The organism is Streptomyces venezuelae ATCC 10712 (assembly GCF_008639165.1).
Lineage (GTDB): Bacteria > Actinomycetota > Actinomycetes > Streptomycetales > Streptomycetaceae > Streptomyces > Streptomyces venezuelae.
In genome coordinates this window covers 6,931,408-7,041,383 of sequence record NZ_CP029197.1, presented here as the reverse complement: position 1 = coordinate 7,041,383, position 109,976 = coordinate 6,931,408, and the positions used below count along the sequence as shown (strand labels likewise).

Annotated in this window: 107 protein-coding genes, 1 tRNA gene and 1 pseudogene (1 of these 109 running past the window's edge); 34 read left to right on the top strand and 75 right to left on the bottom strand. The window is 72.9% G+C overall.

Annotated elements, in window-relative coordinates; genetic code table 11:
• Positions 1 to 188, top strand: the final stretch of a protein-coding gene (locus DEJ43_RS32300) for a tyrosine-protein phosphatase (RefSeq protein WP_015037638.1). It extends 634 nt beyond the left edge of the window; only the last 188 of its 822 coding nucleotides appear in the window; its start codon lies off the left edge, out of view; it ends in the stop codon at positions 186 to 188.
• 43 nt (positions 189 to 231) lie between these two features.
• Here DEJ43_RS32300 and DEJ43_RS37670 read toward each other — a convergent pair whose 3' ends face one another.
• The 18 genes from DEJ43_RS37670 to DEJ43_RS32215 all read right to left on the bottom strand — a co-directional run bounded on the left by DEJ43_RS37670 (position 232) and on the right by DEJ43_RS32215 (position 18,876).
• Positions 232 to 387 (bottom strand): DUF6126 family protein, encoded by a 156-nt coding sequence (locus tag DEJ43_RS37670; RefSeq protein ID WP_015037637.1) that lies wholly within the window; start codon positions 385 to 387, stop codon positions 232 to 234.
• A 32-nt stretch (positions 388 to 419) separates the two neighbouring features.
• On the bottom strand, positions 420 to 1,109 hold the full coding sequence (locus DEJ43_RS32295) for a helix-turn-helix domain-containing protein (protein ID WP_015037636.1): 690 nt from the start codon (positions 1,107 to 1,109) through the stop codon (positions 420 to 422).
• A 77-nt stretch (positions 1,110 to 1,186) separates the two neighbouring features.
• On the bottom strand, positions 1,187 to 2,572 hold the full coding sequence (locus DEJ43_RS32290; protein ID WP_015037635.1) for an aspartate aminotransferase family protein: 1,386 nt from the start codon (positions 2,570 to 2,572) through the stop codon (positions 1,187 to 1,189).
• Positions 2,573 to 2,597: 25 nt separating this feature from the next.
• A complete protein-coding gene (hpnH, locus tag DEJ43_RS32285) occupies positions 2,598 to 3,620 on the bottom strand; it encodes an adenosyl-hopene transferase HpnH (protein ID WP_015037634.1) in 1,023 nt (340 codons plus the stop codon).
• A 7-nt stretch (positions 3,621 to 3,627) separates the two neighbouring features.
• Entirely contained in the window at positions 3,628 to 4,299 is a 672-nt protein-coding gene (locus DEJ43_RS32280; protein ID WP_015037633.1) for a phosphorylase family protein, read from the bottom strand.
• Positions 4,299 to 6,278: a squalene--hopene cyclase gene (gene shc / locus DEJ43_RS32275; RefSeq protein WP_015037632.1), complete on the bottom strand. Its 1,980-nt coding sequence runs from the start codon at positions 6,276 to 6,278 to the stop codon at positions 4,299 to 4,301. Before shc ends, DEJ43_RS32280 begins: the two co-directional genes overlap by 1 nt.
• 107 nt (positions 6,279 to 6,385) lie before the next feature.
• Positions 6,386 to 7,486 carry a polyprenyl synthetase family protein gene (locus DEJ43_RS32270; RefSeq protein WP_181399407.1) on the bottom strand — a complete coding sequence of 367 codons (1,101 nt, stop codon included), beginning with the start codon at positions 7,484 to 7,486 and terminating at the stop codon, positions 6,386 to 6,388.
• Positions 7,483 to 8,883 (bottom strand): hydroxysqualene dehydroxylase HpnE, encoded by a 1,401-nt coding sequence (gene hpnE / locus DEJ43_RS32265; RefSeq protein WP_015037630.1) that lies wholly within the window; start codon positions 8,881 to 8,883, stop codon positions 7,483 to 7,485. The genes DEJ43_RS32270 and hpnE overlap by 4 nt, the downstream gene beginning before the upstream one ends.
• Before the next feature lie 82 nt (positions 8,884 to 8,965).
• A complete protein-coding gene (hpnD, locus tag DEJ43_RS32260) occupies positions 8,966 to 9,916 on the bottom strand; it encodes a presqualene diphosphate synthase HpnD (protein ID WP_015037629.1) in 951 nt (316 codons plus the stop codon).
• Positions 9,913 to 10,824, bottom strand: coding sequence for a squalene synthase HpnC (gene hpnC / locus DEJ43_RS32255; RefSeq protein WP_015037628.1), 912 nt, complete (start codon positions 10,822 to 10,824; stop codon positions 9,913 to 9,915). Before hpnC ends, hpnD begins: the two co-directional genes overlap by 4 nt.
• A 315-nt stretch (positions 10,825 to 11,139) precedes the next feature.
• A complete protein-coding gene (locus DEJ43_RS32250) occupies positions 11,140 to 11,787 on the bottom strand; it encodes a TetR/AcrR family transcriptional regulator (RefSeq protein ID WP_015037627.1) in 648 nt (215 codons plus the stop codon).
• 108 nt (positions 11,788 to 11,895) lie between these two features.
• The gene (locus DEJ43_RS32245) at positions 11,896 to 12,681 is read right to left on the bottom strand and encodes an ABC transporter ATP-binding protein (protein WP_015037626.1); all 786 of its coding nucleotides are present in this window, start codon (positions 12,679 to 12,681) and stop codon (positions 11,896 to 11,898) included.
• Positions 12,674 to 13,603, bottom strand: a complete 930-nt coding sequence (locus DEJ43_RS32240) for an ABC transporter permease (protein WP_015037625.1) — start codon at positions 13,601 to 13,603, stop codon at positions 12,674 to 12,676. The genes DEJ43_RS32245 and DEJ43_RS32240 overlap by 8 nt, the downstream gene beginning before the upstream one ends.
• A gap of 49 nt (positions 13,604 to 13,652) precedes the next feature.
• Complete coding sequence (locus DEJ43_RS32235) at positions 13,653 to 14,498, bottom strand: glycosyltransferase family 2 protein (protein ID WP_051026219.1); 846 nt, start codon at positions 14,496 to 14,498, stop codon at positions 13,653 to 13,655.
• Positions 14,499 to 14,545: 47 nt separating this feature from the next.
• Positions 14,546 to 15,325 (bottom strand): CDP-alcohol phosphatidyltransferase family protein, encoded by a 780-nt coding sequence (locus DEJ43_RS32230; protein ID WP_015037623.1) that lies wholly within the window; start codon positions 15,323 to 15,325, stop codon positions 14,546 to 14,548.
• Complete coding sequence (locus DEJ43_RS32225) at positions 15,303 to 16,364, bottom strand: iron-containing alcohol dehydrogenase family protein (protein WP_015037622.1); 1,062 nt, start codon at positions 16,362 to 16,364, stop codon at positions 15,303 to 15,305. Before DEJ43_RS32225 ends, DEJ43_RS32230 begins: the two co-directional genes overlap by 23 nt.
• Entirely contained in the window at positions 16,352 to 17,089 is a 738-nt protein-coding gene (locus DEJ43_RS32220; protein ID WP_015037621.1) for a phosphocholine cytidylyltransferase family protein, read from the bottom strand. The genes DEJ43_RS32225 and DEJ43_RS32220 overlap by 13 nt, the downstream gene beginning before the upstream one ends.
• A complete protein-coding gene (locus DEJ43_RS32215) occupies positions 17,086 to 18,876 on the bottom strand; it encodes a DUF5941 domain-containing protein (RefSeq protein ID WP_041663133.1) in 1,791 nt (596 codons plus the stop codon). The genes DEJ43_RS32220 and DEJ43_RS32215 overlap by 4 nt, the downstream gene beginning before the upstream one ends.
• Before the next feature lie 416 nt (positions 18,877 to 19,292).
• Between DEJ43_RS32215 and DEJ43_RS32210 the strand changes: the two genes are divergently transcribed.
• The 3 genes from DEJ43_RS32210 (at position 19,293) to idi (ending at position 22,447) form a co-directional block, all read left to right on the top strand.
• Positions 19,293 to 20,234 (top strand): cation diffusion facilitator family transporter, encoded by a 942-nt coding sequence (locus DEJ43_RS32210; RefSeq protein WP_015037619.1) that lies wholly within the window; start codon positions 19,293 to 19,295, stop codon positions 20,232 to 20,234.
• 195 nt (positions 20,235 to 20,429) lie between these two features.
• Positions 20,430 to 21,674: a bifunctional class I SAM-dependent methyltransferase/N-acetyltransferase gene (locus DEJ43_RS32205; RefSeq protein ID WP_015037617.1), complete on the top strand. Its 1,245-nt coding sequence runs from the start codon at positions 20,430 to 20,432 to the stop codon at positions 21,672 to 21,674.
• A 152-nt stretch (positions 21,675 to 21,826) separates the two neighbouring features.
• Positions 21,827 to 22,447 (top strand): isopentenyl-diphosphate Delta-isomerase, encoded by a 621-nt coding sequence (gene idi / locus DEJ43_RS32200; RefSeq protein ID WP_041663131.1) that lies wholly within the window; start codon positions 21,827 to 21,829, stop codon positions 22,445 to 22,447.
• Here idi and DEJ43_RS32195 read toward each other — a convergent pair.
• Positions 22,413 to 22,970 carry an ATP-binding protein gene (locus tag DEJ43_RS32195; protein ID WP_015037615.1) on the bottom strand — a complete coding sequence of 186 codons (558 nt, stop codon included), beginning with the start codon at positions 22,968 to 22,970 and terminating at the stop codon, positions 22,413 to 22,415. The genes idi and DEJ43_RS32195 overlap by 35 nt on opposite strands.
• 94 nt (positions 22,971 to 23,064) lie before the next feature.
• Complete coding sequence (locus tag DEJ43_RS32190) at positions 23,065 to 23,727, bottom strand: HdeD family acid-resistance protein (RefSeq protein WP_015037614.1); 663 nt, start codon at positions 23,725 to 23,727, stop codon at positions 23,065 to 23,067.
• 67 nt (positions 23,728 to 23,794) lie between these two features.
• On the opposite strand from DEJ43_RS32190, the gene DEJ43_RS32185 reads away from it, so the two are divergent.
• Positions 23,795 to 24,538, top strand: coding sequence for an enoyl-CoA hydratase/isomerase family protein (locus DEJ43_RS32185; protein WP_041663127.1), 744 nt, complete (start codon positions 23,795 to 23,797; stop codon positions 24,536 to 24,538).
• Positions 24,539 to 24,556: 18 nt separating this feature from the next.
• Here DEJ43_RS32185 and DEJ43_RS32180 read toward each other — a convergent pair whose 3' ends face one another.
• On the bottom strand, positions 24,557 to 25,201 hold the full coding sequence (locus tag DEJ43_RS32180) for a DJ-1/PfpI family protein (RefSeq protein WP_015037612.1): 645 nt from the start codon (positions 25,199 to 25,201) through the stop codon (positions 24,557 to 24,559).
• A gap of 12 nt (positions 25,202 to 25,213) precedes the next feature.
• Positions 25,214 to 26,185 carry a GlxA family transcriptional regulator gene (locus DEJ43_RS32175; protein ID WP_015037611.1) on the bottom strand — a complete coding sequence of 324 codons (972 nt, stop codon included), beginning with the start codon at positions 26,183 to 26,185 and terminating at the stop codon, positions 25,214 to 25,216.
• Positions 26,186 to 26,310: 125 nt separating this feature from the next.
• Here DEJ43_RS32175 and DEJ43_RS32170 point away from each other — a divergent pair, with 125 nt between their 5' ends.
• The 3 genes from DEJ43_RS32170 to DEJ43_RS32160 all read left to right on the top strand — a co-directional run bounded on the left by DEJ43_RS32170 (position 26,311) and on the right by DEJ43_RS32160 (position 30,393).
• On the top strand, positions 26,311 to 27,180 hold the full coding sequence (locus DEJ43_RS32170) for an SCO6745 family protein (RefSeq protein ID WP_015037610.1): 870 nt from the start codon (positions 26,311 to 26,313) through the stop codon (positions 27,178 to 27,180).
• A gap of 128 nt (positions 27,181 to 27,308) precedes the next feature.
• The gene (locus tag DEJ43_RS32165) at positions 27,309 to 29,732 is read left to right on the top strand and encodes a Tex family protein (protein WP_015037609.1); all 2,424 of its coding nucleotides are present in this window, start codon (positions 27,309 to 27,311) and stop codon (positions 29,730 to 29,732) included.
• 208 nt (positions 29,733 to 29,940) lie between these two features.
• The gene (locus DEJ43_RS32160) at positions 29,941 to 30,393 is read left to right on the top strand and encodes a DUF2690 domain-containing protein (protein ID WP_015037608.1); all 453 of its coding nucleotides are present in this window, start codon (positions 29,941 to 29,943) and stop codon (positions 30,391 to 30,393) included.
• Positions 30,394 to 30,484: 91 nt separating this feature from the next.
• Here DEJ43_RS32160 and DEJ43_RS32155 read toward each other — a convergent pair whose 3' ends face one another.
• From DEJ43_RS32155 to DEJ43_RS32120, 7 genes and pseudogenes are all read right to left on the bottom strand, one after another.
• Entirely contained in the window at positions 30,485 to 30,886 is a 402-nt protein-coding gene (locus DEJ43_RS32155; RefSeq protein ID WP_015037607.1) for a hypothetical protein, read from the bottom strand.
• Positions 30,883 to 31,611, bottom strand: a complete 729-nt coding sequence (locus DEJ43_RS32150; protein WP_015037606.1) for a 2-phosphosulfolactate phosphatase — start codon at positions 31,609 to 31,611, stop codon at positions 30,883 to 30,885. The genes DEJ43_RS32155 and DEJ43_RS32150 overlap by 4 nt, the downstream gene beginning before the upstream one ends.
• Before the next feature lie 28 nt (positions 31,612 to 31,639).
• Positions 31,640 to 33,277: an ABC-F family ATP-binding cassette domain-containing protein gene (locus DEJ43_RS32145; RefSeq protein ID WP_041663126.1), complete on the bottom strand. Its 1,638-nt coding sequence runs from the start codon at positions 33,275 to 33,277 to the stop codon at positions 31,640 to 31,642.
• Positions 33,278 to 33,299: 22 nt separating this feature from the next.
• Positions 33,300 to 33,863: pseudogene (locus DEJ43_RS38815) on the bottom strand (hypothetical protein); the annotation flags it as partial.
• 161 nt (positions 33,864 to 34,024) lie between these two features.
• The gene (locus tag DEJ43_RS32130; RefSeq protein ID WP_015037603.1) at positions 34,025 to 34,327 is read right to left on the bottom strand and encodes a hypothetical protein; all 303 of its coding nucleotides are present in this window, start codon (positions 34,325 to 34,327) and stop codon (positions 34,025 to 34,027) included.
• Between the two features lie 117 nt (positions 34,328 to 34,444).
• The gene (locus tag DEJ43_RS32125) at positions 34,445 to 35,752 is read right to left on the bottom strand and encodes a M14 family metallopeptidase (protein ID WP_015037602.1); all 1,308 of its coding nucleotides are present in this window, start codon (positions 35,750 to 35,752) and stop codon (positions 34,445 to 34,447) included.
• Positions 35,749 to 37,800, bottom strand: a complete 2,052-nt coding sequence (locus tag DEJ43_RS32120; RefSeq protein ID WP_078508806.1) for a Xaa-Pro dipeptidyl-peptidase — start codon at positions 37,798 to 37,800, stop codon at positions 35,749 to 35,751. Before DEJ43_RS32120 ends, DEJ43_RS32125 begins: the two co-directional genes overlap by 4 nt.
• Before the next feature lie 224 nt (positions 37,801 to 38,024).
• Here DEJ43_RS32120 and DEJ43_RS32115 point away from each other — a divergent pair, with 224 nt between their 5' ends.
• Positions 38,025 to 39,593 (top strand): M1 family metallopeptidase, encoded by a 1,569-nt coding sequence (locus DEJ43_RS32115; RefSeq protein ID WP_015037600.1) that lies wholly within the window; start codon positions 38,025 to 38,027, stop codon positions 39,591 to 39,593.
• Positions 39,594 to 39,651: 58 nt separating this feature from the next.
• Here the strand turns inward: DEJ43_RS32115 and DEJ43_RS32110 are convergent, their stop codons facing one another.
• Both DEJ43_RS32110 and DEJ43_RS32105 read right to left on the bottom strand, forming a co-directional pair.
• Positions 39,652 to 40,569, bottom strand: a complete 918-nt coding sequence (locus DEJ43_RS32110; RefSeq protein WP_015037599.1) for an oxygenase MpaB family protein — start codon at positions 40,567 to 40,569, stop codon at positions 39,652 to 39,654.
• A 97-nt stretch (positions 40,570 to 40,666) separates the two neighbouring features.
• Entirely contained in the window at positions 40,667 to 41,152 is a 486-nt protein-coding gene (locus tag DEJ43_RS32105) for a F0F1 ATP synthase subunit B family protein (RefSeq protein ID WP_015037598.1), read from the bottom strand.
• A gap of 158 nt (positions 41,153 to 41,310) precedes the next feature.
• Here DEJ43_RS32105 and sph point away from each other — a divergent pair, with 158 nt between their 5' ends.
• On the top strand, positions 41,311 to 42,318 hold the full coding sequence (sph, locus tag DEJ43_RS32100; protein ID WP_041663124.1) for a sphingomyelin phosphodiesterase: 1,008 nt from the start codon (positions 41,311 to 41,313) through the stop codon (positions 42,316 to 42,318).
• A 29-nt stretch (positions 42,319 to 42,347) separates the two neighbouring features.
• Here sph and DEJ43_RS32095 read toward each other — a convergent pair whose 3' ends face one another.
• The gene (locus DEJ43_RS32095; protein WP_015037596.1) at positions 42,348 to 42,830 is read right to left on the bottom strand and encodes a hypothetical protein; all 483 of its coding nucleotides are present in this window, start codon (positions 42,828 to 42,830) and stop codon (positions 42,348 to 42,350) included.
• Between the two features lie 189 nt (positions 42,831 to 43,019).
• On the opposite strand from DEJ43_RS32095, the gene DEJ43_RS32090 reads away from it, so the two are divergent.
• Positions 43,020 to 43,754 carry a MerR family transcriptional regulator gene (locus DEJ43_RS32090; protein ID WP_051025966.1) on the top strand — a complete coding sequence of 245 codons (735 nt, stop codon included), beginning with the start codon at positions 43,020 to 43,022 and terminating at the stop codon, positions 43,752 to 43,754.
• A 28-nt stretch (positions 43,755 to 43,782) separates the two neighbouring features.
• Here DEJ43_RS32090 and DEJ43_RS32085 read toward each other — a convergent pair whose 3' ends face one another.
• Genes DEJ43_RS32085 through DEJ43_RS32070 form a run of 4 tightly spaced genes read right to left on the bottom strand, consistent with a single transcriptional unit; the run spans position 43,783 to position 49,570 of the window.
• Positions 43,783 to 45,957, bottom strand: coding sequence for a 3-hydroxyacyl-CoA dehydrogenase NAD-binding domain-containing protein (locus tag DEJ43_RS32085; protein WP_015037594.1), 2,175 nt, complete (start codon positions 45,955 to 45,957; stop codon positions 43,783 to 43,785).
• 47 nt (positions 45,958 to 46,004) lie between these two features.
• Positions 46,005 to 47,219 carry an acetyl-CoA C-acetyltransferase gene (locus DEJ43_RS32080; RefSeq protein ID WP_015037593.1) on the bottom strand — a complete coding sequence of 405 codons (1,215 nt, stop codon included), beginning with the start codon at positions 47,217 to 47,219 and terminating at the stop codon, positions 46,005 to 46,007.
• A 45-nt stretch (positions 47,220 to 47,264) separates the two neighbouring features.
• The gene (locus tag DEJ43_RS32075; RefSeq protein WP_015037592.1) at positions 47,265 to 48,416 is read right to left on the bottom strand and encodes an acyl-CoA dehydrogenase family protein; all 1,152 of its coding nucleotides are present in this window, start codon (positions 48,414 to 48,416) and stop codon (positions 47,265 to 47,267) included.
• Positions 48,413 to 49,570: a CaiB/BaiF CoA transferase family protein gene (locus DEJ43_RS32070; protein ID WP_015037591.1), complete on the bottom strand. Its 1,158-nt coding sequence runs from the start codon at positions 49,568 to 49,570 to the stop codon at positions 48,413 to 48,415. The genes DEJ43_RS32075 and DEJ43_RS32070 overlap by 4 nt, the downstream gene beginning before the upstream one ends.
• Positions 49,571 to 49,775: 205 nt before the next feature.
• On the opposite strand from DEJ43_RS32070, the gene DEJ43_RS32065 reads away from it, so the two are divergent.
• Positions 49,776 to 51,119, top strand: coding sequence for a saccharopine dehydrogenase family protein (locus DEJ43_RS32065; RefSeq protein WP_015037590.1), 1,344 nt, complete (start codon positions 49,776 to 49,778; stop codon positions 51,117 to 51,119).
• A gap of 46 nt (positions 51,120 to 51,165) precedes the next feature.
• Here DEJ43_RS32065 and DEJ43_RS32060 read toward each other — a convergent pair whose 3' ends face one another.
• The 3 genes from DEJ43_RS32060 to DEJ43_RS32055 all read right to left on the bottom strand — a co-directional run bounded on the left by DEJ43_RS32060 (position 51,166) and on the right by DEJ43_RS32055 (position 52,447).
• Positions 51,166 to 51,540: a VOC family protein gene (locus tag DEJ43_RS32060; protein WP_015037589.1), complete on the bottom strand. Its 375-nt coding sequence runs from the start codon at positions 51,538 to 51,540 to the stop codon at positions 51,166 to 51,168.
• Positions 51,537 to 51,671, bottom strand: a complete 135-nt coding sequence (mmpA, locus tag DEJ43_RS38650; protein ID WP_015037588.1) for a morphogenic membrane protein MmpA — start codon at positions 51,669 to 51,671, stop codon at positions 51,537 to 51,539. Before mmpA ends, DEJ43_RS32060 begins: the two co-directional genes overlap by 4 nt.
• 80 nt (positions 51,672 to 51,751) lie before the next feature.
• Positions 51,752 to 52,447, bottom strand: a complete 696-nt coding sequence (locus DEJ43_RS32055) for an endonuclease V (RefSeq protein ID WP_015037587.1) — start codon at positions 52,445 to 52,447, stop codon at positions 51,752 to 51,754.
• A gap of 58 nt (positions 52,448 to 52,505) precedes the next feature.
• Here DEJ43_RS32055 and DEJ43_RS32050 point away from each other — a divergent pair, with 58 nt between their 5' ends.
• A complete protein-coding gene (locus tag DEJ43_RS32050) occupies positions 52,506 to 52,805 on the top strand; it encodes a YciI family protein (RefSeq protein WP_041664438.1) in 300 nt (99 codons plus the stop codon).
• Here the strand turns inward: DEJ43_RS32050 and DEJ43_RS32045 are convergent.
• Positions 52,802 to 53,920 carry a WD40/YVTN/BNR-like repeat-containing protein gene (locus DEJ43_RS32045; protein ID WP_181399406.1) on the bottom strand — a complete coding sequence of 373 codons (1,119 nt, stop codon included), beginning with the start codon at positions 53,918 to 53,920 and terminating at the stop codon, positions 52,802 to 52,804. The two genes, DEJ43_RS32050 and DEJ43_RS32045, sit on opposite strands and share 4 nt — an antisense overlap.
• Positions 53,921 to 53,996: 76 nt before the next feature.
• Here DEJ43_RS32045 and DEJ43_RS32040 point away from each other — a divergent pair, with 76 nt between their 5' ends.
• From DEJ43_RS32040 to DEJ43_RS32030, 3 genes are all read left to right on the top strand, one after another.
• Positions 53,997 to 54,461, top strand: a complete 465-nt coding sequence (locus DEJ43_RS32040) for a (4Fe-4S)-binding protein (RefSeq protein WP_015037584.1) — start codon at positions 53,997 to 53,999, stop codon at positions 54,459 to 54,461.
• 168 nt (positions 54,462 to 54,629) lie between these two features.
• A complete protein-coding gene (ssgD, locus tag DEJ43_RS32035) occupies positions 54,630 to 55,046 on the top strand; it encodes a spore wall synthesis regulator SsgD (RefSeq protein ID WP_015037583.1) in 417 nt (138 codons plus the stop codon).
• Between the two features lie 241 nt (positions 55,047 to 55,287).
• Positions 55,288 to 56,931: an ABC-F family ATP-binding cassette domain-containing protein gene (locus DEJ43_RS32030; protein WP_015037582.1), complete on the top strand. Its 1,644-nt coding sequence runs from the start codon at positions 55,288 to 55,290 to the stop codon at positions 56,929 to 56,931.
• A gap of 45 nt (positions 56,932 to 56,976) precedes the next feature.
• On the opposite strand, the gene DEJ43_RS32025 is transcribed toward DEJ43_RS32030, so the two are convergent.
• The gene (locus DEJ43_RS32025; protein ID WP_233448009.1) at positions 56,977 to 57,450 is read right to left on the bottom strand and encodes an ATP-binding protein; all 474 of its coding nucleotides are present in this window, start codon (positions 57,448 to 57,450) and stop codon (positions 56,977 to 56,979) included.
• Positions 57,451 to 57,617: 167 nt separating this feature from the next.
• On the opposite strand from DEJ43_RS32025, the gene DEJ43_RS32020 reads away from it, so the two are divergent.
• The 3 genes from DEJ43_RS32020 to DEJ43_RS32010 all read left to right on the top strand — a co-directional run bounded on the left by DEJ43_RS32020 (position 57,618) and on the right by DEJ43_RS32010 (position 59,990).
• Entirely contained in the window at positions 57,618 to 58,469 is an 852-nt protein-coding gene (locus DEJ43_RS32020; protein WP_015037580.1) for a helix-turn-helix domain-containing protein, read from the top strand.
• Between the two features lie 13 nt (positions 58,470 to 58,482).
• Positions 58,483 to 58,746, top strand: coding sequence for a hypothetical protein (locus DEJ43_RS32015; RefSeq protein ID WP_335743947.1), 264 nt, complete (start codon positions 58,483 to 58,485; stop codon positions 58,744 to 58,746).
• 269 nt (positions 58,747 to 59,015) lie between these two features.
• On the top strand, positions 59,016 to 59,990 hold the full coding sequence (locus DEJ43_RS32010) for an acyl-ACP desaturase (RefSeq protein WP_041663120.1): 975 nt from the start codon (positions 59,016 to 59,018) through the stop codon (positions 59,988 to 59,990).
• Positions 59,991 to 60,027: 37 nt separating this feature from the next.
• Here DEJ43_RS32010 and DEJ43_RS32005 read toward each other — a convergent pair whose 3' ends face one another.
• On the bottom strand, positions 60,028 to 60,285 hold the full coding sequence (locus DEJ43_RS32005; RefSeq protein WP_015037578.1) for a WhiB family transcriptional regulator: 258 nt from the start codon (positions 60,283 to 60,285) through the stop codon (positions 60,028 to 60,030).
• 194 nt (positions 60,286 to 60,479) lie between these two features.
• On the opposite strand from DEJ43_RS32005, the gene DEJ43_RS32000 reads away from it, so the two are divergent.
• The gene (locus DEJ43_RS32000) at positions 60,480 to 61,268 is read left to right on the top strand and encodes an IclR family transcriptional regulator (RefSeq protein WP_015037577.1); all 789 of its coding nucleotides are present in this window, start codon (positions 60,480 to 60,482) and stop codon (positions 61,266 to 61,268) included.
• A 76-nt stretch (positions 61,269 to 61,344) separates the two neighbouring features.
• On the opposite strand, the gene ligD is transcribed toward DEJ43_RS32000, so the two are convergent.
• Positions 61,345 to 62,376 (bottom strand): non-homologous end-joining DNA ligase, encoded by a 1,032-nt coding sequence (gene ligD / locus DEJ43_RS31995; protein ID WP_015037576.1) that lies wholly within the window; start codon positions 62,374 to 62,376, stop codon positions 61,345 to 61,347.
• 52 nt (positions 62,377 to 62,428) lie between these two features.
• On the opposite strand from ligD, the gene DEJ43_RS31990 reads away from it, so the two are divergent.
• The 3 genes from DEJ43_RS31990 (at position 62,429) to DEJ43_RS31980 (ending at position 66,344) form a co-directional block, all read left to right on the top strand.
• The gene (locus DEJ43_RS31990; RefSeq protein WP_041663118.1) at positions 62,429 to 63,487 is read left to right on the top strand and encodes an ATP-dependent DNA ligase; all 1,059 of its coding nucleotides are present in this window, start codon (positions 62,429 to 62,431) and stop codon (positions 63,485 to 63,487) included.
• 396 nt (positions 63,488 to 63,883) lie between these two features.
• Positions 63,884 to 64,135 (top strand): hypothetical protein, encoded by a 252-nt coding sequence (locus DEJ43_RS31985; protein WP_015037573.1) that lies wholly within the window; start codon positions 63,884 to 63,886, stop codon positions 64,133 to 64,135.
• 97 nt (positions 64,136 to 64,232) lie between these two features.
• A complete protein-coding gene (locus tag DEJ43_RS31980; RefSeq protein WP_015037572.1) occupies positions 64,233 to 66,344 on the top strand; it encodes an MDR family MFS transporter in 2,112 nt (703 codons plus the stop codon).
• Between the two features lie 45 nt (positions 66,345 to 66,389).
• On the opposite strand, the gene DEJ43_RS31975 is transcribed toward DEJ43_RS31980, so the two are convergent.
• Positions 66,390 to 66,839 (bottom strand): YchJ family protein, encoded by a 450-nt coding sequence (locus tag DEJ43_RS31975; RefSeq protein ID WP_181399405.1) that lies wholly within the window; start codon positions 66,837 to 66,839, stop codon positions 66,390 to 66,392.
• A gap of 124 nt (positions 66,840 to 66,963) precedes the next feature.
• Between DEJ43_RS31975 and DEJ43_RS31970 the strand changes: the two genes are divergently transcribed.
• Entirely contained in the window at positions 66,964 to 68,307 is a 1,344-nt protein-coding gene (locus tag DEJ43_RS31970) for a 6-phospho-beta-glucosidase (protein WP_041663115.1), read from the top strand.
• A 91-nt stretch (positions 68,308 to 68,398) separates the two neighbouring features.
• Entirely contained in the window at positions 68,399 to 70,285 is a 1,887-nt protein-coding gene (locus DEJ43_RS31965) for a M64 family metallopeptidase (protein ID WP_015037568.1), read from the top strand.
• Positions 70,286 to 70,373: 88 nt separating this feature from the next.
• Here DEJ43_RS31965 and DEJ43_RS31960 read toward each other — a convergent pair whose 3' ends face one another.
• From DEJ43_RS31960 to DEJ43_RS31950, 3 genes are all read right to left on the bottom strand, one after another.
• The gene (locus DEJ43_RS31960) at positions 70,374 to 71,192 is read right to left on the bottom strand and encodes an SAM-dependent methyltransferase (protein ID WP_015037567.1); all 819 of its coding nucleotides are present in this window, start codon (positions 71,190 to 71,192) and stop codon (positions 70,374 to 70,376) included.
• A gap of 74 nt (positions 71,193 to 71,266) precedes the next feature.
• Positions 71,267 to 71,503 (bottom strand): DUF397 domain-containing protein, encoded by a 237-nt coding sequence (locus DEJ43_RS31955; protein WP_015037566.1) that lies wholly within the window; start codon positions 71,501 to 71,503, stop codon positions 71,267 to 71,269.
• Positions 71,504 to 72,379, bottom strand: coding sequence for a helix-turn-helix domain-containing protein (locus DEJ43_RS31950; protein ID WP_015037565.1), 876 nt, complete (start codon positions 72,377 to 72,379; stop codon positions 71,504 to 71,506). It lies immediately after the preceding gene.
• A 262-nt stretch (positions 72,380 to 72,641) separates the two neighbouring features.
• Here DEJ43_RS31950 and DEJ43_RS31945 point away from each other — a divergent pair, with 262 nt between their 5' ends.
• From DEJ43_RS31945 to DEJ43_RS31935, 3 genes are read left to right on the top strand one after another with little or no spacing between them, the layout of a single operon-like run.
• Positions 72,642 to 73,073 carry an ATP-binding protein gene (locus DEJ43_RS31945; RefSeq protein ID WP_015037564.1) on the top strand — a complete coding sequence of 144 codons (432 nt, stop codon included), beginning with the start codon at positions 72,642 to 72,644 and terminating at the stop codon, positions 73,071 to 73,073.
• Entirely contained in the window at positions 73,067 to 73,567 is a 501-nt protein-coding gene (locus DEJ43_RS38410) for a hypothetical protein (RefSeq protein WP_015037563.1), read from the top strand. The genes DEJ43_RS31945 and DEJ43_RS38410 overlap by 7 nt, the downstream gene beginning before the upstream one ends.
• Positions 73,568 to 73,611: 44 nt before the next feature.
• Positions 73,612 to 74,322, top strand: coding sequence for a class I SAM-dependent methyltransferase (locus DEJ43_RS31935; protein ID WP_015037562.1), 711 nt, complete (start codon positions 73,612 to 73,614; stop codon positions 74,320 to 74,322).
• On the opposite strand, the gene DEJ43_RS31930 is transcribed toward DEJ43_RS31935, so the two are convergent.
• From DEJ43_RS31930 to DEJ43_RS31820, 23 genes are all read right to left on the bottom strand, one after another.
• Complete coding sequence (locus DEJ43_RS31930) at positions 74,319 to 74,600, bottom strand: hypothetical protein (RefSeq protein WP_015037561.1); 282 nt, start codon at positions 74,598 to 74,600, stop codon at positions 74,319 to 74,321. The genes DEJ43_RS31935 and DEJ43_RS31930 overlap by 4 nt on opposite strands.
• A 265-nt stretch (positions 74,601 to 74,865) precedes the next feature.
• A tRNA-Leu gene (locus DEJ43_RS31925) sits at positions 74,866 to 74,953 on the bottom strand.
• Positions 74,954 to 75,121: 168 nt separating this feature from the next.
• Positions 75,122 to 76,183 carry a sugar phosphate isomerase/epimerase family protein gene (locus DEJ43_RS31920; protein ID WP_015037560.1) on the bottom strand — a complete coding sequence of 354 codons (1,062 nt, stop codon included), beginning with the start codon at positions 76,181 to 76,183 and terminating at the stop codon, positions 75,122 to 75,124.
• 70 nt (positions 76,184 to 76,253) lie between these two features.
• Entirely contained in the window at positions 76,254 to 77,663 is a 1,410-nt protein-coding gene (locus DEJ43_RS31915) for an alkaline phosphatase family protein (RefSeq protein WP_015037559.1), read from the bottom strand.
• Positions 77,660 to 78,853, bottom strand: a complete 1,194-nt coding sequence (gene eboE / locus DEJ43_RS31910; protein WP_015037558.1) for a metabolite traffic protein EboE — start codon at positions 78,851 to 78,853, stop codon at positions 77,660 to 77,662. The genes DEJ43_RS31915 and eboE overlap by 4 nt, the downstream gene beginning before the upstream one ends.
• Positions 78,854 to 78,862: 9 nt before the next feature.
• Positions 78,863 to 79,711, bottom strand: coding sequence for a TatD family hydrolase (locus DEJ43_RS31905; RefSeq protein WP_015037557.1), 849 nt, complete (start codon positions 79,709 to 79,711; stop codon positions 78,863 to 78,865).
• Positions 79,711 to 80,280, bottom strand: a complete 570-nt coding sequence (locus DEJ43_RS31900; protein WP_015037556.1) for an EboA domain-containing protein — start codon at positions 80,278 to 80,280, stop codon at positions 79,711 to 79,713. Before DEJ43_RS31900 ends, DEJ43_RS31905 begins: the two co-directional genes overlap by 1 nt.
• Positions 80,274 to 81,164, bottom strand: a complete 891-nt coding sequence (locus tag DEJ43_RS31895) for a sugar phosphate isomerase/epimerase family protein (protein ID WP_015037555.1) — start codon at positions 81,162 to 81,164, stop codon at positions 80,274 to 80,276. The genes DEJ43_RS31900 and DEJ43_RS31895 overlap by 7 nt, the downstream gene beginning before the upstream one ends.
• On the bottom strand, positions 81,161 to 82,081 hold the full coding sequence (locus tag DEJ43_RS31890; protein ID WP_015037554.1) for an SCO3242 family prenyltransferase: 921 nt from the start codon (positions 82,079 to 82,081) through the stop codon (positions 81,161 to 81,163). Before DEJ43_RS31890 ends, DEJ43_RS31895 begins: the two co-directional genes overlap by 4 nt.
• On the bottom strand, positions 82,078 to 83,223 hold the full coding sequence (locus DEJ43_RS31885; protein ID WP_015037553.1) for an inositol-3-phosphate synthase: 1,146 nt from the start codon (positions 83,221 to 83,223) through the stop codon (positions 82,078 to 82,080). Before DEJ43_RS31885 ends, DEJ43_RS31890 begins: the two co-directional genes overlap by 4 nt.
• 149 nt (positions 83,224 to 83,372) lie before the next feature.
• Positions 83,373 to 87,065 (bottom strand): ThuA domain-containing protein, encoded by a 3,693-nt coding sequence (locus DEJ43_RS31880; protein ID WP_015037552.1) that lies wholly within the window; start codon positions 87,063 to 87,065, stop codon positions 83,373 to 83,375.
• A gap of 246 nt (positions 87,066 to 87,311) precedes the next feature.
• Complete coding sequence (locus tag DEJ43_RS31875) at positions 87,312 to 88,316, bottom strand: sugar phosphate isomerase/epimerase family protein (protein WP_015037551.1); 1,005 nt, start codon at positions 88,314 to 88,316, stop codon at positions 87,312 to 87,314.
• A gap of 10 nt (positions 88,317 to 88,326) precedes the next feature.
• Positions 88,327 to 89,541, bottom strand: a complete 1,215-nt coding sequence (locus tag DEJ43_RS31870) for a Gfo/Idh/MocA family protein (protein WP_015037550.1) — start codon at positions 89,539 to 89,541, stop codon at positions 88,327 to 88,329.
• 69 nt (positions 89,542 to 89,610) lie between these two features.
• Positions 89,611 to 90,654, bottom strand: a complete 1,044-nt coding sequence (locus DEJ43_RS31865; RefSeq protein ID WP_015037549.1) for a substrate-binding domain-containing protein — start codon at positions 90,652 to 90,654, stop codon at positions 89,611 to 89,613.
• A 47-nt stretch (positions 90,655 to 90,701) separates the two neighbouring features.
• Positions 90,702 to 91,703, bottom strand: coding sequence for an ABC transporter permease (locus DEJ43_RS31860; protein ID WP_015037548.1), 1,002 nt, complete (start codon positions 91,701 to 91,703; stop codon positions 90,702 to 90,704).
• Complete coding sequence (locus DEJ43_RS31855) at positions 91,700 to 93,235, bottom strand: sugar ABC transporter ATP-binding protein (RefSeq protein WP_015037547.1); 1,536 nt, start codon at positions 93,233 to 93,235, stop codon at positions 91,700 to 91,702. Before DEJ43_RS31855 ends, DEJ43_RS31860 begins: the two co-directional genes overlap by 4 nt.
• An 88-nt stretch (positions 93,236 to 93,323) precedes the next feature.
• The gene (locus DEJ43_RS31850; protein ID WP_041663111.1) at positions 93,324 to 94,505 is read right to left on the bottom strand and encodes an ROK family transcriptional regulator; all 1,182 of its coding nucleotides are present in this window, start codon (positions 94,503 to 94,505) and stop codon (positions 93,324 to 93,326) included.
• A 157-nt stretch (positions 94,506 to 94,662) separates the two neighbouring features.
• Positions 94,663 to 95,361 (bottom strand): class F sortase, encoded by a 699-nt coding sequence (locus DEJ43_RS31845; protein ID WP_015037545.1) that lies wholly within the window; start codon positions 95,359 to 95,361, stop codon positions 94,663 to 94,665.
• Between the two features lie 167 nt (positions 95,362 to 95,528).
• Positions 95,529 to 96,086: a lipoprotein gene (locus DEJ43_RS31840; protein ID WP_041663110.1), complete on the bottom strand. Its 558-nt coding sequence runs from the start codon at positions 96,084 to 96,086 to the stop codon at positions 95,529 to 95,531.
• Positions 96,087 to 96,422: 336 nt separating this feature from the next.
• Complete coding sequence (locus tag DEJ43_RS31835; protein WP_015037543.1) at positions 96,423 to 97,379, bottom strand: beta-ketoacyl-ACP synthase III; 957 nt, start codon at positions 97,377 to 97,379, stop codon at positions 96,423 to 96,425.
• 173 nt (positions 97,380 to 97,552) lie between these two features.
• Positions 97,553 to 97,936 (bottom strand): hypothetical protein, encoded by a 384-nt coding sequence (locus DEJ43_RS31830; protein WP_015037542.1) that lies wholly within the window; start codon positions 97,934 to 97,936, stop codon positions 97,553 to 97,555.
• Positions 97,933 to 98,472, bottom strand: a complete 540-nt coding sequence (locus DEJ43_RS31825; protein ID WP_015037541.1) for an isochorismatase family protein — start codon at positions 98,470 to 98,472, stop codon at positions 97,933 to 97,935. The genes DEJ43_RS31830 and DEJ43_RS31825 overlap by 4 nt, the downstream gene beginning before the upstream one ends.
• 25 nt (positions 98,473 to 98,497) lie before the next feature.
• Positions 98,498 to 99,583: a bile acid:sodium symporter family protein gene (locus tag DEJ43_RS31820; protein WP_071892264.1), complete on the bottom strand. Its 1,086-nt coding sequence runs from the start codon at positions 99,581 to 99,583 to the stop codon at positions 98,498 to 98,500.
• 155 nt (positions 99,584 to 99,738) lie between these two features.
• Here DEJ43_RS31820 and DEJ43_RS31815 point away from each other — a divergent pair, with 155 nt between their 5' ends.
• The 4 genes from DEJ43_RS31815 (at position 99,739) to DEJ43_RS31800 (ending at position 104,288) form a co-directional block, all read left to right on the top strand.
• Positions 99,739 to 100,605 (top strand): LysR substrate-binding domain-containing protein, encoded by an 867-nt coding sequence (locus DEJ43_RS31815; RefSeq protein WP_015037539.1) that lies wholly within the window; start codon positions 99,739 to 99,741, stop codon positions 100,603 to 100,605.
• Between the two features lie 286 nt (positions 100,606 to 100,891).
• The gene (locus DEJ43_RS31810) at positions 100,892 to 102,715 is read left to right on the top strand and encodes an AMP-dependent synthetase/ligase (RefSeq protein WP_015037538.1); all 1,824 of its coding nucleotides are present in this window, start codon (positions 100,892 to 100,894) and stop codon (positions 102,713 to 102,715) included.
• Between the two features lie 192 nt (positions 102,716 to 102,907).
• Positions 102,908 to 103,696: an aldo/keto reductase gene (locus DEJ43_RS31805; RefSeq protein WP_202491842.1), complete on the top strand. Its 789-nt coding sequence runs from the start codon at positions 102,908 to 102,910 to the stop codon at positions 103,694 to 103,696.
• A gap of 127 nt (positions 103,697 to 103,823) precedes the next feature.
• Positions 103,824 to 104,288 (top strand): RICIN domain-containing protein, encoded by a 465-nt coding sequence (locus DEJ43_RS31800; protein ID WP_041663108.1) that lies wholly within the window; start codon positions 103,824 to 103,826, stop codon positions 104,286 to 104,288.
• A gap of 21 nt (positions 104,289 to 104,309) precedes the next feature.
• Here DEJ43_RS31800 and DEJ43_RS31795 read toward each other — a convergent pair whose 3' ends face one another.
• Both DEJ43_RS31795 and DEJ43_RS31790 read right to left on the bottom strand, forming a co-directional pair.
• A complete protein-coding gene (locus tag DEJ43_RS31795) occupies positions 104,310 to 105,305 on the bottom strand; it encodes a class I SAM-dependent methyltransferase (protein WP_041663106.1) in 996 nt (331 codons plus the stop codon).
• Positions 105,306 to 105,369: 64 nt separating this feature from the next.
• Positions 105,370 to 106,302, bottom strand: coding sequence for an AraC family transcriptional regulator (locus tag DEJ43_RS31790; RefSeq protein WP_015037534.1), 933 nt, complete (start codon positions 106,300 to 106,302; stop codon positions 105,370 to 105,372).
• Between the two features lie 93 nt (positions 106,303 to 106,395).
• On the opposite strand from DEJ43_RS31790, the gene DEJ43_RS31785 reads away from it, so the two are divergent.
• A complete protein-coding gene (locus tag DEJ43_RS31785) occupies positions 106,396 to 107,277 on the top strand; it encodes a Rossmann-fold NAD(P)-binding domain-containing protein (protein WP_015037533.1) in 882 nt (293 codons plus the stop codon).
• 113 nt (positions 107,278 to 107,390) lie between these two features.
• Here the strand turns inward: DEJ43_RS31785 and DEJ43_RS31780 are convergent, their stop codons facing one another.
• Positions 107,391 to 108,125, bottom strand: coding sequence for a class I SAM-dependent methyltransferase (locus tag DEJ43_RS31780; RefSeq protein WP_015037532.1), 735 nt, complete (start codon positions 108,123 to 108,125; stop codon positions 107,391 to 107,393).
• Positions 108,126 to 108,202: 77 nt separating this feature from the next.
• Entirely contained in the window at positions 108,203 to 108,508 is a 306-nt protein-coding gene (locus DEJ43_RS31775; protein ID WP_015037531.1) for a 4a-hydroxytetrahydrobiopterin dehydratase, read from the bottom strand.
• A gap of 92 nt (positions 108,509 to 108,600) precedes the next feature.
• On the opposite strand from DEJ43_RS31775, the gene DEJ43_RS31770 reads away from it, so the two are divergent.
• Positions 108,601 to 109,443: a helix-turn-helix domain-containing protein gene (locus DEJ43_RS31770; RefSeq protein WP_015037530.1), complete on the top strand. Its 843-nt coding sequence runs from the start codon at positions 108,601 to 108,603 to the stop codon at positions 109,441 to 109,443.
• A 34-nt stretch (positions 109,444 to 109,477) separates the two neighbouring features.
• Here DEJ43_RS31770 and DEJ43_RS31765 read toward each other — a convergent pair whose 3' ends face one another.
• On the bottom strand, positions 109,478 to 109,900 hold the full coding sequence (locus tag DEJ43_RS31765) for a hypothetical protein (protein WP_015037529.1): 423 nt from the start codon (positions 109,898 to 109,900) through the stop codon (positions 109,478 to 109,480).
• Positions 109,901 to 109,976 lie beyond the last annotated feature (76 nt).

The window sequence follows — 109,976 nt, the reverse complement described above, 5'->3', positions numbered from 1 at the left end:
ACGCCATGTCGGCCGAGGTGATGGAGCTGCTGAGCCCGCTGTTCGACGCGCGGGTGGAGTACCTGCGGGGCGCCTTCGAGACGATCGAGGCGACCTGGGGCTCGGTCGACGCCTACCTCTCGGAGGGCCTGAAGCTGTCCTCGGCGACCCGCGAGCGCCTGCGGGAGCGCCTGCTCACGGAGGCGTGACCGGCGCAGTTACGCGATCGGCGCCGCTACGTGACCGGCGCCGCTACTGGTTCTGTCCGCCCAGCATGAAGAGCAGGTAGAGGAAGCCGGCGAAAAGGTGCCCGGCGATCAGATAGGCGAAGAGCCGCAGGACGAGCCCCTTGGGGAACTTGCCCTCGCCGCGCTCCTCGCCGGTGACAGGTCGTGACTTCTCGGACATCTCGGTCCTTTTCCTAGGAGGGGCGGGCAGGATCAGCGCCGGTGCGGGGTGCCGTCGCCGAGGCACAGCTCGGCGACGGGACTCTGCATCAGGGTGTGGACGAAGAGCAGCTCGGCCCCGCCGGGGGTGGCGGCCCCGATCCGGTGCGGGGTGAGCGAGTCGAAGTGCGCGCTGTCCCCGGGATCGAGGACGTGGACGGCCTCGCCGAGCGCGAGCCGCACCCGGCCCTCCAGGACGTGGATCCACTCCTCGCCCGGGTGGACGCGGACGATGTCGCCCCGGGTGGCGTACGGCACGTGGACCCGGAGGCACTGCAGGGCACGTCCGGCGCCGCCGGCCTGGCGGTAGATCCAGCCGTCGGCCTCGACGGGTTCGGAGCGCCCCGCGCGGACGACGGGGTCGCGCTCGGGGGGCGCCTCGCCGAGGAGCTCGGAGACCGTCGTACCGTAGATGCGGGCGAGGGCGAGCAGCATCGGCAGCGAGGGCTGCCGGTTCCCCGTCTCCAGACGGGAGAGGTGGGCCGGCGAGAGTCCGGCCCGCTGGGCGGCGGCCTCCAGGGTCAGCCCACGGCGGCGGCGAAGCGCCCGCAGCTGCGGGGCGACGTCGGGCAGGACGTCGACGACGGCACTCCCGGCGGAGCCGGGGCCCGGGGCGACTGGGCCCGGCGTGGCGGAGCCCGGCGTGGCAGGGTCCGGGGGGCTTTCCCCGGGGACGTGGTCCATGCGTCCATTCCGCCAGGAACATGCCTCTGAGGCAAGTTTCTTGCCTCAGAGGCAAAAGGCGCGCACGTCCGTACGGGTCAGCGCTGGGCGACCGCCTGCTTCACCAGCGTCTTCCCGAAGTCCCACATCAGCCCGCCGCCGCCGTGGGCCTCGTCCATGACCGCCGTGAAGGCGGTGACGAACCGGTCCACGTCCGCCTCGTCGATGACCAGCGGCGGGATCAGCTTGATCACCTCCAGATGGTCCCCGGAGACCTGGGTGAGGATGTGGTGCCGCTGGAGCAGCGGGACGACGACCATCTGGGCGAAGAGGCCCTTGCGGGCCGCCTGGAGCATCGTCCAGCGGCCGCGGAGCCCCAGCGAGGACGGCCGGCCGAACTCGATCCCGATCATGAGTCCGCGCCCGCGGATCTCGTGGAGCAGCTCGTACCGGGGCACGAGCTCCCTCAGCCGCCCGGCGAGCAGGTCGCCGATCCGGCGGGCGTGCGCGACCGTCCCCTCGTGCTCCATGACCGAGAGGACGGCGAGCCCGGCCGCCATGGCCTGCGCGTTCGATCCGAAGCTCGCCGAGTGGACCAGGACCCGGTCCATCGACGAGTAGACCTTCTTGAAGATCCAGTCCTTGCCGAGGGTGGCGCCGACCGGCACATAGCCGCCGGAGAGCGCCTTGGCGACACAGACCAGGTCGGGTTCGACCCCGTCCTCGTGCTGGTAGGCGTAGAAGTCGCCGGTCCGGCCGAGGCCGGTCTGCACCTCGTCGGCGATGAGCAGGGCCCCGTGCCGGTGGAGCAGCTCCTGCGCGGCGCGCAGGAAGCCGGGCGGCGCCTCGTGGACCCCCTTGCCCTGGATGGGCTCGACGACGAAGGCGGCCACGTCACCCTTGCGCAGTTCCCGTTCCAGGGCGTCGAGGTCGCCGAGTCCGATCGCCGTGTCGGGCAGCAGCGGGGCGAAGCCGTCCCGGAAGCCGTTCTCGCCGTTCACGGAGAGGGAGCCGGTGGTGAGCCCGTGGAAGGCGTGGACGCAGTAGAGGACCCTGGGCCGCCCGGTGGCGTACCGGGCGAACTTGAGGGCGGTCTCGACGGCCTCCGTGCCGCTGTTGCCGAAGAAGACCCGGTCGAGGTGCGGGCTGTGGGTGAGGAGCCGCTCGGCGAGGAGGCCGGGCAGCGGCTGGCAGTCGAAGCGGGTGAGATCGGCGAGCTGGGCGTCGAGGACGTCGTGGAGGGCCTTGCGGACGACGGGATGGTGCCGTCCGAGACCCATCACGCCGAAGCCGGCGAGCATGTCGAGGTGGTCGACGCCGTCGGCGTCCCAGAAGTGGGCGCCCTCGGCCCGCTCGTACACCTTGTCGAAGCCGATGGTGTGGAGCATGCGCGGCAGCTGGTGGTTGAGGTAGCGGGCGTGCAGCTCGTACCGCTCGCCGCCGCGCTCGGCGAGCAGCGCCCGCAGGTCGAACTCACCTGTCATGAGCGGTCACCCGTTCCCTGGCCGCTCACCCGTTGTTCCCGGAGACGGTCTCCCTGACCGCGCGCAGGGATTCCTTGAGGGAACCCATGGTGGCGAGGACGGCGGTGGGCTCGTAGCCGCAGTGCGCCATGCAGTTGGCGCAGCGCGGGTCCTTTCCGCGGCCGTACTTGTCCCAGTCGGTGTCCTCGATGAGTTCGCGGTACGTGGGGACGTATCCGTCGCTCATCAGATAGCAGGGGCGCTGCCAGCCGAAGAGCGAGTAGTTCGGAATGGCCCAGGCGGTGCAGGGGAAGTCCGCCTTTCCCTCCAGGAAGTCCAGGAAGAGCGGCGAGTGGTTGAGCCGCCAGCGGCGGCGGTTTCCGCCCGCGAAGGCCTTCTTGAAGAGTTCGCGGGTCTGCTCGACGCCGAGGAAGTGCTCCTGGTCGGGGGCCTTCTCGTAGGCGTACGCGGGCGAGATCATCATCTCGTCGACCTGGAGGTCGTCGTTGAGGAAATTGAGGACCTCGATGATGGTCTGCGGGGTGTCGGTGTTGAAGAACGTCGAATTGGTGGTGACGCGGAAACCGCGCCGCTTGGCCTCCTTGATGGCGGCCACCGCCTCGTCGAACACGCCTTCCTTGGCGACGGATTCGTCGTGCCGCTCGCGCAGGCCGTCGATGTGCACGGCGAAGGCGAAGTACGGCGAGGGGGTGAAGTTCTCCAGCTTCTTGCGGAGCAGCATGGCGTTGGTGCACAGGAAGACGTACTTCCGCTTGGCCACCAACTGACGCACGATCTCGTGGATCTGAGGGTGCATCAGGGGCTCGCCGCCCGCGATGGACACCATGGGGGCGCCGGACTCCAGGACCGCGCCGACCGCCTGGGCGACCGGCATGCGCTGCTTGAGGACACCCGCCGGGTGCTGGATCTTCCCGCAGCCCTCGCACTTGAGGTTGCAGGCGAACAGCGGCTCGAGCTCGACGATCAGCGGGAACTTCTCACGCTTGCGGAGCTTCTGTTCGAAGAGGTAGGTCCCGACCCGGATGGACTGACGGAGCGGCATGGCCATAACTCGCTCACCTCCTGGGGAGCAGCAAAGAACGGTGCCATTCGAAGAATGCGGGAAGGACGGCACGAAGAACGCGGAAGGCCGATATTCCCCCGCGCACCGTGCCGATCCGGACCAGTTCATGTTCTGGAGCGTCCACGACCACCCGGACGGCCGCAACTGGGCGGGCGCCGGGCCCGTCCCCGAGCGCCCCGGCGGCCCGGGCGACCCGGAGCGTCGCCGCGGACTCCATGTCGACGGCGATGGCGCCGGTGGCCCGCAGCGCGGCCCGCTCGGGGCCGCGCACGACATGGTCGGAGCCGGTGAGCGGACCGGTGTGCACGGCCCGCCCGGGCACGGCCCTGACCAGGGCCTTCACCAGGAGCTCGGTCCCGGTGCAGGAGAGCGTCTCGTCCGGGCCGCGAGTCTCCTCGGCGACGATGAGGTCGCCGGGGTGCATGCCGGGGGCCAGCCCCGCGCAGAAGCCGGAGGCGATGACGGCGGCGTCCCGCCACCCCTCCTCGCCGAGGGCCCGGGAGACCGCCCGGCGGGCCCGGTCGGGTCCCATGCCGGTACGGACCACGGTGACCGGTCCGGGGGCGCCGGCCCGGTCCCCGCTGCGCAGGGCGAGCTGCTCGATGCCGAGCGCGCAGGCGATCAGCAGCGGCGGTACGGCGCCGGAGCCCGGCGCGCGTCCCATCAGCCCACCTTGCCGGGCACGGGCTCCCCGTACACGTAGCGTCCGAGCGCCGTGAGGGGGAAGACCTGGCGGTAGAGGTGGTAGTTGATCGAGAAGTCCCAGGGGAAGCCCGTGCCGGTGAAGTACGGCTCGTCCCAGGAGCCGTCCTCGCGCTGGGTCCCGGCCAGCCAGGCGACGCCCCGCCGGACCGGCTCGGAGTCGCGCTCGCCGGCCGCGAGGAGGGCGATCAGCGCCCAGGCGGTCTGCGAGGCGGTCGAGGGGCCGCGCCCCACCCACTCCTCCTCCTTGTACGAGCGGAGGTCCTCGCCCCAGCCCCCGTCGTCGTTCTGCACGGACCCGAGCCAGCCGACGGCCCGGCGGACGGCCGGGTGGGAGACGGGCAGGCCCGCGGCGGTCAGGGCGGGGAGCACCGACCCGGTGCCGTACACGTGGTTGACGCCCCAGCGGCCGAACCAGGCGCCGTTCGGCTCCTGTTCGGCGAGCAGCCAGTCGATTCCCCTGCGGGCCCGGGGGTCCTGGGCGAGTCCCTCGTAGGCCAGCATCTCCACGACGTGGGCGGTGACGTCGGCGGAGGGCGGGTCGATCACCTCGCCGAAGTCGCAGAACGGCAGCTTGTTGGGGAACGGGCTGGTGTTGTCGGCGTCGAAGGCGGCCCACGCGCCGCCCTTCGACTGCATGCCGAGCGTCCAGCGCATGCCGCGGGCGACGGCCGCGTCCACCCGTGCCGGGTCGGGGTGCCTGACCCGGCGGAGCGCGAGGAGCACCTCCGCGGTGTCGTCGATGTCGGGGTAGGTGTCGTTGTGGAACTCGAACGCCCAGCCGCCCGGCGGCAGTTCGGGCCGTCGCACGGCCCAGTCGCCGGTCCGGGTGATCTCCTCGTCGAGCATCCAGTCGACGGCCTTCACCAGGGCCGGGTGGTCGGGTGCGAGCCCCGCGTCGGCGAGCGCGATGGTGGCGAGGCAGGTGTCCCAGACGGGCGACTGGCAGGCCTCGATCATCCGCGAGCCGTCCTCCCGCCAGACCGCGAACCGGTCGAGGGATTCCAGGCCGGCCCGCATGACGGGGTGCTTCAGGTCGTAGCCGAGGAGGTGCAGGGCGATGACCGAGTAGACGGCGGGGGGCTGGATGCCGCCCCAGCAGCCGTCGTTCTCCTGGCGCTCGACGATCCAGCGGGCGGCGAGGTTCATCGCGGTCCTGCGCAGGGCGCGCGGCGCCACCCGGTGGTAGGCGTGCAGGGCCTTGTCGAGCCGCTGGAAGAGCCCGTCCCAGCCGGTGGCCGGGGCGAGAGGCCGCGGCGGGTTGGGCCGCTCCGGGTCGGTGTGCAGCTCGTCCAGCGGGAAGGGCGCGGGGCGGACCGGGCGCTTCGCGGAGACGACGGTGAGCGGCACGATGGTCTGCCGGGCCCAGCAGCCGAAGTCGTAGATGTTGAGCGGGAACCACTTGGGCAGGAAGAGCAGCTCCGGGGGCAGTTCGGGCAGGTCCTCCCAGCGCCACCAGCCGAAGAGGGCCAGCCAGATCCGGGTGAAGACCCGGGCGGCGGCGATCCCGCCGCGCGCGCGGACCCAGGCGGACGCCCGGGCCATGTGCGGGGCCTCGGGCGGGTCTCCGGCGAGCCGCAGGGCCACGTAGGCCTCGACGGTGGCGGAGAGTTCACCGGGCCCGCCGTAGAAGGTGGCCCAGGCGCCGTCCTCGCACTGCTGCCGGCGGATGTGGAGGGCGGCGGCCCGGGTGGTGTCCTCGTCGCGGATGCCGAGGAACTGGCGGAGCAGGAGGTCCTCGGCGTCCATGGTGACGTTGGTCTCCAGGTCGCCCTTCCACCAGCCTTCCGGGTCCTGTCGGGCGAGCAGGTGCTCGACGGCCCGTGCCGTGGCCCGCGCGGCGGCCTCGTCGAGGTCCGGCGCGCGGGTGTCGTTCGTCGTGCTGGCCGCGGCTGCCCGGGGGCCCACGGCCCCGGCGCTTCCGTCGGTCGTCGCTGTCATGGCTTCCCCTTTGCGCAGTCGGTTACTTCTGCTTCCACGGGTCTGCCGTCGGCCGGCGCCGGAAGGCACCGGCCGGCGACCGCGAACTCATATCAGGGTGATGGTGATCATCTCTTCCGTACGACGACGAAATCGGCCAGTGCGACGAGCTGCGCCCGCACGCGGGCGGGCATGTCGACCTCGTCCAGGGCCTCGATCGCCCTTCCGTGCTGGCGGCGGGCCTCCTGGGAGGTCCACTCGCGTCCTCCGGCCTCCTCGATGAGGGCCGCCCGGGCGGCGAACTCCTCCTCGGAGAAGGTGTCGAAGTCGTTGGACTTGGCGTCCGCGGCGAGCAGTTCGCCGAGCCGCTCGGACGCCTCGCCGCCCGCGGCGAGGGCGGCGACGACCGGCAGCGACTTCTTGCGCTGGCGCAGGTCGCTCCAGGTCTGCTTGCCGGTGGCCTCCGGGTCGCCCCAGATGCCGAGCAGGTCGTCGACGGCCTGGAAGGCGAGCCCGAGGTGGTACCCGTACTCCTCCAGCTTGTCGGCGGTGCGGTCGTCGGCGCCGCCGAGGACGGCGCCGATGGAGACGGCGCAGGCGAGCAGGGCGCCGGTCTTGTTGCCCTCCATCTCCAGGCACTCCTCGACGGTGACCCGCTCGCGGTGCTCGTAGGAGATGTCCTGGGCCTGGCCGTCGATGAGCTTGCGGCTGGCGGTGGTGAGCCGGCGGGTGGCCCGGCCGGCCTCGACGGTGCCGAGCTCCAGCAGGATCTCGTTGGCGAGGGCGAACAGCGCGTCGCCGACGAGGATGGCCTGCGCGGGGCCGTGCACCTTCCACACCGTGTCGCGGTGGCGGCGCTGCTCGTCCCCGTCCATCAGGTCGTCGTGGAGCAGCGAGAAGTTGTGGACGAGCTCCACGGCGACGGCGCCGGGGATGCCGACCTCGGGGGCGACGCCCGCGGCCTCGGCCGACAGCAGGGCGAGCGCGGGGCGGACGGCCTTGCCGCTGTCCCCCTCCGTGGGGTTGCCCTGCGCGTCGATCCAGCCGAAGTGGTAGGCGGCCACGGTGTCCATGGGCGGCGCGAGGCGGTCGACGGCCGCCCGCAGTACGGGGGTGGACAGCGTCCGCCCCCGCTCCAGCAGTGCGGACACGTCCGCGGTGTCGACGGCCGGATTACCCGGCGGCACAGTCGGCACGGTCTCTCCTCTTGTTCCGGTACTCACACTCATGCCGCCTCCTGCAGCGGATGGTCATGGCGGCGGCCGAGGGCGGAGAGCGCGGCGCCCGCGGCGCTGAAACCGCTGCGGACGGCACCCTCCATGGTCGCGGGCCAGCCGGTGGCGGTCCAGGCCCCGGCCAGGAAGAGCCCGGGCGCCTGGGTGCGGGCGCCGGGGCGGAGCCGGCCGACGCCCGGGGCGGGGGCGAACGTGGCCGTCCGCTCCCTGGTGACGAAGAAGTCGCGGATCCCGGCGCCTCGGGCGGCGGGCAGCAACCGCTCCAGCTCGGGGAGGTACTTCTCGCGCAGGGCGGCGACGGGTTCGTCGATCTCGTCCTGGGCGGCGGACTGGGAGACGGCGAGGTACTGGCCCTCGCCGGTGAGCCCGGAGGAGTCGGTGCGGTCGAAGACCCACTGCACCGGGGAGCCGAGGGCGGTGAAGAACGGCCGCTTCAGCACCTTGCGGTCGTAGACCACGTGCAGGTTGAGGATGGGCGCGGTGTCGATGTCGAGGAGCCGGTCGGGGTCGTCGAGCGCGCCCTCGGGGAGCAGGTCGTGGGTCTCGGTCTGCGGTACGGCGAGGACGACGGCGTCCGCGACGAGCGTCTCGCCCGGCACCTCGACGGCCCAGCGCCCGTCGTCGGTGCGGGAGATCCGCTCGGCCTTGGTCCGCAGCGCGGTCCGTACGCCGAGGGCGTCGAGTTCCTTCGCGGCCCGGGTGTCGTGGAGTTCGCCGAGCGGGACGTGGGCCCAGCCGATGTCGGCGGCGCCGGGCTCGGAGAGCAGGCCGGTCTTGAAGACCATCGCGGCGAGCCCCATGGAGGCCTGCGGGGCGGGGGCGTTGAGGGTGGGGATGCCGACCAGGTCCCAGAGGGCCTCGACGGTCCGTGGGGACTGGCCGTGCCGGCCGAGCCAGGTGGCGAAGTCGATGCCGTCGAGCGCCGGGTCGGCGGGGTCGAGCTTCTTCAGGGCGAGCGCGGCCCGGCCGACGGAGGCACGCTCGGCGAGCGAGAGGTGCGGGTACGTGGCGAGGCTGCGCGCGAGGTGCAGCGGTACGGGGAGGTTGTCGCGGCGGATCCGGCCGAGGCGCGGGCCGCGCGGGTGGCCGACGTCGAGGACGGGCACGTCGAGCCGGTCCTGCAGCGGGGCGAGGCGGGCGCCGTCGACCCGGTCGAGGAACCAGCGGTAGGCCGTGCAGCAGCGCAGGTAGACGTGCTGGCCGTTGTCGACGGTGAGGTCGCCGCGGCGGAAGGAGAACGCGAGGCCGCCGAGCCGGGGCCGGCCTTCGAGCAGGGTGACGCCGACGCCGGCCTCGGCGAGCTGCAGCGCGGCGGTGATGCCGGCGAGACCGCCGCCGACGACGACGGCGTGCGGCTGCCGGGTGCTCCGCTCGGTTCCTTCGTGGGTCACGCGGCCTCCGTTCGGGTCGTCGCGGGCAGGGACGCCGGGACGGCGCCGGGGGTTGCCCGGTGGGCGGGGGCGTACGGGCGCATCAGACACGCCTCCTGACGGTACGTCGGGCGATGTGGCGGGTGTCGAGGCCGGAGAGGCCGCGCACCGCGACGTACGCCTTCTCGCGGCCCGGCAGCGAGACGCGGCCGCGCAGCACGGCCTCGGGGTCGCGTTCGATCCGGTCGAGGAGGCGGCGGTAGATGCCGGCCATGGCGGCGACGCAGGCGCCGCTGCGCCGGTCGAGCATCGGCAGCAGCCGGTAGCCCTCGGCGAACAGGGCGCGGGCGCGGCGGACTTCGAAGTGGACGAGTCCGGCGAAGTCGGCCCCGGCGGGCGGGGTGTCGGAGCCGAAGCCGTCGGCGCAGCCGAACTTGGCCAGGTCGTCGGCGGGCAGGTACGTCCGCCCGTTCCCGGCGTCCTCGCGTACGTCCCTGAGGATGTTGGTGAGTTGGAGCGCGAGGCCCAGGGTGTCGGCGTACTCGGGGGCCCGGTCGGCGCCCCGGGCGCCGGGCTGGGTGCCGAAGACGCCCAGGGAGATCCGGCCGATGGCGCCAGCCACACAGCGACAGTAGACCTTGAGGTCGTCCCAGGTCTCGTACGTCTCGCCGCGGACGTCCATGAGGACGCCGTCGATGAGTTCGTCGAGTCCGCCGAGCGGGATCGGGAAGCGGCGGGCGGAGTCGGCGAGCGCGACGGCGACGGGGTCGGTGTCGTCCTCGTCGACCCCACCGGTGCGGACCCGGTCGAGCAGGGCGCGGGTGGCCTCAAGGCGCTCCCGCTTGGCCTCGGGCGCCAGGGTGCCGTCGCCGATGTCGTCGACGCGGCGGGAGAAGGCGTACAGGGCGGACATCGCCTGGCGCTTCTCGGTCGGCAGCAGCCGGATTCCGTAGGCGAAGTTCCGCGCCTGCTGTCCGGTGACCGCCTCGCAGTAGCTGTAGGCGGCCTGGACCGGTGCGGACGGCTCGGGCTGTGCCTCCACGGTCGCGCTCACCCCTCTCTCCGCGCCCGGAGCAGGACCGCTCCCACCTGGCGCATCAGGCTCGGCTTGGTGGCCTTCGGTGGGCCGGTCAGCACGTCGTGTCCGGCGTCGGTGATCGCGTCGAGCGCCGCGTGTCCGCCGCCGGTGAAGCCGGCGAGGAGCAGCCGGAGCCGGCCGTGGACGCTGCCGACGAGCGGGGTGCCCGCGTGGAGGAGGTCCCGGGCCCGGCCGGCCTCGAAGGCGATCAGGGCGCGCACGGAGGCTCCGGCGGTGGGCCGGGCGAGGTCGTCCTCGGTGACGTGGAAGCGCTTGAGGTCCTCGGCGGGGAGGTAGATCCGGTCGTTGCGGAGGTCCTCGGCGACGTCCTGGAGGTGCTCGACGAGCTGCAGGGCGGTGCAGATCTCGTCGGAGCGCCGGATCCGCTCGGGGGTGTCGGTGCCGGTGATCGCGAGGACGAGCCGGCCGACGGGGTTGGCGGAGAGCTCGCAGTAGGCGAGGAGGTCGTCGTAGGTCTCGTAGCGGCCGACCAGCTGGTCCTGGCGGTTGGCCGCGATCAGGCCGAGGAACGGCTCGGGGGTGAGCCCGCACCGGCGCACGGTGGGTACGAGTCCCTGAAGGAGGGGGTGGCGGGGCTCGCCGTCGAAGACGCGGCGGAGGTCGGTCTCGAAGGCGTCGAGGAAGGCGAGCCGGTCCTCGGCCGTCCGGGGGGCGAGGCCGAGGTGGCGGGCGTCGGCGCCGCCGGGGGCGAGGTCGCCGTCGCCGATGTCGTCGACGAGGCGGGCGAATCCGTAGACCGCCATCAGGTCGTCCCGCCAGGCCCTGGGCAGGAAGAACGGGGCCACGGGGAAGTTCTCGTCCGCGGCCTTGCCGAGGGTGGCGCGCGAGGAGGCGTCGGGGCGCGCCTGCCGGGTGTCCGTCACAGGTCACTGCCCGCCGGAGGGACGGCGAGACCCTCGTGGAGCTGGAGATTCTGCGTCATGGCCGTCACGTCTCCCGTTCTACACTGCCGATCCAATCCATCCTATTTCGGACACGCCGCCGACCCCTGCCCGTAGAGCCGTCGCCGGGAGGCCCCGATGGCCGTGGAGTATCGCCCTACTTGCCGCGAAACAGACCGGTCCAGCTTACGTTGTACGACGACCTTCGCCATTCCGGGGTGCCGGGCGCGCGGGACCTCACCCGTACGGGTTGTCAACCGCCGCGCGCCGTAAGGAAGTTCGGTCCCGACCAGGGCCTCAGAGGGCCCGCGTTCCGGACACGACCATGGCGAGGGTGGTCTCGACGACGGCGTTCCTCCGCTGCGCGGGAAGGCGGCGAAGGGGCCCGTCGAGCAGCAGAAGTGACAGTCCGTGCACGGCCGACCACGCTGCGGCACCGGCGGCGGGCCGCACCCCGGTCCTGGCGGTCCCGGCGCGGGCGAGGGCGTCAAGGGCCTCCCGGAGCAGGGTGAACGCGCGGATCTCGGGTTCGGTGGCCGGCCGCTCCGGCATCAGGAGTTCGGTGCCGGTCCTGCGGGGGACGCAGAAGGCGGCGCGGTAGAGGCCGGGCTGGTCGACGGCGAAGCCGACGTACCCCCGGCAGAGGGCGGCGAGTCGGCGCTCCGCCGCGAGGGCGGGGTCGTCGGCTCCGGGCTCGCGCCCGGCGGCCCGCTCCATGGCGTCGGCGAGGACGTGCTGGGCGTGCGCCCTGACGGTGCGGAGGAGTTCACCCCGTCCGTCGAAGTGCCGGTAGGCGGCGGTGGGCGAGACGCCGACCCGGCGGGCCGCCTCGCGCAGGACGACCCGTTCGGGGCCGCCCTCGGTGGCGAGGTCGACGGCCGCGCAGATCAGCGCGTTGCGCAGATCGCCGTGGTGGTAGGTCTTTCCCCCCGAGATCGCTGCCATGGGTTCATCCTGCCCGATGTTGCCAGCATGAACATTCCAGGTGACGGCACGACGCGCGGAAAACGACCGCCCCCACCGGAAGGGTGGGGGCGGCGCCTGAGCCGGGGGTCAGCGGGCGGTCTCCCGCTCGTAGGCCTTCAGTACCTCGTCCGTGGGCCCGTCCATCAGGAGCTGGCCCTTCTCCAGCCAGAGCACCCGGTCGCAGGTGTCCCGGATGGACTTGTTGCTGTGGCTCACCAGGAAGACCGTGCCGGCCTCCTTGCGGAGCTCGCGGATGCGCTCCTCGGAGCGGATCTGGAACTTGCGGTCACCGGTCGCGAGGGCCTCGTCGATGAGGAGCACGTCGTGGTTCTTGGCGGCCGCGATGGCGAAGCGGAGCCGGGCGCCCATGCCGGAGGAGTAGGTGCGCATGGGCAGGCTGATGAAGTCGCCCTTCTCGTTGATGCCGGAGAAGTCGACGATCCCCTGGTAGCGCGAGCGCACCTCCTCGCGGCTCATGCCCATGGCGAGCCCGCCCAGGATCACGTTGCGCTCACCGGTGAGGTCGTTCATGAGGGCCGCGTTGACGCCCAGGAGCGAGGGCTGGCCGTCCGTGTAGACCTTGCCGCTCTCGGTGGGGAGCAGTCCGGCGACGGCGCGCAGCAGCGTGGACTTGCCGGAGCCGTTGGAGCCGATGAGGCCGATGGCCTCGCCGCGGTAGGCGGTGAAGGTGACGCCGCGGACGGCGTGGACCTTGCGGACGCCCCGGGTGACCTCGGCCTTGCCGCGGCCGACGATGCGGCTGAGGGCCGCCGTGGCGCTGCCCTTGCCGCCGCCACCGGTGTTGACCCGGTAGACGATGTGGACGTCGTCGCAGATGACGGTGGGAACGTCGGACCGGTTGGTGTCAGCCACGGCCGTACCTCTCCTCGGCCTTCCAGAAGTAGATGAAGCCGCCGATGCCGAAGATCACGGCCCAGCCGAGCGCGGTCATCCAGACGTGCGAGGGCAGGTTCTCCGCGCCGTAGCCCTCGATGAGGGAGAAGCGGATCAGATCCATGTAGACGGCCGCCGGGTTGTACATGAGGACGTCGGCGATCCAGGCCGGCTTGTCGGCCAGCATCGCCGGGATCGAGAACATGACGCCCGACGCGTACATCCAGGTGCGCATGACGAACGGCATCAGCTGGGCGAGGTCGGGCGTCTTGGCACCCATCCGGGCCACGATCATGGCGAGTCCGACGTTGAAGACGAACTGCAGGAAGAGCGCGGGGATCAGCAGCAGCCAGCGGGCCGAGGGGTAGCTGCCGAACGAGATGGCGACCGCCACGAGCACGATCATCGAGAACAACAGCTGCTGGAGCTGCTGGAGGGAGAACGAGATCGGGAGCGTGGCGCGGGGGAAGTGCAGGGCCCTGACCAGGCCCAGGTTGCCCGAGATCGCCCGGACGCCGGCCATGACCGAGCTCTGGGTGAAGGTGAACACGAAGATGCCGGTGACCAGGAAGGGGATGTAGACCCCCTTGGTCATGCCGCGGCCGGCGTCCAGGATGAGCCCGAAGATCAGGTAGTAGACCAGGGCGTTCAGCAGCGGGGTCGCCACCTGCCACACCTGGCCGAGCTTGGCCTGGCTGTACTGCGAGGTCAGCTTCGCCGAGGAGAAGGCCAGGATGAAGTGGCGGCGGCTCCACAGCTCACGGACGTACTCGAACAGTCCGGGCCGCGCGCCGCTGACCGAGAGGCCGTACTTCGCCGCAAGCGCGGCCGGGGCCAGGCCCTCGTCGACGGACGGGGGCGCGCTCGTCGCGACCGCCCCGCCCTGCTGTGTGTCACTCACAAGTCGAAACTTTCGTGTTCAAGATGCGCGGCACGTCGGTACCACGATGTCAGACGACCGGGGGGCGACCCAGCCGGGTCAGCCGCCACACCGTACGCCACCTCATGGGGCGGCGCGGTCCGCAGGGGGTCGTCCAGCCGGCACGGAATCCGCCGCACCACGCCTTCAGCGCGGAGAGCGAGGGCCGACGGGCCAGGGTGAGCAGGAGCCAGACGCCGAGATACGCCGGCACCAGGGGCGCGGGCAGATTGCGGCGTGCCAGCCAGACTCGGTTGCGGGCCACGTTGAAGTGGTACGAGGCGTGCCGGGAGGGGGCTGTGGTGGGGTGCAACAGCACCATGTCCGCACGGTAGTCGATCATCCAGTCGGCGTCGAGCGCGCGCCAGGCGAGGTCGGTCTCCTCGTGCGCGTAGAAGAACTCGCCGGGCAGATCGCCGACTTCGGCGAAGACTTTGGTGCGGACGGCGTTGGCGCCGCCGAGGAAGGTCGTGACCCGCGAGGAGCGCAGCGGGTCGGAGGCCCGCAGCCGGGGCACGTGCCGGCGCTGGGTGACCCCGGTGACCGGGTCGGCGATCCGGAAGGTGATGATCCCGAGGTGCGGGTCGGCGGTGAAGGCCTGCCGGACCAGTTCGGCGGTGTCCGTGTGGGCGAGCAGCCCGTCGTCGTCGAGGAAGAGCAGGACGTCGACGTCGGTGCCGCCGGGGCCGAAGGCCTCGATGCCGACGTTCCGGCCGGCGGGGATGCCGACGTTCTCCGGGAGGTCCACGGTTCGCACCCAGTCGGGCACCCCGGAGACCGGGGTGCCCTGTCCGACGACGACGACCTCGACCGGGTCGCCCTGCTGCGCGGCGACCGAGTCGATCAGCGCGCGCAGGTCGTCGGGGCGGTCGCCCATCGTGATGACGACGGCTCCCACCTTGAGCGGCGAACTCACGGCCGGCCTCACTTCAGCCTGCTCGAAACCATGATCGACACGAGGTGCAGCACGGTCTGGAGCAGCGCGATGCCGGCGAGGACGGCGACACCGAGACGGCTGAAGAACAGGTCACCCCTGACCTGGTCGGCGATCGCCAGGACGACGATCAGCAGCGAGGCCTCGATGCCGAGGACCAGCCGGTGGAACTTCAGCGCCCCGGCGGCCCGGCGGGCCAGCGCCATGCCGGAGGAGCGCGGCTCGGACGCGGCCTCCTTGACCGGCGGCAGTCCGCCCTGGTGCCGGGCGACACCGACGAGGTCGGTCTCGGCCTTGATCAGGATGGCGCCGAGGGCGGCGAGGGTGCCGAGGAAGGCCCAGAGCCAGTCGATCCGGCCCGAGCCCCACAGGTCGGCGGCGCGCAGACCGAAGCCGACGAGCACGGCCGCGTCGCACAGATAGGCGCCGACCCGGTCCAGGTACACGCCGGAGAGCGAGAACTGCTTCTTCCAGCGGGCCACCTCGCCGTCGACGCAGTCGAGCAGCAGGTAGAGCTGGACCATGAGCGCGCCGAGCAGCGCCCCGGGGATCCCCGGCACCAGCAGCGCCGGTGCGGCGAGGACGCCCGCGAGCGTCATGACGTACGTGAGCTGGTTCGGCGTGATCCTGGTGCCGACGAGCTGCCGGGTGATCCTGAGCGAGATCTCCCGCATGTACAGGCGGCCGCCCCAGTGCTCCCCGCTGCGCCGGTCCTTCACACCCGGCGGGTGCACGACCGGGCGGAGCTCAGCTACCGATGGCTTTGGCATAGTCGGCGTACGCGTCCCTGATCTGGTCGTCGGACAGGTCGAGGTGTTCGAGGATGGTGAAGCGGCCCGGCCGGGTCTGCGGGGCGAAGGACACCGCCTGGACGAACTCGTCCACGGTGAAGCCCATCTCCTCCGGCACGACGGGCAGGCCGTGCCGGCGCAGGGTCTCGACCATCTGCGCGGAGCCGTCGCGGGCCCCGCGCAGGTGCATCGCGAAGGCCGCGCCGAGACCGCACTGCTCTCCGTGGCTGGCCGCGCGGGCCGGGAAGAGCAGGTCGAAGGCGTGGCTGATCTCGTGGCAGGCGCCCGAGGAGGGGCGGCTGTCCCCGCTGATCGACATGGCGATGCCGGACATCACCAGGCCCTCGGAGAGGCTGACGAGGAAGTCGTCGTCGCCGACGCCGCCGGGGTGGCGGAGCACGGCCTCGCCGGCGCTGCGGGCCATCGCGGCCGCGAGGCCGTCGACGGGCTCCCCGGTCACCTGGTGGGAGAGCTCCCAGTCGGCGATGGCGGAGATGTTCGAGATGGCGTCGCCGATGCCGGAGCGCACGAAGCGGACCGGGGCGTCCCTGATCACGTCCAGGTCGATGACGAGGGCGATCGGGGTGGGCACCCCGTAGGAGCCGCGGCCGTTGTCGTTGTCCAGGGTCGAGATCGGCGAGCAGATCCCGTCGTGCGACAGGTTGGTGGCGATGGCCACCAGCGGCAGCCCGACCCGGGCCGCCGCGTACTTGGTCACGTCGATGATCTTGCCGCCGCCGAGGGCGACCACGGCGTCGTACCGCTTGCCGCGCATCGCGTCGGCGAGCTTCACGGCCTCGTCGATGGTGCCGCCGGCGACCGGGTACCAGTCGGCGCCCGGGAGCTCGGGGCCGAAGTGGTCACGCAGCTTGAGGCCCGAGCCGCCGCTGATGGCGACGGCGATCTTGCCGTTGCTGGAGATCCGCTGGTCCGCGAGGAGCGCGGCCAGGTCGTCCATCGCTCCCCTGCGGATGTCGACGACGACCGGCGAGGGGATCAGCCGGGTCAGTACTGGCACGCGATCTCACGGCCCTTCGCGAGGTCGTCGTGGTTGTCGATCTCGACCCACTTGACGTCACCGATGGGCTCGACGTCGACGGTGAAGCCGCGGTGGACGAGCTCCTGGTAGCCGTCCTCGTAGTACAGGTCGGGGTCGCGCTCGAAGGTGGCCTTGAGGGCGTCGGCGAGCTCCTCGGCGGCCTCGGCCTCGATGAGGGTGACGCCGATGTACTCACCGGTGGCGGTGGCCGGGTCCATCAGCTTGGTGATGCGCTGGACGCCCTTGCCCTCGGCGGTGATGACCTTCATCTCCTCGTCGGCGAGGTGCTTCACCGTGTCGAGGGCGAGGATGATCTTCTTGCCGTCGCCGCGGGCGGCGAGCAGGGTCTTCTCGACGGAGACCGGGTGGACGGTGTCGCCGTTGGCGAGGATCACACCGCGCTTGAGGACCTCACGGGCGCACCACAGGGAGTAGGCGTTGTTCCACTCCTCGGCCTTGTCGTTGTCGACGAGGGTGAGCTTGAGGCCGTACTTCGCCTCCAGGGCCTCCTTGCGGTCGTAGACGGCCTCCTTGCGGTAGCCGACGACGATCGCGACCTCGGTGAGGCCGATCTCGGCGAAGTTCTTCAGCGTGAGGTCGAGGATCGTGGTCTCGCCGTCGACCGGCACGAGGGCCTTCGGGAGCGTGTCGGTGTAGGGGCGCAGTCGCCGTCCGGCACCGGCTGCGAGTACGAGGCCGATCATGCTGTTTCTCCTTCGTCGTGAACGGCGGGTGCTCCGGAGGAGACCCAGAAGCGGATGGACTCCACGAGCACCACGAGGGCGACGGCCACCGCGAGAGCGGTCAGAGCCAGGGTGAAGTCGTCGCCGCGGTCCGCCAGGAGGGCGGCGAGGACGGTCACCAGGAGCGTCCGCCCCTCGTGTCCGCCGGTGACGCGCACCAGCCAGGCGGGCGGTGCGCCGGTGCCCCCGCGAATGCGGTACACCGTGTCGTAGTGATGGTAGGCGACGGCCGCGACCAGGCCGAACGCCGCGGGAAGGGCCTGCGGCTCGTCGGACCGGGCCGCGAGCACGAGCACGGTCGTGTACTCGGCGGCGCGGAAGACCGGCGGCACGAGCCAGTCGAGGGCGCCCTTGAGGGGGCGGGCGACGGCCGCGGCGGAGAACACCACGTAGAAGACCGCGGCGACGATGACCTGGCGGGAGCCGAAGGGGCGACCGAGGACCGCGGCGAGCAGCGCGCCCGAGGCGATCAGCGCGAGGACGAGCGGCTGGAGCCGGACGATGCCGGTGCGGCTCAGCTGACCGCGCACCACGTCGGCCAGCGGCCCGGAGTCCGCGAGGTCGGCCAGCGCCTGGGCGGCCCGGTCGGTGCGCCGCGCCTTGCGGGTCACGGAGCGCAGGACGCGGCCGGCCGTGGTGTAGCAGGCGCCGAACGCGCAGCCGATGATCAGGGCCCAGAAGACGATCCGGGGGGTGGTGAAGGCGGTGAGCACGGCGATCATCGCCCAGCGCTCGCCGATCGGCAGGATGATCATGCGCCGGGCCCAGACGGTCCAGCCGAGGCCGTCGAGCCGGTCGGAGAGGGCCGCGGTGGGGCTCGTGTTGGCGGTGGCGTCGTGGTTGGCCTCGTTGAACGAGAAGTCGACCACGTGCCGGCAGGTCATCAGGATCATCGCGCCGAGGGCCAGGGCCCACACGTCGTCGCCGCCGCGTGCGGCGCCGAGGGCGAGGCCCGCGTAGAAGGCGTACTCCTTGGCGCGGTCGAAGGTGGCGTCGAGCCAGGCGCCCATCGTCGAGTACTTCAGCGCGTACCGGGCGAGCTGCCCGTCGGTGCAGTCGAGGACGAAGGAGACGAGGAGCAGGACGCCGGCGGCGACGTAGCCGCCGCGCTCGCCGGTCGCCGCGCAGCCGGCCGCGATCAGGGCGGTGAGCAGCGAGGCGGTGGTGACCTGGTTGGGGGTCAGGCCGCGGCGCGCGCACCAGCGGGCGATGTAGCGCGAGTACGGGCTGATGAAGAAGGTGGTGAAGAAGCCGTCGTGGGCCTTGACGGCGGAGCGGAGGCGTACGGCCTCGTCGTCGACGGCGGCGACGGCGGCGCGGGCCGCGTGGCGGGCCTCGGCGTCGGTGGGGACGGTGGCGACCAGGGTGCCGAGCTGGGGGCGGTGCACGCTGACGCCGTCGGCGTCGAGCGCGTCGGCGAGCGCCCCGGTGAGGTCGTCGGTGCCGGCGTCCCCGGCGGCGCCGAGGGCGCGGGCGAGGGCGGGGCGGGCCCCGCTCTGCGCGGTGATCGCGCCGGGTGCGGCGGCGGCGGGGAACCGGGGGTCGGTGAGGGCGAGGCGCAGCGCGTGCACGTGTCCGACGAACCGGGGGTCGACGAGTGCGACGCGCTCACCGGCGGGGACGGCGGACAGCAGGGCGCCGGCGTCCTCGGCGCCGGAGGCGGCCTTGACGTCGAAGCCGAGCGACCGCAGATCTCCGTCGAGCGAGGATCCGGGTGCCGGCGGGCCGGTCAGGATGGCGGTCGACAGACGAACTCACTCCTTGGAGCTGACGGAGGGGCCGGGCGGGGCCCATGGCGGCCCCGAGCGCGGCGGTGCGGCCCGGCACCGGGCGGCGACACGTCGGCTGAGGCTATCGGATGAACGGAGCGTGAGTTCACCGAGGCTTTGCGGGCAGGACTCCCCCGGGCCCACCCGTGTCCGCACGGCCGCGCCCGTCCTTGCGGAGATCATCATGGGCGATCGGTGGCCCGCCTCACAAAACGAGGGGTGCGCGCCCCTACGGGCGCTGTGGGCGACGGCATCCCGCCATGGCCGGTCCTGATCGCATCGTCGCAGGTCAGAGCATATGACAACGGTGTTCAGTACCGTGTTGCACATACCCCCCACCCGTAGTTCACTTGCGTCTCGGGGCAGATGCCACGACACGACCTGGAGGCCACGTCATGGGGGCTGGACACGACCACGGGCACAGCCACGGAGGCCCGCCGCCGACGGGCACGGCCGGGGCCGCGTACAAGAACAGGCTGCGGATCGCGCTCGGCATCACGCTCTCCGTGATGGTGATCGAGATCATCGGCGGCGTGGTCGCCGACTCGCTCGCCCTGATCGCCGACGCGGCGCACATGGCGACCGACGCGGTCGGCCTGGCGATGGCGCTGCTCGCGATCCACTTCGCCAACCGGCCCCCGTCGGGGAACCGCACCTTCGGGTACGCGCGGGCCGAGATCCTGGCGGCCCTCGCCAACTGTCTGCTGCTGCTCGGCGTCGGCGGTTACGTGCTGTACGAGGCGGTCCAGCGGTTCCTGGAGCCGGCCGAGACCAAGGGCGGTCTGGCGATCGCGTTCGCGGTGATCGGTCTGGTCGCCAACGTGATCTCGCTGTCGCTGCTCATGCGGGGCCAGAAGGACAGCCTCAATGTGCGCGGGGCGTATCTGGAGGTGATGGCGGACGCCCTGGGCTCGGTCACCGTGATCGTCGCGGCCGGCATCATCCTGGCCACGGGCTGGCAGTACGCCGACCCGATCGCGTCCATCGTCATCGGTCTGATGATCGTCCCGCGGACGGTCAAGCTGCTGCGCGAGACCCTGGACGTGCTCCTGGAGGCGGCGCCCAAGGGCGTCGACATGGCGGAGGTACGGGCCCACATCCTGGCCCTGCCGGGGGTCGAGGACGTCCACGACCTGCACGCCTGGACGATCACCTCGGGCATGCCGGTGCTCTCCGCGCACGTGGTCGTGGACCAGGGCGCGCTGGACTCGGTCGGGCACGAGAAGATGCTGCACTCGCTCCAGGGCTGCCTCGGCTCCCACTTCGACGTGGAGCACTGCACCTTCCAGCTGGAGCCGGTCGGGCACGCGGAGCACGAGGCGAAGCTGTGTCTCTGACCGGGGACGACTGTTAGTCTCTTCGTACGAACGCGTGGAGAGAGGAGCTGAGGTTGATGACCGTCGCGATGGAGGCTGCCCCGAGCGGCAGCACCCGGTCCTTCCTCAGCCTCCGGGTCTCCGGCTGACCTGATCCCGGTTCCCACCGGTCCTTCACGTCGTCGGCCGGGGCCCTCTCACCAAGGGTTTCCCACGTTGTCCGACAACACTTCGTACGACTCCTTCTTCGCCCTGCACCACGGTCTTCCGCGGCAGGGACCCGGCTCCGACGCCACCACGCGTCGGCTCCTCGCGCTCTGCGGGCAGCTGCCCGAGCGTCCGCGGGTGCTCGACCTGGGCTGCGGCCCGGGCCGCTCCGCCCTGCTCCTGGCCGCTGCGGGCGCCGAGGTGACCGCCGTCGACCTCCACGAACCGTTCCTCGCGGAACTGCGGGAGTCCGCCGCGGCCCGCGGGCTCGACGGCTCGATCCGTACCCTCCGCGCCGACATGGGCGCACTGCCGTTCCCCGACGGCTCCTTCGACCTGGTCTGGGCCGAGAGCTCGGTCTTCGTGCTCGGCTTCGACCGGGCGCTCGCCGAGTGGCGCAGGCTGCTCGCGCCGGGCGGGACGCTGGTGCTCACCGAGTGCCTGTGGACCTCCGAGGAGCCGGCCGCCGAGGCCCGCGCCTTCTGGGACGAGCACTACCCGCTCCGCTCCCTCGCCGGTAACACCGCGGCGGCGGTCGAGGCGGGCTATCACGTCCTCGGGACCCTCCTCCAGCCCGAGAGCGACTGGGACGAGTACTACGGTCCGCTGGGGGCGCACGCCGACGCGGCGGACCTCACCCGGCCCGGCATGGCCGAGGCGGTGGCCGGCGCCCGCGCCGAGATCGCCTTGCGGCGCGCGCACGGCTCCGACTTCGGGTACGCGGGATTCGTCCTGCGGCCCGCGGACCCGCGCTGGCGCACGCGTCAGGAGACCGCCGAGGACGTCCCGGCGGTCCGGCCGCTCGTGGCGGCCGCCTTCGGCTCGGAGGCGGAGGCCGACCTGGTCGACGCGCTCCGGCGGGACCCCGGCGCCTGGCTGCCGGGCCTGTCGTACGTGGCCGAGGCCCCCGACGGCTCGGTCGCGGCGCACGCCCTGATCACCCGCTGCCGGGTGGACGGCGCCCCCGCGGCGGCGCTCGCCCCGGTCTCGGTCGCGCCGGCGCACCAGCGGACGGGGGCCGGGCAGGCCGTCGTCCGGGCGGTGCTCGACGCGGCCCGGCTGAGCGGTGAGCCGCTGGTCCTGGTGCTGGGCCATCCGGAGTACTACCCGAGGTTCGGGTTCGTACGTGCGTCTGAGTATGGAATCAGGCCAGGTTTCGAGGTGCCGGACGAGGCGATGATGGCGCTCGTCCTCGACGACTCCGTGCCCGTTCCGTCCGGCACGATCGCCTATCCGGCGGCTTTCGGCGTCTGACCGCCGCGTGTCCCGTCTCCGCTCCCGCCGCGCCGGATGTACTCCGGTGCGGTGGGAGCGGCCACGTCCGGCCTCCGAAGTACGGACAAGCCGCTTTTGTACGGCAGACTGAGGTGGCCCCGCCGGGGCGAGGACCGAAGCGAAGGATGGGTATGCCGACCACACCAGCCACCGCGACTCAGATCTCGCCGGAGATCTCGTCGAACGGTGTCCAGCCGTCCGGAGCCCCGGCGCCGATCATGCTCGAACTGGTCGACGAGGACGGGACGACCATCGGGACGGCGGAGAAGCTCGCCGCCCACCAGGCCCCCGGCCTGCTGCACCGCGCGTTCTCCGTCTTCCTGTTCGACGAGTCGGGCCGGCTGCTGCTGCAGCGCCGCGCGCTCGGCAAGTACCACTCCCCCGGCGTCTGGTCGAACACCTGCTGCGGCCACCCCTACCCGGGTGAGGCGCCGTTCGCCGCGGCGGCCCGCCGGACCTTCGAGGAGCTCGGCGTCTCCCCCACCCTCCTCGCGGAGGCGGGCACCGTCCGCTACAACCACCCGGACCCGGCCTCCGGCCTGGTGGAGCAGGAGTTCAACCACCTCTTCGTCGGTCTCGTGCAGGCCGACCCGCGGCCGGACCCGGAGGAGATCGAGGACACGGCCTTCGTGACCGCCGCCGAGCTGGCCGAGCGCCACGCCGCCGCGCCCTTCTCCGCCTGGTTCATGACGGTGCTGGACGCGGCGCGTCCGGCGGTCAGGGAACTGACGGGTCCGGCCGGGGGCTGGTGACCATCGGCTGGTGCGCCGCCGCTCCCGGCCCCGGTGCCATCGGGGCCAGGGGCAGCGCCGCCCAGATGATCTTGCCGCCGCTCGCGGTGTGCTCGACATCGCAGGCGCCGCCGGACTCCAGGGCGATCTCGCGGACCAGCAGCAGCCCGCGGCCGCCGGTCTGCCCGTAGTCCGCCTCCAGGGCCTTGGGGCGGTACGGGTGGTTGTCCTCGACGGAGACCCGGATCCACTCGGGGCCGATGGCCACTTCCACCGCTATCTCAGGGGACAGCAGCGCCGCGTGCCGCACGGCGTTGGTGACCAGCTCGGAGACGATCAGCAGCAGGCCGTCCATGATCTCCTCATGGAGCGGGACGGCCTGGCGGACCAGCAGGTCGCGTACGGCGTGCCGGGCCTGCGGGACGGAGACGTCGACCGCGGCAGCGGTGAAGCGCCAGACTCCTTCGTAGGACGGTTGCCGGGCGGGGCCACCCCCGTGGTTCTCCACGGTACGGTTCCCACCCTCGTGCTCGATTCTCGCCACGGATCGAGTCTTGGCAATGCGCGCGGGCGGACCGGCCTACTGACCAGAAGTCGACACTTATCGGCCGCATTTTGATCGCGTGAGTATGCCGATGTCAGTTGTTCGACTGATCGGGTCCGCTTTCTGACGGCTCCGGGGGCCTGTCGGGCAGCGGCGTCGGCGACACCATACCGACGATCCGCCGGCCGCCCACTCCGATCGCGATCAGACCGAGGCCGTCGAAGAGCAGCGCGAGCGAGAAGAAGACCCCGAGGACGTACCGGCTGCTGTCCGGCCAGTCGAACAGCACGAGCAGACCGAGCAGCAGTCCGAAGGCACCCTGGAGCAGGGTCCAGCCGAACTGCGGCCCGCGCACCACCACGCTGCCCACCAGCCGGAACACCCCGCCGGTCAGGAAGAGCAGGGCGGCGAACATGGTCAGCGCCTCGGCCGTGCCCTCCGGGTGACGGATCACCACCACACCGGCCGCGATGTTCAGCGCGGCCACCACCACGGCGAGCCAGAAGTAGCTGGTGCCGCGTGACTGGATCGCCTGGAGCAGTCCGACGACACCGCCGATCAGCAGCAGCCAGCCGAAGAGCAGCATCGAGGTCAAGGTCGCGGCGGCGGTGTAGATCAGACCGACGACACCGCCGATGACCAGCAGCGCGCCGAGGGCGGCCAGCCAGCTGAAGCTCCTGCTGAGCCGCTTCCCCTCGCGTGCCATCGCGCGGACCTGGTCCGGGGCCCCGTCCGGGGCGTGGGCGTCCTTGGCCATGCCGTGCCTCCTCGGCGCAGACCCCTTCCTGATCGTACGTTCGGGTCCGGCGGATAGCATCCGGCCCATGGAGCCGCAGCTGAAGGACAGCGTCACGGACGGGATCGCCACCGTCGTCATCGCCAACCCCGCCAAGCGCAACGCGATGAGCGCCGGGATGTGGCGTGCCCTGCCCGGCGTCCTGGACCGGCTCGCCGCCGATTCCGCCGTCCGGGTGCTGGTCCTGACGGGTGAGGGCGACACCTTCTGCGCCGGGGCCGACATCTCCGCGCTCCGGGAGCCGGGCGACGAACAGCAGTCGCTCGCGGTACGGGCCGAGGAGGCGCTCGCCGCCTTCCCCCGGCCGACCCTGGCGGCCGTCCGGGGCTTCTGCGTGGGGGGCGGCAGTCAGCTCGCGGCCGCCTGTGACCTGCGGTTCGCGGAGGAGGGCGCCCGCTTCGGGATCACCCCGTCGAAGCTCGGCATCGTCTACCCGTCCTCCTCGACCCGCCGGCTGGCCGCCCTGGTCGGGCCCGCGACCGCCAAGTACCTGTTGTTCTCCGGCGAGTTGATCGACGGCGAGCGGGCGCTGCGGACCGGTCTCGTGGACGAGCTGCACCCGGCGGGCGCGCTGGACAAGCGGGTGGCCGAGTTCGCCCGGGTGCTCGCCTCCCGCTCGCTGCTGACCCAGGCGGCGGCCAAGGAGTTCGCCGACGGACGTCTGGACCGGGACGCCCACTGGGCGGAGCAGGCGCGCGGCAGCGGCGACACCGCGGAGGGTGTCGCCGCCTTCCTGGAACGCCGGGCGCCCCGCTTCACGTACGGGAGCTGAAGCCCCTCGGGCCCTCGCTCAGCGGCCCTGCGGCAGGTCCTCCGCCTTCACGCCCCGCCACCGCGCCACGATCTCGGCCGGGGCCTTGTCCGGTGAGCCCGCGTCGTAGGGCGGCTGCGGGTCGTACTCGGTGAGCAGCTGGATCGTCTGCGCGGTCTCGTCCCCGCCGATCCGGCCGAGCAGGTGCAGCGCCATGTCGATGCCGGAGGAGACGCCGGCGGCGGTGACGTACTTGCCGTCGAAGACGACCCGTTCGCCGGTGGGTTCGACGCCGAGCGCCCTGAGCTCCTCGTGGGCCAGCCAGTGGGTGGTGGCGCGGCGGCCGTCGAGGACTCCGGCGGCGGCCAGGATCAGGGAGCCGGTGCAGACGGAGGTGGTCCAGGTGCTGGTCTCGTCGGCGGTGCGGAGCCAGGCCTGGATCTCCGGGTCGTCCATCGCCGCGCGGGAGTCGGGGCCGCCGGGGACCAGGACGATGTCGGGGCGCGGGACCTCGGCGAGGGCCTTGTCGGCGACGAGGGCGAGGCTGCCCTGGTCGTTGCGGACGGGTCCTGCCTCCTTGGCCACGAAGACGGTCTCGGCCCCGGGGAGCCGGGCGAGGAGCTCGTACGGACCGACGGCGTCGAGCGTGGTGAAGCCCTGGTAGAGCAGGACGGCGATCTGCATGGCGGGTGCCTTTCAGCTGGCGGGTGAGTGGAAGCGGCGGCGGTAGTCCGCGGGAGCGGTGCCGAGGACCTTGGTGAAGGCGCGGCGCATCGCCTCGGGGGTGCCGTAGCCCGAGGCGCGGGAGACCTCCTCGACCCCGTGGGTGGTCTCCTCCAGGAGGCGGCGGGCGTGTTCGAGCCGTACCCGGTCGACGTACCGGCCGGGGGTCGTGCCGGTCTCCGCGTGGAAGGCGCGGGCGAAGTGGCGGGGCGAGAGGCGGGCGCGGGCGGCGAGGGCCTCGACCGAGAGGTCGCCTTCGGGGTGCTCGGTGATCCACTGCTGGAGGTCGCGCAGCGGCTCCCGGCGGGCGGTCTGGGCGGCGAGCTGGACGCTGAACTGGGCCTGGTTGCCGGGGCGGCGCAGGAAGACGACGAGGTGGCGGGCGACGGTGAGGGCCACGTCCCGGCCGTGGTCCTCCTCCACCAGGGCGAGGGCCAGGTCGATGCCTGCGGTGACCCCGGCGGAGGTGGAGATCCGTCCGTCCCGTACGAAGATGGGGTCGGGGTCCACCTCGACCTCGGGGTAGCAGCGGGCCAGGTGGTCGCAGGCGACCCAGTGGGTGGTCGCCCGGTGGCCGTCGAGGAGCCCGGCCTCGGCGAGGAGCAGCGCCCCGGTGCAGACGGAGACCAGGCGCGCGGCCGCCGGGGCGTGGGTGCGGAGCCAGTCGATCAGGGCTGGGTCGGGGGCCCGGGTGCCTTCGCCGCCGGGGACGACGAGGGTGTGCGGGGCGCCGTCGGCGACCGCCTCGGCGAGGGTGGTGTCGGGGAGCAGCCGCAGGCCGCTGTGGGTGCGGACGGGTCCGCCGTCCAGGGAGGCGGTGCGGAGCGGGTACGCGTGGGGGTCTCCGGCGGCCCGGCCGGCACCGGCGAACACCTCGAAGGGACCGGTGACGTCGAGGCTCTGCACGCCGTCGAAGAGGACGACGAGAACGGGTCGCTGCGTCATGCCTCCATCCTGGGAGGGCACGGAGACGGCCGCAATGACGCCGACCCCACCTTTCCTGCCCTCGCGGAGTCGGGAGTCGTCCCCGACCGTTCCGGTCGTACCGACCAGTCGGTAACCTTCGGGGCATGACGACGACTGCTCTGCCGCCGCGCGCGGGACGCCGCTGCCACAACGCCATCAACCCGTTCCACTCCACGCTGTACTTCTCGCCCGACCTGGACCGCGAGTTCGGCGCCCTGGGATTCACGGACCGGAGCGCGATGCGGCTCGCCGCACGCAGCGCCGCCCTCGGCGCGGTGGGCGCCGGCACCGTCGCCGCGACCTTCTACAACTACAACCACGAGCTGCTCGCCCAGCACCTCCCCGCCGTCTGGGAGACCGCCTCCCCCGCCGCCGTCCTCGACGCCCGGCTGCGGACCGTCGACGCGACCCTGCGCCGGCTGCTCGGCGAGGAGACCGTCGCCTCCCCGGAGATGGCGGAGGCGGCGGAGCTCGCCCTGCGCGCCACCGAGGCCTGCACCCGGCACGCCCGGCCGCTGTACTCGGCCCACGCGGACCTGCCGGTGCCCGAGGAACCCCACCTCGCCTACTGGCACGCCGCCACCCTGCTGCGCGAGCACCGGGGCGACGGGCACCTCGCGGCCCTGCTCTCCGCCGGGCTCGACCCCGTCGAGGCGCTCGTCTCCCACACCGCCACCGGCAAGGGCATGTCCCCGCGCTGGGTGCTCGGCTCCCGCGGCTGGCGGCGCGCCGACTGGGACGGGGCGGTGGAGCGGCTGCGCGGGCGCGGCCTCCTCGACGCCGAAGGGGCGCTGACCGAGTCCGGTACGGCCCTGCGCGACGAGGTCGAGGAGCACACCGACCGGCTCGACCGCGCCCCGTACGAGCACCTCGGCGCGGCCGGCGTCGAGCGGCTCACCGAGCTGGGCCGCGGCTTCCTGCTCACGGCGGCCGGCGCGGGCGCCTTCCCCGCGGACCTCATCGGCAGGGGCTGAGTCCGGCCGGGAGCGCGCCCGCGGACGCTCGGGGACGCGCGCGGGACGGGTCGGTTACCGCGTACGGGTGACCGACCCGGCACAATGCACTCGCAAGCTTGAGGCACGAGAAGGCGAGTCGGGACACCGTGACGACGTCCATCGAAGCAAGGATCGCCGAGGAACTCGGCGTACGCGAGCGACAGGTGAAGGCAGCCGTCGAGCTGCTCGACGGCGGTTCGACCGTGCCGTTCATCGCGCGCTACCGCAAGGAAGCGACCGAGATGCTCGACGACGCGCAGCTGCGCACCCTCGAGGAGCGGCTGCGCTATCTGCGCGAGCTGGAGGACCGCCGGTCGGCGATCCTCGACTCGGTACGCGAGCAGGGCAAGCTGACGGATGAGCTGGAGGCCCGCATCCGGGCCGCCGACACCAAGGCGCGCCTGGAGGACATCTACCTGCCCTTCAAGCCCAAGCGCCGGACGAAGGCCCAGATCGCCCGCGAGGCGGGGCTCGCACCCCTGGCGGAGGGGCTGCTCGCAGACCCGTCGGTGGAGCCGGCGGCCGCCGCCGCGGCCTTCGTGGACGCGGACAAGGGCGTCGCGGACGCCGCCGCGGCCCTGGAGGGCGCGCGGGCGATCCTCGCCGAGACCTTCTCCGAGGACGCCGATCTCATCGGCGAGCTCCGCGAGCGCATGTGGAGCCGCGGGCGGCTGGTGGCGAAGGTGCGGGACGGGCAGGAGGAGGCCGGAGCGAAGTTCGCCGACTACTTCGACTTCACCGAGCCCTTCACGGCGCTGCCCTCGCACCGGGTGCTCGCCATGCTGCGCGGCGAGAAGGAGGACGTGCTCAGCCTGGAACTGGAGCCGGAGGAGCCCTCCGAGCTCCCCGGCCCGTCCTCGTACGAGGGGATCGTCGCGGAGCGCTTCGGGATCGCCGACCGGGGCCGCCCCGGTGACAAGTGGCTCCAGGAAACGGTCCGTTGGGCCTGGCGGACCCGCATCCTCGTCCACCTCGGGATCGACCTGCGGCTGCGGCTGCGGACGGCCGCCGAGGACGAGGCGGTCCGGGTCTTCGCGGCGAACCTGCGGGACCTGCTGCTCGCCGCACCGGCCGGCACCCGCGCCACGCTCGGCCTCGACCCGGGCTTCCGTACCGGCGTCAAGGTGGCCGTGGTCGACGCGACCGGCAAGGTCGTGGCCACCGACACCATCTACCCGCACGTGCCGGCCAACAAGTGGGACCAGGCGCTTGAGAGGCTGGCGCGGCTCGCGAAGGAGCACGCGGTCGAGCTGATCGCGATCGGGAACGGCACGGCCTCCCGCGAAACCGACAAGCTGGCGGCCGAACTCCTCGCCAAGCACCCCGAGTTGAAGCTGACCAAGGTCATGGTCTCGGAGGCGGGCGCCTCGGTCTACTCGGCCTCCGCCTTCGCCTCGCAGGAACTCCCGGACCTCGACGTGTCGTTGCGCGGCGCGGTCTCCATCGCCCGCCGCCTCCAGGACCCGCTCGCCGAGCTGGTGAAGATCGACCCGAAGTCCATCGGCGTCGGCCAGTACCAGCACGACCTGGCCGAGGTGAAGCTGTCCCGCTCGCTCGACGCGGTCGTCGAGGACTGTGTGAACGGTGTCGGTGTCGACGTCAACACCGCCTCGGCGCCGCTGCTCTCCCGGGTCTCGGGCATCAGCTCGGGCCTCGCGGAGAACATCGTGGCGCACCGGGACGCCAACGGCCCCTTCCGCTCCCGCCGGGCCCTCAAGGACGTGGCCAGGCTCGGCCCGAAGGCGTACGAGCAGTGCGCGGGCTTCCTGCGCATCCGGGGCGGCGACGACCCGCTCGACTCCTCCTCGGTGCACCCGGAGGCGTACCCGGTGGTGCGCCGGATGGTGAAGGCCACGGGCGGCGAGGTGGCGGCGCTCATCGGCGACACCGGCACGCTGCGCTCGCTGCGGCCGGACGACTTCGTCGACGAGACCTTCGGTCTGCCGACGGTGACGGACATCCTGCGCGAGCTGGAGAAGCCGGGCCGCGACCCGCGACCGGCGTTCCGTACGGCCACCTTCGCCGAGGGCGTCGAGAAGATCGGCGACCTGGCGTCCGGGATGGTCCTGGAGGGCGTCGTCACCAACGTGGCCGCGTTCGGGGCGTTCGTGGACATCGGTGTGCACCAGGACGGCCTGGTGCACGTCTCGGCGATGTCGAAGAACTTCGTCAAGGATCCGCGTGACGTGGTGAAGCCCGGCGACGTGGTCAAGGTGAAAGTTCTCGACGTCGACATCCCCCGCAAGCGGATCTCGCTGACGCTGCGGCTCGACGACGAGTCGGGCACCGAAGGACAGGGCGGGGCGCCCCGGCGCGAGCGGGGCGAGCGCGGCGATCGGGGCGAGCGCGCGGGCCGGCCGCCGCAGCAGCGGCAGGGTGGTGGCCGCAGGTCCGAGGGCGGTAACCGGAACGAGCGCGGGGAGCGTGGCGGCCGGGAACGTTCGGCGGCGCCCGCGCCCGCCAACAGCGCCATGGCGGACGCCCTGCGCAAGGCCGGCCTGCTGGGCGACGGAGACCGCAAGCGCCGATAGAACACCAGGTCGGAGCGGGTTTCCGAGCTGACGACACGGGGCCGTTCCCGTGACCCCGACCGGGGTCGCGGGGGCGGCCCCGCGGCGTCGGAGCACCGCCCCGGGATGGCCGGATATAAACCGTTGACGCGCTCAGGACCCCCCACCATGATCAGCTTCTGCCTCCACGGGTGGGGCACATGATCTTCCTTTTATGGAGGTTGTAACCATGAAGCGCATGATCGCGAAGGTGGCGACGGTCTCGGCCGCCGCGATGACCGTGGCCCTCGTCCCGCTCGCGGGCACCTCGTACGCCGCCGGCTGCGGCGGGGCCGGCTGCGACAACCGCGGCCCCGTCTCCATGGGCTGCGACGGCGACGCGGTGACCAAGGCGAGCGTCACCGCCCGCAACCACCCCGGCCTCCGCGCCGAGCTGCGCTGGTCCCCCTCGTGTACGGCGGCCTGGGTCCGGGTCACCGCCGACGGCGAGCAGTGGTGGGACCGCTACGGCTCCGTCGAGAAATGGGGCGGCAAGGGCACCGACTTCCAGCGCAGCCTGCAGGTGAAGTTCCCGAACCCGGGCCAGGACTGGTCCAACATGCTGGGCAGCCCCACCGCGTACTACCGCGTCTGCATCAAGGACACCGCCACGGACCTCGTGGACTGCAGCGTCTTCTGGTAGACCCTGACCCCGCCCCGGCGGGAAAGAGGCCACGGCCCACCGGGCCGTGGCCTCGTCGCGTCACCGGCTACGGCTACGGCTACGGCTACGGCTACGGCAGGAAGCGCAGGGCCCAGTCGGCCCGGTTGGCGACCGAGAGGTCGTCGTCCTCCGTGAGGGGCTGGAGCAGCCCCCGGGCCGCCTTCGGGTCCGCCTGGACCAGGTCGACGATCTCGGTGGCCAGGCCGTCCTGGTCGTCACCGAGGTCGACGGCCGACGCCCGGATCAGGGTGGGCAGCGCGTCCGGGCCGCCGATGGCGGCGAGGACACCGCCGAGGAGTTCACGGGCGTAGGCGTTCCGCTCGGTGAGCGCGCGGTCGAGCTCCGCCTGGAGACGCGGCAGGAGAGCGGCGTCGCCCGAGGCCGCGATCTCGTCGGCGAGGTCGATCGTCTCGTCGACGTCCGCGTCGAGGTCGTCCAGCATCTCGGTGAGCCGGGTCAGCAGGTCGGTCATGGTGCCTCCTGGAATGCGCCGTCCACGAGCACGGGGACGGTCGTCGAGCTGTCGATCTCGGCGGCCACCCCCACGTCCTGCGGAAAGCCGTACTCGTACAGTTCACGGCCCGAGTCGCAGCCGTGCAAGGCGGCGACCGGGTCCTCGGTCGCCGACCACAGCGTGGCCGCCGCGGTCGCCTCCGGGGTCAGGGTGTGCGGACCCGCGGCCCGCAGCCCGGCGAGGACCGCGCCCGCGCCGAGCAGGTCCTCCAGCGCCGGACGCAGCGAACCGTCCGGCCACCGCTCGCCGGCGGCGACGACCGCGAGGGGGCGCCCGGCGGAGCCGTACCCCCGCTCCGCGAGCCACCGGGCGACGGCCGAGTGGTTGCGCAGGGAGGCGGCGACGACGGCCGCGTCCCCGGCCTCGGCCGCGAGGGGGGAGCCGTTCGGGGAGGGCAGGACGAGCCGGTCGGGCGCGGGCGCCGCGCGCAGGGCGGCGGGGGAGAGCGTCCAGGGGTGCGTCCCGGTGGCCTCGCTCCGGCCGACGGCGAGCACCGCTTCCCGCTCCCGCGCGTACGCGACGGCCGTGGCGTCCCGCCACCGGTAGGGGAGGACGGCGGTGCCGCGCTCGACGGCGACGCCCACGGACGTGGTGAAGGACAGCACGTCGACGACGACCAGGCAGGCGGCCGCCGGGGCGAGGGTCCGCGCCTCGACGGGGCCCCAGCCGAAGGAGACGGTCATCGCGCGCCCGCGCGCGGGAGGCCCGCCATCAGAGCTCGGTGACCTTGCCGTCGGCGACCTCGACGCGGCGGGTGGTGCGCACCGCGTCCAGCATCCGACGGTCGTGCGTGACGAGCAGCAGGGTGCCGTTGTACGACTCCAGCGCGGACTCCAGCTGCTCGATGGCCGGCAGGTCCAGGTGGTTGGTCGGCTCGTCGAGCACCAGCAGGTTCACCCCGCGGCCCTGGAGCAGGGCGAGCGCGGCGCGGGTCCGCTCGCCCGGGGAGAGGGTGGTGGCGGGGCGCATCACGTGGACGGCCTTGAGTCCGAACTTGGCGAGCAGGGTGCGGACCTCGGCGGGCTCGGTCTCCGGCACGGCCGCGCAGAACGCCTCCAGGAGGCTCTCCGTGCCGTGGAAGAGCTTGCGCGCCTGGTCGACCTCGCCGACGACGACGCCCGAGCCGAGGACCGCGTCGCCGGAGTCCAGCGGCAGCCGGCCGAGGAGCGCGGCGAGCAGGGTCGACTTCCCAGCGCCGTTGGCACCGGTGACGGCGACGCGGTCGGCCCAGTCGATCTGGAGGGTGACGGGGCCGAAGGAGAAGTCGCCGCGGCGCACCTCCGCCTCGCGCAGGGTGGCGACGACCGAGCCGGAGCGCGGCGCGGCCGCGATCTCCATCCGCAGCTCCCACTCCTTGCGGGGCTCGTCGACGACGTCGAGGCGCTCGATCATGCGCTGGGTCTGGCGGGCCTTCGCGGCCTGCTTCTCGCTGGCCTCGCTGCGCGCGTTGCGTCCGAGCTTGTCGCCGTCGGTGGACTTGCGGCGGGCGTTCCTGACGCCCTTGTCCATCCAGGACCGCTGCATGTGGCCGCGGGCTTCGAGGGCCGCCTTCTTCCCGGCGTACTCCTCGTAGTCCTCGCGCGCGTGCCGCCTGGCCCGGTCCCGCTCCTCCAGGTAGGACTCGTAACCGCCGCCGTACAGCGTGATCTGCTGCTGGGCGAGGTCGAGTTCGAGGACCTTGGTGACGGTCCGGGTGAGGAACTCGCGGTCGTGGCTGATGACGACCGTCCCGGCGCGCAGCCCCTTCACGAAGGCTTCGAGGCGCTCCAGACCGTCGAGGTCGAGGTCGTTCGTGGGCTCGTCGAGCAGGAAGACGTCGTAGCGGGAGAGCAGCAGGGAGGCGAGTCCCGCGCGGGCGGCCTGGCCGCCGGAGAGGGAGGTCATCGGCTGGTCGAGGCCGACGGTGAGGCCGAGGGAGCCCGCGACCTCCTCGGCGCGCTCGTCGAGGTCGGCGCCGCCGAGGTTCAGCCAGCGCTCCAGGGTGGTGGCGTACGCGTCGTCGGCGCCGGGCGTGCCGTCGACGAGGCCCTGGGTGGCCTCGTCCATCGCCGCCTGGGCGGCGGCGACGCCGGTGCGCCGGGCGAGGAACTCGCGCACGGTCTCGCCCGCGCGGCGCTCCGGCTCCTGCGGGAGGTGGCCGACGGCGGCGGTGGGCGGGGAGAGCCGGAGCTCGCCCTCCTCCGGGGTGTCGAGCCCGGCGAGCAGCCGCAGCAGGGTCGACTTGCCGGCGCCGTTGACGCCGACGAGGCCGATGACGTCGCCGGGGGCGACGACCAGGTCGAGCTGGGCGAAGAGGGTGCGTTCGCCGTGGCCGGCGGCGAGGTCCTTGGCGACGAGGGTTGCAGTCATCAGGGGATGAATCCTAGGCGACGCGCGCACCGGTCCGGGGGCGCGTCCCGAGGCGGTGCAGGGCGGCCCGGTAGCTCGCGCCGTCGAAGCGGTACGGGCCGATGCCGGGGTAGCCGTCGCGGGCGGGGTCGACGGTGGGGCCGGTCTGCCAGGCGAAGTCGCGCCAGACGACGTCCTCGCCGTCGCGCTCGACGACGGCGGTGACGGCTCCGCAGCCCAGCTCGTCGCAGTCGGGGCAGGAGTAGATCACCTGGCGGCCTTCGGGGAGCGAGGGCGCGGTCCCGAGGAGCCGGCGGACGTGCTCGGCGCGCAGGACGGGCAGCAGGTCGCCGGCCAGCGGCGAGACGGCGTCGGTGCCGTCGGCCTCGTCGAGCCGGTGGAGCAGCGGCCTGCCGTCGACGACGAGGTCGACGTCGCCGGGGCGGGGCGGCGGGAAGCATCCGGGGAGGGGCCCGGGGCGGGCTCCGGGGACGGGCCCGGAGAGGGATCCGGAGAGGCTTCCTCGGAGGCTTCCGGGGAGGTCGCCGTCACCGCCCTGCGGCAGGGTGGCTGGGGCGAGTTCGAGGGTCGTGTACGCGGCCGGCATACGTCAAGCATTCCCCGGTCAGGGGCTCCGTTCCATCGCTGAGCCGTCCCGGAAATGTCCCGGTCCCGGTACGGTCCCCGGCGCGCGGCCGTACGGGCGCGGGAACGACCGCGGGGCGGGTGCCGTCCTTCCGGACCGCGCCCGCCCCGCGTTCGCGTTTCCTACTTCCAGAGCGGCGGCTTGCTGTTGTTGTCCGCGTCGGCGCACTGCTGGGCGCGCCGCTCCAGGGCGTCGGCCTTGGCGAGGGCCTTGCGGGCCTCCGTGTGGGCACCGAGGCGCTTGAGCTGCGCGGCGCGGTCGCGCTGCTTGCGGGCGTCGGCCTTCAGCTGGTTGATGTTGCAGGTGATGGTGCCGGCCGCCGCGGGCTCGGCGGTCACCGTCTGGCCGAGCAGCACGCCACCGGCGAGGAGCGTGGTGGCGAGGGCGGCCGTCAGGACGCGACGGGCGGACGCGATGTGGTGCATGGTGTTTCTCCAACTCCAGGCCGTGCGGGCCTGTGTGAGGCATGGTCAGTACCGGTCGGTAACTTTACCTCGGCAAACGCTGGAATCACGCCATGGCGCCGCGGCGGCACCTGATCGTCAACACTCCTCCACAGGACTCCCACTGACGAGGTGATAGGTGGCACGGCCGTCCAGGAGCAGCGGGACGAGCGAGCGCCGCGACTGGCTCATCGGCACGAACACGCCCTCCCCTTCGCGCCGCACGGTGATGCCGTGCAGGGCCAGTTCGTCGCCCGCCTCGGCGTACTGCGCGGCGTCGAGGCGGTAGCCGCACGGCGGGTCGGCGAGGATCTCCGCGGGCTCCGGCGGGTCGTTGTCGGCGCCGCCGAGGAAGACCGGTCCCCGGTCGGCGTACCCGGCGCGCCGGGCGGCGGCGGTGGCCGCCGTGAGCGGGCCGCGCCGCTCCTCCACATAGGCGAACGCCCCTGCCAGCGCGGCGTGCTGGGTGGCGACCCGGCGCCGGTGGTTGCGGGCCGGGTCGTTCTGTTCGGCCTCGTCGAGCGCGTCCACCCGGGTCTCGACGAGGAGCCCCACGGAGTGCTTGATGCCGGCCGTGTTGCGCAGGATGCGCTCCTGGCCGTCGCCCGCGACCTGCTTGAGCGGCTTGCCGGTGAGCGGGTCCGTCCAGATGCCGTAGATGCCGGTGCTGTACCCGGCGAGTCCGGCGGCGGGTCTGACGTACCGCTCGGAGAGCTTCTCGGACTCGTCGTGGACGTGCGCGTCGGTGTCCAGGCTGCGCGGCCAGAGGGCGAGCAGGTCCTTGTCGTAGTACCGGGGGGTGGCCCCGTACTCGTGCAGGTCGTAGACGAGTTCGGGCCGCCGGTCGCGGATGACGGCGGCGACCGCACGCGCCTCGGCGGTCCGCAGGGCGATGTGGTCCCGGTTGATGTCGACCCCGTCGGCGTTGCCCCGGGTGTCGGCCTCCCGGCCGTCGGGGTTGGCGGTGGGGACGACGAGCAGGGTCGTCCGGGCGAGGAGGTTCCGGGTCTCCCGGTCCTTGGCGTAGGCGAGGTCCCGCACCGTACTCAGGCAGGCCTCGCGTCCGGCCGGCTCGTCGCCGTGCTGGCTGCAGACGAGCAGCACCGTGGTGCGGCCCGTGCCGAGGGTGGCGAGCCGCAGCGGCCGGCCCTGCGCGGTGGTGCCGATGACCCGCAGCGACACCCGGGCGCTCGCCCGGTCGACCGCGGCCAGGAAGTCCCGCTCCTCGGCCTCGCTCGTCCACCGGGCGCCGCCGGACGCCTCGAACCCGGTGCGCGGCAGCGGTTTCACCGTCGCGCTGTCCGCCGGCCCGGCGGGGACGGTGACGAGCGGCAGGGCGAGCGCCGCCGCGCCGGCCACCAGGCCGAGGGTGCGGCGTGAACTCCGGCGCACGGTACGGGGGATCATCGGGCGGCTCCTGCTCCGGGGACGCGCGGACCGCTGACCGCGACCGGCGGTACGGCTCCGCTCAGGGACGGCGCGGTGGTGCGGGCGGGCGACGGCACGGCCGGGTACGCCCCGGAGGTCGCCCGGCCGAAGGCCGCGGCGCCGCCGACCAGCGGCAGCTTCGCCCAGGTGCGGGTGAGGTCGAGGGTGAGGGTCGGGGTGGTGGACGGAGGGTCGAGCAGGTCCTTGTCGGTACCGGCGACGATCAGGGCGAGCCGGTGACCGGCCGGGACGACGTGGTCGGCGGCGGCGAGGTCGAGGGTCATCGTGTACGCCCTGCCGGGGGTCAGCGGGCGCTCCTCCGCCGGGTCGGCCCAGGTCCCGAGGTCGGCCCAGCCCCGGCTGACGACCGTGTACCCGACGTCGGCCGTGCGGGCCGCGGTCTCCTTGAAGCAGGCGCTGTCACCGGGCGTGCTCGCGCCCCAGCAGGTGCGGTCGGCGAGGGTGGTGATGCCTTCGCCGGCGGCGCCGTAGTCGCGGATCGTGTCGGGTCCGAGGTCGACCAGGACGGCGGAGAGGTGGGCGGTGGCGGTGGTCGGGGTGGCGGTGACCGTGACCTTGGAGGAGCCGGAGAGCCGCAGCTCACGGGAGAGGGGGCGGGTGACGAACCCGGCCTTCTCGGGGGTCGCGCCGTCGATCCGGGCGGCCCAGTCGAGTTCGCCGAGGGCCGGGTCGTCGGTGAAGGTCGCGGTGGAGCCGGGGGCCGCGGGGACGCGGCCGAGCACACCGGGGCCGGCCGCCGCGCCGGGTGCGGGGCGCAGGGTGGTGGTCGCGGTGGCGCGCGGCGGCCACTGGCGGTCGGTGGTCCAGCGGTCGGGGGCGCGCTCGATGTCGGCCATCGGCTCGCGGTCGATGCCGTTGTCGTAGCCGAGGAGGTAGTGGTCGAACCAGCGGTGCAGGGTGTGGACCCAGTCGGCCCGGCGGAAGTCGAAGGGGTCGACGTGGCCGGTCTGGGAGAGCCAGATCTTCCGCTCGACGCCCTGGGCGCCGAGCGCGTCCCACCACTGGCCGAAGTGGTTGGCGCGCACGTTGAGGTCCTGCTGTCCGTGCACGACGAAGACGCTGGCCTTGACCTTGCCCGCGTTCCGCACGTAGTCACGCTCGGCCCAGGCCGGCGTCCGGTCGCCGCTGTAGGGCGTTCCCGCGGTGATGCGCTGCTGGACGGCGCCGCAGCGGGCCTGCGCCTCGGGGCTGTTGACGTACTCGGAGAGCCAGCTCGGGTTGGCGTTGTAGAGGGGGGCGCCCTGGGAGTGGAAGTAGTCGTACCAGGAGGAGATGGCGCCGATCGGGACGATCGTTTTCAGCCCTTCGACGCCGGTGGCGGCGACGCCGTTGGCGACGGTGCCGTCCCAGCTCTTGCCGATCATGCCGACGTTCCCGGTGGACCAGGTGGTGGCCCGGGCGCGGGCGTCGCCGGTACGGGAGGTGTAGCCGCGGGCGCGGCCGTTCAGCCAGTCGACGACGGCCTTGGCCGACCGGATGTCGGAGCGTCCGCCGACGTCGTCGCAGCCGTCGGAGCGGTTGGTGCCGGCGAGGTCGACGGCGACGAAGGCATAGCCGCGGGGGACGAAGAAGTTGTCGTAGAACAGGGGGAACTGGACGGGGTTCCCGTCGGCGTCGTAGGTCTTCTTCTGGCTCTCGTTGCCCCGTCCGCAGCAGGCGTAGTAGGGGCTCGCGTCCATGATGACCGGGATCTTCCGGCCGGCCGCCGCGGTCTCCCGGGGGCGGACGATGTCGACGGCGACCCGGTCCGTACGCCCGTCGCCGTCGCCGTCGAGGCCGGTGTCGACCCATACGGACTCGCGGATGGCGTCGGCGTACGAGTGGACGGGCCGGGACTCCCGCACCGGGAGCCCTGCGGTCGCCTGGGCCACGGCGGGCACGGCCGTCGGGTCCGGCCGCGCGCCTGCGGGCGTGACCAGGGTCGCGAGCAGGGCGGCCGTGGCCGCGGCCACGAGGGTTCCGTACGGCAGTCGGGCTCCGCGGGTTCTCCGCATTCGCATCGGCATGGGCGGGAACGTACCCAAGTCAACTCCCGTGCAAAAGAGTGCAGGAGGCAATCAGGGGTGATTCAGGGCCATCCCCTAGACGGAGGGGTTCATGTCGGCCGAATGGCGATCGTGTGACAGGGGGTCCTCTGGACGTGACGGTGCGTCGGGGGACTGAATAGTGTCCGGACTAAGGACCGACGACCACCCGCGCGTCTTACGTTTCTTATGACTTTGGAGCACCCGTGCACCGCAGAATCATCGTTCCGAGCGCCCTCGCGGCCTCCCTGCTGCTGGCGATCCCGGCATCGGCGGCCGACTTCGTCCCCGGGGCCCCGGGCATCGGCGACTCCTACTACCCCACCAGTGGCAACGGCGGCTACGACGTCTCCCACTACGACCTGCGGCTGAAGTACCAGCCCGCCACCGACCTCCTGGAGGGCACGGCGACGATCGTCGCCACCACCAAGCAGAACCTCTCCCGCTTCAACCTCGACATCGGCCTGGCCGTCAGCGAGGTCCGGGTGAACGGCCGGCTCGCGAAGTTCGCCACCTCGGGCGCCCATGAGCTGGAGGTCACCCCCGCCACCCCCCTGGAGAAGAACAAGGCGGTCTCGATCGTCGTCCGCTACGCGGGCAAGCCCTCCGAGGTGAAGATCGACGGCTGGACGGCCTGGGCCCGCACCCCGGACGGCGGGGTCGCCGCGCAGGAGCCGGACTCGGCCGCCTGGTGGTTCCCGTCCAACGACCACCCGCTCGACAAGGCCACCTTCGACGTCTCGGTCTCGGTGCCGGACGGCACCCAGGCCATCAGCAACGGCGTCCTGCAGTCGCAGTCCTCGCGCCTGGGCTGGACCCGCTTCAACTGGCGTTCCAACAAGCCGCAGGCGACCTATCTGGCCACCCTCGCCGTCGGCAAGTTCGACATCACCACGGACCGGACGGCGAACGGACTGCCGGTCATCAACGCGTACAGCAAGGACCTGGGCGACAACGCCGGCGCCGCGCGCGCCTCCGTGGAGCGGACGACCGAGGTCGCGGAGTGGCTGGAATCGGTCTTCGGGCCGTACCCCTTCAACTCCCTCGGCGGCTACGTGCCGAACGTGACCAGTGGCTTCGCCCTGGAGACGCAGACCCGCCCGTTCTACAGCCCGCGGCAGTTCGCGAACGGCGCGAACGCGTCGGTCGTCGTCCACGAGCTGGCCCACCAGTGGTACGGCGACAGCGTCTCCGTCCGGGACTGGAAGGACATCTGGGTCAACGAGGGCTTCGCCCGCTACAGCCAGTGGCTGTGGTCGGAGAAGGAGGGCGAGGGCACGGCCCAGGAGCTGGCGGACTACGTGTACGCCACGCGGTCGGCCGATGACCCGTTCTGGACGGTGAAGCCGGGCGACCCGGGCGCGGAGAACCAGTTCCACATCGCCGTCTACGACCGGGGCGCGCTGGCCCTCCAGGCCCTGCGCAACGAGATCGGCGACGAGGACTTCTTCGCGATCCTGAAGGGCTGGCCGCAGCGCTTCGCGTACGGCAACGCCCGGGTCGCCGACTTCGTGCGGTACGCGGAGCAGGTGTCGGGCAAGCCGCTGGCCGGGCTCTTCGACACCTGGCTCTACGAGCCGTCGAAGCCGGCGGCGTCGACGGCGGCCCCGGCCGCGTCGACGGCTGCCCAGGCCGGTCCGGCCGCGCGTGCCGCGGCGCCGAGGGCGGCCGAGCGGTCGAAGCCGGTGCAGCCGAAGTCGTGGAAGAAGATCGCGGCGACGAACACGGTCCACGAGACGGACCGGCCTGGCGCGCACCGGCACGACGCCCACTGACCCGTACGACGACCCGGCCCCGTACGGGACGTCCGTACGGGGCCGGCGGGGCCGTCCGTCAGCGCTTCGCGCGGCGGGCGGCCTCGCGGGCCTTCCGGGCGAGCGGCAGATAGCGCAGCCGCTCCGGCAGGGCGGGAACCACCAGCCGGATCACGCGTGCCCAGCGGCGCAGGGTCCGGTCCTGCGCGTCCGTCCACTCCAGACCGATGGCCTCCCGGGCGTCCGGCGGCATCAGGCCCACGGTGAGGAAGGCCCGCAGCCGCAGGAACGGGCGGCGCAGGACGGGCCACAGCACCCGCAGGGCGAGCCGGAGCGGCAGCGGACCCCGGTCGGGAGCGGGCACCGGCTGGTCGGGGTCGAGCAGCTCCCGGACGACGACGGTCGCCTCCAGCTCCTCGGCGAGGACCTTGCGGTAGTACGGCCAGAACTCCTCGATCGTCTGCGGCATGTCCCGGTCATGGATGCCGAGGATCCGGCCGACCTGGAGCCACTCCGCGTACAGCTGCCGCTCCTGCGCCTCGGTGAGCGGCCGGGCGAGCAGCCGTAGGCCCCAGGTGTAGACCGGGAAGCCGGTCGCGTGCACCCAGGAGTAGTAGGCGGGGGTGAGGGCGTGGTATCGGCGTCCGTGGGCGTCGGTGCCCTGGATGTCGCGGTGCAGCTTCCGCAGGCGGCGCCCCTCCCGCGCGGCGTCCTCGCCTCCGTAGATCCACAGCTGGACCGAGCGCAGCGAGCGCTCGCCCCGGCCCCAGGGGTCGGTGCGGAAGACCGAGTGGGCGTCCACGCCCGCGCCGATCGCGGGGTGGGCGACCTGCATCGTCAGGGCGGCGGGCAGCATGAGGACGGCCCGGAGGTCACCGGCGACGGTCCACAGCACCCCGCCGACCGGTGGCGGCGCGGGGTCGCCGGCCGAGGTGTCGCGCGGGCTCGCGACCGGGCTGCCGACCGTGCCCCGGCCGGCGGACGGGCTGTGTTCCATGGGCTTCTCCTCACCCTCCAGGCTGCACCCACGACGAAGGGGCCGTCACCCGGGCGCTTGCGGCCCCTGGTGACGGCCCCTTCCGGGGAGTACGGGATCAGGCGCGGTCGGCGCCGACCGGCTCGCCGACGATGCGGGCGGCGAGGGCGTGCGCCCAGGCCTCGACGTCCGCGTTGAGCTCGCGCTCGGCGGCGGCGCGCTCGGTCGCGATCTTCTCGGTGCCGGCGGCGATGATGGCCTCGCGCTCGGCGGTGCCCTCGGCGCGGGCGGCGGCGATGGCGGCCGAGCCCTCCTCGATGGCCTTGGAGCGGATACGGGCGGCCTCGTGGCGGGCCTCGGCCAGCTCGGCCTCGTACTGCTCACGGATCTGGGTGGCCTCGGCACGCAGGTCGTCGGCGCGCTCGGTGCCGCCGTCGATCTTGTCCTCGCGCTCGGCGAGGGTGCGCCGGATCTTCGGCAGGATGCCCTTCGCCAGGATGAGGAAGGTGAGTCCGAACACGACCAGGCCGAGGATGAGCTCTGCCCAGACGGGGTTGAGCGGACCGAGGTCCGTCTTGAAGATCTGCGAGTTCGCGAGGGTCATGGGCGCATTCTACCTGGTTCAAAAGGGTGCAAATCGGACTGCGGGACGAGAGTTGGCGCGTTCGTGCGAGCCGCGCAAGATTCCCGGCACCCAGAGGCTACCGGAAGGTAACCCCGACTGATTGTATGTGCGGCGCCAGCTCAACCCCCCACATCCTCATGGGAGTTCCCTTGTCGCTCGTCGCGTCGCTCCGCCGCGCCCCCGGCGCCGCCCTGGCCCTCGCGCTTGCCGCCGCCACCCTGGCCGTGACCGCGCAGGGCGCGACCGCCGCCCCCGCCGCGGCCGCCGCCGAGGCCCCGCGGCTCAAGGTGCTCACGTACAACACGTTCCTGTTCTCGAAGACGCTCTACCCGAACTGGGGCCAGGACCACCGGGCCAAGGCGATCCCCACCGCCCCCTTCTACCAGGGCCAGGACGTCGTGGTCCTCCAGGAGGCCTTCGACAACTCCGCGTCGGACGCCCTCAAGGCGAACTCCGCCGGCCAGTACCCCTACCAGACCCCCGTCGTGGGCCGCGGCACCGGCGGCTGGGACGCCACCGGCGGGTCCTACTCCTCGACCACCCCCGAGGACGGCGGCGTGACGATCCTCAGCAAGTGGCCGATCGTCCGCAAGGAGCAGTACGTCTACAAGGACGCGTGCGGCGCCGACTGGTGGTCCAACAAGGGCTTCGCCTACGTCGTGCTCAACGTGAACGGCAGCAAGGTGCACGTCCTCGGCACCCACGCCCAGTCCACCGACCCGGGCTGCTCGGCGGGCGAGGCGGTGCAGATGCGGAGCCGCCAGTTCAAGGCGATCGACGCCTTCCTCGACGCCAAGAACATCCCGGCGGGCGAGCAGGTGATCGTCGCCGGCGACATGAACGTCGACTCGCGCACGCCCGAGTACGGCACCATGCTCGCCGACGCCGGTCTGGCGGCGGCCGACGCGCGCACCGGCCACCCGTACTCCTTCGACACCGAGCTGAACTCGATCGCCTCCGAGCGCTACCCGGACGACCCGCGCGAGGACCTCGATTACGTCCTCTACCGCGCCGGGAACGCCCGCCCCGCCAACTGGACCAACAACGTGGTCCTGGAGAAGAGCGCCCCGTGGACCGTCTCCAGCTGGGGCAAGAGCTACACCTACACCAACCTCTCCGACCACTACCCGGTCACCGGCTTCTGAGCTGACCGGCGGGCGGCGGACGCGGGGTGTCAGTACCCGTATCCGCCGCCGAACAGGCTGTAGAGCCAGGCACCGAGAACCCCGGTGACACAGAGCAGCACGACGAAGGAACCCAGACTCGTGTGCCGCTCCCTGCGGGGCCTGCCGGCCCGGGCGGCACGCGCCGCCCGGGCCGGCTTTCGCCTGCGGGGCGCCCCGGCGGGCACGGGCGCGGGCTCGGCGGCCGCGGCGACCTCGGCGAGCAGCCGGCGGCAGACCGCCGCGAGCTCCGCGGTCCCGGCCGTCAGATCGACCACCACCTCGGTACGGGCGGGGGCGGTCGTCCCCCCGTCGAGCAGCCGCCCCGCGCGCAGCAGCGCCCGGTCCTTGCCGCCGGTGGGGCCGAGGCTTATCCAGCGCCGTACGTGCTCGCCCCGGATCACCACACCACCACCCCGCTCCCGGTAGACGGTGTGCTCCCGCCACAGAACACCGGCCAATTCGTCGGCCGTCTCCCTGAGTTGCGTGTACATCCCACTCCCCCTCTGTCCCGATCCCCCGGTGCGAACAGGCGAAGACTCTAGCCCCCGGCCGGCTGGCGGCTCGACCCGCGGTCGCGTCCCCCGGACCTGATCGGCGTTCATGACGATCACGCTACGACCTGCCACTGACAGTCGCGGCGCTCTTTTACACAGGCGGTGCGACAGCAATACTGTTCCACCATGGAGCAGGCGAGCGAGGCTCAGGGGGCCGTGTACACCGTCGACGAGCTGGCCGCGCGGGCCGGGGTCACGGTGCGGACCGTGCGGTTCTACGGGACCCGGGGGCTGCTTCCGCCGCCGGTCATCGGGGCGCGGCGGGTCGGGCACTACGGGCAGGACCACCTGTCGCGGCTCGCGCTCATCGAGGAGCTCCAGCGGCAGGGCATGACGCTGGCCGCGATCGAGCGGTACCTGGAGCAGCTGCCGCCCGACCTCAGCGCGCAGGACCTGGCGATCCACCGGGCCCTGGTGGCCTCGTGGGCGCCCGAGTCCGCCGAGTCCATCACCCGGCGCGAGCTGGAGCGCCGGGCCGGGCGGGAGCTCACTGAGCGGGACGTGGACCGGCTGGCCGCGATGGGGGTCCTCGACCGGACCGCCGAGGACGACACCTTCCGGCTCGACGGCGCGCTGCTGCGGCTCGGTGTCGAGCTGCTCGACGTCCCCATCGAGCACGAGACGATCCTCGCCTCCCGCACGGTCCTCCTGGAGCACGCGCGCTCCGCCGCCCAGGAGCTGTCCCGGCTGTTCCGGGACGAGGTGTGGGGCCCGTACCGGGAGAGCGGGGAGGACCCGGACCACCTGAGCGCGATGCGGTCGCTCTCGGCGCACATGCAGCCGATGGTGGTCCAGGCCCTGCTCACCGCGTTCCAGCGGTCGCTGAGCGAGGAGCTGAGGACGGCCTTCCGGCGACCGTGAGCACCGCCCGCCGGAAGGTCCGTACCGCTCAGGCGTCCGTGAAGACCTCGCCCCGCTCCGCCTTCTCCAGCAGGAGCGCGGGCGGGGTGAACCGCTCGCCGTAGGTCTCCGCCAGCTCGCGCGCGCGGGCGACGAAGCCGGGGAGCCCGCCCTCGTAGCCGTTGATGTACTGGAGGATGCCGCCCGTCCAGGCCGGGAAGCCGATGCCCATGATGGAGCCGATGTTGGCGTCGGCGACCGAGGTCAGGACGCCCTCCTCCAGGAGCCGGACGGTGTCCAGGGCCTCGGCGAAGAGCATCCGCTCCTGCATGTCGCGGAAGGGGATCTCGTACCCGGGCTTCGTGAAGTGCTCGCGCAGGCCGGTCCAGAGCTTTCCGCGCTTGCCGTCCTCCCCGTAGGTGTAGAAGCCCGCGCCGCCGCTGCGGCCGGTCCGGCCGAACTCGTCGACCATCCGGTCGATGACGGCCTCGCCCGGGTGCGCGGTCCAGGTCCCGCCGGCCTCCTCGATCGCCCGCTTCGTCTCGTTGCGGATCTTGCGCGGGAGGGTGAGGGTCAGCTCGTCCATCAGGGAGAGGACCTTGGCGGGGTAGCCGGCCTGCGCCGCCGCCTGCTCGACCGACGCGGGCTCGATGCCCTCGCCGACCATGGCGACGCCCTCGTTGATGAAGTGGCCGATCACCCGGGAGGTGAAGAAGCCGCGCGAGTCGTTGACGACGATCGGCGTCTTGTTGATCTGCCGGACGAGGTCGAAGGCGCGGGCGAGCGCCTCGTCGCCCGTCCGCTCGCCCTTGATGATCTCGACGAGCGGCATCTTGTCGACCGGCGAGAAGAAGTGCAGGCCGATGAAGTCGCTCTGCCGCTCCACGCCCTCGGCGAGCACGGAGATCGGCAGGGTCGAGGTGTTGGAGCAGAGCAGCGCGTCGGGCGCCACGACCGCCTGGATCTCCTGGAACACCTTGTGCTTCAGCGCGGTGTCCTCGAAGACCGCCTCGATCACGGCGTCGCAGCCCGCCAGGTCGCGGACCTCCACGGTCGGGGTGATCCGGGCGAGGAGGGCGTCGGCCTTCTCCTGGGTCGTACGGCCGCGCTTGACCGCCTTGGCGCAGAGCGCCTCGGAGTAGGCCTTGCCCTTGGCGGCGGACTCGGCGGAGACGTCCTTGAGGACGACCTCGATGCCGGCGCGGGCGCAGGAGTACGCGATTCCGGCGCCCATCATGCCCGCGCCGAGGACGGCCACCTTGCGGACCGGCCGGGGCTCGATGCCATTCGGGCGGCTGGCGCCGGAGTTGACGGCCTGGAGGTCGAAGAAGAACGCCTGGATCATGTTCTTCGCCGTCTGCCCGATGACCAGCTCGGTGAAGTAGCGGCTCTCGATGGTGAGCGCGGTCTCGAAGTCGACCTGGGAGCCCTCGACGGCGGCGGCCATGATGGCGCGCGGCGCCGGGTAGGGCGCGCCGTTCAGCTGCTTGCGCAGGTTGGCCGGGAAGGCCGGCAGGTTGGCGGCGAACTTGGGGTTCGACGGGGTGCCGCCGGGGATCCGGTGGCCGGGGACGTCCCAGGGCTGGTGGGACTCGGGGTGGGTGTCGATGAAGGCGATGGCCTTGGCCATCATCTCCTCGGGGGTGGCGGCGATCTCGTGCACGAGGCCGTTGTCGAGGGCGCGCCTCGGGGCGTACTGGGTGCCCTGGAGCAGCACCTTGAGCAGCGCGTCGGTGATGCCCATGAGGCGGACGGTGCGGGTGACGCCGCCGCCGCCCGGCAGCAGGCCGAGGGTGACCTCGGGCAGGCCGATCTTGGAGCCGGGGGCGTCGAGGGCGACGCGGTGGTGGGAGGCGAGGGCGATCTCGTAGCCGCCGCCGAGCGCGGCGCCGTTGATGGCGGCGACGACGGGCTTGCCGAGGGTCTCGATGCGGCGCAGCGCGCGCTTCATCTCCAGGGCGCCTTCGAAGATGTCCTGGGCGTGCTCGGGGCCCGCCTTGACCATGTCCTTGAGGTCGCCGCCGGCGAAGAAGGTCTTCTTCGCGGAGGTGTAGATGATGCCGCGGATGGAGTCCTTCTCGGCCTCGACCCGGTCGGCGATGGCGATGATCGAGGCCCGGAAGGCCTGGTTCATGGTGTTGGCGGACTGGTTCGGGTCGTCGAGGACGAGGGTGACGATCCCGGTCGCGTCCTGCTCCCAGCGGATGGTGGTGCTCTCGCTCATGTCTCTGCTTCTCCGTGGATCCGTGAAGAGGGGTTCGGACGGGACGGTCAGACGCGCTCGACGACGGTGGCGATGCCCATGCCGCCGCCGACGCAGAGGGTGGCCAGGCCGTAGCGCTTGTCCTGCCGCTCCAGCTCGTCGACGAGGGTGCCGAGGATCATCGCGCCGGTGGCGCCGAGCGGGTGGCCGAGCGCGATGGCGCCGCCGTTGACGTTGACCTTGTCCAGGGTGATCCCCATGTCCTTGACGAACCGCAGGACGACGGCCGCGAAGGCCTCGTTGATCTCGACGAGGTCCATGTCGTCGATGGTCAGGCCGGCCTTGGCGAGGGCTTTGCGGGCGGCCGGCGCGGGGCCGGTCAGCATGATGGTCGGCTCGGAGCCGGAGACGGCGGCCGAGACGATCCGCGCGCGGGGGGCGAGGCCGTTGCGCTCGCCGGCCTCCTTCGAGCCGATGGCGACGAGGGAGGCGCCGTCGACGATGCCGGAGGAGTTGCCGGCGTGGTGGACGTGGTCGATCTCCTCGATCCAGTGGTACTTCTGCAGGGCGACCGCGTCGAAGCCGCCGAGCTCGCCGATGTCGGCGAAGGAGGGCTTGAGCCGGGCGAGGGAGTCGGCGGTGGTGCCGGGGCGCAGGAACTCGTCGTGGTCGAGGACGGTCAGTCCCGCGCGGTCCTTCACGGGGACGATGGACCGGTCGAAGCGGCCGTCCTTGACGGCGGCCGCGGCGCGCTCCTGGGACAGCGCGGCGTACTCGTCGACGTCGCGGCGGGTGAAGCCCTCGATGGTGGCGATGAGGTCGGCGCCGATGCCCTGGGGGACGAAGTTGGTGTCGAGGTTGGTCATCGGGTCGGCGAACCAGGCGCCGCCGTCGGAGGCCATCGGCACCCGGGACATGGATTCGACGCCGCCGGCGAGGACGAGGTCCTCCCAGCCGGAGCGGACCTTCATCGCGGCCATGTTGACCGCTTCGAGGCCGGAGGCGCAGAAGCGGTTCTCCTGGACGCCGGCGACGGTGTCGGGGAGTCCGGCGGCGATGGCCGCGATCCGGGCGATGTCGGAGCCCTGGTCGCCGACGGGGCCGACGACGCCGAGGACGATGTCGTCGATGGTGGCCGGGTCGAGGCCGGGGTTGCGGGTCTGGATCTCCCGGATGAGGCCGACGACCAGGTCGATCGGCTTGGTGCCGTGCAGGGAGCCGTTGGCCTTGCCGCGTCCGCGCGGGGTGCGGATCGCGTCGTACACGTACGCTTCGGTGCTCACGGAAAGCCTTTCGCGATGAGGGTGGTCGATCAGGAGGGGAGGACGTCAGCCGAGGAGGGAACGGCCGATGATCTCCTTCATGATCTCGGTGGTTCCGCCGTAGATGGTCTGGATCCGGCCGTCGGTGTAGGCGCGGGCGACCGGGAATTCGCTCATGTAGCCGTATCCGCCGTGCAGTTGCAGGCAGCGGTCGGCGACCCGCTTCTGCAGCTCGGTCGCCCACCACTTGGCCATGGAGGCGTGTACGGCGTCGAGACCCGCCCCGTCCTGATCGCAGTGCTCCTCGATGCAGCGGTCGACGAAGGTCCGGGTGACGGCGCACTCGGTGGCCATCTCCGCGATCTCGAAGCGGATGTGCTGTAGCCGGGCGAGCGGCCGGCCGAAGGCCTCGCGCTCCTTGACGTACCGGGTGGTGAGTTCCAGGAGGTGCTCGGCGCCCGCGATGCCCGCGACGGCGATGGCGAGGCGTTCCTGCGCGAGGTTGGTCATGAGGTGCACGAAGGCGCCGTTGAGCTCGCCGAGGAGGTTCTCCTTGGGGACGCGGACGTCGTGGAAGAACAGTTCGGCGGTGTCCTGGGACTTCTGGCCGATCTTGTCGAGGTTGCGGCCGCGCTCGAAGCCCTCGGCGCCGCGCTCGACGACGAGCAGGGAGAGGCCGTGCGCGCCGCCTTCGGGGGTGGTGCGGGCGACGACGACCACCAGGTCGGCGAGGATGCCGTTGGAGATGAAGGTCTTGGAGCCGTTGAGGATCCAGTGGTCGCCGTGGTCCTCGGCGGTGGTGCGGATGCCCTGGAGGTCGGAGCCCGCGCCGGGTTCCGTCATGGCGATCGCGGTGACGATCTCGCCGGAGCAGAAGCCGGGCAGCCAGCGGCGCTTCTGCTCCTCGGTGCCGAGCGAGGTGAGGTACGGGCCGATGATGTCGTTGTGCAGTCCGATGGCGAGCCCGGGGGCGCCGGCCCGGGTGAACTCCTCGGCGAGCACGGCTCCGTAGCGGAAGTCGGGGTTGCCGCCGCCCCCGTACTCCTCGTCGACGGCGAGGCCGAGCAGTCCCTGCCGGCCCGCGGCGAGCCACGCCTCGCGGGAGACGATGCCGTCCTTCTCCCACTGCGCGTAGTGGGGCAGCACCTCCTTCTCCAGGAAGGTGCGGACGGTGGCCCGGAAGGCCTCGTGGTCGGCGGTGTACAGGGTGCGCTTCATGCGTCGGTCTCCTGGGTCTGGTGCGGGCTGTCGAGCGCGGGTACGGCCCAGTCGCGGGCGACCTCCGCGGTGTCGGCGCCGGGCAGGGCGGGGCCCGTACGGAGCGTGCCGGGGGTGGCGGAGAAGCGGGGCGCGGGGGCGGGCTGGGCGATGCCGTCCCGCTCGGTGAAGGTGGCGCGGGCCGCGAGGTGCGGGTGGGCCGGTGCCTCGCGGAGGGAGAGGACCGGTGCGACGCAGGCGTCGGTGCCCTCGAAGACGGAGGTCCACTCCTCGCGGGTGCGGCTGCGGAAGCGGTCGGCGACGGCCTTGCGGAGCTCCGGCCAGCGCCCGAAGTCGCGGCGGGCGGGGGCGGCCTCCTCGATGCCGAGGAGGCGCGTGAACTCCGCGTAGAACTGTTCCTCCAGGGCGCCGACCGCCATGTGCCCGCCGTCGGCGGTCTCGTACACCCCGTAGAACGGGCAGCCGCCGTCGAGCAGGTTGACGCCCCGGCGGTCCTGCCAGCCGCCGGCCGCGAGCATGCCGTGGATCATGGTGGTGAGGTGGGCGGTGCCGTCGACGATCGCCGCGTCGACGACCTGGCCCTCGCCGTGGGCGCGGGCGTGCTGGAGTGCGGCGAGGACGCCGATGACGAGGTAGAGGGAGCCGCCCGCGTAGTCGCCGACGAGGTTGGCGGGGACGGTGGGCGGGCCGTCCGGGTCGGGGCCGATCATGCCGAGCGCGCCGGTGATCGCGATGTAGCCGATGTCGTGGCCGGCGGTCGCGGCGAGCGGCCCGTCCTGGCCCCAGCCGGTCATCCGTCCGTAGACGAGGCGCGGATTGCGGGCGAGGCAGGCGTCGGGGCCGACGCCGAGGCGTTCGGCGACGCCGGGGCGGTAGCCCTCGACGAGGATGTCGGCCTTCTCGACCAGGTCGAGGACGGTCCCGGGGCCCCGCTCGTCCTTGAGGTCGACGAGGACGGAGCGCTTGTTGCGGTTGGTGAGGTCACGGGCGGGGTCGATGCCGAGGCCGGGGCCGCCGGGGCGGTCGACCCGGACCACGTCGGCGCCGAGGTCGGCGAGGAGCATGGCGGCGAAGGGCCCGGGGCCGATGCCGGCGAGTTCGACCACGCGGACCCCGGTGAGCGGGCCGTTCCCGGCGTTGTGCTGCGTGCTCATCGAGCCCCCAGACATGTGTGACACCAATGATGTAACACCGGAGATGCTAGGAACGTGTTCCACTCGGCACAAGCCCCCCGGCCGAGCAAGCGCTTGGAAATTACCGGAGGCGGGGTGGGGCTGGAACACGAGCCGGGACCCGCTATCCTCCGCCGACGACGACAGCCGCGCGCGGCGGCGCGGCACGGCCGAAAAGAGGGGCTGGATGGACACAGGGGCGGGCGTGGGCGACGGGACCGGGGCGGAGCCCCCGGCCGAGGAGGCACGGGCGGCGACCGCCGGGGCCGGGGCGCCGGGCGCGGAGGCGACGGCGACCGACGGGGTCGGGGCGGCGGGCGCGGAGACGGCTGCCGGGGCATCGGCCCGGGCGACCGACGAGGTCAGGCCGTACGACGTGGTGCTGTTCGGGGCGACCGGATTCGTCGGCACGCTCACCGCCGAGTACCTGGCAGCACACGCCCCGGCCGGGTGCCGCTGGGCGCTCGCCGGACGCAACCGGGCGGGGCTCACGGCCCTGCGCGAGCGGCTCGCCGCCCGGTGGCCGCACTGCGCCGAGCTGCCGCTGGTCGTCGCCGACGCCGCCGACCCCGGCTCGCTGGGCGAACTCGCGGAGTCCGCCCGGGTGGTGGCCACCACCGTCGGCCCGTACGTCTGGTACGGCGACGGGCTCGTCGCCGCCTGCGCGGAGGCCGGCACGGACTATCTGGACCTCACCGGCGAAGCCGAGTTCGTCGACCTGACGTACGTACGCCACGACGCGCGGGCCCGGGAGACCGGTGCCCGGATCGTGCACGCCTGCGGCTTCGACTCCGTCCCGCACGACCTGGGCGCGTACTTCACCGTGCGGCAGCTCCCGGAGGGCGTGCCGCTGCGGGTGGACGGCTTCGTCCGGGCCGGGGCCCAGTTCTCCGGCGGCACCTTCGCCTCCGCGCTGACCGCCTTCGGCCGCGGCCGGCAGATCCTGCGGGCCGCGCACGAACGGCGGCTGCACGAACCGCGCCTGGTGGGCCGCCGGGCCCGCGCGCCGCTCGGCGGGCCGCGATTCAGCCGGGAGACCGGCACCTGGGCGCTGCCGCTGCCCACGCTCGACCCGCAGGTGGTCGCCCGCTCGGCCGCGGCCATGGAGCGCTACGGCCCGGACTTCCGCTACCGGCACTACGCCTCCGTGAAGACCCTGCCGATGGCCCTCGGGGGCGCCGCGGTGGTCGGCGCGAGCGCGCTGGCGGCCCAACTTCCGCCGGTACGGGACTGGCTGATGGGGCGTTACCAGGCAGGCGAGGGCCCGTCCGCCGAGCGGCGCGCCCGCAGCTGGTTCTCCGTCCGTTTCGTCGGCGAGGGCGGCGGGCGACGGGTCTTCACCGAGGTCTCGGGCGGCGATCCGGGGTACGACGAGACGGCCAAGATGCTCGCCGAGTCGGCGCTGTGCCTCGCCTTCGACGCGCTGCCGAAGACGGCGGGCCAGGTGACGACGGCGGCGGCGATGGGCGACGCGCTCATCGCCCGGCTCACGGAGGCGGGCCTCCGCTTCCGGGTCGCCCACCGGAGCTGACCGGAACACGGCGGCGGCGAGCCCGGGCTGATCCGCGGGACGCGGCCTAGGGCCGTACGAGACGGAAGGGGTGACCTGCCGGGTCGGCGTAGACCCGGCAGGCCGGATCGCCCTCCCCGTCGTCGAGCGGTACGGCTCCGAGGGCGAGCACGGCCTCGTGGGCGGGGGCCAAGTCCTCGACGTGCACATCGAGATGGAACTGCTGCTCGGGAGCGCCCCAGACCGGCGGCCGGTGATCGGCCACGCTCTGGAAGGCGAGCACCGGCGCGCCCTCGCCCCCGTGCAGGACGGCGGAACCCTCGCCGACGGCCCACCGGGCGTCGGAGCTCCGCACCTCTCCGCCGATCAACCGCTGGTAGAACTCGGCGAGTTCCCAGCCGTCCCGGCAGTCGAGCACCAGGCACCGCAGCCGCCCGATCACGCCAGGGCCCAGGAGACGAGGACGTACACCATGGCGCAGGCCCAGGCGAGGGCGAGCAGCGCGGCCCCGCCGAGGACCAGATTCAGGCCGCGCCCGGCGGAGCGCGACGGAACGGAAAGGGGAGTCGTCATGCGCCTCACTCTGCCGTCCGGGCCCAAGTCCCGGTATCCGTACAGATACTCACGGGTACTCAGCTCGAAGCCCGGGTTCCTCAGCCCTCGCCCTGCGCCTCCTTCAGGGCGCGGCGGCACAGGGAGTCCGCGTGACGGGTCGTCTCGGGGATGCGGTAGCGGGGGCTGAGGTGGAGGGTGTGGGCGCAGGCGTGGGCGAGGGAGACGCGGTGGCCGACGGAGACGAACACCGGCTTCACCCCGGCCTGGGTACGCAGGGCCCGCCCCACCTCCTCGCCCTCGGCCAGCAGCGGGGCGAAGTCGCCGCGCGCGGGGCCGGGTTGCTCGTAGGTGAAGGTGAAGGGGTTCTTCGCGACGCCGACGGACGGCCGGCCGGTGAGGACCCCCAGGTGGCTGGCGAGGCCGAACCGGCGGGGGTGGGCGAGGCCGTAGCCGTCGCAGACGAGGAGGCCGGGGTCGGCGCTCAGCCGGTCGAGGGCGGCGAGGACCGTGGGGATCTCCCGGAAGGCGAGCAGCCCGGGGACGTACGGGAACGAGACCCGGCCGACCGCCGTGGCCTCCTCCACCACTTCGAGGGTCCGTGCGTCGAGGACGACGGCCGCGGCGGCGACGAGGTCACGCTCGTCGTCGTAGGCCACGTCGAGCCCCGTGACGTGGCCCTCGCCGACGGCCGGCCCTTCCTCGTCGCGTACGAGGCGTCCGCTCAGTTCCCGCTGGACCGCCCGGGCGGCGGCCTCGTCGGCGGGCCAGCCCGCCGGAATCTCGATGATCGTCATGATGCGGGTCACCCTACGGTCGACCGGTCGCCGGAGCGCGCCCGGTAGCCTGGCGATCATGTTCGTAATGGAATTGACCTACACCGCGCCCGTCGAGCGGGTGGACGCGCTGCTCGACGCGCACATCGAGTGGCTGGACGCGCAGTACGCCGCCGGCGTGTTCCTCGCCTCGGGGCGGAAGAACCCGCGCGACGGCGGAGTGATCCTGGCCGCCGGGGTCGACCGCGCGGAGATCGAGAGGATCGCGGCGGCCGACCCGTTCAGCGTCGAGGGCGTGTGCGCGTACCGGATCACGGAGTTCTACGCGACCAAGACGGCCGACGGGATCGCCGCGTACCGGGAGACGCTGCCCTCCTAGGCGGTGCCGGGCCCTCCCTTGCGGACGGACAGCCGGGCGATCCTGCCCTTCTCCCCCGCCGCCCAGCAGGAGCCGTCGGCCGTGCAGTCCACCGTGTCGTACGAGCCGGTGTCGACCGTGCGCCAGGTGCGGCCGCCGTCGGTGGTGAGGTCGGTGCCCGTCGGCCCGACGGCGAGCGCCGCGTTCCCGCTGTGCGGGAGCCAGGCGACGCCCGAGCGGTAGGCGGGCGGGGGCGTGGCGGAGGCGCGCCAGGTGCGGCCCCCGTCGCCGGTGACGGCGCCGGCCCGCGGCGACGGCTGGTCCTTGCGGTAGTCGCCGCCGACGGCGATGCCGTGCGTCCGGTCGCGGAAGGCGAGGCCGAAGACGCCCCTGGCCGGGTCCCCTGCCGGGATCGGTGAGACGGTGGCGGTCCAGGTCAGTCCCCGGTCGGCGGAGTGGAGCACGCGCGCGGTGGCCCCGCCCCCCGTCGCCAGCCAGACGTCCCGGGAGCCGGCCGACACCAGGCACTGGCCGCTCGCCGCGAAGCCGGCCTCGCCCGGCAGCGCGTCGGGCATCCCGGCGTTCGGCAGCACCTCCCAGGAGCGGCCGCCGTCGCGGGTGGAGAGGATGCGGTACTTCCCGTCCACGGGGTCGCTCATGGCGAGTCCGTGCCGGCGGTCGAAGAAGGTCATGCAGTCGTAGAAGGCACGCGGGTCGGTGTTCCGGAAGGACTCGGTCCAGGTGGCGCCGCCGTCCTCGGTGCGCAGGACGCGCGAGGCCTCGCCCTCGCCGATCGCGAGGACGACGGCCCGGCGGGCGTCGAAGGCCTCCACGTCGCGGAACTCCAGCTCGCCCGCGCCGGGCGGCGAGACGTCCCGCCAGCTCCGGCCGCCGTCGGTGGTGCGCAGCACCGTGCCCTTGGAGCCGGCGGCCCAGGCGGTCCTGCGGTCGACGGGCGCGAGGCCGCGGAAGCGGGCGTCGGTCCCGGTCGGCGTCAGTTCCCAGCCCGCCGCGTTCCTGTCGGTCGCTGCCGCGGGGGTCTCCCCGGCCCGCGCCGGGGCGGCCAGGGTCAGCGTCAGCGCCGCCCCGATCATCCCCACCGACATCATTCGTCTCGTCTTCCCCATGGACGTCATGGCGCCGGAAGCTAGTGCCCCCGGCGGCCTCCCGTCCAGGGTGCGTGCCCCGCCGGGCCTTCCTAGGCTGGGTGTCATGACCGACCGTACGGGCGAGCGGGCGCCCGAGGAGACGCCGAAGCTCAAGGAGTACGAGGGCGAGGGCATCACCGTCACGTTCGAGCCGCGCCGGTGTCTGCACGCGGCCGAGTGCGTGCACGGACTGCCCGAGGTCTTCGACCTCTCCCGGCGCCCGTGGGTGCGGCCCGACGCCGCCGAGGCCGGTCTGGTCGCCGAGGTCGTCCGCCGCTGTCCGTCCGGGGCGCTCCAGTACCACCCGGCCGACGGTGCCGTGGAGCACCCGGACTCCCCCACCACCGTCCGCCGCTCCCCCGACGGCCGGCTCGTGGTGCGCGGGGACATGCTCGTGACCGGCGCGGCGGGCGACCGGCGCGAGACCCGGGTGACGCTGTGCGGCTGCGGAGCATCCGGAATCCAGCCGTACTGCGACCGCTCCGGCCCCTGCGCGGAACCCGGCGAGGGCACCCCGGAAGAACGCTGACGCCCTTGCGCGCACTGATCCTCCGGGCCGTCGGGCCTCGGGGCCGGTGACGCAGCTCACGGAATCCGGAGTGCACGTTCCGGCCTCGCCGCTCGTCTTGTCAGGTGTCAGGTGCCCTGGTGTCGGGGAGACGCACAGGATCCGAAGTCCGCGTGAAAGGAGCCGGTCGTGCCCGCTGTCATCGAACAGGCCGTCCAGGCCCGTCTGGTCGCATCCGCTCCGCGGATGGAGACCGTCCCCGCCACCTTGCGGTACGACCGAGGCGACCCGTACGCGGTGAGCATGGCCTTCCCTCCCCCGGCGACCCTGGAGGGCGTCGAGGTCTCCTGGGCCTTCGCGCGTGAGCTGCTCGTCCAGGGCGTCGAGCGCCCGGCCGGCGTCGGAGACGTACGCCTGCGTCCGTACGGCTACGACCGCACGGTCGTCGAGTTCCACGCCCCCGAGGGAGTGGCCATGGTCCACGTCCGGACTTCCGAGCTGCGCCGCTTCCTGGAGCGCTCGCAGCACCTGGTGCCGGCGGGCCGCGAGCACCAGTACCTGGACTGGGAGCAGGATCTGGCGGAGCTGCTGCGCGACCGGCCGTAAATTCGTTTGCCGCCCTCCCGCGCCCCGGCGTAGCCTTCTTCCCGACCTTGTTGTCGTCTGATCGGAGAAGGACGTTGCTCGTCTGAGGTTGCGAGACACCGTGCCGCGCGTGCCCTCTGTGCCGCGTGTGCCGTTCTCGACCTCGGCGTACGAGCCGTTCTGACGAACCGATCGCCCGCGCCCCGGTGTCTCCACGCGTCGCATCACATCACGCTCGCGCCCACGCATCCGGGAGACCTCCATGGCGCATCACCCCACGTTCATCACCTGTACCTCGCTCTCCTTCTCCTGGCCCGACGGCACCGAGGTCCTCGACGACTTCCGGCTCGCGGTCGGCCCCGGCCGCACCGGGCTCGTCGGGCTCAACGGCTCCGGCAAATCCACGCTGATGAAGCTCATCGCGGGCGAGCTCACCCCGGCCTCCGGCTCGGTCCGGGTCACCGGCGAGCTCGGCTACCTCCCGCAGAACCTCGTCCTCGACACCTCGCGGAGGGTGGACGAGATCCTCGGCATCGCCGGAAAGCGGACCGCGCTGCACGCCATCGAGGCGGGCGACCCGGCGGAGGAGCACTTCACCGCCCTCGCCGACGACTGGGACGTGGAGGAGCGGGCCCGCGCCACCCTCGACCAGCTCGGTCTCGGCGGCGTCGGTCTCGACCGGACCGTCGGCGAGATCTCGGGCGGCGAGTCCGTCCTGCTGCGCCTCGCCGCGCTGCTGCTCGCCCGGCCCGACGTCCTGCTGCTCGACGAGCCCACCAACAACCTCGACCTGCACGCCCGCGCCCGGCTGTACGAGGCGGTGGAGAGCTGGTCCGGAGTGCTGGTCGTGGTCAGCCACGACCGGGAACTGCTCGAGCGCGTCGACCAGATCGCCGACCTCCGGGACGGCTCCGTCACGTGGTACGGCGGCGCCTGGTCCGACTACGAGGCCGCGCTCGCCGCCGAACAGGAGGCGGCGGAGCGGATGGTGCGCGTCGCCGAGGCCGATGTGCAGCGTCAGAAGCGGGAACTGTCCGACACCCAGATGAAGTTGGCCCGCCGCAGGCGGTACGGGCAGAAGAGCTTCGAGAACAAGGTCGCCTCCAAGCTGGTGGCGAACTCGAACAAGCGCGAGGCGCAGGTCACCGCGGGGAAGCAGCGGACCCTGCACGCCGAGCGCCTCTCGGAGGCCCGGGAGCGGCTGGACGCGGCGGTGGAGGCGGTACGGGACGACGACGAGATCCGGGTCGAGCTGCCCCGCACCTCGGTGCCGCCGGGCCGCGAGGTGCTGTTCCTGCGGGACCTGGAACTGCGGTACGGGGCCCGGGTGGCCGGGGAGTTCGAGCTGCGCGGTCCGGAGCGGATCGCGCTGGTCGGGCGGAACGGGGCCGGGAAGTCGACCCTGCTGCGGACGATCGCCGGCGAGGTCGAGCCGCTCTCGGGCGAGACGGAGGCGCGGGTGCCGCTCCGCTTCCTGCCGCAGCGGCTCGACGTCCTCGACGACGGGCTGAGCGTGGTGGAGAACGTGGCCCGGCTCGCGCCCACGGCGACGGGGAACGCGATCAGGGCCCGGCTGGCACGGTTTCTGTTCCGCGGGGCGCGGGCGGATCAGCCCGTCGGCACCCTCTCGGGCGGGGAGCGCTTCCGGGCGACGCTCGCGGCGCTGCTCCTCGCGGAGCCGGCTCCGCAGCTGCTGATGCTGGACGAGCCGACGAACAACCTGGACATGGCGTCGGTGCGGAAGCTGACGGCGGCCCTCGACGCGTACGAAGGGGCGCTGATCGTGGCGAGCCACGACGTGACGTTCCTGGAGTCGCTGGGGATCACCCGCTGGCTGCTGCTCGACGGTGAGCTGCGGCCGACGACGGAGGAGGAGGTACGGGGGACGGCTTCGAGCCCTCGCTGAGGCGCGGGGGGCCGGTCGCGGGACCTCGCGCGGCGGGGTCGACTCCTAGCGATGGAGTAACGCCCAGGACTTGGTGCCGCCGCCGGGAGTGAGGACCGGTGCGAGCCCCCAGTCCCCTCCGTGCGCGTCGACCGCCGCGGCCAGCAGCCACATGCTGCGGCTGCGGCGGTCGCGGCATTCCTCGGCGGCGACGGGTGACGGGTGGGCTGGATGCTGGTCGTACAGCACGATGCGCAGGGCCTCGAACTGCCAGCGGACGCGCAGGATCATCTCCCGGTCGGGGGTGAAGCGGTAGGCCGCGGCGACGAGTTCGGAGGCGGCGAGGGCCGCGGTCTCGCAGAGGTCGGAGAGACCGTGCCGGCTGAGGAGAGACTCGATCGACCGGCGTGCGAGTCCGGCGCAGTAGGCGCCTCCGGGGAGGAGCATCGAGTAGCTGAGGTTTTCCGTGGCGGGGGGTATGGGCCCGGCCGCGGCGGCGGACGGGAGGCAACGCAGGGCGCCCTTCATCGGGTTGCTCACATTTCCTGTGCATGGGGGGGTGCAGGGGGGTCCCTCCACACGGTCGGTAGCCCCGTGTGAAACTTGCGCTACCGACCGTAGCGCACGACCGGAGCACAGTGCTACTACTTGCGGGTACTCGTGCCATTCCGGCCATATCGACGTCACGGAACGAAGGGGAGACGCGCGTGCCACCCAGGAGCAGCCCGACCGCACGACAGCAGCGACTGGGGAGCGAACTGCGCAAACTGCGCGAACAGTCCGGGATGTCGGCCCAGCAGGCCGCGGCGCTCCTGGGCGTCGACCGCACCCGCATCCCCCACATCGAGTCCGGGCGCTTCGGCATCAGCGCCGAGCGCGTCCGCACCCTGGCCTTCAACTACGGCTGCCCGGACACCGGACTCGTCGACCTGCTCGCCGCGATGGCCCACGAGCGGGACCGCGGCTGGTGGGAGGAGCACCGCGGACTGCTGCCGCCGGCCCTCATCGACATCGCCGAACTGGAGTACCACGCCTCGGCGTTGCACACCGCGGTCACCACGCACATCCCCGGGCTCCTGCAGACCGAGGAGCACGCCCGGGCCGTCTTCGACACCGCGGTCCCGCCGCTGCCGGGACCCGACCTGGAGGCCCGGCTCGCGCTACGGCTCCGCCGCCAGGAAGTCCTCGACCGGGACCGGCCCGTAGGATACGAGGCCGTGATCCACGAGGCCGCGCTGCGCATGCAGTTCGGCGGACCGAAGGTCGCCAGGGAACAACTGGAGCGGATCCTCGCGCACTCCGAACGGGACACCGTCTCCATCCGCGTCATCCCCTTCGCCGCGGGTGGTTTCCCGGGGGCAGGACAGTCGTTCACCTATGTGGCCGCGCCCGTGGCACAGCTCGACACCGTGCAGCTCGACTCCTCCCACGGCTCCCTGCTCCTCGACGCCGACATGCAACTGCGGCGCTACCGGGGACTGTTGGACAGACTGCGCGGACTCGCGCTCGCCACGGACGAGTCACGCGCGTTCATCCGCACCATCGCCCAGGATCTGTGAAGGAGCCCCCACCATGAACCTCACGACCGCCGCCCCCACCCCCACCGCCCCCACAGCCGCCGCCCCCCGCATCCCGGCGCAGCCCGCCGTCGACATCACCTGGAACGAGGCCTTCTGCAGCGAGGGCGCCAACTGCTTCCGGTTCGGACTCGACGACGCGGGCCGCGCGTACATCGGCTCGACGCTGACGCCCGACGCGTACGTCAGCGACTCCGTGGAGGCGCTGCGGGCGCTGGTCCGCGCGGTGAAGGCCGGCGCGGCCGACCACCTGCTGTGAGATCTCCGTCACTTGACGTGACGCGCCCGCCCGTCGACTCCGCGCTGCCGGGCATCTGCGCTGCGTAGTCGGCGGATTGGCGGCGAAGGGGCACCACGGACGTGACCTGCGTCTCCGGCGCCCCGGCCCGAGCAGCGCACATAACGGAACGTAACCGGACATCGCCCGGACGGGCTTGGCCGACGCCTTACGGAGCCTTAACCTACGGTCTCGTAACCTACGAATCCGTAGGTATGCCCGTATGCCCTTCTCCGTCCCCAGGAGTCCACGTGACGCTCACCTCTCCCCACCTCGGCAGCTCGACAGGGTGGACCGACGCGCGGCTGCTCTACGCGCTCGAAGAGGTCGTGGAGAAGGAGCTCAACCGGCACCTCAAGGTCACCAAGGACTGGATGCCGCACGAGTACGTGCCCTGGTCCGACGCGCGGAACTTCCCCGGCTTCTTCGAGGACGGCGAGGCCTGGGACCCGTCGCAGTCGAAGGTGACCGAGATCGGCAAGATCGCCCTCGTCGTCAACCTGCTCACCGAGGACAACCTCCCGAGCTACCACCACGAGATCGCCAGCCTCTTCGGCCGCGACGGCGCCTGGGGCACCTGGGTGCACCGCTGGACCGCCGAGGAAGGCCGGCACGGCATCGTGATGCGCGACTACCTGCTCGCCTCACGGGCCGTCGACCCGGACAAGCTGGAGCAGTTCCGGATGGCGCACATGAGCGAGGGCTTCGAGTCGGACAACCGTCACTCGATGCTGCACTCCGTGGCGTACGTGGCCTTCCAGGAGCTCGCCACCCGCATCTCCCACCGCAACACCGGCCACCAGTCCGGTGACCCGGTCTGCGACCGGATGCTGGCCCGGATCGCCACCGACGAGAACCTGCACATGGTCTTCTACCGCAACCTGCTGGGCGCGGCCTTCGAGATCGCCCCCGACCTGACCATGCAGGCCGTGCGGGACGTCGTGGTCAACTTCCGGATGCCAGGACACGGCATGCCCGGCTTCGAGCGGGCGGCGGCGCAGATGGCGATCGGCGAGATCTACAACATGCGCATCCACCACGACGACGTCCTCCAGCCCGTCCTCCGCTTCCTCAAGGTGCTCCAGATCGACGGTCTGGGCCCCGAGGGCCTGCAGGCCCAGGAGGAGCTCGGGCTGTACATGAACGGTCTGGACTCCGAGGCCAGCAAGTTCGACGAGAAGCTCGCCGCCCGCAAGGCCCGGATGGCCGCCCGCGCGGCCGGCTGACGCCCGAGCCGAGGAGAGGCGGCTCCCCGGCAGTGGCTCATCGGCCCTGCCGCTTGAGCCGCACCCGCTCCTTCTCGGACAGACCGCCCCACACCCCGAACCGCTCGTCGTTGCTGAGCGCGTACTCCAGGCATGCCACCCGCCCCTCGCAGGCCCCGCAGAGCTGCTTGGCCTCGCGGGTGGACGAACCGGGCGCCGGGAAGAAGAACTCCGGCCCGGCCTGGGCGCACAGAGCGTTCTCCTGCCAGGACATGTCGGGCTCCGGTGCGGTGAGTACGGTCGTGTAGGTCTGCATGCCGTAGACCTTGCCGGAGCGCCCTAAACGAGCCATCAACGTTCGATCAATGCGCCTCGCGGCGCCGTATGCAACGCGGCGCGCCGAGACCGCGGGACGGGTGTGAACGGTGTGTTTCCGGGCTCGTTCGGGCCCTGATCCGGCTGCCGCCATGTGGGAGCGTGGGAATCCGATCACCCACGGGAGCGAACCCTATGACGACCGAGGCCGGCACCGTCCGACCCCCTGCGGGCGCCCAGGCGGTCCGCCGTGCGCTGGACGTGCTGCACTGCTTTCACGACAACGGGCCCGACCTGAGCGCCTCCGATCTCGCGCGGCGGCTCGGGCTCGCCACCTCCACGGCGCACCGGCTTGCCCGCACCCTGCTCGGCGCGGGCTTCCTCGAACAGGACGCCAGGACCGCGCGCTACCGGCTCGGCCCCGCGATGACGGAGCTCGGGCGGCTCTCGTACCACCAGCGGGGGCTCCACCTGGCCGCTCCGGAGCTGTCCGACCTCGCCGAACGGACCGGCGCGAGCACCGACCTGGCCCTGCGCAGCGGCCCCGACGTGGTGATCGTCGCGGGCGGTTCGGTGACCCCGAAGGTGGGGCTGCGGCGTCCCCTGCACGCGACGGCGCCGGGACGGGTGCTGCTCGCCTGGCCCCCGGCCGGCGAGTCCGCACCGCGTCCGCTGCCGCCGCTGTACGCGCTCGCCGGACACACCAGGCTGGAACCTCCGCTCACGGCGGAGCTGGCGCGCGTACGGCAGGCGGGGTACGCCCTCGACGACGGGGCGGCGCACGGGGGGCGGACCCTGGCCGTACCGGTCCTGGAGCGGGCGGGGCACGCGCGGTTCGCGCTCGCGGTCCGCGCGGCCCCTGAGCTGATCACCGACGCCCGGCTGGACTGGTACCTGACGCAGGCACGGGCCTGCGCCCGGGCCCTGGAGGTCCTGCTGATCCCTCCGGCGGAGCGCCGTGAGCCAGGCGCCCGGACGGGCTGACGGGCTGACGGCGGGGGCGACACCCGCCCGTACGCCAGGGCGGGGCGGGGCATCCTGGCCCGGCTGCGGGCCGCCCCTACTCCCCCTCCGCCGGCTCCTTCTTCGCGCGGCTCGGCTGCACCCGCTTGGGCTCGCCCGGCATCTTCGGGTACTCCGGCGGATACGGCAGATCACCGAGCCCGTGGTCCGCCTCGTCCCGCCGGGCCAGTTCGAGCAGCGACTCCAGGCTGAACCGCTCGTCGTCCATGTCCGCGTGGACGTCACCGACCTCGGCGTACCGGGCCGGCATCGACCTGATGTCGAAGTCCTGCGGCACGGCGTCGTCGACCTCCTCCCACCGCAGCGGCGCCGAGACGGGGGCGTGCGGCCGCGGGCGTACGGAGTAGGCGGAGGCGATCGTGCGGTCGCGGGCGGTCTGGTTGTAGTCGACGAAGATCCGCTCGCCGCGCTCCTCCTTCCACCACTTGATGGTGACCTGCTCCGGCATCCGCCGTTCCAGCTCCCGGCCGCAGGCGATGGCGGCCCGCCTGACCTGCGTGAACGTCCAGTGGGGCAGGATCGGAACGAAGACGTGCAGCCCGCGTCCGCCGGATGTCTTCGGCCAGCCGCGCAGCCCGTGCTCGTCGAGGACGGCGCGCAGTTCGTGGGCGGCGCGGACGGCGTCGGCGTAGTCGGTGCCGGGCTGCGGGTCGAGGTCGATGCGGAGTTCGTCGGGATGGTCGGTGTCGTCCCGGCGTACCGGCCAGGGATGGAAGGTCACGGCGCCGAGGTTGGCGGCCCAGAGCACGGCCGCCGGTTCGGTGGGGCACATCTCGTCCGCCGAGCGGCCGCTGGGGAAGGTGATGTGGGCGGTCGGGATCCAGTCGGGCAGGTACTTCGGGGCGCGCTTCTGGAAGAAGGACTCGCCGGTCACCCCGTCGGGGTACCGCTCCAGGGTGGTGGGGCGGTCGCGCAGGGCGCGCGTGATGCCGTCGCCCACGGCCAGGTAGTAGCTGACCATGTCGAGCTTGGTGTAGCCGGGTTCGGGGAAGTACACCTTGTCCGGATTGGACACGCGTACGGTCCGGTCGCCGACTTCCAGTTCCACCGCTGCCGCCTTGCCTGCCATGCCGGTCAGCCTAGGGCTCGCCGACAAGTCCCGCATACCGGACAATCGCCTCATGGATCTTCCGGTGATGCCGCCCGTGAAACCGATGCTCGCCAAGTCCGTGAAGCGGATCCCGCCCGGGATGCAGTACGAGGCGAAGTGGGACGGCTTCCGCGCGATCGTGCACCGGGACGGGCCGGAGCTCGTCATCGGCAGCCGTACCGGCAAACCCCTCACCCGGTACTTCCCCGAGCTGGTCGAGGCCCTCGCGGCCCGGCTGCCGGAGCGCTGCGTGGTCGACGGCGAGATCGTCATCGAGCACGAGGGGCACCTCGACTTCGACCGGCTCAGCGAGCGGATCCACCCGGCGGACTCCCGGGTCCGCATGCTGGCCGAGACCACCCCGGCCCGGTTCGTCGCCTTCGACCTGCTGGCCCTCGGGGACGACGCCCTGCTCGACACCCCGCTGAGCGAGCGGCGGGCAACCCTGGAGCGGGTCTTCGCCGGCGTCGACGCCCCGGTCCACCTGGCCCCGGCGACCCATGACCCCGAGCTCGCCGCGCGCTGGTTCGACCAGTACGAGGGCGCGGGCCTCGACGGGGTGATCGCCAAACCGCTCGACCTGCCCTACCGGCCGGACGCCCGCCTCATGTACAAGATCAAGCACGAGCGGACGGCGGACGTCGTCGTGGCCGGCTACCGCTTCCACAAGAGCGGACCGGTGGTCGGCTCGCTGCTGCTCGGCCTGTACGACGACAAGGGCGCCCTCCAGCACGTCGGCGTGTGCGCGGCGTTCACCGCGCGGCGGCGCGCCGAGCTGATCGAGGAGCTCGAGCCGCTCCGGATGGACCCGCCGGACGGGCACCCGTGGGCGGCCTGGGCGGAGGAGGCCGCGCACGCCGGCGCGCGACTGCCGGGGGCGCCGAGCCGCTGGTCGGGGAAGAAGGACCTGTCGTGGGTGGCGCTGCGGCCCGAGCGGGTCTGCGAGGTGGGGTACGACCACATGGAGGGCGACCGCTTCCGCCACACGGCGCAGTTCAAGCGGTGGCGCCCGGACCGGACGCCGGAGTCCTGCGGGTACGGGCAGCTGGACGAGCCCGTCTCGTACGACCTGTCGGAGATCCTCGGCTAGCCGCGAACGTTCGACCCGCCGGACTCCGTTCGACTGCTCCGGGGCTGCGGGCCGTTCGGAATCCACCGGTCCGTGACGTGAGATGCTTCACACTCGACGCTGCCCTCATGATCCCCAACCGGCCCATATCGACCGCGTGTTCGCCGTACGCGCGGGCGATTCGCAGGGAGCGTGCGCAATCCCGCGCCCGCCACCCACCCCCGTACCTGCGAGAACGTCCCCCGCCCCGGACCGCGACCGGCGCCGGTCGCGCCGCCCCCCGTCCGCGCGACGCACCCGAGGGTCCCCGCGCCGTTGCCCCACCGCGACATCACCGTGCCGGAACCCGTACGGCGATCCGGTACGTATGGAGGGAAGACACTTCCGTACGCTTCCCGGACCCACTAGGACTGACCCGTGATCACCTCGCCCTCGCGCCTCGTTCCCGTCCCGATCCCCGACCGCGTGGCCGCGCTCATCGGCTCCTGCCTGCCGCTGCACGTCCTCCAGGCCGAGATCGACGCGGACTGCGCGGCGCGCGAGGTCTACCGCTTCCGGGGGCCGCTCTGCGCGGAGGACCGGGCGGACCGTGAGCACGCGCTCGCCGCGCTCGCCCGCGCCAACAAGATCCTCGCCAAGCACCACCCGAAGCTGCCCGTCACGCCCTGACGGGCCGGCGGTCCCGCCCGACGGCCACGGCCCTGCCGGGCCGCCCGTTCGGCCTACCCCGCATGCACCGGGTCAGGCGCGATGTGACGCTGCGAAGGTGACCACGACCAGCGACGCAGCGCCCGCGCCCCCCGCCGCCGAGCCCCCCGTGCTCGACAGCCGCCGCCGCAACATCGTCTTCGGCACGATCATGCTGGGTGTCCTCCTCGCCGCCCTCGACCAGACGATCGTCGGCACCGCACTGCCCACGATCGTCTCGGACCTCGGCGGCGCCGCCCACATGTCGTGGGTGGTCACCTCGTACCTGCTCGCGGAGACGGTCGCGACCGTCCTCGTCGGCAAGTTCGGCGATCTCTTCGGCCGCAAGGTGATCTTCCAGATCTCGGCCGTCGTGTTCATCACCGGCTCGTTCCTCTGCGGACTGGCCACCAACATGACGCTGCTGATCGTCTGGCGCGGACTCCAGGGCATCGGCGCGGGCGGGCTCATGGTCACCTCGATGGCGCTCATCGCCGATGTGATCCCGCTGCGCGAACGCGGCAAGTACCAGGGCGCGATCGGCGCCGTGTTCGGCGTCTCCACCGTCATCGGCCCGCTCCTCGGCGGCCTGTTCACCGACCACCTGACCTGGCGCTGGGCGTTCTACGTGAACGTCCCCATCGCGATCCTCGTCGTCATCGCCGCCGCCCGCACGATCCCCTCCCTACGCTCGGCGAGCAAGCCGGTCATCGACTACGCGGGCATCGCGCTCGTCGCCGCCGGATCGAGCGCCCTGATCCTGGCGACCAGTTGGGGCGGCAACGAGTACGCCTGGGGTTCCGGCGTCATCATCGGCCTCTTCGCCGGCGGGATCGTCGCCCTCGCCCTGTTCTGCTGGGTCGAGACCCGCGCGGCCGAACCCATGCTGCCGATGCGGCTGTTCGGCAATCCGGTCTTCACCGTGTGCTCCGTGCTGAGCTTCGTCGTCGGCTTCGCGATGCTCGGCGCGATGACGTTCCTGCCGACCTACCTCCAGTACGTCGACGGGGACTCGGCCACCGTCTCCGGCATCCGCACCCTCCCCATGGTCATCGGCCTGCTCATCGCCTCCATCTTCAGCGGCAACGTGGTCAGCAAGACGGGCCACTACCGGATCTTCCCGATCCTCGGCTGTCTGGTGATGGGGCTCGGCCTCTATCTGCTGTCCCTCATGGGACCGGAGACCAGCGCCTGGCTCGCCTCGCTGTACATGTTCGTGCTGGGCGTCGGCATCGGCCTGTGCATGCAGGTCCTCACCATCGCCGTGCAGAACACCGTCGACTACGCCGACCTCGGCACCGCCACCTCCGGCGTCACCTTCTTCCGTACGCTCGGCAGCTCCTTCGGCACCGCCGTCTTCGGCACGATCTACGTCAACTCCCTCACGCCCAACCTCAAGACCGGCGTCGCCGAGGCCTCCGCCGTGGCCGGGAGCCAGGGGCTGGACCCGGCGGCCGTGGCGCGGGCGGCGCAGAGCCCGGACGGGGTGCACGGGCTGCCGGAGCAGGTCGCGGAGCCCATCGTCAACGCCTACGCCGACACCCTCCACACCGTCTTCCTCTGGACCGTCCCGGTCGCCGCCGTCGGCTTCGTCGTCGCGCTCTTCCTCAAGCAGGTGACGCTCCGCGACTCGGCCCGGGCCGCCGCACCCGACATGGGCGAGGGCTTCTCCTCGCCGACCTCGTCGGGCGACTCCGCACAGCACCTCGAACTGGCCGTGGGCAGGATCATGCGCCGGATCGACCTCGCCACCGCGCGGCGGATCCTCGACACCTCCGACACCCGGCTCGACACGGCCGGGGCGTGGGCGGTCATGCAGGTCGAGCTGTACACGCGGACGGTCGGCCACGCGAGCCTGGGGCTCATCTCCGCGGGCCGGCGGGTCCCGCCCGAGGTGCTGCTGCCGGTCTTCGACCGGATGGTCGACGAGGGGTTCCTGACCCGCGACGGGCATCTGCTCTCCCACACCCCGGCCGGCAAACGCGAGGCGGACGTCATCACGCACGCGTGGGGCGACTGGCTGTCCGACCGCGTCGAGCAGGAGATCGGCCGGCCCAGCGGACCCGAGCTGCGGATGGCGACGGACGCCATCGCCAAGAAGGTCGTCGCCGAGGACCTCGCGAACGGACTCCCCGACCGGTCGCTCGACCGCGACGGCGGGCGCGCCCTGACCCGGACGACGGGAGGCTGAGCCAACGCCGGACCGCGCCCGGCCCCGTGGTTCCGCCCCGGGCGGCTACGCGTCGACGTCGCCGTCCACGTACACCCAGGCGCCCTCGTGGCGGGCGAAGCGGCTGCGCTCGTGCATCGCGCCGGGCTCGCCGCCGTGGACGTAGCGGGCGGTGAAGGTGACGGTGCCGTGCTGGTGGAAGGCGGTGCCCTCGGTGGTCCCCTCGATCTCCAGGCCCGTCCAGCGCAGACCGGGGTCGAAGTCGATCTCGCCCGGCCGGGTCTCCGGGGCCCAGGTGCGCCGCAGATAGGGCTCGTCGCGGACGACGAAGGCGCTGTACCGGGAGCGCATCAGCAGCTCGGCGGTGGGCGCCGTCCCGCCCGTACCCGCGTGGAACCGTCCGCAGCACGCGCCGTACGGGGCGTCGAGTCCGCAGGGGCAGGGCGACTGCGCGGTCACGGCGGGGGCGGACACGCGGGCGGTGGACGTACGGGGGCGGGTCTTGCGTCGGGACATGGGGGCATTCTCCCCCACCTTCCCCCCGCCGGACGCGCGGCCCGGCGCCCGGCATGTGGACGGCGGCGTGGACGCCGGCCGGGAATCCCGCTGCTCAGCGGGCGCGTCCGAGTAGCGTACGGGCATGAAACTGACGATTCTCGGAGGCGGCGGGTTCCGGGTGCCGCTGGTGTACGGCGCTCTCCTCGGCGACCACGCCGAGGGACGGGTCACCCGCGTCACCCTCTTCGACCTCGACGAGGGGCGGCTCTCGGCGATCGCCCGGGTCCTCGCGGAGCAGGGCGCGGGGGTGCCGGACGCGCCCGTGGTCACGGCGACGACGGACCTGGACGAGGCCCTGCGCGGGGCGGACTTCGTGTTCTCCGCGATCCGGGTCGGCGGTCTCGACGGCCGGGCGGCCGACGAGCGGATCGCGCTCGCCGAGGGCGTGCTCGGCCAGGAGACGGTGGGCGCGGGCGGCATCGCGTACGGGCTGCGGACCGTGCCCGTGGCCGTCCGCATCGCCCGCCGGATCGCCGAACTCGCCCCGGACGCCTGGGTCATCAACTTCACCAACCCCGCGGGTCTGGTCACCGAGGCGATGTCGCGGATCCTCGGTGACCGGGTCATCGGCATCTGCGACTCCCCGGTGGGCCTCGGCCGCCGGGTCGCCCGCATCCTGGGCGCAGACCCGGACGAGGCCTGGATCGACTACGTGGGCCTCAACCACCTGGGCTGGCTGAGGGGGTTGCGGATCGACGGCCGGGACGAACTGCCCCGGCTGCTCGCCGACGAGGAGGCGCTGAACTCCTTCGAGGAGGGCCGGCTGTTCGGCGCGGAGTGGCTGCGCTCGCTGGGCGCGATCCCCAACGAGTACCTGCACTACTACTACTTCAACCGGGAGGCCGTACAGGCCTACCGGAGCGCCGAGCGGACCCGCGGCGCCTACCTCCGCGACCAACAGGCCGGTTTCTACCAGGAGATGGGCAAGCCGGACACGCCCGCCCTGGCCACCTGGCACCGGACGCTCGCCGACAGGGAGGCCACCTACATGGCGGCCAACCGGGAGGCGGCCGGGATCGGGGAGCGCGACGAGGAGGACCTGGAGTCGGGCGGTTACGAGAAGGTGGCGCTCGCCCTCATGCGGGCCGTCGCCCGGGACGAGCGGGCCACGCTGATCCTCAACGTCCGCAACGGCACGACGCTCGCCGCGCTCGACGCGGACGCGGTGATCGAGGTGCCCTGCCTCGTCGACGCGAACGGCGCCCACCCGCTGTCGGTGTCCCCCCTCCCGTACCACGCGGTCGGCCTGGTGACCGCGGTGAAGGCGGTGGAACGGGAGGTGCTCGCGGCAGCCGAGAGCGGCTCTCGGGCGAGCGCCGTCAAGGCCTTCGCGCTCCATCCGCTGGTCGACTCGGTGACGGTGGCCCGCCGCCTGGTGGAGGGCTACACGGCCGAGCACGCGGGTCTTTCGTACCTACGCCACTGATCGGGCGGATGCGAGGGTTCCGGCCGTCGGGGAACCGTACGGCCGGGGAACACCTTTACGGGGCCGGGGGCGCGTCCTAGGCTCGCGCCCCATGACCTCACAGCGCACAGGAGTTCGACGAGGGGTGGCCCGGCTCGTCACCGCCTGCCTTCTGGCCGCCGGACTGGTGGGAACCGTCCCGGCGGCGGCGGAGACGCCGACGCGCGGGAACGGTCCGGTCGTCGTCCCCGTCCAGACCACCGGCCCCGCCGACCGCCGGTTCAACCTGGTGTTCATGGGCGACGGCTACACGGCGGCGGAGATGCCGGCCTTCCGGGCGGACCTCGAACGGCACCTGAACACCCTGTGGAGCATCGAGCCCTTCGCCTCCTACCGCTCGTACATCAACGTGTGGGCGGTGGAGGCCCCTTCGGCCCAGTCGGGGGTGGACTGCGACCCCGGCCTTGACGCCCCGGCCCGTGACACCGCGCTCGACATGGGCTTCTGGGGCGGCTGCGACCCGAACAGCGTGCAGCGGCTGCTGACCGTCGACAGCGACAAGGCGGCGGCGCTCGCCGATCTCGTCCCGGGCACGAACCGCGCCAACCGCCAGGTCGTCGCCCTCGCGCACAGCTCCACCTACGGTGGCGCGGGCGGCGGATACGCCACCGCCTCCGGCGGCAACGCCCTCTCCTCCCTCATCACCCCGCACGAGATAGGCCACTCGCTCGGCGGACTCCAGGACGAGTACGACTACTACGGGCGCGGAGTGCCGGGCGGCAGCTACTCGGGGCCCGAGCCGTCCTCCGCCCACCACACCCTCCTGACGGAACGCCAGATGCTGGACCAGCGGGCCAAGTGGTGGCGCTGGCTCGGCGAGGAGAGCGAGTCGGGCGGCACCATCGGCCGCTTCGAGGGCGGCATGTACACCACGGCGGGCGTCTGGCGGCCGAGCCGTCACTCCCTGATGAAGACCCTCGGCTACGCCTTCGACCAGGTGGAGCGCGAGGTCATGGTCAAGGCGATCTCCGCCAAGGTGAACCTGGTCCAGGACCACACGCCGGCGACGGCGCCGATCGGGGCGGACCGCACGGTCTGGGTGGACACCCTCCACCCGGTGGGCGGCGCGCTCACCGTGACCTGGCGCCTGGACGGACGGCCGCTGCCCACGTACGGCGCCCGCACGATCGACCTGCGCACGCTGCGGCTCGCCCCCGGCCGGCACTCGCTCACGGCGGTCGTCAGCGACCCGACGCCCTTCGTCCGCGACCCGGCGGTCCGCGCCTCCGCGGCGCTCACCCGGACCGTCGGCTGGACCGTGGACACCTCGCTCACCACCGTGCGGGACGGCACCCGCACCGCGTTCACCGGCCACACGCCCCTCGGCCGGCCCGTCGGCGCCCGGTCCGTCGTCCACGCGGACACCACCCATCCGGTGGACCGCGTCCCCGCCGTCCGCTGGCGCCTCGACGGTCGGCCCGTCTCCACCGGCCCCAACGACCGCGACCTGGACCTGCGTTCGCTCCGGGTGACCACGGGCACGCACACCCTCACGGCCCGGCTCGCGGGCACCGACGAGGAGTTGAGTTGGACCGTGGACGCCCGGCCGGCCACCTCATCGTACGAACTCTCCGCACCCCTGCGCACGGTCGGGCGGCACGGCCGGCCCGTGGAGTACGTGTACGACGGGCCGTTCACCATGCGGCTCACCGCGCGGGACGACCAGGAGGGCGCGGTGGTGAGCCAGTTCCGGGTCGACGGGGACGGCTGGTACACGTACTACGGCTGGCCGACGGACGCGGACGCGCCGTTCCGCTTCACCCCGGGCGGCACGGTGATCGACGACCTCGTGTACGGGAAGCTCGGCCGCAGCCGGGCGGTGCCGTGGGACGACGCGACCCCCGACTACGGCACCCACCGGATCGAGCACCGCACGATCGACGCGGCCGGCAACGTCGGCCCGGCACACGAGTTCCTGGTGACCATGGTCAAGCCGTAGGGGGTGCGTCCTGTCGGGGACGGAACGAGGCCCCGCCGTACTGCCGGCGGGGCCTCATCCCTTACGTACCTTGGCGGCTGACGCCCGGTCAGGGCTTGCGGGCCACCGCGGCCCAGCCCGGAATGGGCTCGTCGCCCGGCACCGGAACCGGCTCACCGAGCTCCGGGTGCCACTCGGCGGTGAGCGAGACGCCGGGCTCGACGAACTCCAGGCCGTCGAAGAACGCGGCCAGCTCGTCCCGCGAGCGGGGCCGCAGGGTCAGCCCGCGCGCCTTGTACATCGCGACCGCCTCCGCCGCGCCCTCCGGGTTGAAGTCCCCGGTGACGTGCGAGAGGACGAGGTAGCTGCCGGGCGCCAGCTGGTCCACAAGCTTGCGGACCAGCTCGTACGCGCCGTCCTCGTCCCCCACGAAGTGCAGCAGCGCGAGCATCGACAGCGCGATGGGCTGATCGAAGTCAAGGACCTTTCCGGCCCTCTCCAGGATGATCTCGGGTTCGCGGGCGTCCGCCTGGATGTACTCGGTGGCCCCTTCCGGGGTCGAGCGCAGCAGGGCGGCCGCGTGCGCGAGCACGATCGGGTCGTTGTCGCAGTAGACGATGCGGGACTCCGGCGCGGCCTCCTGCGCGATCTGGTGCAGGTTGGGCTCGGTCGGGATGCCCGTACCGACGTCCAGGTACTGACGGACGCCGTGGGCGCTGAGCCAGCGGATGGCGCGGTGCATGAAGGCCCGGTTGACGCGGGCCATGTCCCGGCCCCTGGCGTCGACGGTGAGCAGCTGACGGGCCATGGCCTCGTCGACCGGGTAGTTGTCCTTGCCGCCCAGGAACCAGTCGTACATCCGGGCCGGATGCGGCGTGCTGGTGTCGATGCGTATCTCACTCCGCGGAGCTGCGGGGTCCTGGGTCATCGGCTCTCCTGGTCGGGATGAACGAGTGGCGCTACAACAAGAGTTACGCGACGGTAGGGGTGGGGCGGAAGGGGTCAGGTGAGCAGAAAGTCAGCCTGACCGGATTTGGCCCCCTGGATGAAAGCGGCGATCTCCCCGTGGGTGTAGATGAGCGCTGGTCCTTCAGGGTCTGCGGACTGTCGCACGGCGACTCTGCCGTCGGCCAGCTTCATGGCCTCCACGCAGTTGCCCCCGTTCCCGCCGCTCCATGGCTTGTGCCAGCCCTCGGCACCGAGCTCAGCGGCGGGCATGCCGTTGTATATGCGATCCATTCACAGCTCCTTGCGGAGATTCCGGAGAATCTCCTTCGTGCGTTGTGCAGTCGCGGCCTGAGCCGCCATGCGGTCCATGACCTCCAGGTGGGATGCCACCTCGGGGCGCGCGTCGAGATAGACGGCGCCGGTCAGGTACTCGCTGTAGACCATGTCCGGAAGTTCGGGCATGGCGAAGCGGAAGAGGACGAACGGTCCGTAGGTGCCGGGATGGTGGCCGGACGCGAACTCCGCGATCTGCAGGGTGACGTTCGGCAGCTCCGACGCTTCGAGCAGCCGGTCGAGCTGGTCGCGCATCACTTCGGGCCCGTCACCGACCGGTCGGCGGAACACCGTCTCGTCCATGATCACCCAGAACTTCGGGGCGTCCTCCCTGGTGAGCAGGGACTGGCGCTCCATCCGTAGGGCTACATGCCGTTCGGCGTCCTCGTCCTTGCCGGCATCGCTGCCGCCACCGACCGCCCCGCTGCGCAGAATGGCGCGGGCGTAGTCCTCGGTCTGGAGCAGACCGGGGACGAACTGGGGCTCATAGGCCCGGATGAGGCTCGCGGCCCCCTCCAGGCTCACGTACATGGAGAACCAGCCGGGCAGCACGTCGTGGAACCGCTGCCACCAGCCGGGGAGGTTGGCCTCCTCCGCGAGGGCGATGAAGCCCTCCGCCTCGGAGTCCGTGATCCCGTACTCCCTCAACAGGAGCTGCACGTACGGAATCTTCAGCGCGACCTCGGCGGTCTCCATCCGCCGGACGGTGGCCGGGGCGACCCGGAGGACCTTCGCGGCCTCTTCCCTCTTCAGGCCGGCCCGCTCCCGCAGATCCTGCAGGCGCCTGCCGAGAACGACCTGTCCCACCGTGGGGGCGGACCGCGGCTCGCTCACTCTCAGACCTCCCCGACGCACTGTTTCGACGAGTGTGCCACGAAGCCGGGCCAGAGAGAACACAGCACTCTGCAAATTTCAGAGTGCCACTTGCCAAGTGTCCGACTCAGGAGGACAGTGTTCCGGTGAACCAGTACACGCTGCCGCCGTGCGCCACCGCGCCCCGGCGACAGCGCCGTACGGCAGTCCTGCCCACTGTTGTGAGGAACCGGTCGTGGCTTCTGGTAACGCGCAGCCTTCAGGTCTCATGAGTCCCCGAGTCATGGCCCAGCGCCCGCAGCCGCAGACCGATCCCGTGCGCCGCTTCGCCTTCGAGCTCCCCGCCCTCACCGGCTCGGTCGCCCGCGCCCGCAGACTCGCCGAGGAACGCCTCATCCTCTGGGGCTGCGGACCCGACATCCGCGACACCGTCGCCCTGGTCGTCTCCGAACTCGTCACCAACGCCGTCGTCCACACCGCCAGCGACCGCTTCATATGCGAACTGCGCGAGGGCGAGGACACGCTCCGCATATCCGTCCGCGACGAAGGCGGCCCCGCGGGACCCCGGATACGCGACTGCGGCGAGGAGGAACGCGGCCGCGGACTCCTCATCGTCGACGCCGTCTGCACCGCCTGGGGCGCCGACCGCACCGGCCACGGCACGGCGCAGATCGTCTGGGCGGAACTGGCCCACGGCATGGGGGAACCGTGCTGAGGTCGATGGCCACCCGCATGATCCCGCTGCTCCCCGGGAACCGTGGGCCGTCCGCCGCCGAGCGCCTCCCGGAGCCCCGCCGCTCCCCCGGACTCCGCCCCGGCACCCGAGGCGCCGCCCACTCCCGGGACCTCGGCACCACCCGCCTCGCCGTCCCCGTCGGACTGCACACCGGACTCGGCTGCGACGCCGTCGGCGTCCCCGCCCGCTTCGGCTTCAAGATCCTCTCCCGCCTCCCCGCCAAGGGCTGCGTCTACGCCGACTCCGACTGGTGGTGGTGGCTCGTCCCCGCCGGCTCCGACCACGACGTGACCTGGCCGCTGCCCTCCTGCTACGCCCGCGGCGCCGAGATCCCCGACCGCAGGCCCCGCCTCATCCACCACCCCGACGGCACCTCCCCCTACACACCGCCCATCCCCCTCTACCTGCTGGTCTGCCAGCTGACCGGGATCGCGCCGTCCTGGGCCGGGCCCCCCGTGCGCAGCGCACTCTGAGACGCGCCACCCCGCACGGTCCGTGACGGCATAGGCTCGGGGACATGTTCACCCCGCAGGGTCCCAGCCTCCGCGAGCTGACCGTCCAGGCCCTCTCCTCCGTCGAGCACGGCTACGACCTGCTCGCGGACAAGTTCGACGCGACCCCGTTCCGCACCTCCGACCGCCTCCTGACCGCGGTCGGCCGGACCCTGGAGACCCTCGGCCCCTTCGACACGGGCCTCGACGTCTGCTGCGGCACCGGCGCCGGACTCGACGTCCTCCGCTCGGTCTGCGCGGGCCGGATCACCGGCGTCGACTTCAGTACGGGCATGCTGACCCGGGCCCGCGAAGCCCACCCCACCGCCGATCTGGTCCGCGCCGACGCCCTGGCCCTGCCGTTCGGCCCGGTCTTCGACCTCGCGGTCAGCTTCGGCGCCTTCGGCCACTTCCTGCCCGCCGCACAGCGCACCCTGTTCGCACAGGTCCACGCCTCCCTCCGGCCCGGCGGCACCTTCGCCTTCCCCCTGCCCGCCCCGCCCCCGGTCGGCTCCCGCCTCTATTGGATCCTGTGGGGATTCGACGCCGCGATGCGCGTCCGCAACACGGTCTGGCGCCCGCCGTTCGTCATGTACTACCGCACCTTCCGCCTCCCGGACGTCCGCGCCCGCCTGGAGGAAGCCGGCTTCCACGTCTCCCTCACCCCGGTGGAAACCCTCGGCCGCCGCGACGACGGCAGCCCCCACTGCCGCCTGGTGGTGGCCCGGAAGGGCTAGGGAGCCGTCCCCGTCCAGAGGAGCGGAGGGCGGTCGAAACCGATCCTCACCTCGACGTCGAGGACGGAACTCCCCGACCCGCTGCCCGGCGGGACGTCGAAGCCGTACGCGGCGACCGCGCGCTTTCCCGGCGCCACGCTGCCCGCGAGCCCGATCCCCAGGTCGGGCGTCGCGTCGAAGACCTGCCCGAGCTCCCGGCCCGCACCGTCCCGCGCCATGACCGTCACCACCGCGAGGTCCAGCCGCGCGGCGGAGCCGTTGCGCACCGTGACGCACATGGTCACCGCCCGTGGGCCGGAAGGTGGGCCGGCGGGTCGGTCGGGTCCCGGAGCGGCGGGGGGCCGGCCCGTGCCCGGCGGGGGCGTCGGGCCCGGACGCTCTTCCTCGGTCATGGCGTGCCTCCGTCCCTCGCGCGACGGTCTCGGCCGCCGCCCGGGTTCAGGCCCCCAGAATAGGCGGCCGCCCGCGGGAGCGCCCCGGCGCCGGAGCCCCCGGCGAGGAACGCGAAATGCCGGTCGATACGAGATCGACCGGCATTTCGGCTGGTGTCCGAGGGGGGACTTGAACCCCCACGCCCGATAAAGGGCACTAGCACCTCAAGCTAGCGCGTCTGCCATTCCGCCACCCGGACAAGGTGTCTGTCGCTTCGGGGTTTCCCTCGCGGCGACAGAAGTAACTCTACCAGGGGTTCGAGGTGGGTTTCACCAGCGTTTTCCGTGGTCAGTGCGGGTGACACCGGCGTGCCGGAGCGGGGGAGGCCCCGGCCCGCCGCTGACCGGTCCGGGGCCGCCCCTTTCGCTCAGTCCCTCTTCTCGCGCAGGGAGTGGAGGTGCGCGCTGGACCTGCGGGCGAAGGAGAGCGAGTCGACGGGGTTGTCGCGCTCGGTCTGCCAATGGTGGCCGCCGCGGCCGTGGCGGGTGCGGTTGACCGCCGAGATGAAGCGCCGGTAGTCGATGTCGCCGTCTCCGACGTCCGTCATGCGGTAGCCGTAGGGCACCGCGGAGTCGTCCCGGTCCCCGTCCTTCACGTGGAAGAGCGGATAGCGGTCCGGCTGGTCCAGGACGTAGTCGAGCGGGTCGAAGGGGGCGGGGGTGCCGTCCGGGCGGACCGAGTAGCGGTACTGGCCGACGTAGGCCCAGAAGATGTCCATCTCCAGGTGCACGAGGTCGGGGTCGGTCTCGGCGAGGAGGACGTCGTAGAGCCGCACGTCGGGGCGGTCACTGGCGAAGGAGAACTCCTCCGAGTGATTGTGCTGGTAGAACTTCATGCCCCGCTTCCGCGCCGCGGCGCCGAACCGGTTGAACTCCTCCGCGCACCGCTTCCAGCCGTCGACGGTGGAGCCGTAGCGCCAGGGCCCGGAGGCGGTGCCGATGTGGGGCAGTCCGAGGGCGGCGGCGTCGTCGAGGACGCGGTCGAGGTTCTGGGCGAAGGTGTACGCGGCCGGGTCGCTGGAGTAGTAACCGACGTGGCTGCCGATGGGCCGGAGTCCGTGGTCGCGGGTGAGGCGCTTGAGCTGGGCGAGGGTGATGGGGCCCGCGGCGCCCTGCTCATAGCCGGCGAACTCGACCTCGTCGTAGCCGTACTTCCGCAGCTCGGCGAAGACGGCGGCGAAGCCGAGGGTCGCGACCTTGTCACGCAGCGAGTAGAGCTGGATGCCGAGGCGGCCGGGCGGGAGGACCGGGCGGCCGTGCCCCTTGCCCTGTCCCGGAGCGGTGGCCGCCGCCGCCGTGGCGGCGGGGGCCGCCGCTCCGAGGAGCGCGGCGGCGGTCGCTCCGGCGGCGACGCCCAGCATGTTCCGCCTGCTGAGCCTGTGGACGAGCTCGGGGTCGCCGGCGGCTTCCGTACGGCGGGTGCGATTCATCTGTGGATAACTCCTTGGGTGTCGTCAGGGCCTGCTTCACTTGATTCAGCGGGTTCCGGAGCGAGGTCGTTCAGTCGACTCCGGCCAGCCTGAGCAGCAGGTTCTTCACATCGGTGGCCGCGACGCGGCCGTCCAGGGCGCGGGGGGTGGAGCACAGGATGAGCGGACCGTCGGGACTGTCGACGCTCGCGGGGAGGCGGCCGTGGCTGCCGCGGAGGGGTGAGGGGTCGAGCGGGACGACCGCGAGCCGGTACCTCATACCGAGCTTCTTCCGCGCGAGCTCCCTGGCCGCCTTGACCCGTACGTAGGGGTCGAGCGGGTCCATGAGGAGTTCGGCGGGGTCGTAGCCGGGCTTGCGGTGGATCTCCACGAGCCGTGCGAAGTCGGGGGCGCGGGCGTCGTCGAGCCAGTAGTAGTACGTGAACCAGGAGTCGGGCTCGGCGAGGGCGACCAGCTCCCCCGAGCGCGGGTGGTCGAGGCCGTGTTCCTTCTTGCCGGCGTCGTCGAGGAGCCTCTCCAGACCCGGAAGGTCCGCGAGGGCTTCCCGGACGGCCGGCAGGTCGGTGGGGCGCCGGACGTAGACGTGGGCGATCTGGTGGTCGGCGACGGCGAAGGCCCGGGAGGTCATCGGGTCCAGGTACTCCATGCCGTCCTGGGTGTGGACCTCCAGGAGGCCGGCCCGGCGCAGGGCGCGGTTGATGTCCACGGGCCGGTCGACCCGGGTGATGCCGTACTCGGAGAGGACGACGACGGTGCGTCCCTCGGCTCGCGCCTCGGCGAGGAGCGGGGCGAGGACGGTGTCGAGCGCGGCGGCGGCGCGGAAGGAGCGCGGGTCGTCCGGGCCGAAGCGCTGGAGGTCGTAGTCGAGGTGCGGGACGTAGCAGAGGGCGAGGTCGGGGCGGCGGGTGCGCAGGATGTGGCGGGTGGCGTCGACGATCCAGCGGCTGGAGACGAGGTCGGCGCCGGGTCCCCAGAAGTGGAACAGGGGGAACGTGCCGAACTTCTCGGTGAGTTCGTCGTGCAGGGCCGGCGGCCGGGTGTAGCAGTCGGGTTCCTTGCGGCCGTCGGCGTAGTAGACGGGGCGCGGGGTGACGGTGATGTCGGTGTCGGCGCCCATCGCGTACCACCAGCAGATGTTGGCGACGGTGTAGCCGGGGTGGGTGCGGCGGGCGGCGTCCCAGAGGCGGTCGCCGGAGACGAGGCCGTTGTGCTGGCGCCACAGCAGGACGTCGCCGAGGTCCCGGAAGTACCAGCCGTTGCCGACGATGCCGTGCTCGGCGGGGAGGGTGCCGGTGAGGAAGGTGGTCTGCGCCGTGCAGGTGACGGCGGGGAGGACGGTGGACAGCGGGGCCTGGGAGCCGCTGCGGGCGAGGGCCGACAGGTGGGGCATGTGCGGCAGCAGCCGTGGGGTGAGACCGACGACGTCGAGGACCAGGAGGGGGGTGGGTGCGGGTGCGGACACGGGGGCGGGGTCGCTCATGGCAGTTCCTTGAGGCCGAGGTCGGTCAGCAGATCGCGGGCCAGGGTCAGTTCGGCGGCGATGCCGTCGGCGAGCCGGGCCCGGGTGCGGGGCCGCCGGTCGGGAGGCAGGGCCTGCCAGGTGTACGTCTCGACCTCCAGGTGCCGGGTCCGCGGGTGCGGGCCGCCGACGAGGAGACCGAGGGTCTCCGTCAGGACGGGGAGCGTGGAGCTGAGCGGAGGGGCGGGTGGAGCGTGCAGCGGGACGTGGAAGTGGGCGCGCCAGGGCGTGGCGTCCGGCAGTCCGGGGGTGGTGGTGATCAGGGCGTCGGACGTGGCGAAGGCTTCGGGGAGGTCGTCGGTGCCGCGCAGGCCGGCCGCCGTCCTGGTACGGGTCTGGTGGAGGAAGCGGGGTTCGGCGAAGGCGGCGAGCGCGGCCTTCACCTCGGGGAGGTGGGGGTGCTCGGCGTGGAGCGCCGCGGACAGCTGGGCCTTGGGCACCGGGATGCCGGCGGCCGCCAGGGAGTCCAGGGCGGTGCGCGGATCCTCGAAGGAGGTCGCGAGATGGCAGGTGTCCAGGCAGACGCCGATCCGGGGGCTCGGTACGTCGGCGAGGGCGGCGACCGCGTCGGCGACGGTCTCGACCGTGCAGCCCGGCTCGGGTTCGAGCCCGATCCGGATGCTCCTCCCGGTGAGCTCCTCGAGCGCGTCGAGCCGTCCGGCGAGCGTGGTCAGCGAGGCACGGGCGGTGGCGGCGGCCGCCGCGTCGAACGGGGTGCGCCAGGCGAGGGGCAGGGTGGAGACGGACCCCTCGGTGACGTCCTCGGGGAGCAGCGCGGCGAGGAGCCGGGCCAGGTCGGTGGTGTGGGCGAGGCGTTCGGGGCTCGTCCAGTCGGGCCGGTAGACGCGGTACTTTACCTCGTCGGCACCGAAGCCTTCGTACGGGAAGCCGTTCAGGGTGACCACTTCGAGGCCGCGGCGGTCGAGTGCGGCGCGCAGGGCGCGGAGCGAGGCGGGGTCGGTGGTCAGGGTGCGCGCGGCGTCCCTGGCGAGCCAGAGTCCGATGCCGAGGCGGTCGCGGCCGAGGCGGCGGCGGACCGGTTCGCAGTGGTCGCGGAGCTGGGCGAGGACGCCGTCGAGGGTCTCGGCGGGGTGCACGTTGGTGCAGTAGGCGAGGTGGACGGTGGAGCCGTCGGGGTGCCGGAAGCGCATGGCGGCGCCTCATTCCCCGCCACGGCGGACGGAGTTGCCCTCGTGCAGGTCGGGCGGGGTGGGTACGTCGAGGTGGAGACGGCCGCTGAGGCCGTAGAAGGCGACGGGGTTGCGCCAGAGGACCTGGTCGACGTCGTCGTCCGTGAATCCGGCGGCGAGCATGGCGTCGGCGACCGCGCGGGTCTTGAGCGGGTCGCTGCGGCCCCAGTCGGCGGCCGAGTTCACCAGGACGCGGCCCGTTCCGTACTCCTTGAGGATCGTGACCGTCCTCGCCTCGTCCATCTTGGTGTCGGGATAGACGGAGAAGCCGAGCCAGGCGCCGCTGTCGGCGGCCTCCTTGACGGTCGTCTCGTTGAGGTGGTCGAGAAGGACGCGGTCGGGGGCGAGCGCGGACTCGCGGACGACGTCGATCGTGCGGCGCAGTCCGGTGAGCTTGTCGCGGTGCGGGGTGTGGACGAGGGCCGGCAGACCGTGGTCGGCGGCGAGCTGGAGCTGGGCGGCGAGGGCGGTGTCCTCGGCGGGTGTCATGGAGTCGTAGCCGATCTCGCCGACGGCGACGACGCCGTCCTTGGCGAGATGGCGGGGCAGGACGTCGAGGACGGGGGTGCAGCGGGGGTCGTTGGCCTCCTTCGGGTTGAGGGCGAGGGCGCAGTGGTGGGCGATGCCGTGCTGGGCCGCGCGGAACGGCTCCCAGCCGAGGAGGGAGTCGAAGTAGTCGAGGAAGGAGGCCGGGGAGGTGCGCGGCTGGCCGAGCCAGAAGGAGGGTTCGACGAGGGCCCGGACACCGGCGTCGTACATGGCGCGGTAGTCGTCCGTGGTGCGCGAGGTCATGTGGATGTGGGGGTCGAAGATGCGCATCAGGAGGGCTCCTCGGCGGGGGCGGTGAGGGCGAGGACGAGGGAGAGACCGGCGGGCAGGTCGCGCCCGGCGGCGGTGCGTTCGGCGGCGTGGTCGGTGAGCATCCGGGCGAGTTCGGTGTCCCCGGCGGCTCGCTCGGCGAGTCCGGCGACGGTCGTGACGGGGACGCCGGTGAAGAGGCATTTGAGGACGGCGTGCCGCCAGGCGTGCGGGGTGAGGTGGGTGGCGGCGTAGGGGCCGAGGGCGGCGGCGAGCAGCGTGGTGTCGTGGGTGCGGAGGGCGTCTTCGACGAGGGGCACGGCCTCGGGGCCGGTGACGAGGGAGGGGAGGGCCAGGAGGACGGCGCGGCGCTCGGCGGCGGTGCCGTGGTGGTAGAGCCGGGTGAGGGTGTCGGGTCCGGCGGCGGCCGCCCGGAGGAGAAGGGTGCGGGCCTCGTCCGCGTGCTCGCGCCCGCAGTGCCGTCCGGCGGTGACGAAGCGCTCCTCCCAGCCGGGGGCGCGGGCGCCGGCTTCCGTGAGGGCGGAGTCCAGCCAGGCGCGGGCGGTGGCGGTGGGCGTGGGGGTCAGCATGGCGGGGCCTCCCGGCGGAGGAAGGAGAGGGAGGTGCGGGCGAGTTCGGGCCCGGCGTGGGAGTGCCGGGGCAGTTCGACGACGGTCAGCCCGGGGTAGCCGGCGGCGGTGAGTTCGGCGAGGGCGGCGAGCACCGGAGGGAAGTCGATCTCCCCGTCGCCGAACGGGAGGTGCTCGTGGACACCGCGGCGCATGTCCTCGATCTGGATGTGGTGCACCCAGGGCGCGGCGGCGCGCAGGCAGTCGGCGGGAGGGAGGGGTTCGAGGCACTGGCAGTGGCCGACGTCGAGGGTGAGGCCGAGGACGGCCGGTGGGGGCGCGCCGAGGAGTCCTCGCAGGTGGTGGAAGTCGCTGAGAGTGGCGAGGAGGTGGCCGGGTTCGGGTTCGACGGCGAGGGGGACGCGGGCGGCTTCGGCGGCCTCGGCGACGGGGGCGAGCGCTCCGGCGAGCCGCTGCCATCCTTCGTCGGGCGAGGTGCCGGCGGGGAGGACGCCGCTGAAGCAGTGCAGGGCGTGCGCGCCGAGTTCGGCCGCGATCCGCACGGCTCGCAGCAGCAGCCGGACGCGGGCGGCGCGGTCCTCGGGGTCCGGGTCGAGCAGTGAAGGGCCGTGCTTGCGGTGCGGGTCGAGGACGTAGCGGCCGCCGGTCTCGACCGTCACGCCGAGCCCCACCTCGCCCAGCCGCCGGGCGACCCGGGCGGTGCGGGCGGCCAGGTCGGGGGCGAGCGGGTCGAGGTGCATGTGGTCGAGGGTCAGCCCGACACCGTCGTAGCCGAGGTCGGCGAGCAGCCCGAGCGCGTCGTCGAGCCGGAGATCGGCGAGGCCGTTGGTTCCGTACCCCAGCCGGGGGCGGGCGAGGGGAGGGCGGAAGCGGTCGCTGTTCATGTCGGGCTGACCTTCCGGGCGAGGGCTCGGGCGGCCGGGACGAGGCCCAGCAGGGCGAGTGCGGTTCCCGGGGAGCCGGCCCGGGCGGCGAGCGCGGCCTGGAGGGGGATGGTGGCCCGGATTCCGCCACCGACGGCCCGTTCGGTGAGCGCCGCGGAGGGGTTGAGCGCGGCGTGCAGGAGGAGGGTGGCGGGGGTGCGGGCGTAGACCGGCGCCAGGAGGGAGGGAAGGAGTGCGGTGGGCCGCCGGTCCGGCGACGCGGAGGGCGCCGCCCCTGATGCCGCTACGGCCACGGCCAGGGTGATGGCGAGGGCGGCGAGCGGGGTGCGGGTGGAGCCGCCGTGGGTCTCGTGGCGGGAGACGGCGGTGACGGCGTAGGTGTGTGCCCCGAGGAGGAGCGCGGACGGGAGCGCGCGGACCGGCCCGCCCGACCGGGCGGCGCCTGCCGCCGGGGTGGTGGCGGAGGCCGTGGCGCCGAGGAGGAGGTCGAGGGCTCGGGCGGTGGCCATGGTGGCGGGGCCGGCCGGGGTGTGTTTGAGGCCGAGGTCGTAGGCCCAGACGGTGGTGGCGAGGGCGGTGGCCACCGTGAGGGCGGGGCGGCCCGCGCGGGCGGCGAGGGCGAGGCCGGCCGCCGTCAGGGCCGCCGATGCCGTCAGGGCGGCGGAGGGTGTGATGCGGCCGGAGGGCAGCGGGCGGTGGGGGCGTTCGGCGGCGTCCTCGGCGCGGTCGGCCCAGTCGTTGAGGGCCATCCCCGCCTCGTACAGGCAGAGCGAGGAGCCGATCGCGCTCAGGGTGCCGCGGCCGGGGCGGGCCCCGGCGGCCGCGGCTCCGGCGAGGGCGTCGCCGGGGACGGAGGGCAGGGCCGAGACGCGGAGGAGTTCGGCCCAGGCCCGCGCTCGTCCGGCGCGCCTCGTCATCGGGTCGGCTCCGTGGCCGGGTGTTCCGGGCGGGGCGGGTCGGCGAGGGTGCGGCCGAAGGCCAGCAGTCTGGCGTACTGGTCCGCGAGGGAGGCCGGCGGGGTGCCTTCGGGGTCCTTGAAGTAGAAGGCGAGGTCTTCCAGGGCGCCGGCGGTCCCCTTCTCGTGGGCGCGGGCGGTGAGGCGGGCGAGGTCGAGGACGAGGGGGGCGGCGAGGGCGGAGTCGCAGCCCTGCCAGAGGGTCTGGAGGATCATGCGGGTGCCGAGGAAGCCGTCGAAGGCGATGTGGTCCCAGGCGGTCTTCCACTCCCCCAGGGCGGGGACGTCGTCGATGTGGACCTGGCCTTCGACGCGGGTGCCGAGGGTGTCGGTGAGGACGCGTTCCTTGCCGGCGTTCTTGGCGGCGGCGGCCTCGGGGTCGGCGAGGGCGGCTCCGTCGCCGCCGCCGAGGAGGTTGCTGCCGGACCAGGCGCGTACGGTCAGGGCGCGCTGGCGGAACATCGGGGCGAGGACGGCACGCAGGAGGGTCTGGCCGGTCTTGCCGTCGCGGCCGGCGTGGGGCAGTCCGCTGGCGGCGAGCGGGGCGGCGAGGCTGGGGTGGCGCAGTCCGGTGGACGGGGTGAAGTTGACGTACGGGCACCCGGCGCGGAGCGCGGCCGCGGCGTAGAGGCTGCTGGGTGGGAGCCCGACGCCCCCCGACGCCGGCTCCGTGGAGGCCACATTGACGACCACGACGCGGTCCAGGCCAATGCGGTGACGGAAGTCCGTCAGGTCGTGGGTGAAGGCGGTGACGAGTTGTTCGTCGGTGCGGGTGTCTCCGGGGGCGGGTCCGCCGGGGCGGATCTCGCGGTCGGCCGCTTCGAGTTCGCGGGTGACGGCCTGGGCGAGGCCGTGCGGGAGGACTCCGGCGGTGGTGAGTTGTTCGGCCCGTTTGGGGAGCGGGCAGTCGGTGGTGTCGTGGCCGCCGAAGACGAGGGAGGCGAGCGGGGGCAGGCCGCTGTCGGCGAGTTCGGGGGTTTCGGTGGCCATGCCGGTGGGTGGGTGGAGTCCGGCGACGAGGGCGGCGCAGCCGGCCACGGTGGTGGTGGCGACGGAGCCTCTGGCTCCGATGAGCCAGATTCCGGTGCGGGTTCCGTGGGTCATGGCGTCGGCCTCCTTGCTCGTCCAGCGGAGAGAGAGGTGGTGGGGGTGGTGACGGTGGGCGGGGGGTACGGCGCCGCCCCGCCCACCGTCGTCCGGGGGCTCCCGTCAGTGGGGTGCGGGAGCGCGGGTGGGGGTTTCCGTCAGGGGTGTCAGGAGGGGAGTTCCTTGAGGCGGATGTTGCGGAAGGCGGCCTGGTCGGCGGCTCCGTGGTTCTGGATGCCGATGTGGCCGCTGGTGAGGCTGCGGGCCGGGTCGGTGTTGGTGAAGTCGTTGATCTTGACGCCGTTGAGGAAGACCTGGAGGCGTTCGCCCCGGACCCGGATCTCGTACGTGTTCCACTGGCCGGGGGGCCGCAGGGCCTGGTCGCGGGCCTTGAGCTGGGCGGATTTGAAGCCGTAGACGGCGCCGGTGGTGCGGTCGGGGGCGTCGGTGGCGTCGATCTGGATCTCGTAGCCGTTGTTCACGGCGGACCAGGGGTCGTCACTGGCGGGGAAGCCGACGAAGACGCCGGAGTTGGAGTCGCCGGTGAGTTTCCAGTCGAGGGTGAGGGAGTAGGACCGGAATTCCTTGGCCTGGTACCAGAGCATGCCCATGCCGCCGGTGGAGTGGAGGGCGCGGTCGGTGATGTCGAAGCCGCCGGGTCCTGCCTGCTTCCAGCCTTCGTGGGTTTCGCCGTTGAAGAGGTCGCGGGCTCCGGTCTGGGGTCGGCAGTCGGCCTTGACCTGTCCGGTGGCGTAGCGGAGGCCGCCCAACAGGTGCTGACGGAAGGCGGGTTCGGCGTACGACTCCTTGGTGTGGCCGCCTCCGGTGTAGAAGGAGCGGCCGCCTCCGTAGCTCTGGCACCAGGCGATGGGGTGGTCGCCCTTCATGGTGCCGCCCTGGTAGGTGGTCTCGTCGAGGGTGGCGAGGACGCGGGCCTGGCCGCGGGGGTTGGTGCGGTAGTTGTACCACTCGTCGGTGCGCTGCCAGGGGCCGTCGAGGTGGGCGGTGGCGGGGTGGGTGTGGTCCTCGGCGCGGACGGTGGCGGGCTGGATCTGGGGGTGGGACTGGAAGTGGGCGCCGACGAGTCCGCCGTAGAAGGACCAGTCGTACTCGGTGTCGGCCGCGGCGTGGATGCCCATGTAGCCGCCGCCGGTGGAGACGTAGTTCTCGAAGGCGGTCTGTTGTTCGGCGTTGAGGACGTCGCCGGTGGTGGAGAGGAAGACGACGGCGTCGTAGCGGGCGAGGTTGTTGGTGGTGAACTGGCGTGGTTCTTCGGTGGAGTCGACGGTGATGCCGCTGGTGGCGCCGAGTTCCTTGAGTGCGGTGGTGCCGGTGTCGATGGAGTCGTGGCGGAAGCCGGCGGTCCTGGAGAAGACGAGGACGCGTTTGGCGTCGCGGTTCACGGGGGTGCTGGAGACGGTGAAGTCGTCGACGTCGTAGAGGGCGCCGGTGCCGCCCTTGAAGACGAGGAAGAGTGCGGTGGTCTTCCGGGGCAGGTTCCGCAGGGGGACGTCGACGTCCTGGAAGGTCTCCCAGCTTCCGGTGACGGGGACGGGGGCGGAGCCGTGCAGGGGGCCGGTGGGTGAGCCGGTGCGGACTTCGAGGAAGCCGCCGTTGCCGCCGGAGGAGACGCGGGCGGTGAGGGTGGTGGCTCCGCTGAGGTTGTAGGGGGTGAAGGAGATCCAGTCGCCGTCATTGATGTCGCCGACGGTGCGTCCGCCGTTGGCCTGGGTCTTGTCGAAGAGGTTGACGCCGTTCTGGGTGTCGAAGTGCTCGGCCTGGCGGTGGCGGGGCTGGAGTTTGGCCTGGTCGTGGGTGGTGAGGGCGGCCTGTCCGCCGCCTCCGCCGTCGGTGTACTCGGCGTCGAAGACGGCGAAGATGTTGGCGTCGTCGTCGTGGCCGCCGTCGGCGGAGGTCTTGATGGTGCCGGAGCAGCCGTTGGCGGAGGTGACGGGGTGGCCGTGGCTGTCGTGGCCGAGGATGTAGGTGACCTTGACCTTGGTGCAGTCGATGGTGCCGTCTTCGGGGTCGGTGACCTTCACCTTGAAGGGGATGTCGTCGCCGAAGGAGAAGAGGGCGCCTTCGGCGGGGAGTTCGAGGGTGACCTTGGGGGCGGTGTTGCCGACGACGACGTGGACGGAGGCGGAACCGGTGCGGCCGCTGGGGTCCTTGGCGGTCACGGTCGCCGTGTAGGTGCCGTTCTTCCGGTAGGTGTGGGTGGGGTTGGCGGTGGTGGCGGTGCCGCCGTCGCCGAAGTCCCAGGTGTAGGTGAGGGGGTCGCCGTCGCCGTCGGTGGTGCCGGTGGAGGTGAAGGCGACCTTGAGGGGCGCGGTGCCGGAGGTCTTGTTCGCGTTCGCCTCGGCGACCGGGGAGCGTCCGCCGGTGGCGTTCTCGATGCGGTAGAGACCGGAGTTGTGGTCGCCGCCGAACCAGGCGGTGCCGTAGTCGAGGACGTAGAGGGCGCCGTCGGGGCCGAAGGCCATGTCCATGATCTGGGTGCCGGTCCAGGGGACGGGGTTGATGGAGGCGACGGTGCCGTTGGCGTCCTGGTCGATGCGCTTGATCCAGCGGCGGCCGAACTCTCCGGCGAAGAAGTCGCCGTCGTACGCCTCGGGGAACTTCACCGGGGAGGTGTTGGCGGGGTCGTAGCGGTAGACGGGGCCGCCCATGGGGGATTCGGAGCCGGTGCCGAACTCGGGGACGGAGCCGCCGTTGTACGGGATCCAGGCGGGTTGGGCGGGCGGGAGGTCGACGAGTCCGGTGTTGTACGGGGAGTCGTTCTTGAGGGCGGCGCAGTCGTAGGTGGCACCGGAGGTCTTGGTGGCGAAGTCGTAGTCGACGTAGGGGTCGTTGGCGCCGGTGCAGAAGGGCCAGCCGAAGTTGCCGGGCTTGGTGACGCGGGCGAACTCGACCTGGCCTGCGGGGCCTCGCCGGGGGTCGGCCGCGCCGGCGTCGGGGCCGTAGTCGCCGACGTAGAGGGTGCCGGTGGCCTTGTCGACGCTGAAGCGGAAGGGGTTGCGGAAGCCCATGGCGTAGATCTCGGGGCGGGTCTTGGCGGTGCCGGGGGCGAAGAGGTTGCCGTCGGGGACGGTGTAGCTGCCGTCGTCGGCGACCTTGATGCGGAGGATCTTGCCGCGGAGGTCGTTGGTGTTGCCGGAGGTGCGGCGGGCGTCGAAGGCGGGGTTGCGGCCGGGGCGTTCGTCGATGGGGGTGTAGCCGTCGGAGGCGAAGGGGTTGGAGTCGTCGCCGGTCGACAGGTAGAGGTTGCCCTGGGCGTCGAAGTCGATGTCGCCGCCGACGTGGCAGCAGATGCCGCGGGTGGCGGGGATGTCGATGACCTTCTTCTCGCTCGCGTTGTCGAGCGTGCCGTCGGCCTTGAGGGTGAAGCGGGAGAGGCGGTTGACGCCGTCGTACCGGGCGAAGTCGGCGGCGGTGCCGTTCTCGGGGGCGTCGCCGGCGGGGGTGTCGAGCGGTGGGGCGTAGTAGAGGTAGAGGGCCTTGTTGCGGGCGAAGTCGGGGTCGAGTCCGATGCCCTGGAGGCCTTCCTCGTCGTGGGAGTAGACGGGGACGGTGCCGATGACGGTGGTGTTGCCGGCGGCGTCGGTGCGGCGGAGTTCTCCGTTGCGGGAGGTGTGCAGGACGCTGCGGTCCGGGAGTACGGCGAGGGACATGGGTTCGCCGACTTCGGCGCCGCCCTTGGCGAGGGTGACCTGCTGGAATTCCTCGGCGGCCGGGGCGGTCGCGCCGGCGGTGGCGGCGAGGTCGGTCTCGGCGGCGAGGCCCTGGGGGGCGCCGAGGGCGAGCAGTCCGACGGTGAGCAGGGCGAGCGACGTCCTGGGGCGGAGTCGTTTTCTGTGCACGGGTGTCCTCCGGATTCGGGCCGGGTGTGCGGGTGGTCCGGGGACCGGCGTGCGCCGTCACGCTGGTCACATCGTGCTGTTACGTCATGTACACATCAGGGACCGTAGCCGGGTTCGTCCAGCACGGAAAGCCCTTGTGCACCGACGCGGTCGAACTTTTCCCCGGGAGAGGACAAAGGTCCTCGCGGGCAGCGCGGACCGGCCCGGCGACTCGCTCGCCACCGGGCGCGGACCTGCGCGTTCAGCTCAGTCGGCGCTCCCGAAGGCGGCGTCGAAGGAGGCCGCCGGGGGGTCGAAGTCGTACCGCTTGAGGAAGGACAGCGCCTCGGGGGCGCCGGTCAGCCGGTCCATGCCGGCGTCCTCCCACTCCACGGAGACGGGCCCGGCGTAGCCGATCGACCGGAGCATCCGGAAGACGTCCTCCCAGGGCACGTCGCCGTGCCCGGCGGAGACGAAGTCCCAGCCGCGCCGCGGGTCGCCCCAGGGCAGATGGGAGCCGAGCCGCCCGTTGCGGCCGTCGAGCCGCTTGCGGGCCTCCTTGCAGTCCACGTGGTAGATCCGGTCGCGGAAGTCCCACAGGAAGCCGACCGGGTCGAGGTCCTGCCACACGAAGTGGCTGGGGTCGAAGTTGAGCCCGAAGGCGGGACGGTGGCCGACCGCCTCCAGGGCCCGGTGGGTGGTCCAGTAGTCGTAGGCGATCTCGCTGGGGTGGACCTCGTGCGCGAAGCGGACGCCCTCGGCGTCGAAGACGTCGAGGATCGGGTTCCAGCGTTCCGCGAAGTCCTCGAAGCCGCGCTCCACCATCCGCTCGGGGACCGGCGGGAACATCGCCACCAGGTGCCAGATGGACGAGCCGGTGAAGCCGACGACGGTGTCGACGCCGAGCGCCGCCGCGGCCCGCGCGGTGTCCGCGAGCTCACGGGCGGCCCGCCGCCGCACCCCTTCGGCGTCGCCGTCGCCCCAGATCCGGGCGGGCACGATCGCCTGGTGGCGTTCGTCGATGGGATGGTCGCAGACGGCCTGCCCCACCAGGTGGTTGGAGATCGCCCAGCACTTCAGGCCGTAGGAGTCGAGGAGTTCGCGCCGCCCCTTGACGTACGCGGGGTCGGCGAGCGCCTTGTCGACCTCGAAGTGGTCGCCCCAGCAGGCGAGTTCCAGGCCGTCGTAGCCGAAGTCGCGGGCGTGCCGGCAGACCTCCTCCAGGGGGAGGTCGGCCCACTGGCCGGTGAAGAGGGTGAAGGGTCGGGGCACGGGGCCTCCTCTAGTTCGGCCGGGTCTGCGGTACGGGGGTGTAGACGGCGTTGTTCCGCGCGCTCTCCTCGACGGCGGCCAGCACCCGCTGGACCTGCAGCCCGTCGGCGAAGGACGGCGCCGGCGGGGTCTTCGAGGCGATCGCGTGGACCAGGTCGCGGGCCTGGTGGGCGAAGGTGTGCTCGTAGCCCAGGGCGTGACCGGGCGGCCACCAGCCCTCCAGGTACGGGTGGCCGGGCTCGGTCACGAGGATGCGGCGGAAGCCCGCGGTGACGGCCGGTTCGGTGTGGTCGTGGAAGGAGAGTTCGTTGAGCCGCTCCAGGTCGAAGGCGAGCGAGCCGCGTTCCCCGTTGATCTCGAGTCGCAGGGCGTTCTTGCGGCCCGAGGCCATCCGGGTGGCCTCGAAGGAGGCGAGCGCGCCAGACGCGAGACGCCCGGTGAACAGGGCCGCGTCGTCGACGGTGACCTGCCCGTACGCCTCCGATCCCGCTCCCCCGCCGAGACCGCCCGCGGTGACGCCCGCGAGCAGCGGACGCTTCCGTACGAAGGTCTCGGTGAGCGCCGACACGCCGACGAGCGGCTCCCCCGCCAGGTACTGGGCGAGGTCGACGGCGTGCGCCCCGAGGTCCCCGAGCGCGCCGGATCCGGCGTGTTCGCGTTCCAGGCGCCAGGTGAGCGGGAAGGCGGGGTCGACGAGCCAGTCCTGGAGGTAGGTGACGCGGACGTGCCGCAGGGCGCCGAGCCGACCGTCCGCGACGAGTTGCCGCGCGTACGAAAGGGCGGGCACGCGGCGGTAGTTGAAGCCGACCATGGCGATCTGGCCGCGTTCGGCGGCCGCTTCGGCCGCCGCCGTCATCGTCTCGGCCTCGGCGACCGAGTTGGCGAGGGGCTTCTCGCAGAGGACGTGTTTGCCGGCTTCCAGGGCGGCGACGGCGATCTCCGCATGGCTGTCGCCCGGGGTGCAGACGTCGACGAGCTGGACGTCGTCGCGGGCGATCAGGGCGCGCCAGTCGGTCTCGGCGGCGGCCCAGCCGTGCCGGCGGGCGGCGGCCCGGACGGCGGTGGCGTCGCGGCCCGCGACGGCGGCGAGGACGGGCAGCAGCGGCAGGTCGAAGACGCGTCCGGCGGTGCGCCAGCCCTGGGAGTGGGCGGCTCCCATGAACGCGTAGCCGACCATGCCGACGCCGAGCGTCGGCGGTGCGGCCCCGCTCTCCGTCTGTTCCATACGGTTCCTCCGTTTCGTGGTGCGGCGGTGTACTGCTCCCCCGGGGGCGGTCGGGCCGCCGGGGTCCGGTCAGCTGAAGCCGGTGGGCAGGTACTCGTCGACGTTCTCCTTGGTGACGACGGCCGAGTAGAGGGTGATCGAGGCGGGGATCTCCAGCTCGGACATGCCGCCGACGCCCTTCTTCTGGCCGAGGGCGCGGGCGAGGTCGATCGCGGAGGCGGCCATGGTCGGCGGGTAGAGGACGGTGGCCTTGAGGACGCTGCTGTCGGCCTTGATGGCGTCCATGGCGGACTTGGCTCCGGCGCCGCCGACCATGAGGAAGTCCTTGCGTCCGGCCTGCGCGACGGCCCGCAGGGCGCCGACGCCCTGGTCGTCGTCGTGGTTCCAGAGCGCGTCGAACTTCGGCTGGGCCTGGAGGAGTTGGGCCATCTTGGCCTGGCCGGACTCGACGGTGAAGTCGGCGGCCTGCCGGGCGACCTTGCGGATGTTGGGGTAGTTCTTCAGGGCGTCGTCGAAGCCCTGGGTGCGCTGCTTGGTGAGTTCGAGGCTGTCCATGCCGGCCAGTTCGACGACGGTGGCGTTCGGCTTGTCCTTGAGCCGTTCGCCGATGAAGTTGCCCGCGTTGAGGCCCATGCCGTAGTTGTCGCCGCCGATCCAGCAGCGGTAGGCCTGCGGGGAGGCGAAGATCCGGTCGAGGTTGATGACGGGGATGCCCGCCTTCATGGCCTGGAGCCCGATCTGGGTGAGGGCCTTGCCGTCGGCGGGGAGGATGACGAGGACGTCGACCTTCTTGTTGATGAGGGTCTGGACCTGGCCGATCTGGGTGGCGGTGTCGTTGGAGCCCTCGGTGATCTCCAGGGTGACGTCGGAGTACTTCTTCGCCCGCCGTTCGGCGTTGTCGTTGATGGCGTTGAGCCAGCCGTGGTCGGCCTGCGGGCCGGCGAAGCCGATGGTGACGGGGGTGCCGGGCTTGTCGTCGGCGGCGGGCGCGGCGCTGCCCGCGGGGGCCGCGTCCTGGGCTTTCGGCTCGTTGCTGGTGCAGGCGGTGAGCAGGGCGCCGGCGGAGACGGCCGCGCCGCCGAGGAGGAGGTGTCTGCGGCTGGTTTCGGGCATGGCGGTGGATCCCTTCCGAGGGGGCGGGCGATGCTGCGGGTGTGCGGTCAGGTGTCGGTGCCGCGGACCGTGCGGCGCTGGACCAGGACGGCGGCGACGATGATGGCGCCCTTGGCGATCTGCTGGACGTCGCTCTGCAGGTTGTTGAGCGCGAAGATGTTGGTGATCGTGGTGAAGACGAGGACGCCGAGGACGGAGCCGACGATGGTGCCGCGGCCGCCGCTGAGGAGGGTGCCGCCGATGATGGCGGCGGCGATGGCGTCGAGCTCGTACAGGTTGCCGTTGGTGTTCTGGCCGGAGCCGGCGAGCACCACGAGCAGGAAGGCGGCGATGCCGCAGCACAGCCCGGAGAGCAGATAGAGCAGGAGGCGCTGGCGCCGTACGTCGATTCCGGCGAGGCGGGCGGCCTCCGGGTTGCCGCCGACGGCGATCGTGCGGCGGCCGAAGGTGGTCCGGTTGAGCAGCAGCCAGCCGGCGGCCGTGACCGCCGCGAAGACCAGCACGAGCGGCGGAACTCCGAGGACGTAGGCGTCGGGGACGCCCAGGTCGAGGACGGACGGGACGGTGACGATCTGCGTCTTGCCGTCGGTGATCTGGAGGGCGAGACCGCGGGCGGAGGCGAGCATGGCCAGGGTCGCGATGAACGGGACCATGCCGCCGTACGCGACGAGGACGCCGTTGACGAGACCGCAGCCGAGTCCCACGACGACCGCCGTGAACAGGATGCCGGCGAAGCCGAACTCCTGGGTGGCGAGGGTGGTGGCCCACACCGAGGCGAGGGCGACGATCGCGCCGACGGAGAGGTCGATGCCGCCGCTGGTGATGACGAAGGTCATGCCGACGGTGACGACGCCGATCACGGAGGCCTGGGTCAGCACGAGTTGGAGGTTGGAGGTGGCGAGGAACTCGGCGGGCCGGGTGAGTCCGCCGACGGCGATCAGGACGGCGAGCACGCCGAGCAGGGACAGGTTCCGGACGTCGGCCCGGAGGCCGAGTCCGGTCCGACGGCCTTCGCCGGCCGGTGACGTGGCCGGGGTGGTGAGGGTCATACCGCGGGGCTCCCTTCCATCACGAGGTCGAGTACGCGGTGTTCGTCGAGGTCACGGGCGGGCGCCTGGTGGACGACCCGGCCCTCGCGGAGGACCAGGACCCGGTCGGCGAGGCCGAGGACCTCGGGCACCTCGCTGGAGACGAGGAGGACGGCGAGGCCGTCGTCGGCAAGGCCGCGGATGACGGCGTACAGCTCGGCGCGGGCACCGACGTCGACGCCCCGGGTGGGTTCGTCGAGGAGGAGGACGCGGCAGCCGCGGAGCAGCCAGCGGGCGAGAACGGCCTTCTGCTGGTTGCCGCCGGAGAGGGTGCGGACGGGGGTGTCGGGCAGGTCGGGGCGGAGCGAGAGGGCGCGGGTCGCGGTCCTGGCGGTCTCACGCTCACCGGCGCGGTCGATCCAGCCGGCCCGGGAGAAGCGGGCGAGGGAGGAGACGGAGACGTTGCGAGTGACGGATTCGAGCAGGAGCAGGCCCTGGGCCTTGCGTTCCTCGGGGGCGAGGCCGAGTCCGGCGGCGACGGCAGCCGGGACGCTGCCGGGGCGCAGCGGCCGCCCGCCGACGACGACCCGGCCGGCGGTGGGTTTCCGCGCACCGTAGACGGTCTCCAGGATCTCGGAGCGGCCGGAGCCGACGAGCCCGGCGAGACCGACGATCTCGCCGGGGCGGAGTTCGAGGTCGAGGGCCTCGAACTCGCCTTTTCTGGCGAGGCCCTGGACCCGGAGGACGGGTTCGCCGCCCGGGGGCCTGGCGGGGCGTTCGGGGAAGACGTACGGGACGTCCCGGCCGGTCATGAGGGCGACGACCTCCCGGGTCGGGGTGGTCGCGGCGGGCAGCCCGCGGGCGACGGCGCGGCCGTCCTTGAGGACGGTGACGCGGTCGCCGATGCGGCGGATCTCCTCCAGGCGGTGGGAGATGTAGACGACGGCGACGCCGTCGGCGGTGAGGTCGGCGACGATCCGGAAGAGGTTGGCGACCTCGTCGGGGTCGAGCGCGGCGGACGGCTCGTCCATGACGATGAGCCGTACGTCGTGGGAGAGGGCGCGGGCCATGGAGACGATCTGCCGCTGGGCGGCGGAGAGTTCGCCGACGCGGCGGGCCGGGTCGAGCTCGGGGTGGCCGAGGCGTTTCAGGAGTGCGGCGGTGGCCTGGCGGGCGGCGCGGGTGCGGACGAAGCCGGCGGTGGTGGGTTCGTGGCCGAGGTGGACGTTCTCGGCGACGGACAGGCCTTCGACGAGGTCGAGTTCCTGGTAGATGGTGGCGATGCCGAGCCGGACGGCGGCGCTCGGGGAGCGGAGCCGGACGGGTTCGCCGTTCCAGGTGATGTGGCCCGCGTCGGGCTGGTGGGCGCCGGCGAGGACCTTGATGAGGGTGGACTTGCCGGCGCCGTTCTGGCCGAGGAGGCAGTGGACTTCGCCGGGGGTGACGTCCAGGTCCACGCCGTCAAGGGCGCGGACGCCGGGGAAGGACTTGGTGATGCCGGACATCGTGAGCAGGGACGTTTCAGCGCGTGCTGAAGGGGGCGTGGGCAGCATGGGTGAACCCCTCGGCGGGTGCGGATGGCGCCAGGGCGAGTGGGCCCCCCCGGACGACGTCCGGGGGCGGAACGAAGCCGGCGAGCGGTTACGCCGGAGAGAAGAGGTGGTCGCTGATGAGGCGGGCCGCGCCGGTGACACCGGCCGTCTGGCCCAGTTCCCCGAGGACGATGGGGAGGTTGCCGGTGGCCAGCGGCAGGGACTGCCGGTAGACCTGGGTGCGGACACTGGCGAGGAGGTTGTGACCGAGGCCGGTGACGCCGCCGCCGATCACCACCAGACCGGGGTTGAAGAAACTGACGAGTCCGGCGATGACCTGCCCGACCCGGTTGCCGCCCGCCCGGATGAGGGCGAGCGAGGTGGCGTCCCCCGCGGCGGCGGCCGCGGCGACGTCGACGGCGGTGAGGTGCCCGGCCGCGGCGAGCCGCGCGGCGAGCTCCTCCGAGTCGCCGCCGCGTGCCGCGTCCTCGGCGTCGCGGGCCAGCGCGGCGCCGCTGAAGTGGGCTTCCAGGCAGCCGTTGTTGCCGCAGGCGCAGGGGCGTCCTTCGGGCTCGACCTGGATGTGCCCGATGTCGCCTGCGCTGCCCGTCGTACCGCGGTAGACCTCTCCGCCGACGACGATGCCGCAGCCGATGCCGGTGCCGATCTTGACGCACAGGAAGTCGCCGACGGAGCGGGCGACGCCGGCGTGCTGCTCCCCCATGGCCATGAGGTTCACGTCGTTGTCGACCATGACGGGGCAGCCGAGTTCCTGGCTGAGGGCCTCCCGTACGGGGAAGCCGTCCCAGCCGGGCATGATCGGCGGCGCGACGGGGACGCCCTCGGGGAAGCGGACGGGTCCGGGGACGCCGATACCGGCGCCGTCGAACCCTTCCGCGAGTCCGGTGGAGCGGAGCTTCGCCGCCATCGACAGGGCCTGCTCGAAGACGGCGACGGGTCCTTCGCGGACGTCCATGGGGTGGTTGAGGTGCCCGAGCACCTCCAACTCGGCGTTGGTGACGGCGACGTCGATGGAGGTGGCGCCGATGTCGATGCCGAGGAAGCGGAGTTCGGGCGCGAGCCGGATGTTGTGCGAACGGCGGCCGCCCCGGGAGGCGGCGAGGCCGTCGGCGACGACGAGACCGGTCTCCAGGAGCCGGTCGACCTCGACGGCGAGCTTGGAGCGGGAGAGTTCGATCTGGTCTCCCAGCTGGGCGCGGGAGTTGGGTCCTCCGTCGCGCAACAGCCGGAGGAGTCGCGCCTGATGCCGGTTGGCAGGTCGTGCCGTCATGCGTCTCACGCGCCCCTCCCTCTCGCACACGCTCGTCTGCGGGCTTTCGAGGGGAACGTAGCAGCGGCGTACCGGGGTGGGAAGAAGTCGTGCGTGAATCGACCCCTACTTTTTCCCGATCGGGGACAAAGGAGGGGTCGGATCGAGCGAACTCCCCTCAGCGCACCTGCACCAGGCGGGCCGAGACCACCACGTTGCCCGCGTAGCCGTTCTCCTCGGTGAACGTGCCGCCGCAGGTGATCAGACGCAGTTCGGGGACCCCCGCGTCGGCGTAGACCCGCTCGGCGGGGAAGCCCTCCTTGGGGACGACCTCGACGCCGTACACGGCGAAGACGGCGGTGCGGCCGTCGCGGCGCGCGACCTCCACGCGGTGGCCCTTGCCGAGTGCGCCCAGGTCGTAGAACACGGCGCGGCCGCCGGGGGTGTCGACATGGCCGACGATGACCGCGGTGCCGCGTTCGCCGGGGGTGACGGCTCCGGTGAACCAGCCCGCGAGCCGGTTCTCCTCGGGGGGCGGGGCCTCGATCCAGCCGTCGGCGTCGAGCCCGACCTCGGTGACGGGCGCGTCGATCCGCACGGCCGGGACGCGGACCCGTACGGGGGTCGACCCGGGCAGCGGATCGGGTACGGGCAGGGCGGCGAGCGCGGCGTACGCCCTGGCGGCGTCGGGTGCGGCGGCGGCGAGGGGCTGCGGGGGGCCTTCGGCGCGGAGTTCGTCCGCGCCGCCGCGGACGAGGTGGACGCCGACGAGGAGGACGACGGCGACGAGCCCCCAGGCGCCGTGCCGACCCTGCCCCGCCGCCCGCGTCCGGCCACCCGGGGTCTCCGCGGGCCCTGTCACGTCCGGCGCGCCCATGTCCGGTCTCCTCCCCGCGCGGCGCCGTTCCCGCGCCGTCGCGTTCCGGCGCCGTACCCGCGCGGTGTCGCGCGCGCGGCGGCGCCGGTCGGTTGTGGCGCCCCTCCGTCCCGGACCTCGTCACACCGGGGCGGAGGGGCCGTCTCAGGCCCCCCGCGTCCCGGCCGTCAGGCGCCGCCGGCGCCGCGGCGGCGGGTCAGGACGACGGCGGCGCCGAGCGCCCCGGCGATGAGCAGCACGCCCGTGACCACCTCGGTGACCCCGAGGCCCTCGGAGTCCGCGCCACTGGCGGCGGCGGTTCCGTAGCCCGCCTTGACGCCCTTGTGCGCGCCGGGCGGCATGCTCCTGTCGTGGCCGCCGGTCGTGTTCCCGCCGGTGTCGCCCTGGGCGATGGTGAGGGTGGTGGTGCCGCGCTCGCCCTTGCAGTCGAAGGTGATCTCGTACTGGGCCCCGGCCTTGGCGTCGAAGTCCACGGTGGCGGTGCCCGCACGGCCCTCGGTGAGGGTCACCGTGTCGAACACGCCCGAGGTGACGGTGACCGTGGGGACCTCGCAGCCGTCGGACTTCAGCGTGACGGTGCCGCCGGGGGCGATGGTCGCCGGGGTGACGGAGAAGCCGAACGACGTGATGTCGTGGTCGTTCTCGCCCGCCAGGGCCGTCGGCGCGGCGGCGACCACGGCGGCGGCGGTCAGCAGGGCGGCGGAAGCGGCACGTATCGCACGCATGGCGGTCCTCCAGATCACCGGGAGGGCTCGGCCACGGAGCGATTCCGTGCCCGGGAAGGCGACGACCCTCACCGCGATCGAAGCTAGGTCCGCCACCGGCCCGCCGCCACCGGGCTCCGCCGAACGGGGCATACGGAGTACGGCTCCGGCCAGGGGCGGAGGGCCCCCCGGAGACGTACCCGCGGCGGGCGTACGGCCCTGGGGAGCGCCCCGGCTACGGCCCCCGCGAGGGCGTGGCCCTTGCGGAGCGCCCGGCCACGGCTCCCGCGAGGGCGAAGGGCCCCGGCGGACACCCCCGGGGCGGGCGTACGGACCCGGCCGCGGGTCTCGCCCGCGCTACGGGACCCGGACGACCTGGCCCGCGTACGAGAGGTTTCCGCCGAAGCCGAAGAGGAGGACCGGCGCGCCGGAGGGCAGTTCGCCGCGCTCGACGAGCTTGGCGAGGGCGAGCGGGATGGAGGCGGCCGAGGTGTTGCCGGAGTCGACGACGTCCCGGGCGACGATCGCGTTGACGGCGCCGATCTTCGCGGCGAGCGGCTCGATGATCCGCAGGTTGGCCTGGTGCAGGACCACGCCCGCGAGCTCCTCGGGGGCGACGCCGGACCGCTCGCAGGCCTGCCGGGCGAGGGCGGGCAGCTGCTGGGTGGCCCAGCGGTAGACGCTCTGGCCCTCCTGCGCGAAGCGGGGCGGGGTGCCCTCGATGCGGACGGCGTGGCCCATCTCCGGGACCGAGCCCCACAGGACGGGGCCGATGCCGGGCGCCTCCCCGGGCTCCTCGTCGTCGACGGCCTCGACGATCGCGGCGCCCGCGCCGTCGCCGACGAGGACGCAGGTGGTGCGGTCCGTCCAGTCCGTCACGTCGGTCATCTTGTCGGCGCCGATCACCAGCGCCCGGCGCGAGCCGCCGGCCCGTACGGCGTGGTCGGCGGTGGCCAGGGCGTGGGTGAACCCGGCGCAGACCACGTTGAGGTCCATGGTGGCGGGCGAGGTCATGCCGAGGCGGGCGGCGACGCGGGCGGCCGTGTTGGGCGAGCGGTCGATGGCGGTGGAGGTCGCGACGAGGACGAGGTCGATGTCGTCGGCGGTGAGTCCCGCGGTGGCCAGGGCCTTGCCGGCGGCGTGCGCGGCGAGCTCGTCGACGGGCTCGTCGGGCCCGGCGACGTGCCGGGTGCGGATGCCGACCCGGCTGGTGATCCACGCGTCGTCGGTGTCGACCAACTTCTCGAGATCGCGGTTGGTGAGCACCCTGGCGGGCTGGTAGTGCCCGAGCGCGGCAATGCGAGTGCCCGTCATACCCGGGACCCCCTAGGTGGTTCGATCGTCCGGCAGGAGTTCCCCAGTCTTGCCAGCGACTGATGGGTAACAGGTGACGTAAACCACCAAGATTCACCCGTATCGCTTGGCCGACCGTGACAAGGGGCCGGGCCCGGCACGGCTCCCGCGGCGGCGCGGGGGCCGTGGGCGGGTCAGTTCTTCGGCGGATCGATCATCTGGAGGGCGAGGGTGGCCGGGGGCGGGGCGATGCCGGGGCCTCCGGCGGCCGTCCAGGCGAGGATGTCGTCGAGGGCCTCGTCGTCGAGGGTGAAGGCGACCCAGGCGGCGCGGCCGCCGCGCCGGCGGCCCTCGGTGGAGGGCTGGACGACGACGATGTTGGCCTGGGCGCAGGGGCCGAGGCAGTCGCTGGTACGGACGGCCAGGCGGCCGCCGGAGGCCGCGGCGGCCTCGCGGAGCCGGGCGAGCTGTCCGGCGTGGTCGGTGCCGGGGTTCTTGCGGGCGTCACCGCAGCAGCAGCCGCGGCAGACGACGAGGGAGCAGGGGCGGGCCCCGTACCGTATCGGGACCGGGGTCACGCGCGGCCGTCCGGGGCGGCCGGGGTTTCCAGGGTGATCGCGGCGACGGGGGCGACGGTGCCGAGGCGCGGGAAGTCGAGGTCGACCGAGGCGCGGTGTTCGTCGGCGGTGAGCGCGCTCATGGCGTCCTCGGCGAAGACCAGGTCGTAGCCGAGGTCGCCGGCGGCGCGGGCGGTGGATTCGACACCCAGGTTGGTGGCGATGCCGCCGAAGACCAGGGTGGTGGCGCCGAACCCGGTGAGGAGTTCGTGGAGTCCGGTGTCCTGGAAGCCGCCGATGGTGCGCTTCACGACGACGGGTTCGCCGTCCCGGACGAGGTCGGGGACGAGGTCGCTGCCGGGCGGCTGGGCTTCGACGTTCGGCCGTTCCACCCGGATGTGGACGACGGGCGCGCCCGCGGCCCTGAAGGTGTCGGCGAGTCGGGCGGCGGCCGCGAGGACGTCGGTGCCGGGGCGGGGCGCGAGGGGCAGCGCGACGATGCGTTCCATGAGGTCGACGAGGACGAGCGCGGTGCGGCCGGTATCGAGTGTGGGCATGGGAGCACCGTAGCGGCCGCGATGATCATCCTGGGGTGGTCGTGGGTGTGATCCGGCCTACGGAGGCGGCCGCCGGCGGAGTCACCGGCGTCCCGTCCGTCCCGGGGTCCCCGTCCGCGTCACGGGCGCGGCGCTTCGCGATCACCGCGCACACCATCAGCTGCATCTGGTGGAAGAGCATCAGCGGGAGGACGGCGAGCGAGGCCTGGGGGCCGAAGAGGACGCTGGCCATCGGGAGCCCGGCCGCCAGGCTCTTCTTCGAGCCCGCGAACTGGATCGCGATCCGGTCCGCCCGGCCGAAGCCGAGGCGGCGCGAGCCGTACCAGGTGAGGGCGAGCATCGCCGCGAGCAGCGCGGCCTCGACGGCGAGCAGCAGGCCGAGGCGGGCGGGGGTCACGAGGTGCCAGATGCCGGCGACCATGCCCTGGCTGAAAGCGGTGTAGACGACGAGGAGTATCGATCCCCGGTCGACGCGTCCGAGGACCTTCTTGTGGCGGACGAGGAAGCCGCCGACCCAGCGGCGCAGGAGCTGGCCGGCGAGGAAGGGCACCAGGAGCTGGAGCACGATCTTCAGGAGCGCGTCGGCGGAGAGGCCGCCCGCGCTGTTGCCGAGGAGCAGCGCGGCGAGCAGCGGGGTGAGGACGATGCCGGCGAGGGAGGAGAAGGAGCCCGCGCAGATCGCGGCGGGGACGTTGCCGCGGGCGAGGGACGTGAAGGCGATGGAGGACTGGATGGTGGAGGGCACCAGGCAGAGGAAGAGGAACCCGCTGTAGAGCTGGGGGGTGAGGACGGTGGGGACGAGGCCGCGGGCGGCGAGTCCGAGGAGCGGGAAGAGGACGAAGGTGGCGGCGAGGACGGTGACGTGGAGCCGCCAGTGCCTGAGGCCGTCGAGGGCTTCGCGGGTGGAGAGCCGGGCGCCGTAGAGGAAGAAGAGGAGGGCCACGGCCCCGGTCGAGACGCCTTCCGCGAGGCGGGCGGCGGTTCCGGAGGCGGGCAGCAGGGTGGCGAGGGCGACCGTGCCGAGGAGGGCCAGGACGTACCCGTCGACGGGCAGCCAGGACGGCGTCCGGAGGGTGCGGGGACGGCTTCGGCGGGGCGCGGGGACGGTCATGGGCTCCACTGATCTGTGCACTGCGGGGGCGGGTTCCGGGGGCGGGCCGCGGCTTCCCATCCTGCTCCACGGGCCGGTGATCGGGAATCCCGTACAGCGCTCTGACTGTCATCACGCGGCGCGATGAGCGCGGCGATCCGCGCTACGGTCGTCGCGTGTACGAGCCCGCGCAGTTGCGCACCTTCCTCGCCGTGGCCCAGACGCTGAGCTTCACCCGGGCCGCGGAACGCCTCGGCCTGCGGCAGTCGACGGTCAGCCAGCACGTGCGGCGGCTCGAGGAGGCGACCGGCCGGCCGCTGTTCACCCGGGACACGCACCGGGTGGCGCTGACGGAGGACGGCGAGGCGATGCTCGGCTTCGCGCGCACGATCCTCCAGGCGCACGAGCGGGCGGCGGCGTACTTCGGGGGGACGCGGTTGCGCGGGCGGCTGCGATTCGGGGCGTCGGAGGACTTCGTGACGACCCGGTTGCCGGAGATCCTGGAGTCCTTCCGGCGCGAGCATCCCGAGGTCGACCTCGAACTGACGGTCGAACTGTCCGGCACGCTCCAGGCCCGGCTCGCGGCGGGCCGGCTGGATCTGATCCTGGCCAAGCGGCGCGGCGGGGAGAGCGAGGGGCGGCTGGTGTGGGAGGACTCGCTGATCTGGATCGGGGCGCCGGGCCTGCGGCTCGATCCGGACCGTCCGGTGCCGCTGATCCTGTACCCGCCGCCGGGGATCACCCGGGAGCGTGCCCTGGAGGCCTTGGAGGGGCAGGGCAGGGCGTGGCGGATCGCGTGTACGAGTTCCAGCCTGAGCGCGAACGTGGCGGCGGCCCGGGCGGGGCTCGGCGTGATGGCGCACACGCGGGGGCTCGTGCCGCCGGGTCTCGTGCCGGTCCCGGCGCGTGCGGGGCTGCCGGAGCTGGGTGCGGTGGGGTTCGTGCTGCGCGCGGGGCGGCGGGGCGGGGCCGTGCAGGAGGCGGCGGACGCGCTGGCGGAGGCGATCCTGGCGGGCGGCGACCGGCTGCACCGGCCGAGCTGACCGGCGCGTACGACCACGGGTGGGGCGCCCCCGGTCGGCGGTTGCCCGTGAGCGGCCCGTACAGATTCCGTGGAGATTCCCGTGCGGCGGACGTACCGTCCGGTCGGTAACGGCCCCACGACGCCCGCGACTTGGCTCTCCCACCCGTTCTGACCTGTACGAACGCGGAATGTCCCGGCTTGGTGAAGGCCCTGCCGCCGGGGAGTCGGGTGGGGTACCGTCACCCGCGCCGTACGGAGCGCTACAACGAGCTTTTCCAGCCATCGAGCCGTCGAGGAGCAGGTCAGTGCGCGAGTTCACCGTTCCGCCCGTCGAGGCGGCGCCTCAGGTCGGCGGTCTGGCGGACGCCGTGTTCGAGCACGCCCTCGCGGCGCCGGACCGGATCGCGTTCGGCCGGAAGGGCCCGGACGGTGAGTGGCGCGACGTGACGGCGGCACGGTTCCGGGACGAGGTCCTGGGCCTGGCGAAGGGCCTGATGGCGGAGGGCGTCCGGTTCGGCGACCGGGTCGCGATCATGTCCAGGACCCGCTACGAGTGGACGCTGTTCGACTTCGCGCTCTGGACGATCGGCGCCCAGCCGGTGCCGGTCTATCCGACGTCCTCGGCCGAGCAGGTCTTCTGGATGCTGCACGACGCCGAGGTCACGGCGTGCGTGGTGGAGCACGAGGACCACGCGATGACGATCGGCTCGGTGATCGACCGGCTGCCCCGGCTCCAGCGGCTGTGGCAGCTGGACGCGGACGCGGTGGGCGAGCTGACGGCCGCCGGCACGGACATCGACGAGGACGTCGTGCACCGGCACCGGAGGGCGGTGACGCCGGAGACGGTGGCGACGGTCATCTACACCTCGGGGACGACCGGCCGCCCGAAGGGCTGTGTGATCACCCACTCCAACTTCATGTTCGAGACGGACATGCTGGTCGGACGCTGGGAGTCGGTATTCAGATCCCGGCCGGGCGAAGAGGCCTCGACGCTGCTGTTCCTGCCGCTCGCGCACGTCTTCGGGCGGATGGTGGAGGTGGCGGCGGTCCGGACCGGGGTGAAGCTGGGGCACCAGCCGGTGATGGCGGCGGCGGAGCTGATCCCCGACCTCGCGGCCTTCCGGCCGAGTTTCGTCCTGGCCGTTCCCTATGTCTTCGAGAAGGTCTTCCACGCGGCCCGGCGCAAGGCGGAGCGGGAGGGGAGGACGGGCCCGTTCGACAAGGCGGTGGAGGTGGCGGTGGCCTATGCGGAGGCGCTGGAGCACAAGGCCTTCGGCACCGGCCCCGGGCCCTCGGCGACGCTGCGCGTGCAGCACCAGTTCTTCGAGAAGACGGTGTACACGAAGATCCGCGCGGCCCTCGGCGGGCGGCTGCGGCACGCGATGTCGGGCGGGTCCGCGATGGACCGCCGGCAGGGGCTGTTCTTCGCGGGCGCGGGGGTCACGGTCTACGAGGGGTACGGCCTGACGGAGTCCTCGGCCGCCGCGACGGCGAACCCGCCCGAGCGGACGCGGTACGGCACGGTGGGCCAGCCGGTGCCGGGGACGACGGTGCACATCGCGGAGGACGGCGAGGTGTGGCTGTACGGCGGTCAGGTCTTCTCCGGTTATCTGAACGCCCCGGAGGCGACGGCGGCCGTGCTCAACGACGGCTGGCTGGCCACCGGGGACCTGGGCGCGCTCGACGAGGACGGCTATCTGACGATCACCGGGCGCAAGAAGGAGATCCTGGTGACCTCGGGCGGCAAGAGCGTGTCGCCGACGGCTCTGGAGGAGCGGGTGCGGGCGCACCCGCTGATCGCCCAGTGCATCGTCGTGGGCAACGACCGGCCGTACATCGCCGCGCTCGTGACGATCGACCAGGAGGCGGTGGAGCACTGGCTCGCGATGCAGGGGCGGGCGCCGCTCGCCCCGGCCGAGCTGGTGCGCGACCCGTCCCTGGAGACGGAGATCCGGCGCGGGGTGGTGGCGGCGAACACGCTGGTGTCGCAGGCCGAGTCGATCCGTACGTTCCGGATCCTGGCGCATCCGTTCAGCGAGGAGCACGGACTGCTGACCCCGTCGCTGAAGCTGAAGCGGAAGGCGATCGAGCGGGCGTACGCGGCGGAGGTCGCGGCGCTGTACGGCTGAGGCGCGCCCGGAGAAGCCGCGCCCCGAGGAGCCGCGCCCCGAGGCCCGGGGCGGGGGCCAAGCGGAATGCAGGGATCAGCCGGATCGTTGACGATGGGAGCAGTCAGACAGGACCCGCGACGACGTAAGGACCCACCCCACGTGAGCACGGACAGCAAGGTTCCCTCGGTCACCCTGAACAACGGCGTGCGGATGCCGCAGCTGGGCTTCGGCGTCTGGCAGGTGCCGGACGACGAGGCGGCGACGGCCGTGGCGACCGCCCTCGAGGCCGGCTACCGCTCGATCGACACGGCGGCCGCCTACGGGAACGAGAAGGGCACCGGCAGCGCCCTGACCGCGTCCGGGATCCCCCGTGAGGACCTGTTCGTCACCACGAAGGTGTGGAACGACGACCAGGGCTACGACGCGACGCTGCGCGCCTTCGACGCCTCGCTCGACAAGCTGGGCCTCGATCACGTCGACCTCTACCTGATCCACTGGCCGGTGCCCTCGCGGGCCCGGTACGTCGACACGTACCGGGCCTTCGAGAAGATCTACGCGGACGGCCGCGCCAAGGCCATCGGCGTCTCGAACTTCCTCCCCGAGCACCTGGAGCGGCTGATCGACGAGACCTCGGTCGTGCCCGCGGTCAACCAGATCGAGCTGCACCCCCAGCTCCCCCAGGAGGCCTCCCGCGCGGCGCACGCACGGCACGGCATCGCGACCGAGGCGTGGTCGCCGCTCGGTTCGGGCCGGGGTCTCCTCGACGTCCCGGCGATCGTCGCGATCGGCCGCAAGCACGGGCGGACCCCGGCGCAGGTGGTGCTGCGCTGGCACCTCCAGCTGGGGAACGTGGTGATCCCCAAGTCGGTCACCCCGTCCCGCATCCGGGAGAACATCGACGTGTTCGACTTCGAGCTGGACGGCGAGGACCTGGCGGCGATCGCCGCGCTTGACGAGAACCGCCGACTGGGCCCGGACCCGGCGGAGTTCGGCGCCTGAGCCGGTACGCCGACGGCGCCTGAGCCGGTACGCCGACGGCGCCGGGGTCCGAGGGACTCCGGCGCCGTTGTCGTACCCCCGGCATAGAGTCGGCGGCGTGGTCGTGCGGAACGAAGGAGTCGAAGCGGTGAGTGGTGCGCCGGTGCCCGTCGAAGGGGGCCTCTACCGGGTGCGGAACGTGGGCAGCGGCCTGCTCCTGGAGGTCTACCAGGGGTCGAGCCGCAGCGGTACCCCCGTGCAACAGGGCGCCGAGAACGGGACGCCGGGACAGCACTGGCACATCACGCCCGTGCCGAACGGCGGCGGCCTCCACCACCTGGTCAACGCCGCCAGTGGCAAGCGGCTCGACGTCGCCAACGCCTCCACGGAGAACGGCGCCACCATCCAGCAGTGGAAGGCCAACAACTTCGGCGCACAGGAGTGGATCATCGAACAGGACCTGCAGTCGCCGGGGACGGTGGCCCTGGTGAGCTTCATCAGCGGGCTGTTCCTGGAGGTCGCCGACGGTTCGACGGCCGACGGCGGCGACGTACGGCAGTGGGAGGACACCGACTCCCCGTTCCAGTGGTGGCGGCTCGAGCCGGTGTCCTGACACCTTCCGCGCGCCCCGGCGTCAGCCCTTGCGGGCGGTGTGCACGGTGCGGGCCGTGAGGTGGAAGACGTCGGTGCGGTGGTGCAGGGACAGCTCGTCGGCCGGGTCGACCAGCCGCTCGATCATCGCCAGGTCCTCCGGGTCGAGCCGGTCGCCGAAGCCGTCGCGGAGCCGCTCGTAGTGGGACACGGCCAGCTCCCGCACGACCGGGGAGGCCGGCGCGGGGAGGTCGGTGAGGAAGGTGCGGGTGCCGGACGGGGTCAGGCCCGCGTCGGCGAGGAGCGCCCGCCAGTCGTCCGGCTCGTCCTTGAACCCCGGCGCGTCCTGGCGCATCTGCGCGAACCAGTCGGCGTGGGCGGCGTCGAGGCGCGCCTCCAGGCCCGGCCGGCCGAAGCCGATGTGCCAGGGCAGGTGCCGCGTCGGCAGCCCGCCCTCGACGAGGACCATCAGGCCGCCGGGGTTGAGCTGCCCGGCGAACGCGGCGAGCGCGGCGCGCTGGTCGCCGAGGTGGTGCAGGGAGTTGCCCGCCCAGATGATGTCCGCCCGCCCCAGCGTGGCGATGCCTTCGGGGAGTTCGGCGTGGAGGGTGGAGACGCGGCCGCCGAGGCCGCGCGCCTCGGCGTACTCCCGGGCCCGGGTGAGGAGTTCGGGCGTGCCGTCGACGGCCACCGCCTCGGCCTCGGGGAAGGCCCGTGCGAGCACGCTGGTGACGACGCCGGGGCCGCTGCCGACGTCGAGGATCCGGCGGACGCCGGGGACCGGGGCGAGCGTGCCGAGCCAGGCGGCGGCGTCCGCGTAGGCCACGCCGGCGACCTCGGCCTGCCGCTCAAGGAGCGGGCCGAGCTGGTTCCAGTCCAGGTGGGTGCCGTCGTGATGGCCGTGGGCGTGCTTGTGCCCGTCGGCCGGCTTGCCGCCGGCGTGCTTGTGCCCGGCGGTGTCCTGGGGGCCGTCGGTGTGCTGGTGGCCGTGGCCCTCGCCGTGCGAGTGGCCCTGGTGGGATGCGCTCTGCTGACTCATGGGACCAGCGTGCGACGAGTCGGCCGGGATCGCGAGAAAAGTTGCCGGTTCGGCAAGGAGAACCTCACCCTCCCGCACGGTGCTCCTGCGGGCTGACTCCCCTGACCCGCTTGAACGCGGCGCTCAGGGCGAACGCTCCGCCGTAGCCGACCTGCCGGGCGACGGACTCCACGGTGGCGTCGGTCTCGCGCAGCAGGTCCGCGGCGAGCGCCAGCCGCCAGCCGGTGAGGTACGCCATCGGGGGCTCGCCGACGAGCTCGGTGAAGCGGCGGGCGAGCGCGGCCCGGGACACCCCCGCCTTCGCGGCGAGCGAGGCGACGGTCCAGGGGTGCGCGGGGTCGTCCTGGAGCAGCCGGAGCGCCCGGCCGACCACCGGGTCGCCCATGGCCCGGTACCAGGCGGGGGCCCGCGCGCCGGGCCGGGAGAACCAGGCGCGGACCCCGGCGATGAGCAGCAGGTCGAGGACCCGGTCGAGGACGACGCTCTGGCCGGGTTCGTCGCGGGCGATCTCCTCGTCGAGGAAGGGCATCAGGGGGCAGTTCCACACGTCCGCGGGCAGGTGGAGCACGCCCGGCAGGGCGTCGAGCAGCCGCCGGCCGACCTCACCGTCCATCCGGTAGGTGCCGACGAGGACCGTGGTGCCGCCGTCGGGGGCGTTGCCCCAGGTGCGGACGCCGAGCCGCATGGTCTCGGCCAGCGGCTCCCCGCTGAGGGTGGTGCAGGTGCCGTCCGGGCCGATCCGGGCGCTCGGCGGGGCGTCCGCGGCGTGGGCGACGGTGTACGGCTCCGGGCCGCGGGCGATGGCGATGTCACCGGGCCGCAGCAGGACGGGCTCCCCGGTGTCGGGGACGATCCAGGCCTCGCCCTCGGTGACGCACATCAGGCAGAGCGGGGCGCCGTCCTCGATCCGTACGGACCACGGCGGCTCCATGATCATGCGGAGCAGGAAGGCGCCCCGGGCGCGGGGTCCGTCGAGGAGTCCGGCGAGTGCGTCCATGGACCGCAAGCCTAGGCCGGGGTGAGACGGACGCGTAGGGGGGTGAGACGGCGGAGCATGGGCGCGGGGGGCGGTGGGCGGGAGGCTTGAGCCATGACGACGCAGACGAACAACTCACTGAGCACGACGGGCACGACGGCCGGGACCGGCACGACGACCGTTCTGGTCACCAGCGCCACCGGCAAGACCGGACGGCGGGTCGCCGAGCGGCTCGCGGCGCGCGGGGCGACCGTCCGCGCCGGGTCCCGTACCGGCGCTACCGCCTTCGACTGGGAGTCCCCGGAGACCTGGGGCCCGGCGCTGCGGGGCGCGGACGCCGCGTACGTGGCGTACTACCCGGACCTGGCCGCGCCCGGCGCGGCGGAGGCGATGGAGGTCTTCGGCCGGCTGGCCGCGGAGCACGGCGTCCGTCGGCTGACGCTGCTGTCCGGCCGTGGGGAGCCGGAGGCGGTGGTGGCGGAGGAGGCGTTGCGCACGGCGGCCGTCGGGGTGGAACTGACCGTCGTCCGGGCCGCGTTCTTCGCGCAGAACTTCTCCGAGGGGCTGCTCGCGGAAGGGGTCGCGGAGGGCGTCGTCGTCTTCCCCGCGGGTGACACGGCGGAGCCGTTCGTCGACGTGGACGACCTCGCGGACGTGGTCGTCGAGACGCTGACGGGGGACGGCCACACGGGGCGGGTGCACGAGCTGACGGGGCCGCGCCCGATCGGCTTCGCGGAGGTGGCGGCGGAGATCGCGCGCGCCTCGGGGCGTCCGGTGGCCTACGAGGCGGTGTCCGGGGCCGACTACGCGAAGCTGCTCACCGGGTTCGGGCTCCCGGCGCCGGAGGCCGCATGGCTGGCCGCCCTGTTCGCGACGCTCCTCGACGGGCACAACGCCTCGGTGACGGACGGCGTGCGGCGGGTCCTCGGCCGGGAGCCGCGCTCGTTCCGCGCGTTCGCGGAGGCGACCTGGGCGGGAGCCGAGGCGGACGTCTGAGCCCGTACGGCCGAGTCGGCCCGGGGGCCGGCCCCGTACCGCCGCCGGGTCTCAGGCCCGGCGGACGAAGCGGAGAGCCCATCCGGCGGTCGGCCCCGTACGGCCGCCAGGCCTCAGGCCCGCAGGACGAAGCGGGCGAGGCGGTACCGGGGTTCGGCGCGGGGGCGGTCCTGGTCCGGGAGGGCGGCCAGGGCCGTGGCGAGGGTCTCGACGGTCGACGGGTCGCCGGGGAACCAGGAGGCGAAGTAGCCGGCGCGGAGCTTGCGCGCGGTCCCGCGCGGGGTGCCGCCCTGGCCGTGGCCGGTGAAGTGGGTGCCGGGGGCGGGGTCGAGGCCGTGCCGGTCGGCGTGACGGGTGATCAGGTCGGCCCGGTCGGAGGCGGTTTCGGCCGAGCGGTGCGGGCCGAGGACCGCGTCGATGTCGCTGCCGACGTCGTGCGCGGCGTCCTTGTCGACGGTGGCGATCAGGACGCCGCCGGGCCGCAGGACACGGGCCGCCTCGGCGACGATCTCCGCCGCGAACGGCACGAGGTGCAGCAGCCAGACGGCGCTCACCGCGTCCAGGGAGGCATCGGGGAACGGCAGCCGGCGGGCGTCGGCGCGGACGACCCGGCCGGGGGCGCGCCCGGCGGCGACCCGCAGCATGGCGTGGGCGGCGTCGGCCCCGTACACCCGCAGTCCGGGCCGGGTGAGCCGCTCGGTGACGAGGCCGGTGCCGCAGGCCAGGTCGAGCAGGGTGCGGGCGCCGGGCGGCACGAGCCGCAGGACGGCCTCGGCCGCCGCCGCGGCCCGGGGTTCGCCGCCCCGGGTCCGGTCGTAGTGGGCTGCCTCGGCCTCGTAGTCGAGCACGGTCTCCGCCATGCGGATGATCGTACGAGGGAGACGGCCGGCCGGCACCGGGGCGGGAGCCCGTCGGCGGGCGGGGGCTATCGGGCTCCGTGTCCCGGGGCGATCCGTTCGACGCGCTCGGCGAGTCCGAAGTCCTTCTCGGTCACGGCGCCACCGGCGTCGTGGCTGTTCACGGAGAGGGCGACGGTGTTGTAGCCGAGGGTCAGGTCCGAGTGGTGGTCGAGCTCCTGCTGGATCCGCGCCACGTGGACGACGAGCGCGGTCGCCGCGAAGTGGTCGTCGAGCCGGTACTCGCGGGTGAGGCGGTCGTCCTCGAAGGACCAGCCGGGGAGCTCCCGCAGTCGGTCCTCGATCTCCTTCTGCGACAGCGGCTGTGTGGGCACGGCGGTGCTCCCTCCGGTCAGGGTGGCGCGGGTGACGGACAGGGGTCCCCGGGGAAAGCTACCCGGGTCCTCCTCTGGGATACCGTCTGGCCATGACAACTGTCGTGAGCGACACGGGGGTAGGGCCGCTGCTGCGCGGTTGGCGGGAGCAGCGGCGGCTGAGCCAGCTGGAGCTGGCCCTGCGCGCCGACTCCTCGGCGCGGCACATCTCGTTCGTGGAGACGGGCCGGTCCCGGCCGAGCGAGGAGATGGTCCTGAGGCTCGCGGAGCACCTGGAGGTGCCGGTCCGCGAGCGGAACGCGCTGCTGCTCGCCGCGGGGTACGCGCCCCGGTACGCCGAGTCGCCGCTCGACGCGCCGCGGCTCGAGACGCTGCGGGCGGGCATCGAGCGGCTGTTGCAGGGGTACGAGCCGTTCCCCGCGCTGGTGGTGGACGGCTCGTACACGGTGGTGGCGGCCAACCGGGGCATCGGGCTGCTCCTGGACGGGCTGCCGGAGCACCTGCTCACGCCGCCGCTGAACGCGATGCGGATCACGCTGCACCCGGAGGGTCTGGCGCCCCGGATCCGGAACCTGCGGGAGTGGCGGGGACATCTGCTGGGCCAGATGGAGCGTCAGATAGCGCTGGTGCGTTCGGAGTCGCTGCGCGCGCTGTACGAGGAGGTGGCGGCGTATCCGCTGCCGCCGGGCGCGGACGAGGAGCCCGTGCCGGACGGTTCCGGTCACGGCTCCGGTCCGGGCCCGGAGGAGGTGTACCCGTATTTCGCCCTGCCGTTGCGCATCGAGCACGACGGGCGGGTGCTCTCCTTCGTGTCGTCGATCTCGACGTTCAACACGCCGCTGGACGTGACGGTCGCCGAGTTGGCCATCGAGACGTTCCTCCCGGCCGACCCGGCGACGGTCGCCTACCTCCGCTCGCTGCCGCCGCTGGACTAGGGCCGGTCCTGCGGATCAGGCCGGGCGCCGCCGGTCAGCGGCCGGTGGCGACGGCCCGCAGGGCCGCCCACTGGGCCGCGGCGAACCCGGCCACGGTCAGGGCCTGCAGCGGCGTCCACACCAGTCCGGCGGTGGTCGGCTCCAGCCACGCGACGAGGGCGACGAGGCTGAGGACGGCCCAGAGTGCGTTGATATCGACGACGAGCTTCACTCCGAGCGCCGGGGGCTGGGGCCGGCTCGCGAGCCAGGCGACCCCGGCGGCGTACACGGTGAGCAGGACGCCGAGTTCGAGCAGCAGCCCGGGGTCGACGCCGAGGAACTCCCCCAGCGGGCCGGAGGCCACGGCGTAGGCGATGCCGTTGCCGCCGGTGACGACGGCGTCGAGGGCGAGGAAGCGGCGTACCGCGACCTGGGGGCGGGTGGTGCGGGCGAGACCGGTGAGCAGGGCCTGGGACATGACGGATCACCCTCCGTGGGGACGTTCGCGCTGGTGGTGGGCCCGGAGCCCGAGCGGAGTGCGCCGCCCGGGTTCC

Excerpts from the sequence above, each read along its gene's own strand:
- DEJ43_RS37670 (WP_015037637.1), bottom strand. The coding sequence starts at position 387 with ATGTCCGAGAAGTCACGACCTGTCACCGGCGAGGAGCGCGGCGAGGGC.
- DEJ43_RS32295 (WP_015037636.1), bottom strand. The coding sequence starts at position 1,109 with ATGGACCACGTCCCCGGGGAAAGCCCCCCGGACCCTGCCACGCCGGGC.
- DEJ43_RS32290 (WP_015037635.1), bottom strand. The coding sequence starts at position 2,572 with ATGACAGGTGAGTTCGACCTGCGGGCGCTGCTCGCCGAGCGCGGCGGC.
- hpnH (WP_015037634.1), bottom strand. The coding sequence starts at position 3,620 with ATGGCCATGCCGCTCCGTCAGTCCATCCGGGTCGGGACCTACCTCTTC.
- DEJ43_RS32280 (WP_015037633.1), bottom strand. The coding sequence starts at position 4,299 with ATGGGACGCGCGCCGGGCTCCGGCGCCGTACCGCCGCTGCTGATCGCC.
- shc (WP_015037632.1), bottom strand. The coding sequence starts at position 6,278 with ATGACAGCGACGACCGACGGAAGCGCCGGGGCCGTGGGCCCCCGGGCA.
- DEJ43_RS32270 (WP_181399407.1), bottom strand. The coding sequence starts at position 7,486 with ATGAGTGTGAGTACCGGAACAAGAGGAGAGACCGTGCCGACTGTGCCG.
- DEJ43_RS32250 (WP_015037627.1), bottom strand. The coding sequence starts at position 11,787 with ATGGCAGCGATCTCGGGGGGAAAGACCTACCACCACGGCGATCTGCGC.
- DEJ43_RS32235 (WP_051026219.1), bottom strand. The coding sequence starts at position 14,498 with ATGGGCGACCGCCCCGACGACCTGCGCGCGCTGATCGACTCGGTCGCC.
- DEJ43_RS32230 (WP_015037623.1), bottom strand. The coding sequence starts at position 15,325 with ATGCCAAAGCCATCGGTAGCTGAGCTCCGCCCGGTCGTGCACCCGCCG.
- DEJ43_RS32220 (WP_015037621.1), bottom strand. The coding sequence starts at position 17,089 with ATGATCGGCCTCGTACTCGCAGCCGGTGCCGGACGGCGACTGCGCCCC.
- DEJ43_RS32210 (WP_015037619.1), top strand. The coding sequence starts at position 19,293 with ATGGGGGCTGGACACGACCACGGGCACAGCCACGGAGGCCCGCCGCCG.
- idi (WP_041663131.1), top strand. The coding sequence starts at position 21,827 with ATGCCGACCACACCAGCCACCGCGACTCAGATCTCGCCGGAGATCTCG.
- DEJ43_RS32190 (WP_015037614.1), bottom strand. The coding sequence starts at position 23,727 with ATGGCCAAGGACGCCCACGCCCCGGACGGGGCCCCGGACCAGGTCCGC.
- DEJ43_RS32185 (WP_041663127.1), top strand. The coding sequence starts at position 23,795 with ATGGAGCCGCAGCTGAAGGACAGCGTCACGGACGGGATCGCCACCGTC.
- DEJ43_RS32180 (WP_015037612.1), bottom strand. The coding sequence starts at position 25,201 with ATGCAGATCGCCGTCCTGCTCTACCAGGGCTTCACCACGCTCGACGCC.
- DEJ43_RS32175 (WP_015037611.1), bottom strand. The coding sequence starts at position 26,185 with ATGACGCAGCGACCCGTTCTCGTCGTCCTCTTCGACGGCGTGCAGAGC.
- DEJ43_RS32170 (WP_015037610.1), top strand. The coding sequence starts at position 26,311 with ATGACGACGACTGCTCTGCCGCCGCGCGCGGGACGCCGCTGCCACAAC.
- DEJ43_RS32160 (WP_015037608.1), top strand. The coding sequence starts at position 29,941 with ATGAAGCGCATGATCGCGAAGGTGGCGACGGTCTCGGCCGCCGCGATG.
- DEJ43_RS32155 (WP_015037607.1), bottom strand. The coding sequence starts at position 30,886 with ATGACCGACCTGCTGACCCGGCTCACCGAGATGCTGGACGACCTCGAC.
- DEJ43_RS32150 (WP_015037606.1), bottom strand. The coding sequence starts at position 31,611 with ATGACCGTCTCCTTCGGCTGGGGCCCCGTCGAGGCGCGGACCCTCGCC.
- DEJ43_RS32145 (WP_041663126.1), bottom strand. The coding sequence starts at position 33,277 with ATGACTGCAACCCTCGTCGCCAAGGACCTCGCCGCCGGCCACGGCGAA.
- DEJ43_RS32130 (WP_015037603.1), bottom strand. The coding sequence starts at position 34,327 with ATGCACCACATCGCGTCCGCCCGTCGCGTCCTGACGGCCGCCCTCGCC.
- DEJ43_RS32125 (WP_015037602.1), bottom strand. The coding sequence starts at position 35,752 with ATGATCCCCCGTACCGTGCGCCGGAGTTCACGCCGCACCCTCGGCCTG.
- DEJ43_RS32120 (WP_078508806.1), bottom strand. The coding sequence starts at position 37,800 with ATGCCGATGCGAATGCGGAGAACCCGCGGAGCCCGACTGCCGTACGGA.
- DEJ43_RS32110 (WP_015037599.1), bottom strand. The coding sequence starts at position 40,569 with ATGGAACACAGCCCGTCCGCCGGCCGGGGCACGGTCGGCAGCCCGGTC.
- DEJ43_RS32105 (WP_015037598.1), bottom strand. The coding sequence starts at position 41,152 with ATGACCCTCGCGAACTCGCAGATCTTCAAGACGGACCTCGGTCCGCTC.
- sph (WP_041663124.1), top strand. The coding sequence starts at position 41,311 with ATGGGAGTTCCCTTGTCGCTCGTCGCGTCGCTCCGCCGCGCCCCCGGC.
- DEJ43_RS32095 (WP_015037596.1), bottom strand. The coding sequence starts at position 42,830 with ATGTACACGCAACTCAGGGAGACGGCCGACGAATTGGCCGGTGTTCTG.
- DEJ43_RS32090 (WP_051025966.1), top strand. The coding sequence starts at position 43,020 with ATGGAGCAGGCGAGCGAGGCTCAGGGGGCCGTGTACACCGTCGACGAG.
- DEJ43_RS32085 (WP_015037594.1), bottom strand. The coding sequence starts at position 45,957 with ATGAGCGAGAGCACCACCATCCGCTGGGAGCAGGACGCGACCGGGATC.
- DEJ43_RS32075 (WP_015037592.1), bottom strand. The coding sequence starts at position 48,416 with ATGAAGCGCACCCTGTACACCGCCGACCACGAGGCCTTCCGGGCCACC.
- DEJ43_RS32070 (WP_015037591.1), bottom strand. The coding sequence starts at position 49,570 with ATGAGCACGCAGCACAACGCCGGGAACGGCCCGCTCACCGGGGTCCGC.
- DEJ43_RS32065 (WP_015037590.1), top strand. The coding sequence starts at position 49,776 with ATGGACACAGGGGCGGGCGTGGGCGACGGGACCGGGGCGGAGCCCCCG.
- mmpA (WP_015037588.1), bottom strand. The coding sequence starts at position 51,671 with ATGACGACTCCCCTTTCCGTTCCGTCGCGCTCCGCCGGGCGCGGCCTG.
- DEJ43_RS32055 (WP_015037587.1), bottom strand. The coding sequence starts at position 52,447 with ATGACGATCATCGAGATTCCGGCGGGCTGGCCCGCCGACGAGGCCGCC.
- DEJ43_RS32050 (WP_041664438.1), top strand. The coding sequence starts at position 52,506 with ATGTTCGTAATGGAATTGACCTACACCGCGCCCGTCGAGCGGGTGGAC.
- DEJ43_RS32045 (WP_181399406.1), bottom strand. The coding sequence starts at position 53,920 with ATGACGTCCATGGGGAAGACGAGACGAATGATGTCGGTGGGGATGATC.
- DEJ43_RS32040 (WP_015037584.1), top strand. The coding sequence starts at position 53,997 with ATGACCGACCGTACGGGCGAGCGGGCGCCCGAGGAGACGCCGAAGCTC.
- DEJ43_RS32030 (WP_015037582.1), top strand. The coding sequence starts at position 55,288 with ATGGCGCATCACCCCACGTTCATCACCTGTACCTCGCTCTCCTTCTCC.
- DEJ43_RS32015 (WP_335743947.1), top strand. The coding sequence starts at position 58,483 with ATGAACCTCACGACCGCCGCCCCCACCCCCACCGCCCCCACAGCCGCC.
- DEJ43_RS32005 (WP_015037578.1), bottom strand. The coding sequence starts at position 60,285 with ATGCAGACCTACACGACCGTACTCACCGCACCGGAGCCCGACATGTCC.
- DEJ43_RS32000 (WP_015037577.1), top strand. The coding sequence starts at position 60,480 with ATGACGACCGAGGCCGGCACCGTCCGACCCCCTGCGGGCGCCCAGGCG.
- ligD (WP_015037576.1), bottom strand. The coding sequence starts at position 62,376 with ATGGCAGGCAAGGCGGCAGCGGTGGAACTGGAAGTCGGCGACCGGACC.
- DEJ43_RS31990 (WP_041663118.1), top strand. The coding sequence starts at position 62,429 with ATGGATCTTCCGGTGATGCCGCCCGTGAAACCGATGCTCGCCAAGTCC.
- DEJ43_RS31975 (WP_181399405.1), bottom strand. The coding sequence starts at position 66,839 with ATGTCCCGACGCAAGACCCGCCCCCGTACGTCCACCGCCCGCGTGTCC.
- DEJ43_RS31970 (WP_041663115.1), top strand. The coding sequence starts at position 66,964 with ATGAAACTGACGATTCTCGGAGGCGGCGGGTTCCGGGTGCCGCTGGTG.
- DEJ43_RS31965 (WP_015037568.1), top strand. The coding sequence starts at position 68,399 with ATGACCTCACAGCGCACAGGAGTTCGACGAGGGGTGGCCCGGCTCGTC.
- DEJ43_RS31960 (WP_015037567.1), bottom strand. The coding sequence starts at position 71,192 with ATGACCCAGGACCCCGCAGCTCCGCGGAGTGAGATACGCATCGACACC.
- DEJ43_RS31955 (WP_015037566.1), bottom strand. The coding sequence starts at position 71,503 with ATGGATCGCATATACAACGGCATGCCCGCCGCTGAGCTCGGTGCCGAG.
- DEJ43_RS31945 (WP_015037564.1), top strand. The coding sequence starts at position 72,642 with ATGGCCCAGCGCCCGCAGCCGCAGACCGATCCCGTGCGCCGCTTCGCC.
- DEJ43_RS31935 (WP_015037562.1), top strand. The coding sequence starts at position 73,612 with ATGTTCACCCCGCAGGGTCCCAGCCTCCGCGAGCTGACCGTCCAGGCC.
- DEJ43_RS31930 (WP_015037561.1), bottom strand. The coding sequence starts at position 74,600 with ATGTGCGTCACGGTGCGCAACGGCTCCGCCGCGCGGCTGGACCTCGCG.
- DEJ43_RS31920 (WP_015037560.1), bottom strand. The coding sequence starts at position 76,183 with ATGAATCGCACCCGCCGTACGGAAGCCGCCGGCGACCCCGAGCTCGTC.
- DEJ43_RS31915 (WP_015037559.1), bottom strand. The coding sequence starts at position 77,663 with ATGAGCGACCCCGCCCCCGTGTCCGCACCCGCACCCACCCCCCTCCTG.
- eboE (WP_015037558.1), bottom strand. The coding sequence starts at position 78,853 with ATGCGCTTCCGGCACCCCGACGGCTCCACCGTCCACCTCGCCTACTGC.
- DEJ43_RS31905 (WP_015037557.1), bottom strand. The coding sequence starts at position 79,711 with ATGCGCATCTTCGACCCCCACATCCACATGACCTCGCGCACCACGGAC.
- DEJ43_RS31900 (WP_015037556.1), bottom strand. The coding sequence starts at position 80,280 with ATGCTGACCCCCACGCCCACCGCCACCGCCCGCGCCTGGCTGGACTCC.
- DEJ43_RS31895 (WP_015037555.1), bottom strand. The coding sequence starts at position 81,164 with ATGAACAGCGACCGCTTCCGCCCTCCCCTCGCCCGCCCCCGGCTGGGG.
- DEJ43_RS31890 (WP_015037554.1), bottom strand. The coding sequence starts at position 82,081 with ATGACGAGGCGCGCCGGACGAGCGCGGGCCTGGGCCGAACTCCTCCGC.
- DEJ43_RS31885 (WP_015037553.1), bottom strand. The coding sequence starts at position 83,223 with ATGACCCACGGAACCCGCACCGGAATCTGGCTCATCGGAGCCAGAGGC.
- DEJ43_RS31870 (WP_015037550.1), bottom strand. The coding sequence starts at position 89,541 with ATGGAACAGACGGAGAGCGGGGCCGCACCGCCGACGCTCGGCGTCGGC.
- DEJ43_RS31865 (WP_015037549.1), bottom strand. The coding sequence starts at position 90,654 with ATGCCCGAAACCAGCCGCAGACACCTCCTCCTCGGCGGCGCGGCCGTC.
- DEJ43_RS31860 (WP_015037548.1), bottom strand. The coding sequence starts at position 91,703 with ATGACCCTCACCACCCCGGCCACGTCACCGGCCGGCGAAGGCCGTCGG.
- DEJ43_RS31855 (WP_015037547.1), bottom strand. The coding sequence starts at position 93,235 with ATGCTGCCCACGCCCCCTTCAGCACGCGCTGAAACGTCCCTGCTCACG.
- DEJ43_RS31850 (WP_041663111.1), bottom strand. The coding sequence starts at position 94,505 with ATGACGGCACGACCTGCCAACCGGCATCAGGCGCGACTCCTCCGGCTG.
- DEJ43_RS31845 (WP_015037545.1), bottom strand. The coding sequence starts at position 95,361 with ATGGGCGCGCCGGACGTGACAGGGCCCGCGGAGACCCCGGGTGGCCGG.
- DEJ43_RS31840 (WP_041663110.1), bottom strand. The coding sequence starts at position 96,086 with ATGCGTGCGATACGTGCCGCTTCCGCCGCCCTGCTGACCGCCGCCGCC.
- DEJ43_RS31835 (WP_015037543.1), bottom strand. The coding sequence starts at position 97,379 with ATGACGGGCACTCGCATTGCCGCGCTCGGGCACTACCAGCCCGCCAGG.
- DEJ43_RS31825 (WP_015037541.1), bottom strand. The coding sequence starts at position 98,472 with ATGCCCACACTCGATACCGGCCGCACCGCGCTCGTCCTCGTCGACCTC.
- DEJ43_RS31820 (WP_071892264.1), bottom strand. The coding sequence starts at position 99,583 with ATGACCGTCCCCGCGCCCCGCCGAAGCCGTCCCCGCACCCTCCGGACG.
- DEJ43_RS31805 (WP_202491842.1), top strand. The coding sequence starts at position 102,908 with ATGCCGCAGCTGGGCTTCGGCGTCTGGCAGGTGCCGGACGACGAGGCG.
- DEJ43_RS31795 (WP_041663106.1), bottom strand. The coding sequence starts at position 105,305 with ATGAGTCAGCAGAGCGCATCCCACCAGGGCCACTCGCACGGCGAGGGC.
- DEJ43_RS31790 (WP_015037534.1), bottom strand. The coding sequence starts at position 106,302 with ATGGACGCACTCGCCGGACTCCTCGACGGACCCCGCGCCCGGGGCGCC.
- DEJ43_RS31785 (WP_015037533.1), top strand. The coding sequence starts at position 106,396 with ATGACGACGCAGACGAACAACTCACTGAGCACGACGGGCACGACGGCC.
- DEJ43_RS31770 (WP_015037530.1), top strand. The coding sequence starts at position 108,601 with ATGACAACTGTCGTGAGCGACACGGGGGTAGGGCCGCTGCTGCGCGGT.
- DEJ43_RS31765 (WP_015037529.1), bottom strand. The coding sequence starts at position 109,900 with ATGTCCCAGGCCCTGCTCACCGGTCTCGCCCGCACCACCCGCCCCCAG.